The organism is Congregibacter litoralis KT71 (assembly GCF_000153125.2).
GTDB lineage: Bacteria > Pseudomonadota > Gammaproteobacteria > Pseudomonadales > Halieaceae > Congregibacter > Congregibacter litoralis.
The window spans coordinates 870,341-985,683 of record NZ_CM002299.1 but is presented as its reverse complement, the minus strand read 5'-3'; the positions used below and the strand labels follow the sequence as shown (position 1 = coordinate 985,683).

At 58.2% G+C, this 115,343-nt stretch carries 103 protein-coding genes, 5 tRNA genes and 1 pseudogene (1 of these 109 cut by a window edge); 42 read left to right on the top strand and 67 right to left on the bottom strand.

Features of this window, described 5'->3' with window-relative positions:
- Positions 1-95: 95 nt before the first annotated feature.
- The 3 genes from KT71_RS04525 to KT71_RS04515 all read right to left on the bottom strand — a co-directional run bounded on the left by KT71_RS04525 (position 96) and on the right by KT71_RS04515 (position 634).
- A tRNA-Thr gene (locus tag KT71_RS04525) sits at positions 96-171 on the bottom strand.
- Between the two features lie 171 nt (positions 172-342).
- Positions 343-416: transfer RNA gene (locus tag KT71_RS04520), tRNA-Gly, on the bottom strand.
- Positions 417-550: 134 nt separating this feature from the next.
- Positions 551-634, bottom strand: a tRNA-Tyr gene (locus KT71_RS04515).
- A 345-nt stretch (positions 635-979) separates the two neighbouring features.
- Between KT71_RS04515 and KT71_RS04510 the strand changes: the two genes are divergently transcribed.
- Positions 980-2,155 carry an integrase core domain-containing protein gene (locus KT71_RS04510; protein WP_008292636.1) on the top strand — a complete coding sequence of 392 codons (1,176 nt, stop codon included), beginning with the start codon at positions 980-982 and terminating at the stop codon, positions 2,153-2,155.
- A 63-nt stretch (positions 2,156-2,218) separates the two neighbouring features.
- Here KT71_RS04510 and KT71_RS04505 read toward each other — a convergent pair.
- The 5 genes from KT71_RS04505 to KT71_RS04485 all read right to left on the bottom strand — a co-directional run bounded on the left by KT71_RS04505 (position 2,219) and on the right by KT71_RS04485 (position 8,338).
- Positions 2,219-2,294 (bottom strand) — tRNA-Thr (locus tag KT71_RS04505).
- A gap of 161 nt (positions 2,295-2,455) precedes the next feature.
- Positions 2,456-3,349: a DJ-1/PfpI family protein gene (locus KT71_RS04500; RefSeq protein WP_023659962.1), complete on the bottom strand. Its 894-nt coding sequence runs from the start codon at positions 3,347-3,349 to the stop codon at positions 2,456-2,458.
- 68 nt (positions 3,350-3,417) lie between these two features.
- Positions 3,418-4,572, bottom strand: coding sequence for a pyridoxal phosphate-dependent aminotransferase (locus KT71_RS04495; RefSeq protein WP_008292638.1), 1,155 nt, complete (start codon positions 4,570-4,572; stop codon positions 3,418-3,420).
- Between the two features lie 147 nt (positions 4,573-4,719).
- Positions 4,720-5,523, bottom strand: a complete 804-nt coding sequence (locus KT71_RS04490; protein ID WP_008292639.1) for a sulfite exporter TauE/SafE family protein — start codon at positions 5,521-5,523, stop codon at positions 4,720-4,722.
- Between the two features lie 136 nt (positions 5,524-5,659).
- Positions 5,660-8,338 (bottom strand): TonB-dependent receptor plug domain-containing protein, encoded by a 2,679-nt coding sequence (locus KT71_RS04485; protein ID WP_023659960.1) that lies wholly within the window; start codon positions 8,336-8,338, stop codon positions 5,660-5,662.
- Between the two features lie 693 nt (positions 8,339-9,031).
- Between KT71_RS04485 and KT71_RS04480 the strand changes: the two genes are divergently transcribed.
- Both KT71_RS04480 and KT71_RS04475 read left to right on the top strand, forming a co-directional pair.
- Positions 9,032-10,201, top strand: coding sequence for an FAD-dependent oxidoreductase (locus tag KT71_RS04480; protein WP_023659959.1), 1,170 nt, complete (start codon positions 9,032-9,034; stop codon positions 10,199-10,201).
- 256 nt (positions 10,202-10,457) lie between these two features.
- On the top strand, positions 10,458-11,597 hold the full coding sequence (locus KT71_RS04475; RefSeq protein ID WP_202962392.1) for an aminotransferase class V-fold PLP-dependent enzyme: 1,140 nt from the start codon (positions 10,458-10,460) through the stop codon (positions 11,595-11,597).
- Between the two features lie 243 nt (positions 11,598-11,840).
- Here KT71_RS04475 and KT71_RS04470 read toward each other — a convergent pair whose 3' ends face one another.
- Together KT71_RS04470 and birA are read right to left on the bottom strand one after the other, a co-directional pair.
- Complete coding sequence (locus tag KT71_RS04470) at positions 11,841-12,617, bottom strand: type III pantothenate kinase (RefSeq protein ID WP_008292644.1); 777 nt, start codon at positions 12,615-12,617, stop codon at positions 11,841-11,843.
- Positions 12,614-13,594 (bottom strand): bifunctional biotin--[acetyl-CoA-carboxylase] ligase/biotin operon repressor BirA, encoded by a 981-nt coding sequence (birA, locus tag KT71_RS04465; RefSeq protein ID WP_008292645.1) that lies wholly within the window; start codon positions 13,592-13,594, stop codon positions 12,614-12,616. Before birA ends, KT71_RS04470 begins: the two co-directional genes overlap by 4 nt.
- A 144-nt stretch (positions 13,595-13,738) precedes the next feature.
- Between birA and KT71_RS04460 the strand changes: the two genes are divergently transcribed.
- The 8 genes from KT71_RS04460 to KT71_RS04425 are packed head-to-tail and all read left to right on the top strand — an operon-like array spanning position 13,739 to position 22,744.
- Entirely contained in the window at positions 13,739-14,155 is a 417-nt protein-coding gene (locus KT71_RS04460; protein WP_008292646.1) for a MerR family transcriptional regulator, read from the top strand.
- A gap of 19 nt (positions 14,156-14,174) precedes the next feature.
- Positions 14,175-15,344 (top strand): isovaleryl-CoA dehydrogenase, encoded by a 1,170-nt coding sequence (locus KT71_RS04455; RefSeq protein ID WP_008292647.1) that lies wholly within the window; start codon positions 14,175-14,177, stop codon positions 15,342-15,344.
- 10 nt (positions 15,345-15,354) lie between these two features.
- Positions 15,355-16,962 carry a carboxyl transferase domain-containing protein gene (locus KT71_RS04450; protein ID WP_008292648.1) on the top strand — a complete coding sequence of 536 codons (1,608 nt, stop codon included), beginning with the start codon at positions 15,355-15,357 and terminating at the stop codon, positions 16,960-16,962.
- 7 nt (positions 16,963-16,969) lie between these two features.
- On the top strand, positions 16,970-17,782 hold the full coding sequence (locus KT71_RS04445) for an enoyl-CoA hydratase/isomerase family protein (RefSeq protein ID WP_008292649.1): 813 nt from the start codon (positions 16,970-16,972) through the stop codon (positions 17,780-17,782).
- Positions 17,782-19,779: an acetyl/propionyl/methylcrotonyl-CoA carboxylase subunit alpha gene (locus KT71_RS04440; protein WP_008292650.1), complete on the top strand. Its 1,998-nt coding sequence runs from the start codon at positions 17,782-17,784 to the stop codon at positions 19,777-19,779. Before KT71_RS04445 ends, KT71_RS04440 begins: the two co-directional genes overlap by 1 nt.
- Positions 19,776-20,681: a hydroxymethylglutaryl-CoA lyase gene (locus KT71_RS04435; protein WP_008292651.1), complete on the top strand. Its 906-nt coding sequence runs from the start codon at positions 19,776-19,778 to the stop codon at positions 20,679-20,681. The genes KT71_RS04440 and KT71_RS04435 overlap by 4 nt, the downstream gene beginning before the upstream one ends.
- Before the next feature lie 46 nt (positions 20,682-20,727).
- Positions 20,728-21,150, top strand: coding sequence for a hypothetical protein (locus KT71_RS04430; RefSeq protein ID WP_008292652.1), 423 nt, complete (start codon positions 20,728-20,730; stop codon positions 21,148-21,150).
- Complete coding sequence (locus KT71_RS04425; RefSeq protein ID WP_008292653.1) at positions 21,143-22,744, top strand: cation:proton antiporter family protein; 1,602 nt, start codon at positions 21,143-21,145, stop codon at positions 22,742-22,744. Before KT71_RS04430 ends, KT71_RS04425 begins: the two co-directional genes overlap by 8 nt.
- Here KT71_RS04425 and KT71_RS04420 read toward each other — a convergent pair.
- The 3 genes from KT71_RS04420 to cysQ all read right to left on the bottom strand — a co-directional run bounded on the left by KT71_RS04420 (position 22,741) and on the right by cysQ (position 25,267).
- Positions 22,741-24,066, bottom strand: coding sequence for a sterol desaturase family protein (locus tag KT71_RS04420; RefSeq protein WP_008292654.1), 1,326 nt, complete (start codon positions 24,064-24,066; stop codon positions 22,741-22,743). The two genes, KT71_RS04425 and KT71_RS04420, sit on opposite strands and share 4 nt — an antisense overlap.
- 27 nt (positions 24,067-24,093) lie before the next feature.
- Positions 24,094-24,339, bottom strand: coding sequence for a YdcH family protein (locus tag KT71_RS04415; protein ID WP_008292655.1), 246 nt, complete (start codon positions 24,337-24,339; stop codon positions 24,094-24,096).
- Between the two features lie 97 nt (positions 24,340-24,436).
- Entirely contained in the window at positions 24,437-25,267 is an 831-nt protein-coding gene (gene cysQ, locus KT71_RS04410; protein ID WP_008292656.1) for a 3'(2'),5'-bisphosphate nucleotidase CysQ, read from the bottom strand.
- Between the two features lie 47 nt (positions 25,268-25,314).
- Here cysQ and yrfG point away from each other — a divergent pair, with 47 nt between their 5' ends.
- The 5 genes from yrfG (at position 25,315) to KT71_RS04385 (ending at position 29,443) form a co-directional block, all read left to right on the top strand.
- The gene (yrfG, locus tag KT71_RS04405; protein ID WP_008292657.1) at positions 25,315-25,977 is read left to right on the top strand and encodes a GMP/IMP nucleotidase; all 663 of its coding nucleotides are present in this window, start codon (positions 25,315-25,317) and stop codon (positions 25,975-25,977) included.
- The gene (locus KT71_RS04400) at positions 25,974-26,375 is read left to right on the top strand and encodes an RNA-binding S4 domain-containing protein (RefSeq protein ID WP_008292658.1); all 402 of its coding nucleotides are present in this window, start codon (positions 25,974-25,976) and stop codon (positions 26,373-26,375) included. The genes yrfG and KT71_RS04400 overlap by 4 nt, the downstream gene beginning before the upstream one ends.
- Positions 26,376-26,811: 436 nt before the next feature.
- On the top strand, positions 26,812-27,489 hold the full coding sequence (locus KT71_RS20755; RefSeq protein WP_169729141.1) for a glycosyltransferase: 678 nt from the start codon (positions 26,812-26,814) through the stop codon (positions 27,487-27,489).
- Positions 27,486-28,427 (top strand): NAD-dependent epimerase/dehydratase family protein, encoded by a 942-nt coding sequence (locus tag KT71_RS04390; protein WP_023659955.1) that lies wholly within the window; start codon positions 27,486-27,488, stop codon positions 28,425-28,427. Before KT71_RS20755 ends, KT71_RS04390 begins: the two co-directional genes overlap by 4 nt.
- Positions 28,394-29,443 (top strand): glycosyltransferase family 2 protein, encoded by a 1,050-nt coding sequence (locus KT71_RS04385; RefSeq protein ID WP_023659954.1) that lies wholly within the window; start codon positions 28,394-28,396, stop codon positions 29,441-29,443. Before KT71_RS04390 ends, KT71_RS04385 begins: the two co-directional genes overlap by 34 nt.
- Positions 29,444-29,460: 17 nt before the next feature.
- Here the strand turns inward: KT71_RS04385 and KT71_RS04380 are convergent, their stop codons facing one another.
- On the bottom strand, positions 29,461-30,675 hold the full coding sequence (locus tag KT71_RS04380; RefSeq protein WP_238549455.1) for a GGDEF domain-containing protein: 1,215 nt from the start codon (positions 30,673-30,675) through the stop codon (positions 29,461-29,463).
- A gap of 123 nt (positions 30,676-30,798) precedes the next feature.
- On the opposite strand from KT71_RS04380, the gene KT71_RS04375 reads away from it, so the two are divergent.
- The 4 genes from KT71_RS04375 to KT71_RS04360 all read left to right on the top strand — a co-directional run bounded on the left by KT71_RS04375 (position 30,799) and on the right by KT71_RS04360 (position 34,737).
- Entirely contained in the window at positions 30,799-31,524 is a 726-nt protein-coding gene (locus tag KT71_RS04375; protein ID WP_023659953.1) for an SGNH/GDSL hydrolase family protein, read from the top strand.
- Positions 31,525-31,591: 67 nt separating this feature from the next.
- On the top strand, positions 31,592-33,532 hold the full coding sequence (gene dxs / locus KT71_RS04370; protein ID WP_008292665.1) for a 1-deoxy-D-xylulose-5-phosphate synthase: 1,941 nt from the start codon (positions 31,592-31,594) through the stop codon (positions 33,530-33,532).
- Between the two features lie 115 nt (positions 33,533-33,647).
- Positions 33,648-33,875, top strand: coding sequence for an exodeoxyribonuclease VII small subunit (gene xseB / locus KT71_RS04365; RefSeq protein WP_008292666.1), 228 nt, complete (start codon positions 33,648-33,650; stop codon positions 33,873-33,875).
- A 52-nt stretch (positions 33,876-33,927) separates the two neighbouring features.
- Entirely contained in the window at positions 33,928-34,737 is an 810-nt protein-coding gene (locus tag KT71_RS04360) for a polyprenyl synthetase family protein (protein WP_008292667.1), read from the top strand.
- A 72-nt stretch (positions 34,738-34,809) separates the two neighbouring features.
- On the opposite strand, the gene ribA is transcribed toward KT71_RS04360, so the two are convergent.
- From ribA to glyA, 11 genes are all read right to left on the bottom strand, one after another.
- Complete coding sequence (ribA, locus tag KT71_RS04355) at positions 34,810-35,403, bottom strand: GTP cyclohydrolase II (protein WP_008292668.1); 594 nt, start codon at positions 35,401-35,403, stop codon at positions 34,810-34,812.
- A 97-nt stretch (positions 35,404-35,500) separates the two neighbouring features.
- Positions 35,501-36,139 carry a retropepsin-like aspartic protease family protein gene (locus tag KT71_RS04350; protein WP_202962390.1) on the bottom strand — a complete coding sequence of 213 codons (639 nt, stop codon included), beginning with the start codon at positions 36,137-36,139 and terminating at the stop codon, positions 35,501-35,503.
- 29 nt (positions 36,140-36,168) lie between these two features.
- On the bottom strand, positions 36,169-36,648 hold the full coding sequence (locus KT71_RS04345; RefSeq protein ID WP_008292670.1) for a phosphatidylglycerophosphatase A family protein: 480 nt from the start codon (positions 36,646-36,648) through the stop codon (positions 36,169-36,171).
- Positions 36,649-36,687: 39 nt separating this feature from the next.
- Positions 36,688-37,620 (bottom strand): thiamine-phosphate kinase, encoded by a 933-nt coding sequence (gene thiL, locus KT71_RS04340; protein ID WP_008292671.1) that lies wholly within the window; start codon positions 37,618-37,620, stop codon positions 36,688-36,690.
- Positions 37,607-38,059, bottom strand: coding sequence for a transcription antitermination factor NusB (gene nusB / locus KT71_RS04335; RefSeq protein ID WP_008292672.1), 453 nt, complete (start codon positions 38,057-38,059; stop codon positions 37,607-37,609). The genes thiL and nusB overlap by 14 nt, the downstream gene beginning before the upstream one ends.
- Position 38,060: 1 nt before the next feature.
- On the bottom strand, positions 38,061-38,534 hold the full coding sequence (gene ribH / locus KT71_RS04330) for a 6,7-dimethyl-8-ribityllumazine synthase (RefSeq protein WP_008292673.1): 474 nt from the start codon (positions 38,532-38,534) through the stop codon (positions 38,061-38,063).
- 64 nt (positions 38,535-38,598) lie between these two features.
- Positions 38,599-39,741, bottom strand: a complete 1,143-nt coding sequence (gene ribB / locus KT71_RS04325) for a 3,4-dihydroxy-2-butanone-4-phosphate synthase (protein ID WP_008292674.1) — start codon at positions 39,739-39,741, stop codon at positions 38,599-38,601.
- The gene (locus KT71_RS04320) at positions 39,738-40,403 is read right to left on the bottom strand and encodes a riboflavin synthase (RefSeq protein WP_008292675.1); all 666 of its coding nucleotides are present in this window, start codon (positions 40,401-40,403) and stop codon (positions 39,738-39,740) included. Before KT71_RS04320 ends, ribB begins: the two co-directional genes overlap by 4 nt.
- Positions 40,404-40,502: 99 nt before the next feature.
- Positions 40,503-41,636 (bottom strand): bifunctional diaminohydroxyphosphoribosylaminopyrimidine deaminase/5-amino-6-(5-phosphoribosylamino)uracil reductase RibD, encoded by a 1,134-nt coding sequence (gene ribD, locus KT71_RS04315; protein ID WP_008292676.1) that lies wholly within the window; start codon positions 41,634-41,636, stop codon positions 40,503-40,505.
- Positions 41,637-41,651: 15 nt separating this feature from the next.
- Positions 41,652-42,152 (bottom strand): transcriptional regulator NrdR, encoded by a 501-nt coding sequence (gene nrdR, locus KT71_RS04310; RefSeq protein ID WP_008292677.1) that lies wholly within the window; start codon positions 42,150-42,152, stop codon positions 41,652-41,654.
- A 108-nt stretch (positions 42,153-42,260) separates the two neighbouring features.
- Entirely contained in the window at positions 42,261-43,556 is a 1,296-nt protein-coding gene (gene glyA / locus KT71_RS04305) for a serine hydroxymethyltransferase (protein ID WP_008292678.1), read from the bottom strand.
- Positions 43,557-43,682: 126 nt separating this feature from the next.
- Between glyA and ettA the strand changes: the two genes are divergently transcribed.
- The 3 genes from ettA (at position 43,683) to KT71_RS04290 (ending at position 46,683) form a co-directional block, all read left to right on the top strand.
- Positions 43,683-45,347, top strand: coding sequence for an energy-dependent translational throttle protein EttA (gene ettA / locus KT71_RS04300; RefSeq protein WP_008292679.1), 1,665 nt, complete (start codon positions 43,683-43,685; stop codon positions 45,345-45,347).
- Positions 45,348-45,409: 62 nt separating this feature from the next.
- Positions 45,410-45,778, top strand: coding sequence for a PilZ domain-containing protein (locus KT71_RS04295; protein WP_008292680.1), 369 nt, complete (start codon positions 45,410-45,412; stop codon positions 45,776-45,778).
- A gap of 11 nt (positions 45,779-45,789) precedes the next feature.
- Positions 45,790-46,683 carry a peptidyl-prolyl cis-trans isomerase gene (locus KT71_RS04290; RefSeq protein ID WP_152025168.1) on the top strand — a complete coding sequence of 298 codons (894 nt, stop codon included), beginning with the start codon at positions 45,790-45,792 and terminating at the stop codon, positions 46,681-46,683.
- Between the two features lie 10 nt (positions 46,684-46,693).
- Here the strand turns inward: KT71_RS04290 and radA are convergent, their stop codons facing one another.
- The gene (gene radA / locus KT71_RS04285) at positions 46,694-48,064 is read right to left on the bottom strand and encodes a DNA repair protein RadA (RefSeq protein WP_008292682.1); all 1,371 of its coding nucleotides are present in this window, start codon (positions 48,062-48,064) and stop codon (positions 46,694-46,696) included.
- Between the two features lie 93 nt (positions 48,065-48,157).
- Here radA and KT71_RS04280 point away from each other — a divergent pair, with 93 nt between their 5' ends.
- The 3 genes from KT71_RS04280 to KT71_RS04270 are packed head-to-tail and all read left to right on the top strand — an operon-like array spanning position 48,158 to position 50,545.
- Positions 48,158-48,919: a DnaT-like ssDNA-binding domain-containing protein gene (locus KT71_RS04280; RefSeq protein ID WP_051403793.1), complete on the top strand. Its 762-nt coding sequence runs from the start codon at positions 48,158-48,160 to the stop codon at positions 48,917-48,919.
- Positions 48,831-49,502, top strand: a complete 672-nt coding sequence (locus KT71_RS04275) for a replication protein P (RefSeq protein WP_008292683.1) — start codon at positions 48,831-48,833, stop codon at positions 49,500-49,502. The genes KT71_RS04280 and KT71_RS04275 overlap by 89 nt, the downstream gene beginning before the upstream one ends.
- Positions 49,503-49,510: 8 nt before the next feature.
- On the top strand, positions 49,511-50,545 hold the full coding sequence (locus KT71_RS04270; protein ID WP_023659948.1) for a polysaccharide deacetylase family protein: 1,035 nt from the start codon (positions 49,511-49,513) through the stop codon (positions 50,543-50,545).
- Positions 50,546-50,603: 58 nt separating this feature from the next.
- On the opposite strand, the gene dnaB is transcribed toward KT71_RS04270, so the two are convergent.
- The 7 genes from dnaB to rnr form a co-directional block, all read right to left on the bottom strand.
- Positions 50,604-52,043, bottom strand: a complete 1,440-nt coding sequence (dnaB, locus tag KT71_RS04265; RefSeq protein ID WP_008292685.1) for a replicative DNA helicase — start codon at positions 52,041-52,043, stop codon at positions 50,604-50,606.
- Positions 52,044-52,207: 164 nt separating this feature from the next.
- Entirely contained in the window at positions 52,208-52,657 is a 450-nt protein-coding gene (rplI, locus tag KT71_RS04260) for a 50S ribosomal protein L9 (RefSeq protein ID WP_023659947.1), read from the bottom strand.
- A gap of 53 nt (positions 52,658-52,710) precedes the next feature.
- Positions 52,711-53,739: a membrane protein gene (locus KT71_RS04255; protein ID WP_008292687.1), complete on the bottom strand. Its 1,029-nt coding sequence runs from the start codon at positions 53,737-53,739 to the stop codon at positions 52,711-52,713.
- Positions 53,740-53,800: 61 nt separating this feature from the next.
- Positions 53,801-54,028, bottom strand: a complete 228-nt coding sequence (gene rpsR / locus KT71_RS04250) for a 30S ribosomal protein S18 (RefSeq protein ID WP_008292688.1) — start codon at positions 54,026-54,028, stop codon at positions 53,801-53,803.
- Between the two features lie 40 nt (positions 54,029-54,068).
- Positions 54,069-54,521, bottom strand: a complete 453-nt coding sequence (gene rpsF, locus KT71_RS04245) for a 30S ribosomal protein S6 (RefSeq protein WP_008292689.1) — start codon at positions 54,519-54,521, stop codon at positions 54,069-54,071.
- A 105-nt stretch (positions 54,522-54,626) separates the two neighbouring features.
- Positions 54,627-55,400, bottom strand: coding sequence for a 23S rRNA (guanosine(2251)-2'-O)-methyltransferase RlmB (gene rlmB / locus KT71_RS04240; protein ID WP_008292691.1), 774 nt, complete (start codon positions 55,398-55,400; stop codon positions 54,627-54,629).
- A 2-nt stretch (positions 55,401-55,402) separates the two neighbouring features.
- Positions 55,403-57,943: a ribonuclease R gene (rnr, locus tag KT71_RS04235; RefSeq protein ID WP_023659946.1), complete on the bottom strand. Its 2,541-nt coding sequence runs from the start codon at positions 57,941-57,943 to the stop codon at positions 55,403-55,405.
- Between the two features lie 119 nt (positions 57,944-58,062).
- Here rnr and KT71_RS04230 point away from each other — a divergent pair.
- Positions 58,063-58,149: transfer RNA gene (locus KT71_RS04230), tRNA-Leu, on the top strand.
- A gap of 46 nt (positions 58,150-58,195) precedes the next feature.
- On the opposite strand, the pseudogene KT71_RS04225 reads toward KT71_RS04230, so the two are convergent.
- The 3 genes and pseudogenes from KT71_RS04225 to KT71_RS04215 all read right to left on the bottom strand — a co-directional run.
- Positions 58,196-58,420, bottom strand: a pseudogene (locus KT71_RS04225) (transposase); the annotation flags it as partial.
- A gap of 34 nt (positions 58,421-58,454) precedes the next feature.
- Entirely contained in the window at positions 58,455-59,645 is a 1,191-nt protein-coding gene (locus KT71_RS04220; protein WP_023659513.1) for an ISL3 family transposase, read from the bottom strand.
- Between the two features lie 61 nt (positions 59,646-59,706).
- Entirely contained in the window at positions 59,707-60,699 is a 993-nt protein-coding gene (locus KT71_RS04215; protein WP_023659944.1) for an ISL3 family transposase, read from the bottom strand.
- 258 nt (positions 60,700-60,957) lie between these two features.
- Between KT71_RS04215 and KT71_RS04210 the strand changes: the two genes are divergently transcribed.
- Positions 60,958-61,812 (top strand): glycosyltransferase family 2 protein, encoded by an 855-nt coding sequence (locus tag KT71_RS04210; protein WP_152025167.1) that lies wholly within the window; start codon positions 60,958-60,960, stop codon positions 61,810-61,812.
- On the opposite strand, the gene KT71_RS04205 is transcribed toward KT71_RS04210, so the two are convergent.
- Genes KT71_RS04205 through rfbF form a run of 9 tightly spaced genes read right to left on the bottom strand, consistent with a single transcriptional unit; the run spans position 61,809 to position 71,114 of the window.
- Positions 61,809-63,242 (bottom strand): lipopolysaccharide biosynthesis protein, encoded by a 1,434-nt coding sequence (locus KT71_RS04205; protein WP_169729140.1) that lies wholly within the window; start codon positions 63,240-63,242, stop codon positions 61,809-61,811. The genes KT71_RS04210 and KT71_RS04205 overlap by 4 nt on opposite strands.
- 22 nt (positions 63,243-63,264) lie before the next feature.
- A complete protein-coding gene (locus KT71_RS04200) occupies positions 63,265-64,215 on the bottom strand; it encodes a glycosyltransferase family 2 protein (RefSeq protein ID WP_169729139.1) in 951 nt (316 codons plus the stop codon).
- Between the two features lie 53 nt (positions 64,216-64,268).
- Positions 64,269-65,144 (bottom strand): transketolase family protein, encoded by an 876-nt coding sequence (locus KT71_RS04195; RefSeq protein ID WP_008292700.1) that lies wholly within the window; start codon positions 65,142-65,144, stop codon positions 64,269-64,271.
- On the bottom strand, positions 65,137-65,946 hold the full coding sequence (locus tag KT71_RS04190; protein ID WP_040362145.1) for a transketolase: 810 nt from the start codon (positions 65,944-65,946) through the stop codon (positions 65,137-65,139). Before KT71_RS04190 ends, KT71_RS04195 begins: the two co-directional genes overlap by 8 nt.
- Complete coding sequence (locus tag KT71_RS04185) at positions 65,943-66,878, bottom strand: FkbM family methyltransferase (protein ID WP_023659942.1); 936 nt, start codon at positions 66,876-66,878, stop codon at positions 65,943-65,945. Before KT71_RS04185 ends, KT71_RS04190 begins: the two co-directional genes overlap by 4 nt.
- Entirely contained in the window at positions 66,875-67,930 is a 1,056-nt protein-coding gene (locus KT71_RS04180; protein WP_008292703.1) for an NAD-dependent epimerase/dehydratase family protein, read from the bottom strand. The genes KT71_RS04185 and KT71_RS04180 overlap by 4 nt, the downstream gene beginning before the upstream one ends.
- Before the next feature lie 8 nt (positions 67,931-67,938).
- Positions 67,939-69,252 (bottom strand): lipopolysaccharide biosynthesis protein RfbH, encoded by a 1,314-nt coding sequence (gene rfbH / locus KT71_RS04175; protein WP_008292704.1) that lies wholly within the window; start codon positions 69,250-69,252, stop codon positions 67,939-67,941.
- Positions 69,242-70,345: a CDP-glucose 4,6-dehydratase gene (gene rfbG, locus KT71_RS04170; protein ID WP_040362142.1), complete on the bottom strand. Its 1,104-nt coding sequence runs from the start codon at positions 70,343-70,345 to the stop codon at positions 69,242-69,244. Before rfbG ends, rfbH begins: the two co-directional genes overlap by 11 nt.
- Complete coding sequence (gene rfbF / locus KT71_RS04165) at positions 70,338-71,114, bottom strand: glucose-1-phosphate cytidylyltransferase (protein ID WP_008292706.1); 777 nt, start codon at positions 71,112-71,114, stop codon at positions 70,338-70,340. Before rfbF ends, rfbG begins: the two co-directional genes overlap by 8 nt.
- A gap of 366 nt (positions 71,115-71,480) precedes the next feature.
- Here rfbF and KT71_RS04160 point away from each other — a divergent pair, with 366 nt between their 5' ends.
- A complete protein-coding gene (locus tag KT71_RS04160) occupies positions 71,481-72,041 on the top strand; it encodes a class I SAM-dependent methyltransferase (protein ID WP_008292707.1) in 561 nt (186 codons plus the stop codon).
- A 113-nt stretch (positions 72,042-72,154) separates the two neighbouring features.
- Positions 72,155-73,507 carry an amidohydrolase gene (locus KT71_RS04155; protein ID WP_008292708.1) on the top strand — a complete coding sequence of 451 codons (1,353 nt, stop codon included), beginning with the start codon at positions 72,155-72,157 and terminating at the stop codon, positions 73,505-73,507.
- A 10-nt stretch (positions 73,508-73,517) separates the two neighbouring features.
- Here KT71_RS04155 and KT71_RS04150 read toward each other — a convergent pair whose 3' ends face one another.
- The gene (locus KT71_RS04150; RefSeq protein WP_008292709.1) at positions 73,518-76,679 is read right to left on the bottom strand and encodes an efflux RND transporter permease subunit; all 3,162 of its coding nucleotides are present in this window, start codon (positions 76,677-76,679) and stop codon (positions 73,518-73,520) included.
- Entirely contained in the window at positions 76,672-77,736 is a 1,065-nt protein-coding gene (locus KT71_RS04145; RefSeq protein WP_040362788.1) for an efflux RND transporter periplasmic adaptor subunit, read from the bottom strand. The genes KT71_RS04150 and KT71_RS04145 overlap by 8 nt, the downstream gene beginning before the upstream one ends.
- A gap of 195 nt (positions 77,737-77,931) precedes the next feature.
- On the opposite strand from KT71_RS04145, the gene KT71_RS04140 reads away from it, so the two are divergent.
- Together KT71_RS04140 and KT71_RS04135 are read left to right on the top strand one after the other, a co-directional pair.
- Positions 77,932-79,566 (top strand): flavin monoamine oxidase family protein, encoded by a 1,635-nt coding sequence (locus KT71_RS04140; RefSeq protein ID WP_023659939.1) that lies wholly within the window; start codon positions 77,932-77,934, stop codon positions 79,564-79,566.
- Positions 79,563-80,204: a c-type cytochrome gene (locus KT71_RS04135; protein ID WP_008292712.1), complete on the top strand. Its 642-nt coding sequence runs from the start codon at positions 79,563-79,565 to the stop codon at positions 80,202-80,204. The genes KT71_RS04140 and KT71_RS04135 overlap by 4 nt, the downstream gene beginning before the upstream one ends.
- A gap of 55 nt (positions 80,205-80,259) precedes the next feature.
- On the opposite strand, the gene KT71_RS04130 is transcribed toward KT71_RS04135, so the two are convergent.
- Positions 80,260-80,769, bottom strand: a complete 510-nt coding sequence (locus tag KT71_RS04130) for a RidA family protein (protein ID WP_008292713.1) — start codon at positions 80,767-80,769, stop codon at positions 80,260-80,262.
- A gap of 231 nt (positions 80,770-81,000) precedes the next feature.
- On the opposite strand from KT71_RS04130, the gene KT71_RS04125 reads away from it, so the two are divergent.
- On the top strand, positions 81,001-82,389 hold the full coding sequence (locus KT71_RS04125) for a pyridoxal phosphate-dependent decarboxylase family protein (protein ID WP_008292714.1): 1,389 nt from the start codon (positions 81,001-81,003) through the stop codon (positions 82,387-82,389).
- Here the strand turns inward: KT71_RS04125 and ggt are convergent.
- Both ggt and KT71_RS04115 read right to left on the bottom strand, forming a co-directional pair.
- Positions 82,367-84,079, bottom strand: a complete 1,713-nt coding sequence (ggt, locus tag KT71_RS04120) for a gamma-glutamyltransferase (RefSeq protein ID WP_023659938.1) — start codon at positions 84,077-84,079, stop codon at positions 82,367-82,369. The two genes, KT71_RS04125 and ggt, sit on opposite strands and share 23 nt — an antisense overlap.
- A gap of 10 nt (positions 84,080-84,089) precedes the next feature.
- Positions 84,090-85,481: an MATE family efflux transporter gene (locus KT71_RS04115; protein ID WP_008292716.1), complete on the bottom strand. Its 1,392-nt coding sequence runs from the start codon at positions 85,479-85,481 to the stop codon at positions 84,090-84,092.
- Between the two features lie 92 nt (positions 85,482-85,573).
- Between KT71_RS04115 and KT71_RS04110 the strand changes: the two genes are divergently transcribed.
- The 3 genes from KT71_RS04110 (at position 85,574) to KT71_RS04100 (ending at position 89,959) form a co-directional block, all read left to right on the top strand.
- Positions 85,574-86,977, top strand: a complete 1,404-nt coding sequence (locus KT71_RS04110) for an LssY C-terminal domain-containing protein (protein WP_008292717.1) — start codon at positions 85,574-85,576, stop codon at positions 86,975-86,977.
- 115 nt (positions 86,978-87,092) lie between these two features.
- Complete coding sequence (locus tag KT71_RS04105; protein WP_008292718.1) at positions 87,093-88,802, top strand: DUF885 domain-containing protein; 1,710 nt, start codon at positions 87,093-87,095, stop codon at positions 88,800-88,802.
- A gap of 116 nt (positions 88,803-88,918) precedes the next feature.
- Positions 88,919-89,959, top strand: a complete 1,041-nt coding sequence (locus KT71_RS04100) for a DUF481 domain-containing protein (protein WP_008292719.1) — start codon at positions 88,919-88,921, stop codon at positions 89,957-89,959.
- A gap of 34 nt (positions 89,960-89,993) precedes the next feature.
- On the opposite strand, the gene KT71_RS04095 is transcribed toward KT71_RS04100, so the two are convergent.
- Positions 89,994-90,908 carry a transporter gene (locus KT71_RS04095; protein ID WP_008292720.1) on the bottom strand — a complete coding sequence of 305 codons (915 nt, stop codon included), beginning with the start codon at positions 90,906-90,908 and terminating at the stop codon, positions 89,994-89,996.
- 115 nt (positions 90,909-91,023) lie between these two features.
- On the opposite strand from KT71_RS04095, the gene KT71_RS04090 reads away from it, so the two are divergent.
- A complete protein-coding gene (locus KT71_RS04090; protein ID WP_008292721.1) occupies positions 91,024-91,785 on the top strand; it encodes a proteasome-type protease in 762 nt (253 codons plus the stop codon).
- On the opposite strand, the gene KT71_RS04085 is transcribed toward KT71_RS04090, so the two are convergent.
- Genes KT71_RS04085 through KT71_RS04075 form a run of 3 tightly spaced genes read right to left on the bottom strand, consistent with a single transcriptional unit; the run spans position 91,745 to position 95,150 of the window.
- The gene (locus KT71_RS04085) at positions 91,745-92,770 is read right to left on the bottom strand and encodes a zinc-binding metallopeptidase family protein (protein WP_008292722.1); all 1,026 of its coding nucleotides are present in this window, start codon (positions 92,768-92,770) and stop codon (positions 91,745-91,747) included. The two genes, KT71_RS04090 and KT71_RS04085, sit on opposite strands and share 41 nt — an antisense overlap.
- The gene (locus tag KT71_RS04080; RefSeq protein ID WP_008292723.1) at positions 92,767-93,705 is read right to left on the bottom strand and encodes an alpha-E domain-containing protein; all 939 of its coding nucleotides are present in this window, start codon (positions 93,703-93,705) and stop codon (positions 92,767-92,769) included. The genes KT71_RS04085 and KT71_RS04080 overlap by 4 nt, the downstream gene beginning before the upstream one ends.
- Positions 93,702-95,150 carry a circularly permuted type 2 ATP-grasp protein gene (locus tag KT71_RS04075; protein ID WP_008292724.1) on the bottom strand — a complete coding sequence of 483 codons (1,449 nt, stop codon included), beginning with the start codon at positions 95,148-95,150 and terminating at the stop codon, positions 93,702-93,704. The genes KT71_RS04080 and KT71_RS04075 overlap by 4 nt, the downstream gene beginning before the upstream one ends.
- Positions 95,151-95,347: 197 nt before the next feature.
- On the opposite strand from KT71_RS04075, the gene KT71_RS04070 reads away from it, so the two are divergent.
- The 4 genes from KT71_RS04070 to KT71_RS20855 all read left to right on the top strand — a co-directional run bounded on the left by KT71_RS04070 (position 95,348) and on the right by KT71_RS20855 (position 101,093).
- Entirely contained in the window at positions 95,348-97,465 is a 2,118-nt protein-coding gene (locus KT71_RS04070; RefSeq protein ID WP_008292725.1) for a molybdopterin-dependent oxidoreductase, read from the top strand.
- A 47-nt stretch (positions 97,466-97,512) separates the two neighbouring features.
- Positions 97,513-98,106 carry a LemA family protein gene (locus tag KT71_RS04065; protein ID WP_008292726.1) on the top strand — a complete coding sequence of 198 codons (594 nt, stop codon included), beginning with the start codon at positions 97,513-97,515 and terminating at the stop codon, positions 98,104-98,106.
- A 23-nt stretch (positions 98,107-98,129) separates the two neighbouring features.
- Entirely contained in the window at positions 98,130-100,100 is a 1,971-nt protein-coding gene (locus tag KT71_RS04060; protein WP_008292727.1) for a M48 family metallopeptidase, read from the top strand.
- A 249-nt stretch (positions 100,101-100,349) separates the two neighbouring features.
- The gene (locus KT71_RS20855; RefSeq protein WP_023659937.1) at positions 100,350-101,093 is read left to right on the top strand and encodes a helix-turn-helix domain-containing protein; all 744 of its coding nucleotides are present in this window, start codon (positions 100,350-100,352) and stop codon (positions 101,091-101,093) included.
- Positions 101,094-101,164: 71 nt separating this feature from the next.
- On the opposite strand, the gene KT71_RS04050 is transcribed toward KT71_RS20855, so the two are convergent.
- From KT71_RS04050 to KT71_RS03995, 12 genes are all read right to left on the bottom strand, one after another.
- Positions 101,165-102,457: an adenylosuccinate synthase gene (locus KT71_RS04050; RefSeq protein WP_008292729.1), complete on the bottom strand. Its 1,293-nt coding sequence runs from the start codon at positions 102,455-102,457 to the stop codon at positions 101,165-101,167.
- Positions 102,454-103,665 (bottom strand): ATP phosphoribosyltransferase regulatory subunit, encoded by a 1,212-nt coding sequence (locus tag KT71_RS04045; RefSeq protein WP_008292730.1) that lies wholly within the window; start codon positions 103,663-103,665, stop codon positions 102,454-102,456. The genes KT71_RS04050 and KT71_RS04045 overlap by 4 nt, the downstream gene beginning before the upstream one ends.
- Before the next feature lie 2 nt (positions 103,666-103,667).
- On the bottom strand, positions 103,668-103,862 hold the full coding sequence (locus KT71_RS04040; RefSeq protein ID WP_008292731.1) for a DUF2065 domain-containing protein: 195 nt from the start codon (positions 103,860-103,862) through the stop codon (positions 103,668-103,670).
- 104 nt (positions 103,863-103,966) lie between these two features.
- The gene (hflC, locus tag KT71_RS04035) at positions 103,967-104,842 is read right to left on the bottom strand and encodes a protease modulator HflC (RefSeq protein ID WP_040362769.1); all 876 of its coding nucleotides are present in this window, start codon (positions 104,840-104,842) and stop codon (positions 103,967-103,969) included.
- 1 nt (position 104,843) lies between these two features.
- Entirely contained in the window at positions 104,844-106,001 is a 1,158-nt protein-coding gene (gene hflK / locus KT71_RS04030; protein ID WP_008292733.1) for an FtsH protease activity modulator HflK, read from the bottom strand.
- 85 nt (positions 106,002-106,086) lie between these two features.
- Positions 106,087-107,349, bottom strand: a complete 1,263-nt coding sequence (gene hflX / locus KT71_RS04025) for a ribosome rescue GTPase HflX (RefSeq protein WP_008292734.1) — start codon at positions 107,347-107,349, stop codon at positions 106,087-106,089.
- 122 nt (positions 107,350-107,471) lie between these two features.
- Entirely contained in the window at positions 107,472-107,720 is a 249-nt protein-coding gene (gene hfq, locus KT71_RS04020) for an RNA chaperone Hfq (protein ID WP_008292735.1), read from the bottom strand.
- 144 nt (positions 107,721-107,864) lie between these two features.
- Positions 107,865-108,806 (bottom strand): tRNA (adenosine(37)-N6)-dimethylallyltransferase MiaA, encoded by a 942-nt coding sequence (gene miaA / locus KT71_RS04015; protein ID WP_008292736.1) that lies wholly within the window; start codon positions 108,804-108,806, stop codon positions 107,865-107,867.
- A 25-nt stretch (positions 108,807-108,831) separates the two neighbouring features.
- The gene (gene mutL / locus KT71_RS04010) at positions 108,832-110,721 is read right to left on the bottom strand and encodes a DNA mismatch repair endonuclease MutL (protein WP_008292737.1); all 1,890 of its coding nucleotides are present in this window, start codon (positions 110,719-110,721) and stop codon (positions 108,832-108,834) included.
- A gap of 17 nt (positions 110,722-110,738) precedes the next feature.
- Entirely contained in the window at positions 110,739-112,061 is a 1,323-nt protein-coding gene (locus KT71_RS04005; protein ID WP_008292739.1) for an N-acetylmuramoyl-L-alanine amidase, read from the bottom strand.
- Positions 112,062-112,121: 60 nt separating this feature from the next.
- A complete protein-coding gene (tsaE, locus tag KT71_RS04000; RefSeq protein WP_008292740.1) occupies positions 112,122-112,619 on the bottom strand; it encodes a tRNA (adenosine(37)-N6)-threonylcarbamoyltransferase complex ATPase subunit type 1 TsaE in 498 nt (165 codons plus the stop codon).
- Positions 112,616-114,133, bottom strand: coding sequence for a bifunctional ADP-dependent NAD(P)H-hydrate dehydratase/NAD(P)H-hydrate epimerase (locus KT71_RS03995; protein WP_008292741.1), 1,518 nt, complete (start codon positions 114,131-114,133; stop codon positions 112,616-112,618). Before KT71_RS03995 ends, tsaE begins: the two co-directional genes overlap by 4 nt.
- An 89-nt stretch (positions 114,134-114,222) precedes the next feature.
- Here KT71_RS03995 and queG point away from each other — a divergent pair, with 89 nt between their 5' ends.
- Complete coding sequence (queG, locus tag KT71_RS03990; RefSeq protein ID WP_008292742.1) at positions 114,223-115,299, top strand: tRNA epoxyqueuosine(34) reductase QueG; 1,077 nt, start codon at positions 114,223-114,225, stop codon at positions 115,297-115,299.
- 35 nt (positions 115,300-115,334) lie between these two features.
- On the opposite strand, the gene orn is transcribed toward queG, so the two are convergent.
- Positions 115,335-115,343, bottom strand: partial view of an oligoribonuclease gene (gene orn, locus KT71_RS03985; RefSeq protein WP_023659934.1) — the 3' portion only. The gene runs 546 nt beyond the window's last position; the window shows 9 of its 555 coding nt (coding positions 547-555); its start codon lies off the right edge, out of view; the stop codon is at positions 115,335-115,337.

Sequence of the window (115,343 nt, the reverse complement as noted above, 5' to 3'; positions counted from 1 at the left end):
CTTTTAAAGCGTTACGCGCAAATCGCGTCCACCACACACAACCCTAACTACCAACTGCTACCGCTTACCAACCGCTTTCATAGCAGCCAAAGCAATGGAGCTCATAACCGGACTTGAACCGGTGACCTCTTCCTTACCAAGGAAGTGCTCTACCGACTGAGCTATATGAGCCTGTAGACTGCTTCTTCACTGCGTCGACGCCCAAACTCGAAGCGCCTACCGGCAAATGCCGGAATTACCTACTACTTTTTTACTGCTTCAAACCGACGACCCTATCTCGGCACGCAAGCTGCGTCAGCCACCATCAGGCTCCAGACCCTGACCACAAAATCGAGTCGTTGCTGGAGCGGGTAGCGGGAATCGAACCCGCATCATCAGCTTGGAAGGCTGAGGTTCTACCTTTGAACTATACCCGCGGCACCAACCCTGCCTCATCAGCACAAGCCGCAGAGCGCCTAGCACGGCCACCTATCCTGTGGTCGCGAGACGCTCTGTTACACCGGCCTGACTGCAATACCGACGCTTAATTTACTTTCTTTTCAAAAACTTATGGTGGAGGGAGGTGGATTCGAACCACCGAAGCTCGCGCGTCAGATTTACAGTCTGATCCCTTTGGCCACTCGGGAACCCCTCCGAAAGGCGGCACATTGTCCAGATGAGCCCAGACAATGTCAACAGATTTCTAGGGGTGAAGGCCCGGGCGAGCAGCAAAAGCGCGCAGACTTCACCAGTGGGGTGACTTTCACAAAAGAAAGGGCCGATCCGAAGCTTCTTCAGGAGCGCCAAGACATAGTTTCGCCAAGCGATTTTTGTCGTCAGCCTGCCGTGGTCATACGCAGATAAAGAAACGAGGATTTGCTCAAGCCTGTGGAGATAGGACCGGGACCGGTACGGACCCTGATGAGTATATCGGCACATAGGTTCCACTTTATTCCGGGCACATAGGTTACACATTGAGGCATTTGAGGGAGATCCCCGGATGCCTTGGAAGGAGTGTAACCAAATGGATGAACGTCTCAGATTTGTTGCGCGTAGGCTTGATGGCGAGAAGATGAGCGAGTTGTGTCGTGAATTCGGCATCTCCCGAAAGACCGGCTACAAAATCTTCAATCGCTACAAAGAGTTCGGTATCCGAGGACTCGAAGACCGCGCAAAAAGCCCCTACCGGCACCCCAACAAAACGCCGTTCCAGATCGAGAAGGCCATCTTGGCCATCAAGCGCGAGCACACAACCTGGGGTGCACCTAAAATTCGGGACAAGCTCATCAAGCAAATTCCGATGGTCAAGCCGCCTGCTCCCAGTACCATTCATGCGATTCTGGATCGGCATGGACTGGTCAAGAGACGTAAGCGCCGACGCTACAAAGCAAAGGGGACAGAACTCAGTGAAGCGCTCACGCCAAACGCGCTCTGGTGCGCTGACTACAAAGGCCAATTTTTACTGGGCAACAAAAAATATTGTTACCCGCTGACCATTACCGACCAGCGCTCACGATATTTATTGGCCTGCGAAGGTCTTGAGTCCACTAAAGAGAGGGGTGCATTTCCCGTTTTTGAGCGCACTTTCAAGGAGTTTGGTCTGCCCGCAGCCATGCGTACTGACAATGGCGTCCCCTTCGCCTCAGCCCACGCACTGTTTGGTCTGAGCAAACTCTCGGTATGGTGGCTGCGCTTGGGTATTCGTATCGAGCGGATCAAGCCCGGCAATCCGCAGCAGAATGGCCGCCATGAACGCATGCATCTCACTCTAAAGAAGGAGGCCACCAAACCAGCTTCCTTCAACTTCCTACAGCAGCAGGGTCGTTTTGACGACTTCATCGAGGGTTACAACCAGGACCGCCCGCAGCAGGCACTTAACGGCCTGTATCCCGCCGAGCTGTACACACCCTCACCCCGCGAGTACTTCCATCCAGAGCCACTGGAATACCCGTTCAGTGACCGAACAATACAAGTCACTCAGTGTGGCAGGATCTGCATAGGCCGACGCAAGATTAACTTCAGCACGGTCTTCGCGGGCCAGTATGTAGGGATTAGAGAGATTGCTGACGAAATTTGGCTTGTCAGCTTTATGGACTATGACTTAGGATTTTTTGACCAGACCGAGAATCGCGTGGAGCCTGTGGGCCAAAACCCCTTCGCTCCGCTAACCAGGTGAAAGTGGCACCTATGTCCTCGGAATAAACTGTTACCTATGTGCCAAGCAAGCACCTGATAAATATGGAGCTGGCGAGAGGAATCGAACCCCCGACCGGCTGATTACAAATCAGCTGCTCTACCTACTGAGCTACGCCAGCCAACACGCGAGGTGCGCGAGTGTAATCAAGCAATCGACCGCTTTCAATCACTCACCGCAAAAAAGCGTCACAAAAGTCCTTTTCATAGCCAGCTCTTAACAGGCAACACAACCCCTCGGTATTCAATACGGCGTCTACTCCAAATAGAAAATAGCGAAAAGCTAGACAGCGAGCGCAGCGGCAGCGGCTGCAACTTGCTGACCACGTTGATCCAAAGAACCCCGAGCCGCTTCGCCGTAGCGCTCTACGATGCCCTTTGCGGTATTACCGGGCACACCTCCCGTGAATGGGGGCGCAGGATCGTACTCAAGCGCGAGCATCGTCAAAGCGGCGACATCTCGCCCTAGGACTTCATCCAGCACAGTGAAGGCAAAATCTACCCCGGCGGTTACCCCACCGCCCGTAATCAAGCGCCCATCCACCACCACTCGCTCTTTTACTGGAATGGCGCCGAAACTTTCCAAAAAGTGGTGGGAGGCCCAGTGCGTTGTCGCATGCTTACCCCGGAGCAAGCCCGCTGCACCGAGAATAAGCGACCCCGTACACACTGACGTGACATAGATCGCGCTGGCAGCAGTCTCGCGCACAAAGTTTAAAGTCGCGGTATCCGTCAGCAGCGGGTTCACACCGCCACCGCCCGGCACGCAAAGAATGTCTGCCTGCGGGGCGGATTCATAATCATAATCGGGCATGATTTTCAGACCTGAGCCCGAAGTTACCAGGCGTCGCTCAGGCGCTACGGTAAACACCGTCCAACCCGCCTTGGCGAAAACCTCAATGGGGGCAGTTGCATCAAGCTGCGTTATGCGGTCAAACACCATCACCGCGACCGACATTCCCTTACCCTCACCAGGGTCAACTCTCTGTGGACCCGGCTTGGATGAAGACGCACCGTTAGCTACACCGCCCATTGCCGCGGCAACACCCAGAGCAGCACCAGCGCCCAAAAACATCCGACGCGTAGAAGATGAGGCAGAGGCTAAGCCCGAGCTCCCGTCGCCGCCAGAAATCCCATCGCCCGCACGCAGAGCCTGAGGATTACCATCATCGTGCATATCAGAATCCTTTCAAGACACTATCGTGGTCACCCTCGCTCGGGAGGTCAAGCCCTACCCAGCGGCCCTTAACTTAGCCTCGAGAGCACCTTCGGCAAAGCGTCTACATACATCTGGACATGCTCCAAACGACCCATGCTCACACGCGACCAATTCGTGTAGTCGCGATAGATACCCCGAATAAGCACATTCTCCTTTGCCATCTCCTCGCGGAAGGTCTGAGCGTTGATCGAACCCAGATCCACAAAAATAAAGTTGGTCTGCGAAGGCAGCCCGGACAGGCCATTCTCTTTCAGAGCCGCGTACACCATTTCACGACCCTCTCGGATCTTAGCCCGCGAAGCATCCATAAAGACCTGGTCCTCATAGCTCGCCACCGCAGCAGCCAAGCCTGCCTGATTTAGGCCATACCATCCAATACCATAGCGGCTCATCGCCTCGATCTTTTCCGGTGCTGCGATGATGTAGCCGACGCGCATACCAGCAAGGCCATAGATCTTGGAGAACGTTCTCGCCACGATTACGTCGTAGCCTTCTTTGACAAGAGGAACCATCGTGTTCTCTTGAGGCATATCCGTAAGCTCGTTATAAGCTTCATCAACAAGCACCGTCGCCTTCGCAGACGCTTTTTTACAAAAGGCCCGCAACGCAACGGGGTCCATCAGCAGACCGGTTGGGTTGTTGGGATTAACCACTTGCACCATGGCTATCGAGTCATCGATTGACTCGTACATTGTCTGCAAATCTATCTCAAGCCCCGGCGTTTTGGGTAAGCGCGTAATCTCCGCGATACCCTGCTTCTCCACACTTTTGGATGTTGTGTCCCAGAAAAGGTCCGGCCCCAGGATGTTGCCGCTCTGGCCTGCCGACACCGCGCAGGCCACCAAAGCACCGCTGGAACCCGAGCTAAGTGCAACGTACTCGGGGTCAACACCGTGTCGCTCAGCAATCATGGCTTGCAAGGCTCGAGCTGACTCGTTTACGTAATAAGCGCCGCTAGCACTCGCCTCCTGAATAGCAGCGAGGGCAGCCTCGCTCGGGCCGTAGGGATTCTCATTGGCATTCAATTTAGCAATTCCAGCGGCGGGCCCATATGCCGGTTTGAGCCGCGTGATCTTCGGAGAGCTCTCCGCTATCGCTACACCTTGCTTGCTCGCGGTAACAACGGCTAAGGCGCCTGCTGCACCGAATAGAAATTTTCTGCGATTGAAATCTGCTGTCATTATGATCACCCTTTTGCTGTTAAATACCGCTGCTATTTTTCTCCACAAACATTAGCCGTGGAAATTAAGTCTTCGATCTAAAGAACTGTTAGCCGTCCTGGTGCCCCTGCGAGGTACCTCTTGTAGACTCGTCATTCACCGCCCTGTCTACACCTTAATGAACATAGAGACAGATACCACAACCAAATACACGCCGAAAATACGCTTTAACTGATTAGCATCCAAACTATGGGCCAACTTAGCACCCAGCGGTGCGGTCAACACGGAGAAGAAAGCGATCGCAGCAAGCGCCGGCATATTTACGTAACCTAGGGATCCTATCGGGAGGTTATCTGCGCCCAGACCCATGACCACAAAACCCAACATACCTGGAAGACCAATCAAAAAACCAACACCTGAAGCCGTCGCAACAGCCTGATGTATCGGCCTGTTGCAGATGACCATGGTCAGCACCGTAATTGTGCCACCACCTATACCAAGTAGTGCCGAGAACCCGCCAAGACCACTGGCTAACGCGGCCTTCCCTGCCCCGGTCGGCATTGCCCAGCGCCCCTTGAAACGATCAAACATGGAAGGAAACAAAAAGTAGATTGAGTAGATCAACACACCCACAGCAAACACCATGATGAGTCTTTCACTGTCAGCCATCGACGCAATCCAAAGCCCGGCAAGCACTCCCATCAGCACCCAAACAGCCCAATCTTTGAGAAGTGCAAAGTCAACCGCGTCCCTTTTATTGTGTGCATGTACAGCACGTGCGGACGAAACCACTATCGTTGCCAGCGACGTCCCAACTGCCACCATCATGAGGTTGTCCGTTTGGTCCGTTAAAAATGGGAACACCGCGAGCAACGCCGGGACGACAACAAAGCCACCACCCACGCCAAACAAGCCCGCGGTCAAACCCGCAATCATCCCAGCTCCACTCAAAAGCACGATGAACATCAACATTTCGTGGCCAACCACCCCTGCTCTAACCCCTGTTGTCGCAACATGAGAAAAGTCATGTTTGTCTTCATCATCGTAAGTTTGGAGTGCTTACTCCCTTGGGACGCTCTAAGACGTCATACATAAGCTGGCTTGCTACTCAGAAGTCGACACGGAGTCGTGCGTAGTAGTAGCCGCCTTGCCAATCAGCAACGCTCGTAGACGGATAGAGACGACCGCAACAGTAGTCGTTGTCACTCGCGACCCTATCGACCTGATCCGGGTATTCGTCGAAGATGTTACGACCACCGATGGAAGCCCTCAGATTGGCATTAATCTGCCATGAGCCTTCGAGATCGAAGAAGACAACCGGGTCATAGGTTTGGATCGACAGTGGTGATGTGTTATCGGAATCTTCCCACTCACCAAAGTAGCGCGCGCGCCCCATCAGCGAGAAATCCCCAAAACTGTGAAACGCAGTCGCATTCCATCTAACGTTCGGCAACTGGTTTTCAAGATCGAACTCGCCCTCAGGATTGAGAACGTCAAGAGGATCGTCGGTAATCTCCTGCTCGTTGTAGTTCATAGCCAGGGAAAAGTCCGTCGACTGCCCGTTCGACCAGCTCATCGGGTAGTTGGCGACAATATCGAACCCTCGGGTCTCAGTGTTGATCGCGTTCTGGAAGTAGTTGACGCCACCAATGCTTTCTGCCCCGGCAACACCTGCTGCCTGGAGAGCCAGGAAGCGCTCGTAAGCATCCGGGTCACCATTCGGATCTGAGCTGACATCCAGCGTTGATATCGCGCGGAAGCGATCATCGATGTCGATGCTATAAGCGTCAAAAGTCAGCGACAGGTTCTCTAACTCCAGCGTGAACCCCACGGTAAAACTTGTTGAAGTCTCTGGGGCAAGCTCTTGTGCACCCAAGGCCTGAGCCACGGTTCCGCCTGCAGGAAACAGGCCTGTCGCAACCGGAAAACCATTTGGCAGCCGCGTAGACACGTTTGTTGTTCCCTGTTGACCAGGTGTTGGCGCTCGAAAACCGGTGCCAAAGGAACCACGCAATGCAAAGGCATCATTTATCCGATAACGCGCTGCGACCTTACCCACAACCTCGCTTCCAAAGTCAGAGTAATCCTCATATCGCAATGCACCCTGCAGCAGTAGCTGATCTGTTACGTCAGCTGAAAGGTCACCATAGAAAGCGTAGGAGTCACGAGTGTATTCCTCAGAAAACGCAGGTGAGTAGCCGGGAAACCCGTTAGATCCAACGCCAACGACGGTGAATACCGGGTCATCAGGATCCGCACAGTTCAGCGCCTCGTCGGCGGGAGCATTGGTCGCCGCCAAGCCAGCAGCGGTAGGTGTTCCATCGTCGTTACAAAGGCCATAAGGATCCGCAACCGCATGAGGACCGGCAATGTAAGAAGCCTCGTCACTCGACTCCCCTACGTCGTAGGTTTCATCAAGGTAGCTTGCGCCGTACGCAAATACCAAAGGTGAAGCCAAGCCAACATCAAACTCAGTAGCCAGATCGAGCTGAAGCTGGAACTCTTCGTTCGTCAATGTGCCAGGCCGAAAGTCTGTCGGTGAAGCTGAACCAAGGGACGGGTTAATCGTGTTAAACAATCGGTAGTCAATCTCGTTGGACCCAAATCGCGCGCTAAGGTCAAATGTAGTTGCATCACTCAGGTTACCCCGGAGGCCTCCCGCAAGGGAGACATCCTCGACTTCACCCTCAAATCTCGGCGTAAATCCCCCGGCAAATTTATCCAGCGGGTTGTAAATAGAACCATCTTCTTCACGAAGATCCTCGATTGTGCCGTTGCCCGGATAGCGATAGAAGAAACTTCCGTCGCTTTGAACGGAGCCGTAATTACCAAATGCGTACAACTCCATGCCGTTGTCCAGGTCATAGCCCGCGTTGAAGAAGAACATTTGATGCTCTCTGTTGGGAATACCCCAGGGCATAGCGTTCTCGCCCTCCACGGATGCCGCATCTACACCGCCGGGAAATGCCGATTGCAAAGCTTGAATTCTTGCAGAAGCGCCAGGAGTTGGCGTTCCACTTACAAAGCCCTGTCGAAGCTCACTTTGCTCTGTGAATCGCGGATTACCCTGATCAAGGCAGAACCAACTTTCACAGTATTGCTCTGATCGCTCCGTAAACTCCGAGTCATTTATCTCAGCTGAAATAGAAAGAAAACCCTTATCTCCCAGCGGGAGACCGATGTTTCCCTGCACGGTATAAGCCGCACCATCGCCCTCAAAATATTCCCCGGTGTCGATGGTGAGATCAAAACCCTCACTGTTCTCTTTAAGGTTAAAGTTCATAACGCCTGCGATGGCATCGGATCCATACTGCGAACTGGCACCATCTCGAAGAACCTCAATCGATTGAATCGCAGCGGCTGGAATTGTCGCTACATCCGGACCCTGAGTGCCTGAGCCACCTATCTGCACTAACGAGGCTCGATGACGTCGCTTACCGTTCACAAGAACGAGAGCGTGGTGTGAATCAAGACCCCGGAGCTGCACCGGTCGAATAAAAGACGCTCCATCTGAAATGGGCTGCCGACTCACGTTAAAAGATGGGACCAGTGTTTGAAGAATATCGACCGTATCGGTATGCGAAACCGCTTCGATCTGCTCCAATCCAAAAGTATCAATAGGCACTGCAGAGTCAACGGCCGATCGGGGCTCACCGCGAAGGCCTGTAATTACGACTTCCTCTAAAGCGGTGGGGTCCTGTGCAAGCGCTTCCGGGAGGTATGTCGCGGAAAGGCCCGCGGAAAGGATCGCAAGCGCGTACGGCAATGGCTTCAGTTTGTGTTGCATGGTTTTCTCCTGTGTAGCATTTCTGGCCGATCTAACGCCGGTAACTTGATGTTGGTTCTACCGCTGTTTTCTGGTCACGCGCGCCACCCTGAGCTGCAACACGCACTCGGGCGGCTCAGCTCCAAGACGCAATATTGGATTCGAGATGCAACCTGGCCGAATATTGCAAACGCACTTTTTTCGTGAGTTGTTCTCTAACTCACGACTAGGCGACTGGAATCGAGAACAGCAAAACACGTACCAACTAGAAGTCGGTGAACAGCTTCACATGGAGATTTGCGCCAACGAAGAATGGCGCTGCTTAGAAAGCGTAAAATGACTTTCGCACAGGTTTTCTCGGCTTTTTTTCCAAACTAGAAGAACCAAAGAGGCTCTCAAAATTCCCGGAATTTGACGACATGACTTTCTAAATATGGGCCGCAGAGGAATGGCAGAGGCAACCTCAGCAACAGGATTTTTCAGATTTTTTTCCTGAAAACGCACCGCTCAAGTGCGAGCCCTGCTTCAAGAATGACCGCGTTGCCCCCATGCTCAAATTCGGTGCACGCACCGAATCAGTGCTTCTATGATAGCTCGAAAAGCGTTGTGGCTATTCTTCTAACTTTGAACCAAACTCCTCAATCAGAGTTACTTTTATAAGCATGGACAGCTAATCAAGTCTGATATGTCCCCCGAAAGCAAAGGCCTACGCCAATGAATCGCAGAAAATTTTTAGCCGCAGCCGCGCTCGGCGCGACCTCGCTTGCAGGCTGTGCCGCATCACCAAACTCCTCACTAAGGTCTCGTCAGGCGCTATCAGCGCAGCCTCCGGGTGGGATTGCTGATGCCCTCGTGCAACCGATCAGTGCAGGCATGATGCCCGTGAAGTCCTCCCTGGACCGCGTAACGCGCACCATTGTTGGGCTACGGCCGTTTCGAAAGCCTGGACCCAGACTGCAGGCGGTAAAACTGGGGGCAAAAGATGTTGTACATAACTATGGCCATGGAGGGGGCGGCGTATCTCTGTCATGGGGAGTAGCGGAGCTCGCTGCTGCACTGGTGAAAGATTTCGGGCGCAGAGATGTTGCCGTTCTGGGCTCAGGTGTTATTGGCCTTTCCACCGCTCTTCAACTTCAAAGGGCCGGCGCCGGTGTCACGATCTACGCCAAAGACTTCCCACCGTACACCACATCCAACGTCGCTGGAGCAATGTGGCACCCGGTAACGCTTTTTGAGCGAGAGCAGGTAAGTCACTCCACTCTGCAAATGCTGGATTTGGCATCTCAGATCGCTTTTAGGCGCTTTATTGGCTATGCCAACGACCCTACGTATGGCGTCTACTGGATACGACAGTACTCGCTGAGTGAGGCATCAATGGACACATCGACCCCCTACATCGGTGGAGACAGCCTTTACCCGGGACTGGTACGTAATCAAAAGAACGGCCCCTTCGGCTTTGCTTACCACGACGCTTACTACACGCTCATGATTGACCCAGACATATACCTGCGAGCACTGATGCGTGACTTTACGGGTGCAGGCGGAAAACTCAGAGAAGTCGCTTTTGAAACTGCAGATGATGTCGAAGCCTTGGCCGAGCGCAGCATCGTGAACTGCACCGGGCTTGGTGCGGCCAGATTGTTTGATGACGAAAGCCTGATCCCCGCGCGTGGCCAGCTCAGCTTCCTCCTCCCCCAGAACGATATCGACTACGGCTATGCAGGAGTCGTCAGGGAGCACGGACTTCTCTACACATTCCCGAGAAAGACCGGGATACTCCTCGGCGGGTCCGTAGATAAAAACGACTGGGACCTCAACCCGAGAGAAGACGAAGTACAGCGTATGGTCGAGGGTCACGCAGCGATGGCCGCGCGATTGAGCTAGTACACCCTCCCCGGGGTGAACGCGTGAGATAGCAACACGCGTGAAACGATTGGAACGGGCATGGAGAGCAGCAGTGATTAATACAAACGTAGGCAAGCTGAGCCGTCGCAGGCTTATGGCAGGCATGGGGACTGCCGCCGCGGGCGCCATGCTGTGGGGTCACGGTGCACTCGGAGCAGCATCCGACTCCCTACCCGAGAGTCCTTCAGGGACGTCCGCCGAGGATCTCGCTCGCGACGAATCTTACTGGCAGAGAGTGGCATCGTTTTATGACCGCACGGAAGGCATTGTTAACCTGGAGCACGGCTACTGGGGAAAGATGCCTCGGCCCGTACAATCCTCCTATCTTCAGGCGTTAGAACGCGTAAATACGCAGAATTCCTTCTATGCGCGAAAGGAGTTTTCTTCCGATTACAGGCGCGCCGTGGAACAGGCCGCTGCATTACTCGGAGCGGAGCCTGACGAGATAGTGCTTACGCGAAATGCCACGGAATCGATCCAGAGCCTGATCCTGCAATACGATTCCCTAAAAACAGGAGACTCAGTCCTGCTGGCTGACGTCGACTACCCTAGCTTCAAAACGCTGATGCGCTCTCTTGAGCAGAGTCGGGGTGTCAAAGCAGTGGAACTTGCCCTACCTCGCAGAGCGACGCAAGCTGAACTATTGGCGGCCTACACCGAAGCTTTTGATGCGAACCCTAAACTCAAGCTGATGCTACTCACTCATGTGAGCAATCAGCATGGCTTAGTACTCCCTGTCGCCAAGATCACTGCGGAAGCTCGCCTCCGTGGCATAGATGTGATTTGCGACAATGCACAGTCCTGGGGCTTGCTGGACTATCGCATCACGGATTTGGGAGTGGACTGGGCAGCGTTCAATCTTCACAAATGGATAGGCGCGCCCCTGGGAGTAGGCGCGCTTTATATGCGCCGTGGTACTAGAGAGAAAATCAAGGTGCATCCAGGCGAGAGAGATCTATCGAGCAAGTCCGTCGGCGCGCGAGTTCACCCCGGGACCATCAATTTCGCGGCGATCATCGCCGTGCCTGATGCCCTTGGATTTCACAACGCGGTGGGCGGTGCTAACAAAACGGCGCGCCTTCGTTACCTGAATGAATTGTGGAGAGAAGAGGCTGAAACCTTAAGCCACATCGAGGTACTGGGGGGCGCAGATCCCGAATCTCGCACGGGCATGGGCTCATTTCGATTGCTCGGTAAAAATAGCGACGACGATGCCAAAGCACTACAAAAAACCTTGGAGGCCGATTTCGGGATTTTCTCAGTGGCGCGCTATGGCTTGGCTGACGGCGCCTGCGTTAGGATCACACCCCAGGTTTTTACAACACCCAATGACCTTAGACAATTAGTTTCAGCGCTAAAAAGAATAACAGCTTGAGGAAGCTGAAACCCCGCTTTTTGTTCGACCTTCACAGCGCTAAACCGATGCCACCATCGCACCGCGCAGCGCCGGTGAGCGGATACGGATCTTTCGAAAAACTTCCACGTTTTCTTTGCCTTAGGTGACCTCACGCACGAGGGTCATCGAGGTGTTACGAGCCAGATCCCCAACCTACTGAGCTTCGCTGACAAAGACGCGAGGAGCGTGAAGTTAGTTCAAGATGGCGACGCCCTCAATCAGTCAAAAAAGTAGAGCTGAAGACACTCCATGAAGCGCGAGCATCTCAGCACACTCCACCTCGGCCTGCCGCAGCAGACCTTCAAACACCAGGCGCGGTGCCAGGGTGTACTCGCAACTCAGTGCCTCTGCCAGCTGCTCCGCCCCACCTCCACAGAGAAGTAATCGCGGGGTTTCTCCCCGCTGCGAGGCGCGCTTCAAGGCCAGATCCACGGCACCGGCCTGCGCAAGCAGGAGACCGTGGCTTACTGCCTCTGCGGTAGAACGGCCCGGAAGAAGAGAAACAGCACCGGCAACACGGTCGCGAACCCGTCTGGTGTCTGCAAAAAGTGCCCGCTCCATAAGCGCCGTACCCGGAATGATATAGCCTCCCTCGTGCTCTCCACCGGGGGCCACCAGGTCGATGGTTAGAGCAGAGCCCGCATCAACCACGCATAAGTACCCGCTATGCCGGCGTCGGGCAGCCAGCATCGCCAGCCAACGGTCTACCCCCATACGCTCGGGGTCGGCGTAGGAATTCACCAGCCCGTCCAAGGAGTCTCGGGTTTGAGCGAACCACACAACAGCGCCTTGGGCGCTCAGTTTTTCAGAGAGTTCCTGCTGCAGCTCCGGCGCCGCGACACTGGCAATCAGTACTTTGGCATTTTGGAGGCTAGGTCCCAGCGTTTTCGGGATCTGGGCGGTGTCGAGGCGCCCCGCCCCCGATATCTTTCCCTCGTCTATGCGTAGCCACTTCGCACCACTGTTACCGATGTCCAGAAGGATTAACGCCCCCGTCATTGCGCCGCTTCCTGCAGTCGCAGAGAGACTTCCCCACCGTAGATGCTTTGCACACCCGCACCGGTGCTGAGAAGCAGAGCACCCCGCGCATCAACCCCGGCGGCTGTCCCGGACAGGCGCCGACCATTGTTGTCCACGATAACCGGTCGACCCGCGAAAGCATCCATCGCCAGCCAGCGCTCCCGCCAGGGGGCAAATCCATGCTCCTCGTAGGTGGCGAGGGCAGGGAGCAAATGACTGAGGAGCTTTCCCACGAGGACGCTTCGGGTAAACGCTCCCTGACCGGAGTCCCGAAGGTCCGCCCAGGGCTGCTCGATTCCCTCCGCCGCGCCGTCGGGAAGCTGCACATTGATCCCGATCCCGACAACCACATCACAGGGTCCGGAAAAATCGCCGCTCATCTCCACAAGGATGCCCGCAAGCTTTTTCCCGTCGAGATAGATGTCGTTGGGCCACTTCAACGCAATGCTGTCGACGCCCAACTCCCCGAGGGCTTCACCCACGGCAACGCCGATAGCCAGGGAGAGCCCCTCGAGGACCTCAGCCCCGCCACGGAATTGCCAACCAACGGACAGATAAATGCTGCTGGCAAAGGGACTCACCCAGGAACGACCACGACGGCCGCGACCCGCACTCTGACTCTCCGCAAGGCAGACGGACGCACGTCTGCCAAAGGGTGTTTGTCGCCGGAGCTCCGCGTTCGTGGAGTCTATGCTCTGATGAATCTGTAAATCGTGAAGCCAGGTGGACGCGTCGGTATCTATGGCATCGCGGATACGCTGCTCGTCCAGGAGATCCAGCCCCCCTTCAATCTGATAGCCCTGCCCGCGCACCCGCGTCACCTTGATACCCAGCTTCTCCAGGGTGGCCACCTGCTTCCATATGGCCGTGCGACTCAGACCCTGGTGCCGGGCAAGGTCTGCCCCCGAGTGGACAGCACCATCAGCAAGCGTCGCTAAAACATCTGTGGCGGACATCAGGACAAACCTTTTTCGTGACGGCAGCGGATCATAGCAAAGTCGTTCCCGGCCATCGGCACCCATAGAACCGCCAAACAGTCGAAGCACCCGGGAGCGTTTTTCTATGTTTACGTTAACGTAAACGTAAGCTAGACTGAAGCCATGTCATCGTCTCAAAAACGCTTCACAATTTCTGAGCTGTCGCGGGAGTTTGATATCTCCACGCGCACAATCCGCTTCTATGAAGAGAGAGGCTTTATCAAGCCTCTTCGATCCGGACAAAAACGCATTTACACCCCCGCCGACCGGGCCCGAATCCGACTCATCCTCCGAGGTAAGCGCATTGGTCTCAGCCTCGCCGAGAGCGTCGAAATCATTGATATGTACCACCCCGGCGAAAGCGACTCGGCCCAACTCGACTCCCTGCTATCGCGCATCGGCAAACGCCGGGCGGCGCTGGAACAGCAACGCAAAGATCTTGACGACATGCTAGCCGCCCTGGACGAGGTCGAAGGACTCTGTCGCGAAGCCCGGGAAAAACACCGAGACCAACAGCCTCACAAATCACTTTCTGCTTAACGCGCAAGGAGCACAGCGTATGAACACCGGATACCCCACTCTCAATTTCGGGCTTGGCGAGGACATCGACATGCTTCGGGATGCGGTGCATCAAATGTGCGAGAAAGAGATCAAACCTCGCGCCGCGAAGATCGATCAGGACAATGACTTCCCTGCGGATCTCTGGCCCAAGCTGGGCGCCATGGGCCTCCTGGGCATCACCGTCGACGAGGAGTTCGGGGGTAGCGGTATGGGCTACCTTGCCCACTCCATCGTCATGGAAGAAATCAGCCGCGCCTCGGGCTCCGTGGGCCTGTCCTATGGAGCCATGTCGAACCTCTGCCTGAACCAGATCCAGCGCCATGGTAACGATGCCCAGCGATCCCACTATCTGCCCAAACTCTGCACCGGAGAGCACGTCGGCGCCCTGGCGATGTCTGAAGCCAACGCAGGTTCCGATGTCGTAAGCATGAAGCTCAACGCCCGTCGTGAAGGAGACCATTACGTTCTCAACGGCACAAAAATGTGGATTACCAACGGGCCGGACGCCGACATCTACGTCATCTATGCAAAAACCGATATAGATGCTGGCTCCCGCGGTATCACGGCGTTCATCGTGGAACGTGACTACCCCGGGTTCTCCCGATCGCCGAAGCTGGACAAACTGGGCATGCGGGGATCCAACACCTGCGAGCTGGTGTTCGAAGACTGCATCGTGCCCGCCGAGAATATTCTCCGGGAAGAGGGCAAAGGCGTTGAGATTCTCATGTCGGGCCTGGATTACGAGCGGACGGTCCTATCCGGTGGACCCGTAGGCATCATGCAGGCCTGCATCGACGAGGTACTGCCCTACCTCCACACACGGAATCAGTTTGGCCAGGCCATCGGCGAGTTCCAGCTCATGCAGGGCAAACTTGCCGATATGTATGCCGACCTCAACGCCTGTCGGTCTTATCTGTATATGGTCGCCGCAGCCTGTGATCGCGGGGAAGAAACGCGACAGGACTGCGCGGCGGTGATTCTGTACACAGCAGAAAAAGCGACGCAGCTCGCGCTCCAAACGATTCAGGCCCTGGGGGGTTACGGCTATACCAACGAAGCCAATGCCGGACGCCTGTTGCGCGACGCCAAGCTCTACGAAATTGGTGCGGGCACATCGGAAATTCGGCGTATGCTCATTGGCCGCGAACTTTTCAAAGCCTCGGCCTGAGTATTCTTCTATGACAATTCTTCAGACTCGATACAACGCGAATGACCCCGCGGCCCTGGACAATCAACGGGCCATGCGGCGTCAGGTTAAAAGTCTCCGTGAACTGGTCGCAAAAATCAGCGAAGGCGGTGGTGAAGTCGCTCGGGAACGACATGTTTCCCGAGGAAAACTTTTACCTAGGGAGCGTCTTGATGCGCTCCTGGACCCGGGAACCCCGTTTCTGGAGCTGTCCCAGCTCGCCGCCCATGAGGTCTATGAGGACGAGGTGCCCGGCGCCGGCATCATCACCGGTATCGGTCGTGTCAGCGGACACGAATGTATGGTGTTTATCAACGACGCCACGGTCAAAGGCGGCACTTACTACCCCCTCACAGTCAAAAAACAAGCCCGCGCGCAGACCATCGCTGAACAGAACAACCTCCCCTGCCTTTACCTGGTGGACTCCGGCGGTGCGTTCCTGCCCCTGCAGGATGAGGTGTTTCCCGACCGGGAGCACTTTGGCCGCGCCTTTTACAATCAGGCGCGCATGTCGGCCAAGGGCATTCCGCAACTCGCGGCAGTCCTGGGAAGCTGCACCGCCGGGGGGGCCTACATCCCTTCCATGGCGGATGAGTCGATAATCGTACGTGAACAGGGCACCATTTTTCTGGGTGGACCGCCGCTGGTCAAAGCAGCAACGGGCGAAGTCGTCAGCGCCGAAGAACTCGGTGGAGCCGACGTGCACTGCCGGCAGTCCGGTGTCACCGATCATTACGCAAACGATGATCGCCATGCGATGGCCCTGTTGCGACAATCCGTCGCCAATCTCAATCGCGTCAAGCAGGTCAATATCGAAGTCAAGGCGCCCGTCGAACCCCGCTACCCTGCTGCGGACCTCTACGGCATTGTCCCCGCGGACCGACGCCAGCCCTTTGATGTGCGGGAAGTCATCGCAAGGATTGTCGATGACTCGGCCTTTGACGAGTTCAAAGCACTCTTCGGCGATACCCTGGTGTGCGGATTCTCGCGCCTCCATGGGTATCCCATCGGCATCGTCGCCAATAACGGTATCCTGTTCTCCGAGTCCGCCGTGAAAGGCGCCCACTTTGTCGAGCTTTGCGCACAGCGCAAGATCCCCCTGCTGTTTTTGCAGAACATCAACGGCTTCATGGTGGGTCGCGAATACGAAGCAGAGGGTATTGCCCGCCACGGTGCGAAGATGGTGCACGCCGTGGCCTGCGCCGACGTTCCCAAATTCACCGTGGTTATCGGCGGCTCCTTTGGCGCAGGAAACTACGCGATGTGTGGCCGATCCTACGACCCCCGTTTTATGTTCATGTGGCCCAATGCCCGCATATCCGTAATGGGCGGCGAGCAGGCAGCCAGCGTCTTGGCCACGGTCAAACAGGACCAGCTTGCACGGCGTAATGAGAGCATGAGCGATGAGGAGGAGGCGAGCTTCAAGCAACCTATCCTGGACCGCTACGAAGCCCAGGGGCATCCTTTTTACGCCTCGGCCCGACTCTGGGACGACGGCGTCATTGATCCCATGGACACACGTCAGGTGTTAGCCCTGGCGCTCTCCGCGTCCCTCAATACGCCAGTAACAGAATCACGCTTCGGCGTGTTTCGAATGTAGGTCACCCATGATGAACAGCGGTTCCGAATCCTTAGTCAGTTGCCAGGTAGACGCGCAGGGCATTGCCCGGGTTTGCCTCAACCGTCCCGAAAAACACAATGCCTTCGACGACGGGATGATCGCGCTGATGCAATCGCATTTCTCCCATCTTGCCGAGCGTGACGACGTCCGCGCCGTCATTTTGGAGGCCGAAGGTAAGAGCTTCTCCGCCGGGGCGGATCTTGCCTATATGAAGCGCATGGCGGAGTTTGATTACGGGCACAATCTTGACGATGCCCGCGCTCTGGCGACCATGCTACAAACGCTGAAGACCCTGCCCCAGCCGACCATTGCGAAGGTCCAGGGCAATGCTTTTGGCGGTGCCGTGGGCCTCATCAGCTGTTGCGACATTGCCATCGCCAGCGACAGGGCCCTTTTCGGGCTGACGGAAACGCGTATCGGCCTCATACCTGCGACCATCGGGCCCCACGTCATCGAAGCCATGGGGCCCCGCTGGGCGCGGCGCCTCTTCCTCACCGCAGAGCGATTCGACGCGCACCGTGCCCGGGATATACAGCTCATTCATGAATGCTGCGACGTCGATGAACTCGACAGCACAGTAGACGACATTGTTAAGGCTCTCCTTTCTAACGGCCCTCTGGCGATGGGCGCAGCCAAGGTCCTCGTGCGGGACCTCACGGGCAAAGCCGTCGATGCGCACTTGATTGATGACACCAGCGCGCGAATTGCCCATCTGCGCGTCTCCGAAGAGGGCCAGGAAGGCCTCCAGGCATTTCTCCAGAAGCGTCCGGCGAACTGGACCCCAGGGAGCAAACACTGATGTTTAACCGAATTCTCATAGCGAATCGCGGAGAGATTGCCTGCCGTGTCATCCACACCGCGAAGGCGTTGGGCATCCGCACCGTCGCGGTGTATTCCGATGCCGACCGAAACGCACTCCATGTGCAGCTGGCCGATCAGGCGGTGCATATTGGTGAATCGGCGGCGACGCTCTCCTATCTGGACCAGGACAAAATTCTTCAGGCGGCTTTGGAAACCGCCAGCGAAGCGATACACCCGGGCTACGGCTTCCTGTCTGAAAACGCGAGCTTTGCCCGCGCCTGTGAAGCCGCAGGCATTGTATTTATCGGTCCCGGCGCTTCCGCTATTGACTCCATGGGTTCGAAGTCCCGTGCTAAAAGCATTATGGAGCAAGCGGGCGTGCCCCTGATCCCCGGATATCACGGTGACGATCAGAGCGATGCCGTACTCCGCGAGCACGCAGACGCCATGGGTTATCCGGTGCTCCTCAAGGCCACCGCCGGAGGTGGCGGTAAAGGTATGCGCGCCGTGCATGGCCCCGAGGAGTTCAGCGAAGCCCTGGCGGCTGCGCGGCGGGAATCAAGCGCCAGTTTCGGCGATGACCGCATGCTCATCGAAAAACTCATTCAAAGACCCCGCCACGTGGAAGTTCAGGTCTTTTGTGACGGACACGGTAACGGCGTGTACCTCGCGGAGAGGGATTGCTCTATTCAGCGGCGTCATCAAAAGGTGATCGAAGAGGCACCGGCACCGGGACTTTCCGATGAGCTCCGCCGCGCCATGGGTGAAGCCGCCGTGGATGCCGCCCGCGCCATTGATTATCTCGGTGCGGGCACCGTGGAGTTCCTGCTCGATGCTTCAGAGCAATTCTTCTTTATGGAAATGAACACCCGCCTGCAGGTGGAGCACCCCGTGACAGAAATGATCACGGGCCAGGATCTTGTCGAATGGCAGCTGCGCGTTGCCGCCGGTGAAGCGCTGCCCCTGAGCCAGGGTGAGATCCGCGTAGACGGTCATGCCATGGAAGCGCGCATCTACGCCGAGGATACGGAGCAGGACTTCCTCCCCTCTACCGGCGTCATCAATTATCTGCGCCTGCCGCCCGAAGGCCCCTCCCTGCGCATAGACACCGGGGTCATTGAGGGCAGTGAGATCAGCCCCTATTACGACCCCATGATCGCAAAGCTCATTGTTCATGGGGATACCCGCGAAGAGGCACGTCGACGCCTGACCCGCGCCCTGAGCGCCTTCCGCGTTGCGGGCCCCGCGAGCAACATCGCGTTTCTCTACAACATCGCCGCACTGCCCGCCTTTGCGCATTGCGATCTTGATACGCACTTTATCGAACGTCATCACGAGGATCTTTTCCGCGCCCCTCCCGCGCAGAAAAACCGCGACCTCGCCGCCGCGGCCCTGGCACTGCTGTCCCTTAGGCGACTAGCCAACGAAAGCGCCGGGAATGATCAGTATTCACCCTGGGCTGACAGCCGGGGCTGGCGTATGAACACTCCCCACAGTCAGCGTTTCGACGTGCTCTGTCATGGTGAGGAGTATCTCGTAGAGCTTGTGGACCGCGGCGATCACCTCGAGCTTCTTCTGGACGACGAAACGGCGACAATCCGCGGCGACCTCCGCGATGATGTGTTGATGCTGGAGCTCGATGGGCACCGCTATCGCGGCAGTTTTGCCGAAGAGAATGGCGAATTCACCTTGTTCTGGGACGACGGTGCGTTTCACTTTGCTGAAAAACAACTCACGGTGGCGGACGCCACCGCCGCAGCCGCGGGCGATAGCGATTTCGGAGCTCCCATGCACGGCACCGTCGTTGCGCTTCTCGTGGAGCCGGGTACTGAGGTCAGTGCCGGAGATCCCGTTGTAGTCATCGAGGCCATGAAAATGGAGCAGACCCTGCGGGCGCCCTCCGCGGGCACGGTCAAAGGGTTTCGCTGTAATCCGGGCGATCTGGTCGATCGCGGCGCAAGCCTGGTGGACTTTGAAGGTTCGAGCGATTCATGAGCACATCCTTCAATTACCCGGACGCGGTGTCCATTGTGGAGGTTGGCCCCCGGGATGGCCTACAGAACGAAAGCGCCCCTCTGGCGACCGAAGACAAAGTTGCGCTGGTCGAGGGACTCGTGGCGGCGGGCCTTGGCTACGTGGAAACCGGCAGCTTCGTAAATCCTCGCTGGATTCCCCAGATGGCGGATAGCGGCGATGTGTTTCAGCAGATAAAGCGGGCCCCGGACGTCACCTACGCCGCACTTACCCCCAACCTCAAGGGCTTTGAGCGCGCCATGGAGGCCAACGCCAGCGAGGTCGCAGTATTCGCGGCGGCCTCAGAGTCTTTTTCCCAGCGCAACATCAATTGCTCCATCGAAGAGAGCATCGCGCGATTCCTACCCGTCATGGAAGCCGCGAAAACCGCAGGAGTCAGGGTCCGGGGCTACGTGTCCTGCGTCCTGGGTTGCCCCTACGAGGGCCAGATAGAGCCCCCTGCGGTGCTTGCCGTATCTCAGGCCCTCTTGGACATGGGATGTTATGAGGTCTCCCTGGGAGACACGATCGGCACGGGCACCCCCGGGTCCATGGACAGGCTCCTCGAGACACTGGTGCCGACGCTCTCGGCTCGGCGACTGGCCCTCCACTGTCACAATAGCTATGGCCAGGCCCTGGCGAACATACTGGTGGGTCTGCAGCATGGCATCACTCGCATTGACAGCTCCGTCGCGGGCCTAGGCGGCTGCCCTTACGCAGCCGGCGCCAGTGGCAATGTCGCCACGGAAGACGTGGTCTACATGCTTCAGGGAATGGGCATCGACACCGGCGTCAATCTGGACGCTCTCATTGATGTGGGAAGAAGCTGTTGTAAAAAGCTGGGACGGGAAACCCAGTCTGCCGTAGCCAAAGCACGGAGCTAGTCTCTGCGATACAGTATCGTCACGGCTCTGTGGTAACGTTCTCCACGTGATCAAGCATCCCGACACAGACCCCCTCAAGCTCCGCAATATGGCGGCGATACTGGCGACGATCTCCGGCGCGGGTCAATGCGTCACGCTGTGGCTACTGCCCACCACCCCCGGCCTGCTGCTCATTGCTTTAAGCGGCTCCTTTTATCTGCTTCTGGGCTTGGGGCTCTTTGGCATCTCCCGGTTTTCCCTTTTCCTTGCGATTATCCTGCCCCCCCTGCGCGGGTGGTTCGGGATATACCCCCTGGACATTCCCGCCTGGGAGCTTCTGCGCATCGCGACGGATCTCAGCATAGCCCTCTTGTGCATTCCCCCTTTGTGGGCGTCACTCCACCCCGACCACCAGAAGATTGAACCCGGGCTTCGCGATGCTGCGGCAGTGTCTGAGGACCCCGGGGAACCGGGAGTGAGCAATGCCTGATCCCCTGCTGATTATCGTAGCGCTTGCATGCGGCATGGCGAGCAGGGCTATCGGCATGCCTGCGCTCATCGGCTACCTTGCTGCGGGCTTCGTGCTTCACGAGCTTCATGTCGACGGCGGAGAAATGCTTGCGGTGCTCTCGGAGATGGGAATAACCCTGCTTCTCTTCAGCATCGGTCTGAAACTTCAGATTCGCGATTTGCTGCAACCACGTATCTGGGGCACAACGGTGATACACATGTTGGTGACTCAACTTGTGGTGCTCGCGATCCTGAGCCTCGCCGCGCAGTTTCTACCCCAGCTGGGCCTATCGATGAACGCAAAGCTGGTCATAGCCTTTGCCTTCAGTTTCTCCAGCACGGTTTTTGTCATACAAATCATGCAGGAGCGGGGCGAAATGGCCTCCCGGCACGCCAACCTGGCCGTAGGCGTCCTGATTATTCAGGATTTGGCCGCCGTGCTGTTTCTGGCCGCCTCCACGGGGAAGATGCCGGAGTTATCAGCACTCTGGTTGCTATTGCTGTTCCCTGCCCGGCGACCCATCCTGAGCATGCTGCGTCTTGCCGGCCATGGAGAGTTGTTCACCCTGGCGGGTTTTGCTCTGGCCATTCTCGGCGCACAACTTTTCGATAGCGTGGGCATTAAAGGGGATCTGGGCGCACTCCTCATCGGCGTCCTCCTCGCGGGAGAGCAAAAAGGCAAGGAGCTGGCGCGAAACCTTCTGTATTTCAAGGACCTCTTCCTCGTTGGATTTTTTCTATCCATCGGCCTCAGTGGCTGGCCCTCGCCGAGCCTTATGATTCTGGCCTTGATTCTCGGCAGTCTGGCACTCCTCAAGCCCTTGCTTTACTTCCCGCTGTTCACGCGCTTTCACGTCGCGCCGCGCACCGCACTCCTGGCGTCCAACAGCCTGGCGAACCACAGCGAGTTTGGACTTATTGTCATTGCCGTGGCCGCCAGTCAGGGCTGGATAGGCGGCGAGTGGAGCGGTGCCATGTCTATTGCTATCGCGATGAGTTTTATCGCGGCCTCCCCCCTCAACCGGCTGTCCCACAGCTTGTACCGGCGACACCGGACGCGCCTGCTACGTCATGAATCGCCCCTGGTTCGCGCTTCACAGCCCGACACCCGGGACGTGCGCGTGCTGGTGCTCGGAATGGGCAACATCGGTACGGGAGCTTACGAGGCCATTGCCAGGAGCTATGGTCGGGAAGTGCTGGGCATCGATGATAACGATCGCAAGCTCGCCCAACATATTGCTATGCACCGGCGTGTCGCTGCGGCGGACGCCAGTGATCCGGACTTCTGGCATCGCGTGGATCTCGATGAACTTGAGCTGGTAATGCTCGCCCTCACCAACCATCAGGAAAACCTTCTGGTTGCAGGTATTCTACGAGAGATGGGTTTCACGGGACGTATTGCCGCCGTTGTACGCTTTGACGAAGAAGCCTCAGCCCTGGAGGCAAAGGGCATTTCTGCCTTTAATCTCTATGCCCAGGCCGGGGAGGGCTTTGCGGCCCATGCTGCAAAGGGGCTGCGCGAGCGCAGGCAGGATGAACGGGATGACGATGAGAGCACCCCGTCGACAGCCTAAGTCAGGTTTAGCGGTTTGGAAGGTTCAGCAAGGGACTCCGCACTCTTTCTCACAAGTCCTGCCCCCGAGGCTTCTTCCCTTGGTCCCTCCGCTAACTTCTGCCCATTCTCCTTCCCGTTAACCGTGGCAGCCACCGCAATGAGGATCGCGAGATTGGCCCATAAATAGACGGCTATTGCGAGGTTGAGAGGTTCCGTCGCGGGCATCATTAACAATCCGCAACAAAGACCCAGCAAGCGCAAGCTGTCAAAGACAAACCCTCTTGTCACGGACCGCCCTTCCATCCAGTAAGCCGTGGTAATGGTGGTCCAGAGCATTCCCAGCACCAGCGCGACACCCGTGCCATAGCTCTGAAGGGTCCCCGACTGCAGGTAGGCCAGCAGCGCTACCACCGCTACCAGCTGGAAAAGCGCATAGAGTTTTACCCCGAGACTCATGGGCGGATCGAAGCGCTCAAAGGCCTCGAGGGATGGCTTGTTCAGGGGATATCTCGCCTCCACGTCGGCAGGGCGCCAGCCATTGCGCGCCACCCACACATGTAACTTGTCGCGCCAGCGCGCCGCGCGCCAGGAATCGCGCAGCATATCGCCATAGATATGGGTTAAGGCTCGGAGGGGGTTAAAGCTCTTTAGAGGACCGCGGATCCCATAAATCGGCGGATCAGAATCCAGCTCTTCCTGAAAGGTGCCGAAGAGACGATCCCAGAGAATAAACAAACCTCCGTAGTTGCGATCGAGGTAGCGCTCGTTTTGGGCATGGTGAACGCGATGATTCGACGGCGTAACAAAAATCCACTCGTACCACCCCAGCTTGCCAACATGCTCCGTGTGAACCCAGAACTGGTAGATCAGGTTTATGGAGCCGACAGTGACCACCACGACCGCCGGTATGCCCAGCGCAAACATCGGCAGGTAGAAGATCCAGCCCAAGAGAAAGCCGGTGCTGGTTTGGCGAAGGGCCGTCGAGAGGTTGTAATCTTCACTCTGATGATGGGCTACGTGAGCCGCCCACAATATGGTTCGCTCATGGCCCATGCGGTGAAGCCAGTAGTAGCAGAAGTCATAGAGCACCATGGCCAGCACCCAGGTCCATAAGCTTTCAGCGCTCATGAGGGGCAGGGAAAAGTACTCCGTGGTGAGGTGGTAGATATAGCCCCCCACACCGAGGGTGACAAATTTTCGCGCCTGGCTCAGCGTCCCGAGAAAGAGACTGCTCACCGCATCATTTACCCGATAGGTATTGCGGCCAACACGCAGCCCCCAGAGGAGTTCGAAGACCATGGCCAGAATAAAAAGGGGAACGGCGTATACGACAAGATCCATGGCGTCAGATGCTGTCCAAAGCTCTCTTTAGGCGTCCAAATCCGGAATCATGTCATCCTTCAACAGCGCAATGGTGTCTTTGAGCCGCAATTTCTCTTTCTTGAGGCGTTGCAACAAAATCTGATTCTGATAGGGGTACTGCTGCATTTCGGTGATACGGATATCCAGAGCCCGGTGACGGGACTGTAGCTGTAACAGACGCATGGCAGGCGTCAAAACCTCGTTTGCGGCTTCTGCATCAGCGCCTGGTTCCTTGCCCGGTGGCCAGTTCATATACTGGAGGTCCCGCCTGTCGTCGCTCGGTAAAGAGAAGATGAAAGATAACCGTGCCCCCGCCCGCAGACAAGACCTCTCTTACCCCCCAAACAGCTCACTGAACACTCTCCAGGAGCCCGGCCCACAGGGCAGCGGAGCTATCGCCCACCGCTACAAAGTGTGGGCTTAACAGGGTATCTCGAGCGTTGTACCGAAGGGGCGCGCCATTCAATCCATAAACCGCCCCTCCCGCAGCAGAGACCAGGGCATCCCCGGCGGCGACATCCCACTCGCTGCAGGGGGAAAAACGCGGATAACAATCCCCCTGGCCCGCCGCAAGGTCGCAGAACTTCAGCGCGCTGCCACTGTTTTGCCGCGCGATATCGTGGCTCGACTCAAGATAGGCGATGCAATCATCCAACTGCGGATTGCGGTGCCTTTTACTCGCCAAAAGCACCAACTCTCGGGCAGGAAGCCTGCGGGTTGTGATTGCCGTAGATCGCCAACTGCCCTCTTCCCACCTCAACTCCCAGGCTCCTGCCCCTACGATGCCCAGACTGGCTTTATGCTTAAGAGGTTCGTAGATCAGGCCAACGGTCGGGCGCTGTTCTTCGATCAGGGCAATATTAATCGTGAATTCTCCCGTGCGCTCAAGAAATTCCCGCGTGCCATCGAGGGGATCGACCATCCAGAAACTGTTCCACTGATGTCGCCCGGCTATTTCGCTGCTACTGCACTCCTCGGACAGCAGAGGCAGTTCAGGATTCAACGCGGCCAGGCCGCTGCTCAGTATCTGGTGGGAAGTGAGATCTGCCTGGGTGAGCGGCGTGCGGTCTTCCTTGCTGCTGAAGAGGCTCGCGCTGGCCTCATCGTTGTAGAACTGCACAATGCGCTCCGAGGCCTGATGACAAAGATCCAGAAGCGCCAGGATATCCGTCCGCGTCAAGATTAAGTGCCCAGGGATTTGCATAAGCGCTACTATAGCACCCAGCAATGATTGACTGGCCTAACATTCGCACGGTACTCCTGGACATGGACGGCACCCTGCTGGACCTCCACTACGATAACCATTTCTGGATGGAGTATCTGCCGCGCGCCTACGCTAAAACCCGAGGCATACCGGAAGACGAAGCCATCGCTGAAATTCATGGCGGCTTCGCATCCGTGCGAGGCTCGCTGCCATGGTACTGTCTCGATCATTGGTCCCGGGAACTGGGAATGGACATCCCGACTCTCAAGCGCGAACTCAAGCACATGATTCGTATGCGGCCCTTTTCCCTGGATTTTCTTCGCTGGTTACGAACGCAACCTATGGACGTTTTACTGGTGACCAACGCCCACAGAGAAACCCTGAATATCAAAATGGCCGAGGTGGATATTACACAGTGGTTCGACCGTATCGTGGTCTCCCATGACCTCGACGCCCCAAAGGAGCAGCAGGTTTTTTGGGAGCGCCTTCAGGAACTGCATCCCTTCGATCCTGAGACAACACTGTTCATCGATGACACCGAGTCCGTGCTGGACGCGGCAAAAACCTATGGCATCCGACACCTGTTGACGCTCCTGCAGCCGGACAGTTCCCAACAGAAACGCATGGACACCCGCTTTCCTGGGATTCACCATTTTGACGAGATCATGCCTCAGGCCCGCCCATGAGCACCCTGTCCGCAGAAAAATTGCGCATCGACAAATGGCTGTGGGCGGCGCGCTTTTTCAAAACACGCAGCCTAGCAAAAGCGGCGATTGAAGGCGGCAAGGTACAGCTTGGGGGCCAGCGGGTAAAAGTTTCCCGGGAAATTGTCGTTGGGGACCAGCTTCGCATACGTCAGGGTTGGGATGAACGGGACGTTATAGTCCTTGGCCTCAGCGACCAGCGGCGCGGTGCCCCCGAGGCGCAGGCGCTTTATGAAGAAACCGAGGAAAGCATCGCAAGACGGGAGCAGTCAGCCCAGGCCCGCAAACTTGCCGGCGGCATGATCGACCGGCCACCGGGAAAGCCCGACAAGCGGGCCCGCCGGCAGATTCATCGGTTTCAAAACCTGAACGATGCTTGAGGCACCTGGAAACAAACAAGTCTCTGTTCAAATGATAGCTACGAGCTACCCACGATCAGACATTGATTGGCAGGGCCTTTTTATAAAGTCCATGGTGGACGCAGCGGCAGCCCACCCACAACTGCAGATTCGCCTTTGGTCTCCCAAAGGCCCCCTGCACGAGAGGGCGGAATATACGGCCAGCGAACCTGACGTTAGATTTCTTAGAAAAATGTCGGACAAAGGAGGAGTCGCGCACCTCTTGAGAAACAAGCCAGTGGACGGGGCTCTGACTTCCCTGGAGCTACTCGCTCGCTTACGGCATCAATACCGTCGAAGCAATGCGGACATACTTCACATTAACTGGCTGCAGAACGCGATACCGCTCATTGGAATGAACCGAAAGGCGGTAATCACGGTTCTCGGTACGGATTACCACCTACTCGGTGTTCCCGGCATGAGATTTCTCCTGCGGGCGGCTCTAAAAACCAACCGATGTGTTCTCGCACCCAATGCATCCTGGATGGAACCACGCCTGAAAGATTTTTTTGGGGATGTTGCAGAAATAAGGACGACTAATTTTGGCATTGACGCTAAGTGGTTCGACCTAGGCAATGGACCCGATTCAGACAGAGAGCTATATTTATGCGTTTCCCGAGTGACCAAAAATAAGATGGGGCCGCTTTTTCAATGGAGCAAAGAGCTCTTCTCCAGGAGCAACCCTCTTCACCTTGTGGGACCTAACCAGGAGCAGCTGTCGATTCCCGAGTGGGTGGAACACCATGGGCCGCTTACCGGGGAGGTGCTGGCGGAGTCCTGGTTTCCGAAAACAAAAGCGCTTATCTCTCTCAGCGAACATGCCGAGGGTAGGCCTCAGGTCATGCTAGAGGCTATGGCAGCTGGAATCCCAATTATTGGTTCTTCGCTGCCTGCTCATCGCTGCACGATCGATCATCGTAAAACAGGCTTTCTCGTGGACACAGAAGCTGCATATGTCGAGGCTGTAAAAAACCTCGACAAGGCAAAAATTCGAAAATTCATGTCGAAAAATGCTTCAGCGGTCGCCCGCGATAGCTATGGCTCATGGAATGACTGTGCGGGCCGTTTCCGCGCGATTTACGGGTCCCTCTTGTGAAACGTATTCTGCTTTTGGGCGGCAACGGCTTCCTGGGATCTGCTCTAACTCGATACCTCTCAACCCGAGGCTTCGCTGTAACAAGCCTGTCGAGAAAGATACCGAAAGAGCAGTTGGACGGCGTTCGCTATGTCGGAAGCAATTACGAGAACATCGCCGTACTGTCTGAAGAATTACGTCAGGCAGATACGGTGATACACCTGGCGTGGGACACAACACCGGCAAGCTCCTCATCGCAGCCATCTCTTGAGATTGCAACGAATCTGGCTCCTCTGTCCCGGTTGATTGAAGCAATGCAACGGGACTTTAATGGCTGCTTGTTGTTTGTAAGCTCTGGTGGTGGTGCCGTTTACGGACAGCCCGAGCAATTGCCCCACACGGCAATTTCCGAGAGCCTATTACCAGCCCCCCTTTCCTACTACGGGGCGTCGAAGGTAGCTGCAGAGAGCCTGCTCCATGCTTTTAGCTCAAGAACAGGAACACCAGTTACCGTGCTCAGGCCAAGTAACATCTACGGCCCGGGCCAACTACCGAAAAAAGGCTTTGCGGTTATCCCGACACTGCTAACAACTTTAAGGGAAAATCGAGTGTTTGAAATTGTTGGCAACATGCACAGCAGTCGGGACTATCTGTATGTAGACGATTTTTGTCACCTCCTGAGCATGTGCATACAGAAGTCAGGCACCATGCGAGGCCACGAAACATACAACGTCTGCTCTGGCCACTCAACCACGCTCGCAGAGCTGATAGGACACTCTGAAAAGGTCTCAGGGAACAAGGCAAAGTTACGTCAGATAGATGCCAGAAAAGAGGACCCGAATATCGTCGAACTTTCCGGCGCCAAGGCAGACGATCACTTCAGCTGGTCATCAGAGACCTCGCTTACAGAAGGCCTGGAAAGCACATGGCAATGGATAAACAATCTCAACCTCTCGTAACGGTCTGCGTAGCCAATTTTAACGGGGCCACACTATTGCCTAGTGGCTCGTCATTGATTGAAGAATGCATTGACTCCGTCCTGGGCCAGCAGCTGGATCAGGGGGTTGAGATTTTGGTGTATGACGATGCATCAGAAGACAGATCCAGAGACATTATCAAACAGCGGTACTCTTCCACCGTAACCTTGATAGAAGGCACCCAGAACGTTGGCTATTGCTCGGCAAACAACATCATGGCCTCGCAGGCTTCCGGGAAGTATCTGCTGCTTCTAAACAACGATGCTGCCTTGCGCCCCGGCGCGCTGGAGGCCTTTGCAAAGCAAGCAGCGAAGGATCCTGAAGCGATACTTTCTCTGGAGCAGTATCAATCGTCTACCTTGGAACTCATCGACGCAGGGATGGGATTAGATATTCTCGCAGTTCCCTACCCCCTCAAAGATCACAACCCTGAAAAACTGGTCACTGTAATCGGCGCCTGTCTGTGGGTTGAACAAGCGTATTTCTGCTCGTCGGGCGGCTTTCCTCCGTGGCTGGAATCTATCGGCGAGGACCTGTTTCTATGCCTGTCAGCTCGCTCCGTCGGAAGAAGTGTAAGCATCGCGCAGGGCTCCAGCTACCTCCATCACTCGGGGTTCTCATTTGGTGGAGGCAAAGCGGATCAAACCGGCACAACAAGTTTTCGACGCCGCTTCCTAAGCGAACGGAACAGGCTGAGCATTCTGCTGATCTTTTTTCCGGCAGTATCCATTGCCCCCTTAACGCTCGCTTTCCTTCTTTCCTGGGTTGCAGAGGCGATTCTATTATCGTTAGTGCATCAGTCTTTTAAGCCGGTCACGAAAATTTACTACCCCGCGATGCGTGAGTTAATCAAGCTTGCACCAAAGATCTACAGACAACGACAGTTAAGCCGGGCGGAGAACGTGCAATCCGCTCGGGATTTTTTTGCGAGGCTAACTTTTATGCCAGCAAAGCTTCGCTTCTTGCTGACGCACGGGCTACCGCGTTTAAGCGGGTAATGCACTGCCAGGCCACCTTACACCACGGCGATCTGGTCACGTCCCTCCCGCTTTGCTGTGTACAGCGCGGCGTCAGCGCGGTCCACGAGAACGCCTGGATCCACATCCTCATCGGGCATGATAGAAAGCACGCCCTGGGAAATGCTGATGCGATCCGATACCTCCGATGCGCTGTGGGGAATATTCTCTTCATAAACCAGCCGTTTGAGACGCTCCGCGGTGCGCAGGGCATCCGCTGCCTTCGCCCCGGGTAGCACCAGGATAAACTCCTCGCCGCCGTAGCGCGCCGCCACCTCGCCCGCCCGGGCCGTGGCACGCTGCATAATGTCACCGATCCGGCGAAGTACTTCGTCACCCGCAGGATGTCCATAGGTGTCGTTGTACTTTTTGAAAAAATCCACATCGATTAGCACTACGGACAACCAGCCATGACTCCGTCGCGCACGGTTAACCTCTTCCCTGAGCGTCTGATTAACAAGGCGGCGATTGCCGAGGCCTGTGAGCTCGTCAATGTTGGCAAGATCCGTCAGCTGCCGTCGGGCTTCCTGTAGCTGCAGATTGCGATCACGCAGGGAGTTCGTGATCTGCCCCAGCTCGCGCGCCATGGCCTCCTGTTGCCAGTTAAGGCTCAGCATACGTCTAAAAGTATCGTGAATACCGTTACTCGCTGCCACCAGCAAACCCGTCAGAGCGAGAAGCAGAATACCCAGAAGGAGGTTATGGGGCTGGTCCCAAAAGTGAGCCAGACACCACCAGGCGATGGGCCATAGCGCAGAAAAAACAAAAACCAGAAAGTACTCCCGCACCACGACCATTACCGCGAGGGAGATAGCGGAGATCATCACCACAATGAGGAGTAACAGATACTGGAGCGTGGGAGGCAGGAATTGACCAACGTAGATGTAAGTCCCTGACCACGCCAGCCCCGTCACCGCCGACCCCAGGATAAGCAGCCAGAATACCCGCTTTGGCCGGGACACATAGCGTCGATCGGCAAGGGCACCACTCATATAAAGGGATCGCAGCAACAACAGAATCATCAGACCAAAGCCCCACAACAACAGGCTTTGAGGCTCGAAATAGGGCCACAACAATGCCATTGCCGCTATCGCGCCGATGAGGTTGGCCATCATCGATGCGATGCGCCCATGCTGCATAAGCAGCTCGAGCTGCGCCGAGAAAAGCTCGTCGTCGGGTATGTTGCGCAGGTAAATCATGGCAAAAGTGTACACTCCGCGGCCCCTTCGGGTAAGGACCAACACTGTGGATGAGACATCGATCACAGGGTCTCGATTGGGTCATTGCCCGCCATCCCCTGCTAGGACACACTTACCTGCGAATACGGGGGATACAGTATGTATCAATGGAAATCATTACGAACCCTGGCGGGGCTATTGCTCTGCCTGCCCCTCATTCATTTCACATTTATCCTGGCCTCAGACCTGAACAACTACCTCGATCCGTCCCCGGAAGTCTGGAACGCCGACATTGCTGACCTCGCTGACAGCGATCTGGACAAAAAACTACCCGACAAACCCATCGTGGTGATCGGCGGTCATCGTGTTCGTTTATGGAAGGACTTACCCGCCGGGCTCCTTCCTCACCAAACATTACTCAGACCTCTGGGCGATGCGACTCTGGAGGATCTGTCCTACCACTTTGATCGCCTGGCAGCGTTCTATCGTCCCGACATTCTGGTGATATTTCCGGGTTACGCAGATTTGCACCTCCGTGACGAGAAAACACCGGCAGATTTTCGGGACAGTATGCGAGCACTGTTAAAACTCGATGAGGAGTACGGAGCAAGCAGCTGGCGTTATGTGATTGCGCCGGTGCAAATGCCGCTGCACCCCGATGACGCAGAACGTATCGAGAAGATCGGCGACCTCCTCAAGCTTATGGCTGACGAAGTTCCAGACCTGACTATCATTGACCCCAACCCCATGCTACAGGGAGCGGCAGGCACGCCTAACCCTGAGTATTATCGGGGCGACGGTGTAAACCTCAGCCCAGCGGGTTATGCACGGATAACTCTGCTGCTTGCTACGGAAATCAAAGCGCGCGACGACGCCCCGCGGTAAAAACCCCGCCAATAATTGTCTGTCACAACGACCACCAACAACGCGTATTTTGAGCTACACTTTCGCGATGTTTAATGAACTTCCCACGGCACGCCCCAACACTCCGGTTCTGGACAAAATTGACCAGGGCCTGAATTTGTCCGAACTCCCTGAAGAAGAGCTGGAAGCCCTCCCGGAAGAATTGCGCTCCTATCTGTTATTCAGTGCAGGACAGTCCGGCGGACACTTTGGCGCCGGTCTCGGCGTCGTAGAGCTGACGATTGCACTACACAGAGTGTTTGACACGCCGCGGGACAGGGTGGTGTGGGACGTGGGGCACCAGGCTTACCCCCACAAAATTCTCACGGGTCGCATGCAACGCATGCACACCATACGGCAGGCTGGCGGTCTCGCGGGTTTTCCAAAACGCAGCGAGAGCGACTACGACACTTTTGGCGTCGGGCACTCCTCCACCAGCATTTCCGCCGCCATGGGCATGGCTTTGGCCGCAGCCCGGGAAAAGGACCCCCGTCGTGTTGTGGCGGTCATTGGAGACGGTGCGATTACCGGCGGCATGGCCTTTGAAGCCCTGGCCCATGCTGGCGACGTGCGCCCCAATATGCTGGTGATTCTCAACGACAACCAAATGTCCATTGGCAAAAACACCGGTGGCCTCGCCAAATACTTTGCGAAAATATGGGCAAGCAAAACCTATATCAGCATGCGCGAGGGCGGCAAACGGGCCCTCGCCATGATCAAGCCCGCCTGGGATCTCGCTAAGCGTACCGAAGAGCATATGAAGGGCATGGTGGCGCCCGGCACTTTATTTGAGGAGCTCGGCTGGCATTACATTGGCCCCATTGATGGTCATGATCTACCCCAGCTCGTTCAGACCCTGGAGAACATGCGCGATCTTGAGGGACCCCAATTCCTTCACGTTCTCACCATGAAGGGCAAAGGCTATTCGCCTGCTGAGGCGGATCCCATTGGCTTCCATGCGATTAACAAACTGGAAGTGAAACCGAGTCTCGAGGCAGGCGATGCGCCCCCTGCAGCACCGCCGCCTACTTTGAAGAAAGTGAAGTATCAGGATGTGTTCGGGCAGTGGCTGTGTGATATGGCTGCGACGGACGACAGACTCATGGCGATCACGCCGGCGATGTGCGAAGGCTCGGGGATGGTGCCCTACGCCGCACAATACCCGGATCGTTTTTTTGACGTGGCCATCGCCGAACAGCATGCAGTGACACTGGCTGCCGGTATGGCCTGCGAAGGGGCGAAGCCGGTGGTTGCCATCTACTCCACGTTTCTGCAGCGCGCCTATGACCAACTGGTGCACGACGTTGCCCTGCAAAAGCTCGACGTTACTTTTGCCATTGATCGCGCGGGCCTGGTGGGTCAGGACGGACCCACCCACCACGGCGCCTTTGATATTAGTTATCTACGCTGTATTCCGAACATGGTCATCGGTGCGCCCTCGGACGAAAACGAGTGCCGCCAGATGCTATATACGGCCTATCGCCACCCTGGCCCGGCGGCTATCCGTTACCCGCGGGGCACCGGTCCCGGCGCACTCATCGAAGAAACCATGGCTGAACTGCCAATTGGAAAAGCAGTACTCGTGAGACCGGGTCAAGAGATCGCAATCCTGAATTTTGGCGCGCTATTCTCCGAGGCCATGAAAGCCGGCGAAGAGTTAGATGCAACGGTAGTCGATATGCGCTGGGTGAAGCCCCTGGACGAAGAAATGATCCTGGAGCTTGCCGCCAGCCATAGTCTGATTATCACTTTGGAAGAAAACGCTATCGCGGGAGGAGCGGGGTCGGCGGTCGCGGAGTATCTGTCTCAGAACAATGTCCGCTGCCCGGTTAAGCACTTCGGCATACCCGATGAATTTATTGACCATGGCGATCAGGCAATGCTTCGACAGCTTGCAGGCGCTTATGCGGATCCAATTATTGATGCAGGGAAATCGGCCACGACACGCTCTGCTGATCCGAGTCCGCTGGCGCAAGTGAGTAGAAGCTAGCGATGTGCTAGGCCCTCAGATTCTCCAGTAAAACCTGGTGCCTGCTGCAGCCTTATTCCGCCACCTAGCGGAGCTTTAACCATTAGTTTCCAGATTAGCCACTTAGCGAGAGAACGTGACGAAGAAAAAACCGAACTTTGAATCCACGGTAAAAGAAGTTGACGAGCTGGTGCAGCGCCTTGAAAGCGGCGATGCAGGACTGGAGGATTCCTTAGAGACTTACGAAAAAGGCATCGCGGCTATCAAAGCTGCTCAGCAACAACTCGTTGAAGCCGAGCAACGAGTTCAGCTTCTCATTGACAAAGCGTCGACTGAAGAGTCGTCTGAAGACGACGCTGTATAGTGTCAACGGCTCCAACGCTTAGATCGCAATGCCTCCACCCGGGAAATACGAGATGAACCCGACGCGCCTGAACGACGCGAGGAGTTACTCCCTGAACATTCCCGGCAAACGCCTCCGCCCCCAACTCCTTGAGGCCTCTGCCCGCGCCACGGGTAACGACAGGGCAGAAGCCCTCGCAGGCCCCTCGGCGGAGGCCATCGAACTGATCCACACCTACTCGCTGATCCACGACGATCTTCCAGCCATGGATGACGATGACCTTCGGCGGGGCCGTCCTACGCTGCATGTTGCCTTTGATGAGGCAACGGCGATTCTCGTAGGGGACGGGTTGCAGGCGAAAGCCTTTGAACTCATTGCCAATGATGATGAACTGAGCACCGAACAGCGCGTCAGACTGATTGCACGACTCGCGAAAGCCGCAGGCTTTGATGGCATGGTGGGTGGGCAGGGCCTGGATATTGAGGCAACAAACAAAGACCTCAGCCTCGACGATTTGAAAAACATCCACGCTCTCAAAACCGGCGCGCTTATTACCGCCGCGCTTGTTATGGGCGGCATCGTGGGAAACGCCACGGACGCTCAGCTAGCCACACTGGAAACCGTAGGAGAAAAAATCGGGCTGGCGTTTCAAATCATTGATGACGTTATCGACGTGCGCAGTGACAGCAGCACCTTAGGCAAGACTGCAGGCAAAGATGCAGCAGCTGGCAAAACAACCTACGTTGCGCTCATGGGAGTCGAGACTGCTCAGACCCTGGCAATGGAACTTTATGATGAAGCTCTGGCTTTGATAGCCGACTGGGATAGCAGCGCCGACAGCCTGCGAGCATTGCTTGGAAAAATGGTGAAACGCGACCGTTAAAACCGCCCCCGCAACGCATCCCTCATGGAGAGCTGCGCGATGGTGAGCTGCGCGGGCTCAGGCCGTCGGACTCTAACGCGCCTCAAACATATGGCCCAGCTTGGCCCCTTTCGTCTGGAGATACTTCTCGTTATGGGGATTGCTGTCGCACTGCAGCGCAACACGCTCCGTCACTTCAATTCCCAGATCTGTCAGGGCAGAGACTTTTCGGGGATTATTAGTCATTAGCCGCACCTTGCTCATCTGTAGATGAGCAAACATAGGCTGCACAATTGAGTAGTCGCGCATATCCGCGCCAAACCCCAGCTGCTCATTGGCCTCTACGGTATCGGCACCCTCGTCCTGCAGCTTGTACGCCCTAATTTTGTTAAGGAGTCCAATGCCCCGCCCCTCCTGCCGCAGATAGAGCAACGCCCCCCGCCCCTCGTGGGCAATGGCGCGGAGCGCCGCCTGAAGCTGATTACCGCAGTCGCAGCGGAGACTGAAAAGCGTGTCGCCGGTCAGGCACTCGGAATGCACCCGCGTGAGCACAGGTTCGTCAGTCGACACATCACCCAGGGTAAGCACCAGGTGCTCCTTATTTGCGGTCACGTCCTCGAAACCGTGCATGGTGAACACGGCCCAGTCGGTGGGCAGGCGGGAAGCCTCTACAAATCTTACGGACACAGATTCATCCAGTCATGATGAGGGCGCGCTAGTCTACCAGAGCTCAGAGGGCTCACGAACCGTAAAATCGGCCATCGCGAAGTGCTCAACACCGGGCTTACCACAGCGCTTTCAGCGTCAGGATGCCGCCCTGCTCCTGTATATCGACATGTTGCAGGAAACTCATTCCCAACAGCGCAACAGAGGGCTGATCGCCATCGATAACCGTTGCCGCGACGCCCTCAACGCGGATGCCGCCCACGGTAACCGCATCCAACACAACCCGCCGCGCTGGCACGATGGATCCCGCCGTCTGCACTCGCGCGGCCGCGCCTTCGTCATCAGCGATACCAACGGCGCGGGCGTCGCGGCTGTTCAAGGCAATAATGTTTGCGCCCGTATCTACAATCACGGAGAGGCGAACGTTGTTGATCTCTGCAGTAGTGACATATTGCATCTGATCGTTTCGGGGAATCGTGATGCTGCGCTCGGCCGGGGCAGCAAACTGACCGCTGATACGCTGGGAGACGCGCAAACGCTGCTGCCGCCCCCCAACTTCCACCAAAGCCGATTGGGCATCCGCTGCGAGAAGCTTCACACCGCTCTCGCTCTGACCTTCACGGAGAGTCACCCGGCGACCATCAATCTGCATGACGGCCAGGCCGGGAAGCAGGGCCTCCACCTGTATCTCCGTCGCCGTCACCCACGAGCAAACGAGAAACAACAGCAGCGGTAGTGCTCCCTTTCTCCCTCGCACTCGCATTCCCCCTGGCAATCTCGCGCTCACTATCCAGCTCCGAAGCGCAGCGCGAGATGCAGCACACCGCAGGCCAGCAGGCCGGCTACAACGTCATCAATCATGATGCCAAAGCCACCACGGGCATGGCGATCCAGCCACCCGATGGGCCAGGGCTTTGCAATATCAAAAAGGCGGAAAACCAGAAAACCCGCAAGCACCCATAGAGGCTCTGCAGGCATGGCCCAGAGTGCTATCCAAAGCCCCACAAACTCGTCCCAGACGATGCCCGGGTGATCATGGACGTTCAGCGCCTTGCTGGCGCGGTCGCAAATCCACACGCCGACGATGGCTGCCAGCACCACAATGCCGCTATAAACCCACAAGGACTGGCTTGCCATAAGCATGTAAAAAGGTAGCGCAGCCACGGTACCGACGGTGCCCGGCGCTTTTGGCGCAAGCCCCGAGCCAAGGCCGAAAGCGAGGAGCTGCACGGGATCCGCGAGATTCGGACGGGGCAGCGCGCTCACAGGGACACAGCGCTCAAAAGATTCACAGGAACATCCTCCTTAAAAATGACGATATCCATCCACGGCGTCGGCGGCATCACAGCGTACACCGGCGCCCTCCTCAACGCGTCCTATTACACAGGACCCCGGTGGGAGCTCATGGGACTCTGGTAGGGTAAAGCCGAGGCAATAGTCTTCACCGCCACCCAGGGCCCAGGCGAGGGCCTGCTCCCCTGACGCTATAGAATTCACTGCCTCGGAGATCGGCAACTGCGACGAATCGACGATCACGCAAACCTTACTCGCCTCGGCGATGTGCCCCAGATCAGCGAGAAGTCCATCAGACACATCCACGGCAGCAGTCGCCTTTCCCCGCAGACTTATGCCCAGATCGAGAGCGGGCATGGGTCTCCAAAAATGCTCTCGCAATGCAGTATTGGCCGGCCCGTCTCCGGCAACGCGGCCTTCAATAAGCGCAAGGCCCGCCGCCGCATCACCCAGGGGGCCACTGACACAAACCCTGTCCCCGGGCCTGGCACCGTCGCGGCGGATAGCCCCACCTGCGGGGACCGCACCCATCACCTGCACGCTCAGCGTCAAACTACCTCGCGTTAAATCGCCACCGACCAGGGGCAGGGAAAAATCCCCTACGGCATCACTTAATCCCAAGCGCAGCTCGCGTAACCAGGCGTCGTCGGCCTCGGGGATCGTAAGGGCCAGAGTCATGCCCAGAGGTCTGGCACCCATCGCCGCCAGATCGCTGGTGGCAGCGGCCACGGCCCGGTAGGCAAGTTCCGAGGGCGGGGAATCAAAGGGAAAATGCACGCCTTCGAGCATGCTATCGACAGATACCACCAGTTCCTCGTGAGCATCCAGGCGCAGAACCGCGCCGTCATCGCCGTTTCCCACAACGACAGCCGGCCCCCTGTCCAGCTCTTTGAGGTAGCGCGCGATGAGGCTGAACTCGTCGCGCGGCTGCTTACCGCCCGGCACTGACCTCGGGACCGCGCAGCTGTCGTGCCAACTTGTCGAGCACGCCATTGATGTACTTGTAGCTCTCCGCGGCACCAAATTTTTTGGCCAGCGCCACGGACTCGTTAATCACCACCCGGTAAGGCACGTCGATGCGATCGCGAAGCTCAAAGCCACCCATGCGAAGCAGGGAGCGCTCAATGGGATCGAGCTCGCGGATTTCCCGGTCCAGGAGGGGCTCGAGCAAACTATCAAGCTCCTCCACCAAAGGTGGAACGCCGTGAATCAGGGCCTGGAAATACTCCAGATCCACGACGGAAAAGTCATAATCCGTGCGGAATTCCGCCTCAATATCCGTAGCAGTGGCACCCGCCATGTGCCACTGATACAGGGCCTGGAGGGCGTAATGGCGTGCCTTCCTTCGCCGGGCAACCAGTTCCTGTTGAGCCTGTTTCGACACCTCAGTCGAACTGGCTCAGGAGGCTGACCATTTCCAGCGCCGACAGTGCGGCTTCCACACCCTTGTTTCCTGCCTTGGTGCCCGAACGTTCAATAGCCTGCTCGATACTGTCTACCGTCAGTACACCAAAGGCGATGGGAATATCGTGGTTGAGGCTGACCTGGGCAATGCCCTTGGTGCACTCTCCGGCCACGTGTTCGAAGTGGGGAGTACCGCCACGAATCACGGCGCCCAGGGCCACAATGGCATCGTAGCTCCCGGTTTTGGCCAGGCGCTGACAGGCCAGGGGAATCTCAAACGCTCCGGGTACACGGATGACGGTGATTTGCTCGGAAGCAACGCCATGCCGCTTTAGCGTATCCACGGCGCCCTCGAGCAAATGCTCTACTACAAAACTGTTCCAGCGACCCACCAGGAGCGCGTAACGCCCGCTTGTGTGCGTCATTGTCCCTTCGATGGTTTTCAGGCTACTCATGATCTACTCGTCTCACTCTTTTTGGCCGTCACCTTTTCCAATGACAGCGCTCTCGTTCTCGCGTTTAAATAATTTCTTCTGACACCACAGGCTCGAGATAATCAATGACCTCAAGACCAAATCCGGAGATGGCATTGTACTTGATCGGCGCACCCATAAGGCGAATCTTACCCACCCCCAATTCGCGCAGGATCTGGGATCCCACACCCACGGTGTTGTAGCTATCGCTCGCCTTGGGGTCCCGGGGTTCGATTTCGCCCAGGGCCAGATCCACACTGTGGAGTAGCTGCTCGTCCGTTTCGCTACGGCCCAGCAAGACCAAAACCCCTGACCCGCTCTTGGCGATGGCAGCGAGGCTTCGCTGAACGCTCCAGCCCACTTGCCCCTGAACATCGCTGCCCAGGAGATCCCGCAGAGTAGATGTCGCATGCACCCGCACCAGGGTAGGCTCCGTGGCGCTGATTTCTCCGAGACTCAGGGCAATATGCAGGCCGCCATGGGTGCGGTCACGGTAGGTGGCCAGCTGAAAGTTGCCATAGCGGGTGGAGATAACGCCCTCACGCACCCGTTCAATCGTTTGCTCGTTAGCAATGCGGTAGTGAATGAGATCCGCCACGGTTCCGACCTTAAGACCATGCTCTTCGGCAAAGGCCGTCAATGCCGGTCCGTCGGCGAGTTCTCCCTGATCATCCAGCACGTCAGCAATCACTGCCGCGGGCGTAAGGCCGGCTATGCGCGTGTAATCCACAGCGGTCTCCGTATGCCCCGCGCGGGTGAGCACGCCTCCCGCCTGGGCCGCCAAAGGAAAGATATGGCCCGGTTGCACAATATCGGCCGGCTCAGCCTGCGCCGCCACGGCCACCTGCACCGTATGTGCCCTGTCGGCTGCAGAAATCCCCGTATCGATACCCTTCGCGGCCTCAATAGACAGGGTGAAGTGCGAGTTATCGCTCGCAGCACCGGCGACCATGGGCGGCAGATCCAACTGCTCGCAGCGCTCCTGGGTGAGCGCCAGGCATACGAGTCCCCGCGCCTTGCGGGCCATAAACGTCACGTGCTCTGCGGAGCAATGTTCCGCCGCCACCATGACGACGCCCTCGTTATTACGCGCGTCCTTTTCATTTCTCTCGTCGAGAATGACCACCATGCGGCCCTGACGGAGATCGTCGAGTAACTCCCCAACACTGCTAATGCTCAACTTGCTCATGCGCCTTTATCCAGATATCCGTTGTCCGCCAGGGTCTGATAGTCGATGCCCCCACCGGGACTCGCCGCCGCCGTGCCCTGGAGCAGGCGCTCGAGGTAGCGGGCAATCACATCCACTTCGAGGTTCACGGGACTGCCGGGGCTGTAATGCTCAAATACGGTTTCAGTCATTGTCTGGGGGATGATGTTGAGATCGAAACAGGCGCCATCAACCGCGTTTACCGTCAGGCTCGTGCCGTCGATGCAAATGCTCCCCTTGTGAGCAATGTATTTTGCGAGGGCGTCGGGAGCGCGGACCACAACACGCCAGGACCTCGCATCCTCGACCATGCTGACAATTTCTCCAAGCCCATCCACATGGCCGCTCACAATGTGACCACCCAGGCGGCTCTGGGGTGTCAGGGATTTCTCAAGATTGACGGGGGAACCCTGGGAGAGATTACCCAGGGTCGTGAGGTTCAGAGTTTCGCGGGATACATCCGCCCAGAATCCATCGCCGGGCAGCTCCGTCACCGTCAGGCAGACACCATTGGTAGCAATACTGTCACCGATACCTACATCGTCAAGGGACAGCTTCCCCGTATGAATCCGCAAACGCAGATCACCGCCGCTGGGCTGCTGTGCCGCGACCGTACCCACTGCCTGAATAATACCCGTGAACATACGATTACCTTAATCTGCTGCTACTTGCTGTGCTGGTTGTTGGTGCTGTTGTAAAGAATCTTGTAACGATTGGCGTCAATAATGCTTAGAGGACAGCTGCTACGCGACACTCTGCGGCACAAAAACGAATCGATGGTCGTCGCCTATCTGCCGGCGATCGACCAACTGCAATCTGAGCGCCTCCGCCATCTCATCGAGGGGCAACTCCAGCAAGGGCCGAGCGCGGCTACCCAACAGGACCGGCGCGATATACACAATCAGCGCATCCGCCATACCGCTTCGCAGCATGGCACCCGCCAAAGTGGGCCCGGATTCTAGCAGAATCTCGTTGCACTCCCTCGCGGCGAGGGCAGCCATGATTTCTGCCGGTGCAACACCACCCGCCTCACCGGGCAGCGCCAGGTGCTCCAGGGTTTCCGGAAGATGCGAGGCATCGGCGCCACTTCCATGAAGAATCAGACTGGGCTGCTCGCCCTGCAGGACCGCGGCGTGCGCCGGCGTACGCAGGTGCCTGTCCGCAACGACCCTGAGGGCACGACGTTGCGGAGCGGGCAATAGCTCATCGTCAAAGGCGCTGTCCCGCACGGTCAATGCGCAATCATCCTCCAGCACGGTCCCTACGCCCGTGAGAATGGCGCAGCTCTCCGCGCGGAGTTTTTGCACATCCAAACGCGCCTGAGGCCCCGTGATCCACTGACTTTCTCCCGACGCCATAGCCGTCCGCCCATCAAGAGACATCGCCAGCTTGATGCGCAATCGAGGCCTGCCGAGACGCTGGCGCTGCAGAAATCCTGCCAGCTGCGCCTCCACCTGGTCGGCCATCAGGCCCTGGTGAACGGCCAGGCCCTCAGCCTGAAGGCGATGAATGCCTCCGCCATCCACTTTGGGATTGGGATCCCGCAAACCCACGAAGACCCTTGCAACACCGGCGGCTATCAAGGCATTGCAGCAGGGAGGCGTACGTCCCGTATGTGCACAGGGCTCCAGCGTGACGTAAGCGGTGCTGCCGCGGGCGGCATCACCGGCGGCCTTGAGCGCCATTATCTCGGCATGATCGCCCCCGGCGGGCTGGGTAAAACCCTCACCCACCACCGTAGAGTCTCGAACCAGTACGCAGCCCACATGGGGATTGGGCCGGGCCCAGTATTTACCTCGCTCCGCAAGACGCAGAGCACGGGCCATGAACTGGCGATCGCCAGCGTCGGGAGTATCACTTGGCATTGCAACGGCCATGGGACAAAAGACTCCTCAGGCGTCGCTGTCAGCAGAGGAAGAATCCGTGGCGAGTTTTCGTTCCGGTTCGGCCTGCAGTCGCTCGATAGCGGCCTGAAACTCAGCGATATCCTCAAAACTCCGATACACCGACGCGAAGCGCACGTAGGCGACCTTGTCCAGCTCTTTGAGACTGTCCATCACCAGCTCCCCGAGCACCCGGGAGTTCACCTCCCGTTCACCGGTGGCGCGGAGTTTCTGTTTGATATGGCTTATTTCCGCCTCAATCAGCTCCACGGACACGGGACGCTTTTCCAATGCGCGGAGAAACCCGGCGCGCAGCTTGTCCTCGTTGAAGGGTTCGCGACTACCGTTTTGCTTGATGACCCGGGGCATGACCAGCTCGGCCTGCTCGTAGGTCGTAAAGCGTTCCTTGCAGGACAGGCATTCACGACGGCGACGCACCTGGGCCCCGTCGGTCACCAGACGGGAATCGATCACCTTGGTGTCGTCATCCGAGCAAAACGGACAGTGCATGGACGGAGGCCTTTGTTGCTGTGAAAGTTGCTGAGAAAGTTGCTGCGAAGGTGCTGCGAAGCTTACGGCACGAGCGGCTGCGTCTTTGGCGTTCGCTCGCGCCCGGGCTCAGGCGGCGACCGCCGCCCCGGCCGCGGGACGTTCCCCGTAAACGGGAAAACGTGCGCAGATAGCGAGGACCTGGGTTTTCACTTTGGCGATCGTTGCCTCGGCATCGCCCGTTTCCAGCGCTTCCAGGACATCACACATCCAGTTCGTGAGCTCCCGGGTTTCCTTTTCGCCAAAACCGCGTGTGGTAATCGCCGGCGTGCCCACGCGCAACCCCGAGGTGATAAACGGTGAGCGGGGGTCGTTGGGCACCGCGTTTTTGTTCACGGTAATGTTTGCCGCCTCGAGAGCGGCATCGGCATCTTTACCGGTATAAGACTTACCGATGAGATCGACCAGCATCAGGTGATTGTCTGTACCACCGGATACGATGTTGATACCGCGCTCCATAAAGGTCGCTGCCATAGTCCGGGCGTTCGCCACCACCTGCTTCTGATAGACAACGAAGTCGGGCTGCTGAGCCTCGAGAAAACTCACGGCTTTTGCCGCGATGGCATGCATGAGGGGACCACCCTGGCCACCGGGGAACACCGCAGACTGGAATTTCTTTTCCAGCGCTTCATTGGCTTTAGCCAGAATAATGCCGCCCCGGGGACCGCGAAGGGTTTTGTGCGTAGTCGATGTGACCACATCGGCATAGGGAACAGGGTTGGGATAAACCCCCGCCGCCACTAGTCCGGCAACGTGCGCCATATCCACCAGCAGATAGGCACCCACCTCGTCGGCGATGGCGCGATAACGGGCCCAGTCCACCACGCGACTATAAGCCGAGAAACCACCGATAATCATGGCGGGTTTATGTTCCCGGGCAAGGGCGTCAATCTGGTCGTAATCGATTTCTCCCGTGGCGTTGTCCAGCCCGTACTGCACCGCGTTGTAGTGCTTACCGGAGAAATTGGGCTTGGCACCGTGGGTAAGATGGCCTCCGTCCGCCAAACTCATACCCAGAATCGTATCCCCGGGTGTTACCAATGCCTGAAACACCGCCGAGTTTGCCTGGGAGCCCGAATGGGGCTGCACGTTTGCGTAGTCGGCGCCAAACAGCGCCTTGGCGCGCTCGATTGCCAGCTCCTCAGCCTTATCTACGAATTCACAACCGCCGTAGTAACGCTTGCCGGCGTAGCCCTCGGCATACTTGTTCGTTAGCACAGAACCCTGCGCCTGAAGCACCCGTGGGCTGGCGTAGTTCTCCGAGGCAATGAGTTCAATATGCTCTTCCTGACGACGCTCCTCGTCACAGATGGCAGAAAACAGGGCATCGTCGAAGCCCTCAATGGACATGGCATCGTCAAACATGGCGATCTCTCCTGATGCGCTTAAAGGTGGGAAAGGCGGGATTTTAACCGAAAGCCGGCATCTGGCCTATCTCGTCGGCGCTTTTGTTAGAATCCGCGCGTTCAAACAGAGGAAATACACACCGCTATGGCACAGTACGTCTACAGCATGAACCGTGTGGGCAAGGTCGTCCCACCGAAGAAGACCATCCTTGAAAACATCTCCCTGTCGTTCTTTCCCGGCGCCAAGATTGGTGTTTTGGGTCTTAATGGCTCCGGCAAGTCGACACTCCTGAAGATCATGGCGGGTTTGGACACGGACATTCTGGGGGAGGCCCGCCCCCAGCCCGATCTCAAAATCGGCTATCTGCCCCAGGAGCCACAGCTGGATCCCGCCAAAGATGTCCGCGGCAACGTCGAGGAGGGCCTGAGCGACGCCCTGGATGCCCTCGCAGGCCTGGAAAAGGTTTATGCCGACTATGCTGAGCCCGACGCGGATTTTGATGCCCTTGCAAAGGAACAGGCGCGCCTTGAAGATATTATTCAGGCTACGGACGCCCACAATATCGATCACCGTCTGGAAGTTGCCGCCGACGCCTTGCGTCTACCTCCATGGGACGCCGACGTCAGCACGCTCTCCGGTGGTGAACGTCGTCGGGTGGCGCTGTGCCGGCTACTGCTCTCCGGACCGGACATGCTGCTCCTGGATGAGCCTACCAACCATCTCGATGCAGAGAGCGTCGCCTGGCTTGAGCGCTTTTTAGAGGATTTTCCCGGTACCGTCGTCGCTATCACCCACGACCGCTATTTTCTGGACAACGCCGCGGGCTGGATCCTCGAGCTGGATCGCGGCCGCGGCATTCCCTACGAAGGAAACTACTCCGACTGGCTCAATGCCAAGGAGCAGCGACTGGAGTCGGAACAGCGGCAGGAAGCCTCGCACCAGAAAGCCATCAAGGCCGAGCTAGAGTGGGTGCGCAGCAACCCCAAAGGCCGCCAGGCCAAGAGCAAGGCACGCCTGGCCCGCTTTGAAGAGCTCCAGTCCCAGGAATTTCAGAGCCGCAACGAGACCAATGAGATCTACATTCCCCCGGGCCCCCGCCTGGGGGACAAGGTCATCGAGATACAGAATCTTCGCAAAACCTACGACGATCGTCTTCTCTTTGAAGATCTGACGCTTTCCGTACCCAAGGGCAGCATCGTCGGGATCATCGGTGCCAATGGCATGGGTAAATCCACCCTGTTCCGACTGATCAACGGCGAAGAGCAGCCCGACGCGGGGACCATCGAACTCGGTGAAACGGTCAAACTCGCCTACGTGGACCAGTCCCGGGAAGATCTCGCGGGCGAGAAAACCGTCTGGGAGGAGATTTCTGAAGGCCACGACATCATGAACATCGGCGGCTATGAGGTGAATTCCCGCTCCTACGTGGGTCGCTTTAACTTCAAGGGTGCCGACCAGCAAAAATATGTAAAGGACCTCTCCGGTGGTGAGCGCAATCGCCTGCACCTCGCCAAGCTGTTGAAGCAGGGGGCAAACGTGCTTCTTCTTGACGAGCCCACAAATGACCTCGATGTGGAGACCCTTCGCGCCCTCGAAGAGGCCATTCTGGCGTTTCCCGGATCGGCCATGATCATTTCTCACGATCGCTGGTTCCTGGACCGGGTCGCCACCCACATTCTTGCCTATGAAGATGATGGTGGTGTGGTGTTTCACGAGGGGAATTACAGCGATTACGAGGAAGACCGACGCCAGCGTATGGGTGCCGCAGCGGACCAGCCCCAGCGCCTTCGCTACCGCAAGCTAAAATAGCGTTTCCAGCGGCCCCGGGCTGTGATTCAATGCGGCGTAGCTTGTGTATCAGAGGTTAAAGAATGAGTGATTTCCCCGGGGAGCGCCGCGCGTTTTCCCGCGCAAAAATCGACCTCCCGGTGGAGATTCACCAGGGTGGCAGCGTCTGGAAGCAACGACTGATCGATATTTCTGTGGCGGGGGTATCCACGGATCAGCCGGATGTCTGGGACGCACAGTACAACGAGCCCTTCACCCTGGTGATCGACGCGGGCCGCTACGGCATTCTGGAACTGCATGCCTACCTGCAACACGTCGAAGCCGGGAGACTGGGTTTTGCGGTGCAGCACGGCGACGGTAACAATGTCGAGCCCCTGCGCTCTCTGCTCTCCGAGCATATCCCGGACCCCCTCGCCCTCGAAGCCGACATCGAAAAACTGAACAAGCAGTAGCGGCGAGGGTGTTGAAAAAAGCAAGAGTGGCGAGCGCTGACACCTTGACGGAAAGGTCTGCCGGAAGGGGGCTCTTCCGGGACCCTCTCCTGCATTTTGTCCTGCTGGGTCTCTTGCTGTTCTTCGCTTACCTGTCCCTCAATGATCAAGACAGCAGCAACGAGGACATCGTCGTCAGCGTTGCCCAGCAGGAACAGTTGATTGCCGCCTATACCCGCGTCTGGCGACGTCCTCCTAAGGCCCTTGAACTCAAGGGTTTGCTGGACGATTACATCCGCGAGGAGATCGCCAACCGGGAGGCCCTTGCCCTGGGCTTTGCGGCCAACGACCCTGTCGTGCGCCGTCGTCTCCGTCAGAAGTATGAATCCTTTATGGACCAGTTTGCCGCCTCGGTGGAACCATCAGAGGACGAGCTGCAGCAATGGTATGAGACCCGTATGACGGACTACAGCGAAGACGCCCGCTATAGCCTTCGCCATCGATTTTTCAGCAGTGACCGCCGGGAAGACGCCAGAGGCGATGCAGCCTCGGCCCTCGCCGGCCTCGCGCCTGCCGATCCAGAGGCGGACCCTGCCCTCGGTGATGCTCTGGCCATGCCCCAACGCTATGAGGACACGCGGGAAACAGAACTTGCCAGTCGCTTTGGTCAGGGCTTTACCGATAGCCTGAGCGCCCTCCCCGAGGGCCGCTGGTCCGGTCCGGTGCCCTCAGCCTATGGCTACCACCTGGTCTTTATCGAAAGTGTACGCGCCCGGGCGCAACCACCCCTCGGTGCTGTGCGCGCCGCCGTGCTGCGCGACTGGCGCGCGGAACACGTGGAGAAAGCCCGGGAGGAGCTCTACGCGAGCCTCCTTGACCGCTACACCGTGAAAATTCAAACACCTGCGGAAACATCCGACAGCTGATGCGAACGGACTAGAAATCCAGCGCCAACGCCTCTCCCAGGGTAGCCACGGCGTGTACCTCCATGCCCCTGGGTGCCGTCTTGGGGGCGTTGCCCCGGGGCACTATCGCTCTGGCGAAACCATGTTTCGCCGCCTCGGACAGACGCTCCTGCCCCGAGGGCACAGGGCGAATCTCACCAGCGAGTCCCACCTCGCCGAAGACCACGAGATCGCGGGGTAATGGACGGTCCCGGAAGCTCGAAACGATAGCCAGGAGCAACGCGAGGTCAACGCTGGTCTCCAGGACTCGGACACCACCGACCACATTGGCAAAAACATCCTGATCCCCTACCTGCAAGCCACCGTGGCGATGGAGGATGGCCAGGAGCATCGCCAGGCGATTCTGTTCCAGACCCACCGCCAGGCGGCGGGGATTTCCCAGAGGACTGTCATCGACAAGGGCCTGTATTTCCACCAGCAGGGGGCGCGTGCCCTCCCAGACCACCATCACAACGCTGCCTGAGGACTGCTTTTCGCCCCGCTCCAGAAAAATTGCCGAGGGGTTTCGCACCTCCCGGAGACCCTGCTCCGTCATGGCAAAAATACCCAGCTCGTTCACCGCCCCAAAGCGGTTTTTCTGTCCCCGCAGGGTGCGAAAACGTTGGTCGTCGGAGCTCTCAAGCAATACGGAACAGTCGATCATGTGTTCCAGCACTTTAGGGCCGGCGAGACTGCCATCCTTGGTGACGTGACCCACCAGCAGCAACACGATGCCCCGCTGCTTCGCTGCCCGGGTGAGGGTTGCCGCGCACTCCCGCACCTGGGACACGCTCCCGGGGGCCGAACTCAGCTCTTCGCTGTAGACCACCTGGATGGAATCGACCACCAGGAGCCGGGGCTGGTGCTTATCCAGCGCCGCCAGGATGGCTTCCACATTGGTCTCCGCCATGAGCTTCAATTCATCCAGGGGCAGCGACAGACGCTGAGCGCGCATGGCGATCTGCTGGGGGCTTTCCTCGCCGGTGACATAGAGTGCCGGCATGCGACTTGCGAGCCCGCAGCAGGCCTGGAGAAGCAGTGTGCTTTTTCCGGCCCCCGGGTTTCCGCCGAGAAGAATGGCCGACCCCGGGACCAGCCCTCCTCCCAGCACACGATCAAATTCGGCCATACCCGTGGGAATGCGCCTGACCTCGGAGACATCGATCTCGCTCAGCACCCGCGCCGGCGCGAGCTCTCCCGCAAAACCGCTGCGTCCCGCGGGGGCACGGCTGGTGCTCTTAGCGCTGCCCAGACGAATTTCACTGAGCGTGTTCCAGGCACCGCAGTCACTGCACTGTCCCTGCCACTTGTGATAGTCCGAACCGCAATCACTGCAAACGAAGGCTGTTTTTGCCTTGGCCATCAACATTTCCCTGTGAAAACTCAGGCGCGATGCTACAACTAATGACGCAAGCTGGGTATGCTGTGCGGCCGCTATCTTTAAGCAGAAGTGTGCATGGCTCCTCGCCCCCTCATTCCCGACTCGCAACTGGTTTTTTCCGCTGAGCTGGCGGCGGCTGTGGGCCTGGCCGAGGCGGTATTGCTGCAGCAAATCAAGGGCTTGTATCTCCACCAGCCGGCGACCCGTCGCGATGGCCTGGCCTGGCTCCACGTCAGCCGGGCCTACCTGCTTCAGCTGCTACCCTTCTGGAATCCGCGGGAACTTGAGAGCGTGTGCGAGTCCCTGGAGTCCCTGGGTCTGTTGTGCATCGATCGACAGACAGCGGCTCAGGACTGTCTGCTGCTGGCGATCAACGAATCTCCCGCCAGCACTGCGGCATCGACAAGCCAGGCTTCCCATGCCTCAGCATCGACCACCCCTGCAAAAGCAGCCGCGCCCACCATGGCAACGCCAGCCACCGAAAGAAAAGCACCCGCGGCGGCGATGCCCAGACCCGCCAAACGCACGGGAGAACCCCTGCCACCGGACTTTCAACCCAGCGAGGACATGCTCGAACTCCTTGAGCGTTTTCATGGCGTGCCCCGAGGATTTGCCCTGCAGCAGATAGAGGATTTCACGCTGTATTGGCGGGAAAGAGGGAGCGCCGGGCACGCCTGGCAAAATCGATTCAAACAGCATGTACAATTCCAATGGGCGCGACAGCAACAGGAAACGACAGGAGTTGATCATGGAGGACAGCGGGGAACTGGCGCAGCGCGTCGAACGCGAGATAGCAGCCTCGAAAGCGACCTCACCGATACCTCCTGGGCAGAGTGACTCGCGCCTCAAGCCGGAGCCCGCACTGGTCGAGGCCATCAACCAGGTCTTTGCGCTTTTCCGACTGAATTACCACAACCAGTACTACGCGGCGTTTAGCGAGGCCGAGCAGCTGAGACAGATCAAAAAGCTGTGGCTGGACTCCCTGAAAGATATCCCTCCTGTCCAGATCCTCCAGGGTGCCAAGCTCGCCATTGAAAACAGCGAGTATCTGCCGACGCTGAATCGTATGCACAAGTGTTGCGAAGAGAGTCTGCCGGCCCTGGGGCTCCCGGCGGCCAGAACGGCCTACCTGGAGGCCTGCAACGCCGGCTCACCGCCAGAACATAAGCGCTGGTCCCATCCGGCGGTTTACTGGGCCGGTCGGGACAGCGGCTGGCAACAGCTGGCCACCAGCGCCGAAGCCCAAAGCTGGCCGCTGTTTAAGAGCCACTATCAGTCTCGCTGCGCAGCGGTGCTCGCGGGTGAGGAAACACCCCCGGTGCCGGCGCCGGCAAAAAACCGCTTAAGCTCAACGGCTCTGGAGGGAGAAGCAGCCCTCGCACAGTTGCAACGCCTGAAAAACGACAACGATCTCACCTAGGAAGCCTCATGCTGTCACCTCACAATTTTGCCCTGCCATCTGACCGACAAGCTGCTCTGCGACCTCCCCGTCGGACCATGAAGCGCCTGTGTCTCGGCGCCCTGGCGGGTCTCGCCGGGGCTTTGCTGTCCGGCGCATCCCTCGCGCAGAGCGAGGATCCCGCAACCCCCTGGAACTGGTCTGACGACACGGTCTTTAATGCGGTTAATCAGGTGCGGGCAGGAAAGGATCTCACACCAGAGCAATGGCCCGGTGGCGCCCGGGTGGCGGTGCTATTGTCCTTTGACGTGGATAACGAAACGGTCATGGGCCTGCGCACCGGCGAAGTGAGCATCGGCCCCCTCTCTCAGGGGCAGTACGGGCACCGCGTGGCCCTGCCCCGCATCGTCAAGCTTGTGGATGACGAGGCCATCCCCTCGACGTTTTTCTTTCCTGCCTGGAGCCTGAAAATCGCGCCGGAGCAGGCCGCGCTGATCAATGCATCGGGGGATCATGAGATTGCTGTCCATGGCTGGATACATGAACGCAATACCAGCCTCGATGCCGACACGGAAGCGCGGCTTCTAGCGCAGGCGATGGATACCATTGAGGAGATCAGTGGCAGACGCCCCGTGGGCTATCGCGCACCGTCCTGGAACCACAGTCCCGCCACGCTCTCCATCGTCCGCGAGATGGGTTTCCTCTACGAGAGCTCACTTATGCACGACGATCGACCTTACGAGCTGGTGCAGAATGGGGAGCCTACGGATCTTGTGGAGCTGCCCGTAGACTGGATTCTGGACGATGCACCCCTCATGAACCCCCTGGGCAACCGCTACATGAACCCCCGGGACATCATGCAGGTGTGGATCGATGAATTTGATAAAGCCTGGGAAGAAGGCACGCTGTTCCTCCTCACCCTGCACCCCCATGTGAGTGGCCACCGCTCACGCATTGTCGCCCTCGAGGGCCTCATCGAGCACATAAAGAGCAAGGGTGATGTCTGGTTCGCTACCCATGAAGACGCTGCACGCTATGTGCGCGCTCAGGCTGGTATGGATTGATGAGCTTTAGGGCCCGGTGCTCTGCGCCGAGCTAGCTGCCGGGCACGCATGCGTCCAATCAGAACCCTTCGGAATATCCGCCCGAGGCGCCCCGGGCAAGATTTTCAAAGCGGGTGTATTCCCCAAAGAACGCCAGACGGCAGGTACCGATGGGACCGTTTCGCTGTTTGCCGATAATGATTTCTGCGATGCCTTTATCCGCGGAGTCGGGGTTATACACCTCATCACGATAGATAAACATAATCACATCTGCGTCCTGCTCGATGGCGCCGGACTCCCGCAGATCTGAATTCACCGGCCGCTTGTTCGGGCGCTGCTCCAGAGAACGGTTGAGCTGGGACAAGGCCACTACAGGGCATCGGAACTCTTTCGCGATGGCCTTGAGGCTACGCGAAATCTCCGAGATCTCCGCCGTGCGGCCCTCGGACGCTCCCGCAACCTGCATCAGCTGCATGTAGTCAATCATGATCATGGCGATGTTGCCGTGTTCGCGCTTGACCCGTCGGGCGCGGCTGCGAACCTCCGTGGGCGTCAAAGCGGGTGTGTCGTCAATGAGCAGACCCGTATTTTTCAGCTTTCCGACCGCGTTGGAGAGGCTCTCCCAGCCGGCCTGATCAAGGCGCCCCGTGCGCACCAGGGTCTGATCAATGCGACCAATCGACGACAACAAACGCATCATCAGCGCCTCGGCGGGCATTTCCATGGAGAACACGAGTACCGGATCCGATTGGGCAAGGATGGCGTTCTCCACCAGGTTCATGGCGAAGGCGGTCTTACCCATGGAGGGTCGCCCGGCCACAATCACCAGATCAGACTTTTGAAGACCCGAGGTAAACTTGTCGAGGTCGATGTATCCCGTGGTTAAACCCGTAATCTCGCCGCCGCTGTTACAGAGTTCCTCGATGCGTTGCACCGTTTCTGTGAGCAGCGTGCCCACATCCTGGGGCCCGCCGGCTTTGGGACCCTGCTCACCGATCTGCATGATCAGGCGCTCCGCCTCGTCGATGAGCTCCGCGGACGTGCGACCCTCGGGCGTGAATCCGCTATCGGCGATTTCCTGCGCCGCCTCAATGAGGCTCCGGAGCGCCGAACGCTCACGCACCACCTGAGCATAGGCACGAATATTCGAGGCACTGGGCGTGTTTTCGGCAAGCTCCGAGAGGTAAGCATGCCCCCCGGCGGCATCCAGTTCACCACTGAGCTGCAGCTGGTCGGCAAGGGTCACCACATCAACGGGCTGGGCGGCTTCGGCGAGGTGGCGTATCTGCCTGAAGATCAAACGGTGATCGGGACGATAAAAGTCCTCCGGACTCACCATCTCCGCCACGCTGTCCCAGGCATCCTGGGAGATCATAAGGCCACCGATAACGGACTGTTCGGCTTCAATGGATTGCGGCTGGAGCTTTATGCGGGCCACATCCCCGTCATAGGGACGGTTGGACTGAGACTGTTGTGAGCCCCGGGGATAGGAGGATTGTTGTGGGCTAGTGTCTGCCATCAGCGGGCCTTGGCGGCACAGGGCTGTCCAGAGTAGCCCAAATTAAGATAGGTAAAAAGCAAACGCGGCCCGAAAGCCGCGTTTTATTCAAGAAGTTCCCTGAGGAAAAGATCGAAGCCGGAAGTTGCCGCTTCGAGACCCCTTACTCAGGTACTACGCAGGTACTACTCTGGTACTACGGCCAGGGTAACGTCGGTCATGACGTCGGGGTGAACCTGAATTGCAATGCTGTATTCACCCGTTTCCCGAAGCGCACCCTCGGGCAGTCGGACTTCAGACTTGTCAATCTCACAGCCCGCCGCGGTGACGACATCGGCGATGTCGCGGGTACCGATGGAGCCGAACAGCTTGCCCTCTTCACCGGCATTGGCTTCGATGGTGATCACGTCGAGGGCCGCCAACGCTTCCGCGCGCTTCTCCGCCGCTGTCAGTGCTTCCGCCGCGGCACGCTCAAGTTCTGCACGCCGTGCTTCAAACTCTTTGACGTTTGCTTCTGTCGCGGGCACCGCTTTGCCCTGAGGGATCAGAAAGTTACGGCCATAGCCAGCCTTGACGGTAACCTTGTCACCCAGGCCGCCGAGGTTGCCGATGTTTTCCAGCAGAATAATTTCCATGGTTTGGTCCTCTGTATCAGTGCTCAGGAGCACTGCTATCTCACTAGTGCGAATTAATCTTTTTTGTTGTCCGGATCATCGTCATCCGGCACATCCTGTTCTTCTGGCCGATGCTCATCGTGCTCGTTCCCTGCATCGCTATCCCGGGGCGGCTCTGCCTCTCTCGACCCGCGGTCTCTCGACTCATCATCTCTCGACCCGTCGTGCGGCTCCAGGCCCGTTGACGCCTTGAGTTGCCAGCGATGGCGAAAATCCAGCAGCGTGTCCGCAAGCACGAGTCCTACAAGCCCTAATTTGGCGGCATCAAACACGAGCCATGCGGCATAAATGCCACCCATCCAAAAGCTGCTCTGGCCCTTGTAACGCGCCCTGGCGTGCAAGAGCGCAAATCCCGCAATGGTGAGAGGCAAGAGCAGTGCCGCTCCCCAGCTCCGGTAAGCCAGCCCTGCGGCCGCCAAACTGGTGGCTGCCACCGCCAGGGCCCACACCAGGGTCTTTGGCAGCTGCAGTTCTCTGAACTCCTCGCCAAAACCTCCCGGGTTGTACAACGCTGCCTGCCAGTAGCGCGCCAGTGACAGGCACAAAAAACTCAAAGCCCCGTTTGCCGTGCCCATCATGCCGGCCAACTGGGCCAGCGTGGGGGGCTGAAGTCCCAGGGACTCACCCCCGGCTTCCAGGGTCTGCTTCTCCAGGGCCGTAAAAAACTGCGCAAACAGCGCCGCTAGCTCCGAGAGCATGGACTGACCAAAAGCCAGCAACCCCGCACCGGTGACCAGTGCAACCCCGGCACTGACAACGGCGGTCAATGCCAGGTTCACGGATGTGCGCAACACCCAGGCCAACACCGCTGTGCCAAGGAGCATCACCAGGGCGCTGCTATCGCCGGACACCCGGGTCACCAGGAGCGCCGGCAAGGACGCCCAAAGCACGATCCAAAACCCTTCCTGAGCGCCTTTTCGCAGGGTCACCAAAGCGACCACCGCCGCGCCAATCCAGGCAAACAGAAGACTTCCGGAACTTGCGATAGCAAGGAGCAGTGCGCGATAGCGCCCACTCATTGCAAACCTGGCAAGACCCTGCATGCCGTTTACCTACTTACCGAAACAGATGACGCCGGGATCAACATCCGCGACGCCCCCGAAATCAGCGGTGGCCGTCTGTATAGGGCAACAGAGCGAGAAACCGTGCGCGCTTAACCGCGGTGGAAAGCTGACGCTGATACTTCGCTTTTGTGCCGGTGATACGGCTGGGAACAATCTTGCCGGTTTCAGAAATATAGGCTTTCAGGGTATCGAGATCCTTGTAATCGATCTCTTTAACGCCTTCAGCGGTAAAACGACAAAACTTACGACGACGGAAAAAACGTGCCATCTGAAATTACTCCTTATAGGTCCGCTTATGGGGCCGCGACTTAAGCTTCTGCTTCTGCAGTAGCTGGTTCGTTGCTGTCGTCAGAGGTCTTGCTGTCCCCACCTTCGCTATCGCGACGGGGCTTCTCGCTACCTTGACGGTCCTCATAACGGGACTTGCGCTCGCGGCTCTCTTTCTCGGCCTTCATGATGGGCGACTCTTCCAGTACCGGCTCGTCGCGACGGATCACGAGGTTACGGATAACGGCATCGTTATAGCGGAAAGTCGTTGTGAGCTCATCCATGGCTTCGTTGGAAGCCTCGACATTCATCAGGATGTAGTGAGCCTTGTGAACCTTGGCGATGGGGAAAGCCAGCTGTCGGCGACCCCAGTCTTCCAGTCGGTGTACGGATCCACCGTCTTTAGTGATGGTGTTGGTGTAGCGTTCAATCATGCCGGGGACCTGTTCAGACTGGTCCGGATGCACCATGAACACGATTTCGTAGTGTCGCATCAACGAGCTCCTTACGGGTTTTAGTCATCCGCTTTGCCTCTTTGCAAAGCCGTATGACAAGGAGAAACGGCCAAGAGCGACCGCCCAAATTTTGAGGCGCGGAGTCTACAGGCCCCCAGCGTCCTCTGCAAGCAGTCTTTGACGGCGGATTTCAAAGAGACAGACACCGGTTGCGACGGAGACGTTGAGGCTGCTCACGGCACCGGCCATGGGGAGGTTGACGAGGAAGTCGCAGCGCTCCCGGGTGAGGCGTCGCATACCGGCGCCTTCGGCGCCCATCACCAATGCCAGGGGGCCTGCGAGGTCTGAGCTGTAGAGGCTTTCACTGGCTTCGCCGGCAGTGCCATAAATCCAGACACCGGCGGCCTTTAACATGTCGAGACTTCGCGCCAGATTGGTCACTCGCACCAGAGGCACGGTTTCGGTGGCTCCGCAGGCAACTTTTCGCACCACGGCGGTAATGTCCGCGGCGTTGTCCTTGGGCACCACCACTGCGGTAACACCCGCCGCATCCGCACTGCGCAGGCAGGCACCCAGGTTGTGAGGATCCGTAACACCGTCCAGCACGAGCACGAGGGCCCGCGGATTTCCCGACACGGCCTGCTCCAGCTGAGCCTCGCTCCAGCGAAGATCGCTTTGGCCCGCCGTGTTATCACCCAGCTCCGCGACCACGCCCTGGTGACGCCCGGGCACGAGTTCGTCAAGCTTACCCCGCGGCAGGCGGCTGACGGGAGTATCAGCAGCGGTCGCCAGGGCCAACAGGGCCTGCACACGACCATCATCCCGACCTTTCTGCACCCACAGACGGCGCACGGTTTTGGGCTGCCTGCGCAGGAGCTCCTCCACGGCATGAAGTCCAAAGGCGTAATCAAGCGCCACGGCTAGCTACTCTTTGGCTTCCGTTTTGAGCCACCTTTGGCCCGGGCCTTGGGTGCGGCGCTGCCTGCAGTAGCGGATTTATGGGCCGTGCCCTGCTTGGCACCACCACCGCCCCGCCTGCTTCGACCACCGGACTTCGCCTTGGTCTTGGCGGCGGGCTTTGAGCCATCCCTTCCGCCGCCTTTTGCACCGCCTTTTGTGCCGCCTTTTGCGCCCGCTCCCCGACCGGATTTCGCCGGCGCCTTTGCGTTTCTGTTACCGGGTGCATTGCCACTGCCGGCGCCCTTGCGCTTGCGCGACTCGGGGAGCTCAACAGGCTCCAGGTCAATCTTTCGCTCATCGAGATTCACCGCGGCGACCAGCACTTTGATCGGGGCACCCAACTGGAAACTTCGTCCTGTGCGCTCACCTACCAGGCGCTGCTGCGCCTGATCGAATCGGTAGTAGTCGCCTGGCAAGGACGTAACGTGCACCAGCCCTTCGATGTAAAGATCGTTCAGCTCAACAAAAAGGCCGAAGTTCGTTACCGCGCTCACCACTCCTTCGAATTCTGTGCCCACGTGCTCCCGCAGATACTCACACTTAAGCCAGGAATTTACCTCCCGGGTTGCCTCGTCTGCGCGACGTTCGGTCAGGGAGCAACGCGTACCGAAGGCCGCCATGGCGGCGTCATCGTAGGGGTAGATCTGCGTCTTTTTGAGCTCCTTGGCGCCCCTCACCCGCTGCACAAGTTTGCTCCGCTCCTTGGACCGGATGACGCTGCGAATAGCCCGGTGCACCAACAAATCGGGGTAACGACGGATGGGTGAGGTGAAGTGCGCGTAGCCGGGATAATTGAGTCCGAAGTGCCCCAGATTTTCCGCCTGGTACACCGCCTGGGTGAGAGAACGGAGCAGCATCATCTGGACAATATGCGCATCGTCCCGCGTACTGATCTGCTCGATCAGCAGCTGATAGTCCTCAGGCGTGGGCTTGAGACCGCCGCGTAAACCCAGACCGAGCTCACCCAGGAAGGCGCGGAGGTTCTCGAGCTTCTGTTCTCCCGGACCCTCGTGCACGCGATACAGCACCGGCAGCTCATGCCGCTCAAAAAACCGGGCTGCGGCAACGTTTGCACAGAGCATGCATTCTTCGATGAGCTTGTGGGCATCATTGCGCTGCACGGGCACGATAGCGTCTATCTTGCGCTCTTCGTTGAAGATGATACGGGTCTCAACGGTTTCAAAATCGATGGCACCACGCTCCTCTCTTGCCTGCCTCAGCACCTTATAAAGGGCATGCAGTTGCTCGAGATGAGGCACGAGCTTGCGGTCGATCGCCTCGCTGGCGCCGGTCTCCAGGACCTCAGCTACCTGGGTGTAGGTCAAGCGGGCGTGGGAGTGGATAATCGCTTCGCAAAAACGGAACTGCTTGAGCTCCCCGTTGTTCCCGATTTCCATCTCTACCGCCAGGGCCAGACGATCAACCCGGGGTTTCAGGGAACACAAGCCGTTAGACAGAACCTCCGGCAGCATGGGCACGACGCGCTCGGGGAAGTACACGGAGTTACCCCGTTCGATGGCTTCCTTGTCCAGCGCGCTGCCTACACCCACGTAATGGGACACATCTGCGATGGCCACCCATAACCGCCACCCGCCAATGCGGCGCTTCTCGCAATACACCGCATCATCGAAATCTCTGGCATCCTCACCATCAATGGTGACGAAAGGTTTTTTGCGCAGATCCACCCTGTAGCGTTTATCGCCCTCGGCGGGTTCTTCGCTCAAGGCCCCCGCTTCGTCCAGAACAGCGTCCGGCCACTCATAGGGAATGCCGTGGGAGCGGATAGAGATATCAATCTCCAGCCCCGGGTCCAGATGCTCACCCAGGACCTCGATGATCTGACCCTTGGCGCCCAGGCGGTTTTCGGGGTAGTGCGTAATTTCCGCAGTGACGATCTGGCCATGCTTGGCATCGCCTTTGAACTTTGGTGGTATCAAGACCTCTTGGTTAATACGCGCGTTGTCGGGCAGCACTACGCCGATACCGCTTTCTTCCTGATATCGCCCGACCACTTTTGTGACCCCGCGTTCAAGGACCTCTACCACCTTGCCCTCGGACCTTCCGCGACCATCAACACCCGTCACAGCAACAAGCACCGTGTCACCGTCAAACAGGCGACGCATCTCCCTGGCGCTCAGATACAGGTCGTCTTCGCCCGTCTCCGGCTGAGCAAAACCATAGCCGTCACGATGCCCCTGTACGCGGCAGCGCAGTAGGTTAAGCGCTTCGACCAAGCCATAGGCCCCTCGGCGATCGACGTGCAGCTGGCCGTCGCGCTGCATGGCACGCAAGCGCCGGCGCAGGGCTTCGAGGTCACGATCATCTGACAGCGACAGGGCCGTGGCGATACGTTCGTTGTTTAAGGGCCCCTCGGCGTCACGGAGAAGGTCCATGATGGCCTCGCGGGAAGCGATGGGGTGATCGTATTTCTCGGCCTCACGACGTGCATGAGGGTCCGAAGGCTTGTTGCGTTTGCTTTGCGGCTTGCGCTGCTTTGACATATATTTTCCGATGAGAGTGCGGCCTGAAAAGGGCGCAAAGCGCGCAGTATACGGGATCATTGACAAAACCGGGGCCGAACCGTAATCTGCGCGCCCTCAATGAGCGCTGTCTCATTGATGCCCAGGTGGTGAAATTGGTAGACACGCTAGCTTCAGGTGCTAGTGCTCGCAAGGGCGTGGAGGTTCAAGTCCTCTCCTGGGCACCATGTTTTAACGGCTCTCCCCAATTAACGGGGGATGGACCGTTTCTCACTAAACACGATTGATGATGCCATCCCACCCGCAGTGGGTTAAGACCCTCAATCGATAGTTTTCAAAATTTCTAAATCCGTACGCTCTTCGCGTCATCATCTCCATCTTCGTGTGGAAGCCCTCCGTGGGCCCGTTGCTCTTACTGAATCGCCACATCATGACGATGGGCTCAAGCCAAGACTTCAGGGTTTTCGCCAGCCGTCTCAGCGGACTGTGGCGCAGGGCTCTACCCAGTTAACGGGGGATACACCGGTTTTCATTAAACTCGGTTGATAATGCCATCCCATCCACAGTGGGTTAAGACCCGCAGTCGATAGTTTTCAAAGTTTCTAAATCCATAGGCTCGCCGACTCATCATTTCCATCTTGTTATGGAAGCCCTCGGTGATGCCGTTCGTCTTGGTAAACCGCCACATGCCAACGATGGGTTCCAGCCAAGACTTCAGTGTTCTGGCCAACCGATGAAGCGGGCTAGCCGCCAAGTCCTCGATTAATGAAAGCAGCCGCGGCAGCAGCTGCTTGGCTTTTTTACGATTCAAGGATTTGAGTAGCAGCAGACGATTGAGCTGCTGCTTAGCCGCATACAGCGCCTTGAGCACGGGATAGTCATCCAGATATCGGCCAAGGTTCTCTCTTTGCTCATCCGTAAGACGCCATTGGTGGCGTCGCATCAGGCTGACCAGCCCGCGATGCTTGCGCCCCTCGGGATCGTAGCCCTGCCAGGCTTTGAGCAGATGCTGATTAACCAGTCGAATGACGTGGAATCGATCGGCAACAATCGTGGCGTTAGGAAAGTACCGGCGCACAATGCTGCGGTAGGTTTCCGACAAGTCCATGACGACAACCTGGACGTTCTCTTTACCCGGTAATGCCCTTAAATAACGTCTCAAACTCAGTTCTGAGCGTCCCAGCACCACATCGAAGACCTTGTGGTTCTTCAGATCCACCATCGTGGTGGCGTAGCCGCGCTTGCGGCTAAAGAAGTGCTCGTCGATACCCAGCACACGGGGGCAGGGCCGATTAGACATCTCCGATAGTCGCAGTCGGCACTGACCTTGATACCAGCGCTCGACGGTTGCTGGGCTCATGTCGTGTGTTCTCGCGAGCTTACGCTGCGTCACGCCGCCGTCATGGGCCTCGAATACTTCAAGACGGAAGGCGTCCGACGATCGATAGCGGGGCCTGACGCCCTGAAACCGGTGACGAAAGTAGCGACCACATTGTGGGCAGTGATACTTGGGCGTCTTCAGGTGCAGCGTCATCACCTGGTTGCCCTGGCGTGTGTGTTTTAACGTGCGCTCGTGGGTCGCTTTAATCCTGACTTTGGGATGCTGGCAGTGGATGCACGATGGGCGGCGCTTTGGCCTGGCATAGACCTCGATCGAATCATTGCGATCAACACGTTCGACCTCCAGCTCGGGAAGGCCTAATATATTTCCTGCGTGGGACATCGGGGGTTTCCTCATTAAACGGACTTCGCAAATTCAGTTTAATGATCCCCGGTGTCCCCCGTTAATGATGAAGAGCCTGGCGCAGCTGCTCGATCAACGCCAGCAGTTCAGGTAGCTTCTTTTGGGCCGTTTTCTTCCTCAGATTCTTGAGTAGCATCAGCTCGTTGAGGTGTTGCTTGGCGTCATAGAGTGCGGCGAGGCCGGGGTAGTCGCTCAGGTAGCGCCGCAGATTCTCTCGCTGCTCCGGCTTCAAGCGCCAGGCATGGCGCCGCATGAGACTTAGCAGGCCGCGGTTTCTGCGACCCTCGGGGTGCACGTCTTTCCAGGCGTTGAGGAAGTGCTGATTGACCAGGCGAATGACGTGGAATCGATCAGCGACGATCGTGGCGCCGGGAAAGTACTGGCGGGCGATGCTGCGATAGGTCTCGGACAGATCCATCACCACGAGCTTGACGTTGTCTTTGCCCGGCAAACGCCGCAGATAGCTGTCCAGGCTGGCCTGGGAGCGTCCCAGGCGCACATCGAAGACTTTGTGGCGCCGCAGGTCGACCAATGTGGTCGCGAAGCCGCGCTTGCGGGTGAAGAAGTGCTCATCAATCCCGAGGACCTTGGGGCAGGGGCGGTTCGACATCTCCGAGACGCGTCGCTCACAGTGGCCGTGGTACCAGCGTTCAGTAGTGGCTGCGCTGATGCCATGGGTGCGTGTGAGCTTGGCCTGGGTGACCCCGCCATCGTGGGTCTCGAAGACCTCGTGGCGAAACGCCTCGGAGGCTCGATAGCGCGGCCGTACGCCTTTGAATCGATGGCGGAAATAGCGACCGCAGCGCGGGCAGTGATACTTCGGTGCTCTGAGATGCAGAGTGATGAGCTGGTTGCCTTGGCGTGTATGCTTTAGGGTCCGCTGGTAGGTGGCTTTGATCCGCACTCTCGGGTGCTGGCAGTGAAGGCAGCAGGGCCGCTTCTTGGGTTTGGCGTAGACCGAGATCGCATCATTGCGATCGACGTGTTCGACCTCCAGCTCTGGAAGCCCTAGTATTAATCCTGCGTGGGACATCGGGTGTTCTCCATTAAACCGTTTCCGCAAATTCAGTTTAATGAGCCCCGGTGTCCCCCGTTAATGATGAAGAGCCGTTTTAACTCACGAGCTCAAGCTCGATCTAGAATCTAATCAAAGCGGAAGATTTCGCCGCAGGCGGTAGTGCGGGTAAGCTCCAATCGCTTCGGGTTGCTTGCGAACCCTCACTAAAATAGCAAATACTCTGAGTATGCACGAATTATCCACTTCGACGCTGTGACCAGCGCCACGAATCACATGCCGCTAGTCAGCGTCGTGATTCCCTGCTACAACCGTGCCGACCGCATTGCCCAGGCGGTTCACAGTGTTGTCGATCAAGACTACCCCAGCTTCGAAATCATCGTCGTAGACGATGGCTCTACAGACAATACTGAGGCTGTCGTTGCCGCCTTGGAGATTCCGACACTTCGATACCTCAGGCTTCAAGAGAATCGTGGTGCCAATTCAGCGCGGAATGTGGGCATTCGCGAAGCACAGGGTGAATACATCGCCTTCCAGGATAGCGATGACTTATGGTCCGCCAGCAAACTCACTACGCAAATCAAACAAATGCTGACGCACAACGCAAAGGTTTGTTTTTGCGCGTTTAACCGTAATGACAGAGGCGTAAAAACCCGCGTTCCCAAAGCGTCTTACCACGTTCAGCACGGATGTGTAGATCGCCATGCCGAATTACTGCGCGGCAGTTACATCAGTTGCCAAACCCTCATCGCGCGTAAGGAAACACTGCTGAGTGTCGGTCTGTTTGATGAGTCCCTCAAACGCCTGCAAGACTGGGAACTGTGCCTACGACTCGCTCAAGACAACCCCATTTTGTATGTTGAGGAGGTACTTGTTGAGGCAGACATCAGCGACGATAGCGTGTCGCGGCAAGTCGAGCACTACGCAGGGTCAGCCAAAAACATACTGGACAGCCACAGCGCGGCTTTCAATGACAACAGAGAAGCTACCGCCATGCTGTGTATCAACGTCGCAGCTAACGCGCTGCAGCATGGTCATCTGGGCAGCTTTCTCTACTTTGTTACCCGCGCGGTCCGTCAAGGCGGGCCAGCCTTGCCAGGTGCCCTGCGAAAACTTTACTTACGACGCTAGTCCGAGGCACCTACCCCATGGCGAAGCTCAGCCAACAAAGCCACGGAGCTCTCTTTAAAAAATAACCATACAAGCAGAGGGTAGCTGACAGCACCCACGAGGATCTGCAAGGCCAGTCCACCAATTTCATGCAAATCTAGTGCACGGTAGGCTGCCCCCGCACCTATCACCAAGCCACCCATGAGCAACGATCCGATCAGGGCGGGCGAAGTTGCTTTCAGTCCTTCACCCACACTCAGTCCCAGCAGGGGCCAGGCGACACGCGCCTGAATAAAAAACATGACGAGATTTGCCAGCAGATAGGCTGTTGCCATACCGCTGACCCCATAGGGAACTGCTAGCGCAAAAGCCAACACAATTACCAGCGTGTTGACTGCCCCAATGTTCAGCATAAGACGCGTTTTTTCCATTGCAGGAAGAATAGTGCCAACCGTCGCGGTAACGACTTGCAGCAGGCCCACCCAGACAAGAATCTGAACCACCACAACCATGTCAATCCACTGCGAACCCAGCACCATCGGCACTATGAGCTCTGCAATACACGCCATACCAACGAGCGCAGGAAAAACCAGGAGCGTGATTCCCTGAAGCGATCGAAGGTAGAAAGCTCTCGCGGAGGCAGGATCATCTCTCAGGCTAGACAGTGTGGGATAGGCGACGCGGTGCACAATCTGAGAAAACGCCTGAACAGGGTAGATCGTGAGTCGGTAGGCCATGGAGTAAAGGCCCAAAGCGCTACTACTCATCAGTTTACCAATGAGGAACACATCGCAGTGGCGCGTCAAAAAGTTCAATAGCGTAAAACCTGTGAAGTGCAGAACTAACCCCATCGTTTCGCGAAGTACCGGCAGGCTGGCCATGCCCACTGGACGCCAGTCGCAGATCAACCAAATTGCCGCCGTGAGCAGGCCGATAGCCGACAGATTGAACACCAGCAGGCTATACACACCGAAGCCCATGAAGGCGCAGCCAATACCCAGGCAGGTCGCGATTAGGATGGTCACTGTTTCTGCTTTAACCAGCGCTTCAAACTTGAGGTCACGCTCCATGATTGACCGCTGTACAAGAAGCGGGGCCTGTACCAGAAATACGAGGCCCGCTATGTTCAGGAGCGGAACCAACTCGGCATTGTCAAACAGTTCCGCAATGAGCGGAGATATCAGTAACAGCAGTAGATAAGCCAGAGCGCCAAACACGAGATTCAGGTAGAAAAGACTCGTTGCCAGCTGGGCGCTATCGTCCCGCTTCATGATCAGTATCTGAGACACACCGGCGGAGCCGAAGATCAGTGCGAAATTGATAAACATCATCACAATGGCGTAGGCGCCGAAGTCAGCCGGACTCAGAAACCGGGCCATGACGATCATGCACAGCAACTGCATACTTTCGCGGAACCCTCGTCCCGCAGCGCTCCACGAAAGTCCAGACACTACTCGTCTGTGCAACTCCACCTCAGCGCAACCAACCTATGCGGCGTAGTAGAAACCGGAAGATACGGCGGACGTAGAGAACAGGAAACAAAACAGGAAGCACAAGGCGTACAAGTGGGTCTACGCCGGGCGCGAACAATAAATGAAAGAACGCAGGGACCGCATACAGAGGGCTCATCCGAAAACTCAGCCGTGTGGGCTGCTTAATCATCACGCTAAGACACATAGAAAGTCTCAAGAAAGGCCGCCGCGGATACAGGAGCTGGTAATTCCTGAAGATCTCGGACAAGAGCCCCGATGCATCATAGTTCCAGTACTTTTGGTTGTCCTGGCTGATAAGGACCTTCAATTTTGGAAGATACACAACCTGACCGTTCTCACAGCTGTAACCCAGAAAAAACACCGTGGGATATAGGTTTCTGAGCGACGGCTCGGTCAGATAGGCGTCCAGCATTCCCTGGCGCATAAACACAATACCGCTTATCTGATGTCCTAAATAGGAGATCGCCCTCACACTTGAGTGTCCCGCCGGATACAGCCTGCTATCAAAACGCTCATTGCGCTCGGGCACCACGTTTCCGTCACAATACAACGACGCTATCCCCGGGATGATGGCCCGCAGCTCGGGACTGCGCTCCAGAAGCCTTATCACTTCACGCAAATAACCCCGGGGCAGAAAATCGTCGTCTCCCACGATCATTACCCGCTCGGCCGTAGCCTGATGGAGCAGGAAGATCACGTTCCCCTCGCCACCCAGGTTCTCTGTCTGGTTGAACACAATGAGTTCGGTTTGTACCTCACTCTGCAGCAATTCCAGAGTGCTGGCGGTGTCGTCCTCTGAGCAGTTGTTGGAGACGAGGATTCGGCAACTTAAACCGCTCCCCTCCTCCTCAATCAGCGTGTTCAACAAGCGCACGTTTTTGGCAAGGTCAGAGCATCGATTGAACGTCGGGATGAGAATATCGAGTGTCATGCGCGTAAAGCCGTCGCGCGCATCTGGGCCAGGGGCCACGACGCTACCCATGGCTAAAGTCCACCAAGGGCGTTCAGCGTGCTCTGCGCGCCGACCTTCCCAAAGACCTCTGCGCTCAGGGCCCGCGACGACACCTCACAGCTGGATCGGCCATCGTGAAGGGCCTCGCGAAACCAACTACCAAAACCTGCATCGGCAATATGATCCTCAGCAGTCACCACACGCTGAAATTGCTCTACCTGTGCGGCCTGGTACTGTTTTTGACGCATGCCCCACAAGGGCAGTGAATAGAGATTGTGCTCAGGGTATTCACCGCGCGCCAGCCAGGCCTGAGCGATAGCAAGCGTCGCTCCAGTCGTCACAATCGCCGACGTCGACTCTGGCTGCCCCTGCACCTTTAGCCATTGCCCCGGGGAAACTTCCGGCACATGGCTGTGCACGGACGCTTCGCCCGACTTACCCAGGCGCAGGTAGGAAGGCCCGGGATTATCGATCAAATAACGCAAGCAAGCGCGGGTCTCCCAGGGATCACCCGGTGCCGCAATCAGCATGTTCGGCAGCACACGCATTAATGCATAGTCCTGCAGGGCATGGTGGGAATAACCCAGGTTTCCGTAAGCAACACCGCCACCCACCGAAACGATGGTCACAGGGAGATTGTGATAGTCCACATCGTTGCGTATCTGTTCCGCGCAGCGAAAAGTTGGAAAGTTGGCGATGGAATAGGCAAATACATGACAGCCTTCGGAAGCGAGCCCGGCGCAAAGGCTCATCATGTTTTGCTCGGCGACCCCTGCGTTAAAAAACCGCTCGGGAAAACGGTCCGCAAATGGCTCTACAACGCCAAAGCCCAGATCTCCCACAACCAGCACAACGTTTGGCTGAACTTCGGCGAGCGCAAGAAGCTCGTTGAGAAATGCATCACGCATCCCTTTGCGACCCGGCAATGTCCTTCAATGCTCTGTCGAGCAGCCCATCATCGGGATTGCGATAGTGCCACAAGACCTCATTCTCCATAAAGCTGACGCCTTTGCCCTTAACGGTATGAGCGATAACTACAAGTGGCAGCCCCGGTGACCCGGAGCCAATCGCGGACTCTAAGGCATCATGGTCATGCCCATCAGCCTCAACAACGCTCCAATTGAAAGCGGCGAGCTTCTCGCGCAAAGGCTCAAGCCCCAGGGTGTTGTCCACTGTATCCAGACTCTGAAGCTTGTTGTAGTCAATAATTGCCGTGAGGTTGTCCAGCCCATGATGCGCCGCAAACATGAGCGCTTCCCAGTTCGATCCTTCGTCCATCTCGCCATCACTCAACAGGACAAAGACCTGCCAAGGCTGTTTTGCGATCTTGCCCGCAAGCGCTTTGCCAGCTGCAAATGGAAGCCCATGTCCCAGCGAGCCGGTAGAAAATTCAACGCCGGGGACGTGGTGACTCACGTGATTCATAAGCCTGGAAAAATCCTGCCCGTACTCGTCAAGCTCCTTCACAGGGAAGCACCCAATTTCCGCAAGCGCCGCATAGAGCGCTACGCAAGCATGCCCCTTGCTCAGCACGAAGCGATCTCGATCGGGGGCAGCGGGTTGCGCCGGATCAAATCTCAACACCCTTGCATAAAGCACCGCCAGAATGTCGGCTATCGATAGTGCGCTGCCGATATGAGAAGCCCTGGCACGATGGACCATACGCAATGACTGCTCACGGACCGATAAGGCTAGCGACTGGGAGTTCAAACCGAAGGTCCAACCATCTGCTCACATAAATCACTGTGTGCCTCTAGATGCAGAAAAACATAGTTGGTCTCAGGAGTAGCCTCGGTAACATCCTGTATCCGATGGGCTCCGTCAGGTCCTATTCCGAAACACTCGTACCCCATCCCAGTGAGTAACTCGATCAGTTCGTTGGGGTGATAATCATAGGCTTTGGACCACTTGCGCAAGATCTCCAGAAACACAACGGGGCGTCGCTCAGCTAATGTTTTTGTCGCCCCCTGCACCACCAGTAACTCGGCGCCTTCAACGTCACACTTGATAAAATCCGGCCACAGGGCGTGCTCTGCGCACCAGTCATCCATTTTCACGACCTCGACCGGCACACTGATGGCACCTGCGGCATCGGCGACATTGCGCATGGATGCATTTGTCCCGTTGCCTTTATCGAGAAAAATATCTACCGAGCCGGCTTCACTTGAAAAACCAATGGAATGGGTGTTGACTTTGTTGTCGAACCCGTTTGCGGTCACGTTCTCGACGAGGAACTTGCTGAAATACGGCAATGGCTCGAAGGCGTGAATGCTTGCGCCGGGAAACCGCCGGGCAAACAGCAGTGTGTACCAGCCAATATTCGCACCCACATCGAAGATGACCTGAGACTCACGCAAAAGCTGCAGCATCAGCTGCGTTTCCTGCGGTTCGTAGCCGCCAAAATTGAGTATCTCTACGGGCGCTACCCGGGACTCGCCGGGCGGATAACGAATCCATAGATCGTCCTCAGCGATATGGAAGGCTACCCCGCTGACATTAATCTTAATCTCATCGACGGCGCTGTTAACCAACACCTCGGGGTAATGACTCAGGACGCTATGAAACTCATTGGCCTCGCGAATAAACGAGGCCTTGTCAATAGACCCTTCGTGAAAAGCCTTTTTCAGTTCCAATAATGTCAAAGGTGAGCCCCTATGGTGCGCCGAAAGCCTTCGCGTGGAGACACTCGCGCACGCCAGCCAAGAGCTTCCAGCTTGGCTGTACTGGGTAGCAGTCTTTGCAGCTTACTTGGCATATAGCCGGGCCGATACCCTTCATCACTCACTGTGACTTTAAGCCCCGGACTGGGAGCCACCTCGACAATTACCTCGGCCAGCTCTCTCACTGAGAGCTCAGCATCGGCGTTAGCCACGTTATAGGCCTGCCCGGGCTGCCCCCAAAACAAAATGGAGAAGAACCCGGCAATGGCATCACTGACGTAGCAAAAAGCCCGTTGAGCAGTACCGTCACCGCGAATATGAATATCCTCTTCCCTGATAGCGTTGTAAGTAAAATCGGCAAAAACTCTACCGTCGTCCTCAGCCAGGCCCGGTCCATAGGTATGAAAAGGCCGCGCAATAAATACGGGCGCACCATACTGCGAATGCCAGGCGACGCACAGTGCCTCACCGGCTCTCTTGCCCTCGCCGTAACAGGAGCGTGGTAAGGCTGAATCCAGTGTGCCGGGACTGGCTTCTGTCAACGGCACCTCACCGCCGGCAGCACCATATATTTCGCTGGAGCTGATAAACAAAAAGCCTTTGTGACGATCTCCGCAAGCCGTTAGCAGGGCAGCCACGCCCACGGTATTCGGAAGCAGGGTTCCCACAGGGTCCGGGCCATAAAATCGGGGACTTGCGTTACTTGCCGCGTGAACCACGTAATCAATGGGTGGCAGATCGGTAATCGCAATTCTGGAGAGATCCAACTCGGCGAATGTGAGCTCCCGGTTACCCTCTAGATCCTTGAGCCGCTCAGGCATGCTCGCCATGCTGCGAACGCCGGCGATCACTCGCACGGGCTCCTCGACCACCCCCCTGGCGTTCAGATGCAGCAGCGTTCGCACGAGATAATTCCCCAGAAAGCCCGCTGCCCCCGTGATGAGCACGGTCTGCCCTGCGAGTTTCCCCCAACCGGCCACATTGCCGACGATGGAATCAAGGTCTTCATTCAAGATGCTGGTTTTTATCGCCACGACGTACGCTACCGTGTCCGCCTAATAAAATCGTCAATGCAATTTGCGATGTATTCGTAGTGTACCTGCGAGAGTTCGGGCCAGGTACCAATCCAAAACGTCTGATTCATAGCGATGTCCGTGTTAACCAGGTCTCCGATGGTTCTGTAGGTCCGGTTCTCGAAGTAGGGCTGTCGCGTCAGGTTGCCGGCAAAGAGCAGCCGCGTGCCGATTTTCTTCTCATCCAAAAAACGCAAAAAATCTACCCGCTTAAAACCGCAGTCCTCACGCAGCGTCAACGGAAACCCGAACCAGGAGGGATCGGAGTTAGGCGTTGCCTCGGGTAGAATGAAGTAGCGCTCAAAGAGTTTGAGCGACTCCATGGCGATGCGGAAGTTGCGTTTTCGTTTATCGACAAAATCATCAATGCGCTGTAGCTGAGCCAGGCCGCAGGCCGCCTGCATATCCGTGATTTTGAGGTTGTAGCCCATATGAGAGTAAATGTATTTGTGATCGTAACCCTGGGGCAGGCCACCTAACTGCCAATCAAAACGGTTCCCACAAGTGTCATCCTCCCCAGGTTCGCAGTAACAATCCCTGCCCCAATCCCGAAAAGACTCCAGCACCTTGCGCAGCCGGGAGGATCTCATCATCACCGCCCCGCCCTCTCCCATGGTGATGTGGTGAGCAGGATAGAAACTCAGCGTAGCGACATCCCCAAACGTGCCGACCATTCGCCCGTCATAAGTAGTTCCCAGAGCGTCGCAGCTGTCTTCGACCAGCCACAGCTTATGCTCGTCTGCAAAAGCCCTCACCGCTGCCAGATTAAACGGGTTGCCCAGGGTATGCGCGATGACGATAGCTCGGGTCTTTTCAGACAGCGCATTCTCCAATTGGCTCACATCGATATTGTAGGTGGGTATATCGATATCTACGAATACCGGCACCAGGCCGTTCTGCAGAATGGGATTCACCGTGGTCGGAAACCCCGCTGCTACGGTAATCACCTCATCACCGGGAGCCAGGGCACGATGTCCAAAACGCGGTGAGGTGAGCGCAGTAACCGCAAGCAGGTTTGCCGCAGACCCCGATACGGTGGTGAGCGTATGCCGCACACCCACGTACTCGGCAAGCTCCTTTTGAAATTGCGCATTGAAGCGCCCGGTCGTGAGCCAGCCATCTAATGATGCATCCACCATATGCACCAGCTCACTGCCGCCCACTACTTTGCCCGAAGGCGGAATTGCGGTCTCTCCGGCTACAAAGAGCTTTTCTGACGCGGTCGAATTTCCGTAAGCTAAAACGGCGTCCAGAATTGCCTGACGAGCTTGATCACGATCCATGAGTTTGCTGCTTTGCCTCTTGGGTATAGTTTGTCACTTCGCTGTCCATAAAAGCCGACATGTCGGCACCGTCTGACTCCCGAGCGTGCCAGGCGGCAACACGATCGAGTGCACTATCCAGACCAAACTGCGGACGCCAGCCAAGCCGGGAATGCACCTTTGAGCAATCCAGGTATAGCCTTGATGTTTCTGCCATGACGGAGTCAGCCACGTAAGTCCAGGTACTCTCGGGGGAGAGCAGCTTTAGAAGCCTTTCGACGACTTCACCGACGGACCTGGCGTCACTGCGATCGGGCCCAAAGTTCCACGGCTCCGAATATCCACTGGGATCAGCAGCGAGACGTTGGGCCAGCGTCAGATACCCGGCCAGAGGATCCAGAACATATTGCCAGGGACGCACGGCAGCAGGATTGCGTATGACCGGCTCATCACCACGCTCCAGGGCTCGCAGAACATCGGGAATCAGCCGATCCTCTGACCAGTCACCGCCGCCTATCACGTTTCCCGCACGGACAGTTGCAAGCCCGGCACTGTGATTGCGGACATTGCCTTCACGCATAAACGATTGATACCAGCTCTTCACCAGCAACTCTACGCAGGCCTTGCTGCTGCTGTAAGGGTCCGAACCGCCAAGACGATCATCTTCGTTATAGCCTCTCTCTAGCTCCTGGTTGAGGTAGCACTTATCAGTAGTAACGACCACGACTGCCTGCAAAGATCGACAATGTTGCAATGCCGCCAGTAGATTCACCGTGCCCATGACGTTAGTTGCGTAGGTTTGCACGGGCTCACGATAGGAAGATCTGACAAGCGGCTGAGCCGCCAGATGAAAGACGATATGAGGGTTGGCTGCGTTCAGGGCATCGCTGACGGATCTCGCATCGTTGATATCCGCAAGTGTCTCGGTAATTCGCGCCGACAGTTCTGCCAGTTCATAGGGACTGCGGTGATACACCGGCGTCAGAGCGTAGCCATGCACCTCAGCTCCCATCGATAACAACCAGCTGGAAAGCCACGCACCCTTGAAACCTGTATGCCCGGTGACGAACACGCGCTTTCCTTCCCAAAAATCGGGACTGACGAAATTAGTCACTCCAGACTTTCCACGGCGCCCGATCGCTTCGCCAGAGGTCATCGAGACGCGTTTTATCTCGAAGGGTATCCATGGGGTACCAAAACCCCTCATGCATGAACGGCATCATCTGCCCCTCGGAGGCCAGCTTTTCCATGGGCCCAGCTTCCCAGACCGTATTGTCATCATCGATGTAATCGAGAATCTCGGGAGAGAGCACAAAAAATCCGCCGTTGATGTGCGCACCATCTCCATGGGGCTTTTCCTCAAAGCCGCGGACAACACCGTCGTGAATATCAAGGGCGCCAAAGCGAGCGGGCGGCAATACGGCACTCACCGTCGCCTTTTTTTTATGACTGAGATGAAACTCGCGACTGGAGGCGATATCAATATCGCTGACTCCGTCGCCATAGGTCAGAAAAAAGCAGTCCTCGTTTTCTACATAGGAGCTAACGCGTTTGATACGTCCACCGGTACTTGAGCTCTCGCCCGTGTCTACCAAGGTGACCGACCAGGGCTCGGCGCGCTGACTATGGACAGACATCCTGTTCTCACGCAAATCAAAGCTGACGTCAGACATGTGCAGGAAGTAGTTAGCGAAGTATTCCTTGATCACGTGACCCATATAGCCACAACAGATAACAAAGTCGTTGACCCCGTGATGCGAATACAGCTTCATAATGTGCCAGAGAATGGGCCTGCCACCGATCTGAATCATTGGCTTGGGACGCAGACTCGTCTCTTCACTAATACGCGTGCCGAGACCTCCGGCCAAAATAACAGCTTTCATCAGTTGAAGTCCTTTGGGTGACGCGCGCGATTTTACCATACAGCCTTATTGCCCAAACCTGTTAAAAAGCGCATAAATAGCAGGCAATATCGAGACGGCGTTTACCGTGCATCACGGGGACTCACGACTAGACTCTGAGGAGACTTACGCTATCCTCGGCGCTGCCACTTCACAACCTGCGTCAGGTACCTAATGCTAGAGAGCCTTCAGACAGTTGCGCGCTGGACTCGTTCTATTCCCTACAGAGGTTCGGGCCGGGTGTGCACTGTCTGCAAGGCAACGGCCGCTGCCTTTCTACCCTTTGGTACGCCACAGAGAGAAGAGGCGCAGTGCTGGCGCTGTCACAGCCTGGAGCGCCACCGGTTTATGTGGCACTACATCGCCAATGAAATGACCTCAAAAGATCGTCTTGGGCAATCATTGCTGCACATAGCCCCGGAAGCCTGCATCTCCGATCGGCTACGCGAAGCCATCGGTGCCGGATATGTCTCCGCAGACCTTTTCGCATCAAACGTAGATGTGCAAATGGACATAACAGACATCCAGCTGCCCGAGAACAGTTTTGACAGCATTCACTGTAGTCACGTGCTGGAGCACGTAGAGGATGACCATAAGGCAATGACTGAGCTATTCCGAGTACTCAAACCAGGCGGCACGGCTCTGCTGGCAGTCCCCATATCCAGACAGGAGACCTACGAGGATTCAACCATAGTGCTGCCCGAGGAGCGTCTCAAGGCCTTTGGTCAACGTGATCACGTGCGCATTTACGGGCTGGATTTTGCAGACAGGGTAGCCGCAGCAGGCTTTAAGGTAACCCGCATCACGCCTGAGACATATCTCACGCCGCTTGATCGAAAAACCTTTGGTATCACCGAGCATGCCGGCGATATATTTCTTGCTGAGAAAAGACAGGAGACGGGCGCATAAAATGCGGCGCCCGACTAGTTACGCCGCGAAAGAGCACGTCTCCTCAAGCTGCGGTGATCCCGAAGACACTATCCCCTATACTCATCGGAACTGAGTATCCAGGAATCAGCCCCATGCCCCTTACAGACAATCTCACCACCCTCACCACTCTTATGTCCAAAGCCCAACGGAAGCTTTTGTCGACAACTTTAGGCGGCATCCTCGTGGGTGCTGCTCTGAGCGCCGGCGCTGCGACGGATAGTCCGGGCGCTCTGGACCCGGCAGTGGCCGCAAAAATCAAGGATGTCACACCCCAGGTTGTTGCCTGGCGGCGCGATATCCACGCCAACCCGGAACTGGGTAATCAGGAGTTTCGCACCTCAGCGCTGGTCGCGGAGCATCTGCGGACGCTGGGCATGGAGGTGCAGACGGGCATCGCAAATACCGGCGTCATCGGCATTCTGCGCGGTGGCGATGGCCCCGTAGTCGCCCTGCGCGCCGATATGGATGGCCTGCCGGTCACGGAGCAGGTGGACATTCCTTTCGCATCCAAGGTCACCACCGAATACAACGGTGAAACCGTGGGCGTCATGCACGCCTGTGGCCACGACAACCACGTAGCGATTCTCATGGGCGTCGCCGAGGTACTGGCTGGTATGGGTGACGATCTGCCGGGCACGGTCATGTTTCTCTTCCAACCCGCCGAAGAAGGTGTGCTCGACGCAGAGGAGTGGGGTGCCAAGCAGATGCTCAGCGAGGGCGCCTTCGATGATCTCAAACCCGACGTAGTTTTTGGTCTCCACGTGTTCCCCTATCCTGTGGGCATGATCGCCACCCGTCCCGAAGGGCTTATGGCAGCAGCTGATCGCTACGAAATCGTGGTCAAGGGTCGTCAGACCCACGGTGCTATGCCCTGGGGCGGGGTTGATCCCATCGTGACCGCCAGCCAAATCGTTCTGGGGTTGCAAACCATTGCCTCCCGGCAGGTTGACGTAACCAACGCGCCGTCGATCATCAGCGTTGGCCGCATCGAAGGCGGGCTGCGCAACAACATCATCCCCGGCGAAGTGGAGCTCGAAGGAACTATCCGAACCTTTGATGAGAACATGCGTGACGACATCCACGAGCGGATTCGCAACACCGCGGAGCATATCGCGGCGAGTGCCGGTGCCACCGCCGAAGTCTCCATCATAAAAGGCTACCCGGTGCTGAAAAACGACACGGCGCTGTACAAGCGGATGAAACCAACGCTCAGCCGCGTCGCCGGCAAGGGCTTTTTAGAGGGGAAACCCGTCACCGGTGCCGAAGATTTCTCTTACTTTGCCAACGAAGTGCCCGGGCTGTTTCTGTTCCTCGGCGTGGGCTCCGATGACCCGAAGCTCGTACACCCCAATCACTCGCCGCTGTTTTATGCAGACGAGCGTGCCCTACCCCTCGGCGTGACGGCTCTGACCGCTCTCACCCTGGACTTCATGCAGGGCAGGTAATCCCACCAAGTCAAGCCTCGGCGGGGAGTGCCTCCTTCCCGCCGAAAGCCCGTCGGATATCCTGACCCACGTAGTACAGCGTGGGTATCAAAAACAGCGTGACAGCGGTGGAGAAAAAGATGCCAAAGGCGACGGAGGTCGCCATGGGCTTTACGAATTGCGCCTGAATAGACGTTTCCAGCTGTATGGGCAGCAGGCCGATGAAGGTCGTCAGGGAGGTCAGGATCACGGCCCTGAAGCGGGTCGGTCCTGCCTCCAGGACGGCAGACTTCCAGTCGTAACCCTCCTCAATATAGTGGTTGATAAAATCCACCATCACCAGGCTGTCGTTCACGACGACGCCGATGAGTCCGATAATCCCGATGGCGGACAAAATACTCACGTCCATACCCAGAATCAGGTGCCCCAGCAAGGCACCCGTGACGCCAAAGGGGATAATGGACATGATGAGCAGGGGTTCAAGATAACTCTTCAGGGGAATGGCCAGGGCCGCGTAGATAAGCAGCATCACCAGAATGCCCCCGTAGAGGAGTCCGTCCGAGGTTTTGCGCTGCTCGTCCACTTCACCGGCAACGGAGTAGCGAACAAGGGGGTGCCGCGCCAGTATCTCGGGGAGCATGCTGCTCTCTGCGAGAGCCATGACATCGCTGGACGATGTTTGCGCCTTATCAACGTCCGCCCGGACGTTAACCACCCGCGATAGATCAATACGGTTGATGACACTCAGACTGGTTTGCTCCCGGACGCGACCGACCACGGAAAATGGCGCCCGGCCGCCGTTGGGCAGACTGATCCAGAGGGACTGGAGGGAATCCAGTTGCGTACGATCGCGCTGGGGCAAGCGCACATACACGCGCACCTCGTCGCGACCGCGCTGTACCCGCTGCACCTCGGCACCAAAAAATGCCTGGCGGATTTGCCGGGCCAGATCCACATCGCCCAGCCCCAGCGCCTCCCCCTCGGGGGTGACACTGATATCCAGCTCCCGCCCGCCGGCGTTAAAACTGTCGCGAATATCACGAACCCCATCTACCCTGGCCAGGCTGAGTTTAAGTTCGCTGGCTGCCTGGCGAAGCTGCTCCAGATCATCACCCTCGAGCTGAATATCGATGGGAGACCCACCGGGGCCCGCCGCGGCGTCAATGCGGAAAGAGCGCACCCCCGGTAAGGGCCCGAGTTCCTCGCGAAGCCATTTCCCCAAGACGACAGAGTCAATGTCCCGCTCCTCACTGACGATAAGATCGACGATGACCCGGGCCTGGGTGTCACTCTCAGAAAGGACCAGAAGTGTGCGGATCACATCGCGCCCCTGGGCGTCCTGCGCCTTGAAACGCTCGTTCATGGCCTGGGCGGCGCTTTCTATACGGCGGGCATATTCGTGAGTTTTTTGCCAGGGCGTGCCCTGGGGCATGTCCAGGGTGACGCCAATATTGTCCGAGGGAACCGAGGGAAAAAAGGTCACACGCAATATCCCCGAGGGCACCAGGGCCAGACACACGATGAGGCCCGCAAAAAATATCGCGAGGGTGGTGTAACGATAGCTCACCGCCAGCCCGAGGGCACGACGATAGGGGCCCCGGGCAAAGTTCATAAGACTCTGGGCTACCCGTTGTTGCACCCCGCGAAAAAAGCCCATCTCATCACCGGGCTGGGGCACGCGGATATGCCGAAGATGTGCCGGCAGCACCAGCTTGGTCTCAATGAGAGAGAAGATCACGCAGAGAATCACAACCCAGCCAATATGCGACATGATCCGGGCGAAGCCCTCGGTGAGAAACAGGCTGGGCCCAAAGGCAACTGCGGTCGTCAGGGCGCCGAATATGGTTGCCGTGGCCACGCGATGGACGCCCCCCACCACGCTCTTCAGTCCCTCACCGTCGCGTTCCAGGCGAGCATAGGCGCTCTCTGCCGTCACGATGGCGTCATCTACAAGAAGACCCAGAACCAGGATAAAACCGAAGACCGACAACACATTAATGGATACGGGCAGACCGAAAATTTCCAGTGCCGCCAGGCAGCCGAGCACGGCAAAGGGCAGGCCCAGCACCACCCAGAACGCCAGAGACAGGTCCAGGAATAGCGCCAGCGCGATCACCACAAGGATGCCCCCCTGGGCGGCGTTACGCAGCATCAGATCGATACGTCCGCTGAGGATCCGGCTGGCATCGCCCCAGGCCTGCAGTCGCACACCCTCGGGCAACTCTGCCTGCTTGCGCTCCACGTAGTCACGGATGGATTCGGTGATCCCCAGCACGTTCTGATCACCGACCCGATCGATGGTAAAGGTCAAGGCGGGCTTTCCATCGACAAGGCTCAACACCGGCTGTTCTGCAAAGCCATCGCGTACCGTTGCCACATCGCCCACGCGGATGCGGGTTCCATCTGCACGACTGATGAGGGAGAGCTCCTCGAAGTCGCGGCCGCGATAGGCCTGGGAACTCGATCGCAGGGTGATCGCCCCGCTGTCGGTGCGCAGGAGCCCGCCCGGAAGATCCTGGGAGCCGGCCTGAACAGCCGCCACGACCATGTCGAAGGTCAGACCATAACGCCGCAACTTTTCGTCCGACAGCTCAATGGAGATTTCGTAATCTCGCTCGCCTTCGATGGTAAGTTCGCTGATACCGCCAAGGTCAAGAATATCTTCGCGGATCTGCTCACTGAGCTCTTTGAATTTGCGCGGCTCAATATCACCAAAGAGACTCAGGCGGATAGCCCGGCTGGAGGATTCAATTTCTTCGACGATAGGCTTTTCCGAGTCACCGGGAAAAGATGCAATGCCATCCACGCGCACTTTCGCGAGCCCCACGGCCTTGGACATATCGCTGCCCGCCTCCATAACCACGGTGACGATACCAACGCCTTCCCGGGCCTCGCTGCGGATTTCCTTGATACCCACGATGTCGCGGATTGCCTCTTCGACCCGCAGCACGATGCCACGCTCAACCTCTTCAGGGGAGCTGCCGGGATAGGGCACGGTGACCGTGAATGTTTCCGTGGGAAATGTGGGAAAGACTTCCTTATCCAGGGTGCTGATGGCAAAGAGCCCTGCAATCACCACGATCACCAGCAGGAGGTTGGCAGCCACGGGGTTCCGCGCCATCCATGCGATGGGACCGGTGAGGGCAGGATCCGGCGCGGAGTAAGCGGTGGTGTCCAAATCGCCGTCAGTCATCGCTTAGCGCCACTGCCATACCTTCAAACATGAGCTCGAGACGCGTCACCACCACCTGCTCGCCCTCGGCGAGCCCCTGGGTCACCAGCGCTTCGCCCTCGTTTACTCTCGCCACGGTGACGCTGCGACGCTTAAGCGCACCGTCGTCATATATAAAGACATCGTTGTCGCCGTGGAGAGCGCCCTGGGGAATTTTCACCGCCGATGGAATAGTGCCACCGGTGACTTCTGCACGCACAAAAAGCCCGAAACGCAAAGGCGCCGGATGAACAGCGGCATTAAGGGGATCATCGACCTCCATCACTACCGGGAACGCCCGGGTCTGAGGATCAATACGCGCCTCTACCCGGGACACGCGCCCCTGCCAACGCGTCAGTTCGCCGGCCGTTTCACTGTGGAGGGTAACCGCTGCGGATTCCGTGCTTTGGATAAAGCGAACATCCTGGGGCGGCACCGGCAGACGAACCTCGGCCTTTTCGGCGCCCAGTACCCGGCCAATGCGCGCACCCACGCTGATGAACTGTCCCAGCTCTACGCTCTGCTCATCGATCACCGCACGATAGGGCGCGAGAATTTCCGTGTTGGCGAGATCACGTCTGGCGCGCTCAATTCTGACCTCCGCCGCGGCGACGGAAGCCTCCGCTTCCTCGACCCGGGCCGCCTGACGCAGAGACTTTGCCTCTGCCAGGGACAGCTTTGCACTGCTCAATGCCTGGCGCGCTTCGGCAAGGGCAAGCTCGTAATCCGTAGGATCGATGCGCAGGAGTGGCTCACCCTCGCCCACCACCACGCCCGGCTCAAAAAGCGGCGATTGCCACAGGACTTTTCCTCCCACCTGGGCGGTGAGCTCCAGCTGGCGCCAGGCCGTTACGTTGCCATAGGCCACAATACTGACATTCTGTGCCGACATCTTCACCGTTTGCACCGCCACGATAGGGGGCGGGATGGTGACGCTTCGCGCCTCCAACTGCGGACGGCTTTTCACCATCAACACAGCGGCCAGGGCAGCCACCGCGAGTATGGCCAGAGGACGGACAAGGGATATCAGTCGGGACATAAAGCAAGATTCTTCGAGAAGATCAGGTATTTTACGCGCATTTGGGGACTCCGTATCAACGTCCGCCACGCACGATTGGTGTGCGCCTTGCATTCGCTCTTCAAATTCATGATATTCAAGATATCGGCGCGTGTTTCAGCCACGGTGGCTACACGGTTGCACACTCATGGTGCGCTACAAAAAATGAGAGCCATAATGAAACATCGTCCTGAAGGAAACGGCTTTTCCCGCCGCCAGCTGTTGTCGCTCATGGGCAAAGCCGGTGGATCCATTGCGGTCTGGCATTCAGCGCAGGCGCTGGGGCTCATGGGCGCTCCCGCAAAACCCACACGGCCTCAGGGGAGAATGCTGACGCCGCTTGTGCCCAAGGGCGGCCCGCGACCAAAGGTCGCCGTCCTCGGGGCGGGTATCGGCGGCTTAAGCGCCGCCTTTGAACTCGAGCAGGCCGGATACGACGTCACGCTTCTCGAAGCCTCCCACCGCATTGGTGGCCGAAACTTTACCGTGAGAGCGGGCACCGTCATCGACGAGCTGGGGAATCGCCAGGTCTGTAACTTTGATGATGACCCGGACCTTTACTTCAATGCCGGCCCCGCGCGACTTCCGGCCATGCATCTGCGCATCATGAATTACTGTCGCGAATTCGCTATCGAGCTCGAACCCTTTATCAACAGCAATTACAACGCCTGGGTTGTCGATGAGGCGATGCACGATGGGCAGCGGATTCGTCAGCGCGATGTGATAGCCGATGCCCGGGGATTCATTGCAGAGCTTGCAGCCAAGGGTGTGAGCAATAGGTCTCTAGATACTCCCGTCAGCGATACGGATCTTGACAAACTCAACGCCTATGTCCGTGGTTTCGGCGACCTCAATGCCGACAGCATGCGCTATGAGGGCTCCGTGCGCGCGGGACTGCTGACGGATGGCATGCTCGACCCCATCAAGGTCAAACCTTTTGGCTCGGTCAAGGAGCTGGTGGAGAGTCAGTTTGTCCAGGGTGGCATGCTCTTCGCTGAGAACGAGTACCAGGCGCCGACCATGATGCAGCCCCGGGGTGGCATGGACCGTATCGTCGATGCCTTCGTTACGCGACTCAGAAAACCACCCGTGACCCGGGCAAGAGTTGTCGAAATCGTCAACGGCGACAATGGTGTCACGGTGCACTACGAGCAGGATGACCGGATAAAAACCCTCCAGACCGACTACTGCCTGAACTCCATCCCGGGACAGCTCATGGCGGGTATCAAGCACAACTTTTCCGGGCACTACCGCCAGCTCCTTGGTGAAATCAAGCGGGGGATGCTGTCCAAAGTGGGCTTCCAGATGTCCCGCAGATTCTGGGAGGAGGAAGGTATCTATGGCGGCATCAGTTGGACGGACCGATCCACCCTACAGGTCTGGTATCCCAGTCACGGTAGTCATCGACCCAAAGGCGTCGTTCTCGGTGCCTACATTTTTTCTCAGGACGATAATGCGGCTTTTGGCAGGCTATCTCACGAGGAGCGTCTGGAATACGCCACGGTGTCAGGGGAAGCACTGCATCCCGGACAGTATCGCGAACACATTGAGTCCGGCGTCTCTGTTGTCTGGCATCGCATGAATCACCTTCTGGGTTGTGGCAGCGGGATCGGCGATATAGAAAACGTGTTTGACCTCGAGGCAGACAAGATACGGGCAGAGCTGCTTGCGGGCGAGGGACGGCACTTTATGCTGGGTGATCAGATGAGCAAACACCCGGGATGGCAGGAGGGAGCACTGGCAGTGACCGAGCGTGTTCTTCAGAACGTGCACCGCCGGGAGTCTGCCCGCCAACTGAGCGCAACATCATGAAAGCCTTGTACCGGCTGAGATTTTTGGGCGTCGTTTTTCTGCTCCTCGCAGCATCGGCGCAGAGCGCAGAACCCCAGGCCCTTTTTGATCCCGCAGACTACGAATATTGTCTGGTGTGCCACGGCGGACTTGGCCAGGGTAATCCGGCTATTCAGGCACCGGTTCTTGCGGGCATGGAAGGCTGGTCCCTGCGCAATCAGCTTCAGGCGTTTCGTGAGGGCTGGCGTGGCAAACACCCCCTCGACCTCGTCGGCATGGAAATGCGACCCGTGGCCCTTGCGTTGGACGAGGAGGAAATTGCCGACGTCACTAGCTACCTTGAGCAGCTCGCACCGCAGGTCGCACCGCAAGCCGCAACGGACAGCAGCACTGGGGATCCCGTCTTGGGGAGAAGCATCTACGTTGCCTGCATTGCCTGCCACGGCGAGGCAGCGGAGGGCAAAGAAGCCTTACAGGCACCGGCCCTGGCCTATCAGGATGAGCGATATCTCGAGCGTCAGCTCCGGCACTTCCGGGACGGAGTCCGCGGCAGCCATCCGGACGATGCGCGGGGCGCCACCATGGCGGCAAGTGCTGCTGGTCTCGACGACGCAGCCATCGCCAACGTCGTGAGCTATATCCGAACTCTTACGCGCTAACAGCGCCCGGACAGGGTCTCGAAGCTGACGGTCTACCTAACTCGGGCAACCAGGCCTAGTCGGGAGACCGGGCCGCCACCACTTCGATCTCGACAAACCATCCCGCCCGCGCGAGACCCGCAATCTGGAAAGCCGACCGTGAGGGAAGATTGGGCTGTGCCTCGGTGCCAAAGAACTGCGTGTAGCCGCGCATGAATCCTGCGAAGTCCATACGGCCATCGGTCTCCGGTGTACCCACGAGATAGGCGCGCATCATCACAACATCACCCATATCGAGACCCAATCGCTGCAAGCGGCTTTGCACTTCTTTGAGCACGCTCACGGTTTGGATTTCCGTATCGCCGTAGGTGGCGGGGTCGTCGGGATCACCACCCTCCACGACAGGCTTGGGCACGGCACCACTGACAAAGATGAGCTCTGAGGCACCGGGTACCTGCACAGACTGGGCAATTGGGAAATCAGAACCGGGCGTTTTGTTCCGGGTGATGTCATCGGCACTGACCGACAGGCTGGCTACGGCCAACACGCCGCCTGCAAGCAGGGATAAAAAGGAAAAACGATTCATGACGCAGCGACTCCTTTGGTTTACTCAACGGCGGCATGGCGGTATTCGCCAGACCGAATTACTAAACCCCACCCCTGGAGCACGGTGAGAATTGTGTTTACCCTAAATCATCGTCGGCGTCGGGTCGATAAGATTTGATGAATTCCGAGGCGACATCGCGGGGGTGATTGGACATGCCCTGGCGCTGCCCTCCCCCCCGGACCCGCCTAGAGAGACAAACAGGAAACTACCATGGCATCTGACGGCGACAAGGCTTATCCCCCCGATACCCTGGGTATGGACAGCGCAGAAATGCGTCGTCTGGGCTATGCCGCCGTCGATGCGGTGATCGAGCACCTACAGAGCAAGCACAACAACCCCGCCATAGCCTCCTGCGACGCCGACACGCTCCTTGCCGCACTGGGTGGCGCGCTGCCGGAGCAACCCCGAGCCATGGATGAAAGTTTTGAGCTCCTCACGCACACCGCCCTGCACCATCAGCAGCATGGCGATCACCCCCGTTACTTTGCCCGGGTGCCGGGTCCCAGTTCCTACGCGGCGATTATCGGAGAGTGGCTGGGTGTGGGGTTCAACAGCATCGCAGCCTCCTGGCCCGGCGGCGCAGGACCCTCCGCCGTGGAGCTGGTTGTCATCAACTGGCTTTGCCAACTCATGGGTCTACCCGAAGACTACGAGGGGGTTCTTGTCAGCGGCGGGTCCCAGGCCAGCCTCACGGCAATAGCGGCGGTGCGGGCCAGCCGAGGCCCCGGATGCGTTTACCTCAGCGATCAAACCCATGCCTCCCTGGGGAGAGCCCTGCGGACCCTCGGCTTCGAAGATCGGCACATTCGCCTCCTCCCCAGCGATCCGCAGCACCGGCTTTCCGTTGAAACCGTAGCCTCGGCCACCGCGAAGGATTCAGATAAAGGCCTCACCCCGCTCATGGTCATTGCCACGGCGGGAAGCACGAATACCGGCGCTGTGGACCTCCTCGATGATCTCGCAGATCTTTGCAAAGCGCAGAGTTTATGGCTGCATATTGATGGCGCATACGGCGCCCCGGCGGCCCTCAGCCCGAGAGCTGCATTGACGCTCCAGGGGCTCCGTCACGCAGATTCTTTGACCCTCGATCCCCACAAGTGGCTCTTTCAACCCTACGATGTGGGTTGCCTTCTCATACGACCCGGTCTCCTCGAGCCCTGCTTTGCCATGAACCCCGAGTACCTCAAGGACGTGCAGGCCAGCGACAATGCCGTGGATTTTCGCAACCGGGGCTTTGAACTGACCCGCCGATCCCGGGCACTCAAACTGTGGTTCAGCTTTCGCAGCTATGGCATCGCACGATTTCGCGAGGCCATCGATTACAGCATTGGCCTCGCGGAGTTTGCCGAGGAATACCTGCGCAATAACCCCCGGCACTGGGAGGTGGTGACACCTGCGCAGCTTGGCATCATCTGTTTTGCCCTGCGGGACGCAGATGCCGAGGAGCATGAGCGGCGCGCCCGGGCGCTGTCAGCATCAGGTTTTGCCTGCGTGAGCACGACCCGGCTCAAGGAGCGCACGGTACTGCGCCTTTGCATCATCAACCCCCTCACTACCGAGGAGGATATCCGGGAGACTATTGATCGCCTGGGAGCGTAATCACTGCGCTTGTTCCGCCAAAGCGGGGATCCGAGACAGCAGTCAGGGGACCGTCCTCGGTACGCCAGATTAGCTGAACATTGCCGAACTCATAAGGGTGAGGCTCCACCCGATAGCCGCGGCGCTCGAGAGCTTGAATAGTAGCGGGTGCCAGAGGGGTTGTGGGGGAGTAGGTAATCAGGTTCTTGGGCAGCAGTTGATGGTGAACCCGCGTCGCCGCCTGCGCCTGGGAGCCTGACATAGCAAATTCAACGATATTGCTGATCAGCTGATAAACGGTGGTGAAAATGGTTGAGCCACCCATGGCACCGAGGGCCATGGCAATCTCATCACCCCGAAGGAGCAGCGTTGGCGACATAGAGGACAGCATGCGCTTGCCCGGGGCAATGGCATTGGCCTCGTCGCCCACCACACCGTAGTAATTAGGCTGGTTAGGCGCCGCAGAAAAGTCGTCCATCTCATTGTTCAGCAAGAATCCGGCGCCGCTTACCACCACCCCCGATCCAAAACTCGTATTGAGGGTGTAGGTGTTGGATACCGCGTTACCGTCGCTATCCAGTATGGAAAAGTGTGTGGTATGGATGGGCTCGCGCACGGCGTTTACAGACTCTGTCGGGGAGATCGCTACCGGGTCGATAGTTGCAGCACGTTGTTTTAAACGGGCCGGATCCAGCAATGCGTCCATGGGCACGTCCACATAATCCGCGTCTCCGAGAAAGCGAGCGCGGTCCGCAAAAATGCGTTTCTCGATTTCCGCCTTCAGGTGTATGTACTGAGGGGAATTATGGGCGAGCCCCGCAAAGTCATCACGACGCCACTCCTTCATGGTGAGGTACTGAAAGATCGCGAGACCACCCGAGCTCGGCAGGGGCGCGGTGACCACCTCGTATCCCCGCCAGGGAAACGTCAGGGGCGAGCGCCAGCGGACCTCATAGGATGCAAGATCCTCCCTGGTGATAAGCCCGCCGCCCCTCTGCATTTCGGCCTCGATCAATTCCGCGGTTTCGCCTTCGTAGAAGCCGCGGGCGCCCCGGGCCGCTATGCGCTGGAGTGTTTCTGCCAATGACCGCTGTACAAGAAGCTGCCCGGCCTCTACCTGGCCGAAGCTATCGATGAAGGCTTTAGCATCGCGCAGGCGCTCCCGCTCGTAGTCGATTTCATCGACGAGAGCCCGGGGCACGACAAAACCCTGTTCGGCCAGAGCGATCGCCGGCTCCACCAGGGATGCCCAGGGCAAGACGCCATAGCGGCGGTGCGCTGCCCAGAGCCCCGCAACGGTGCCGGGGACGCCCACGGCGCGGTGGCCGGTGAGACTCGCATCGGTATTTACCGCGCCCGTCTCATCCAGATACATATCCCTAAAGGCAGCTGCGGGTGCACGCTCCCGGTAGTCGAGAAACTCCGCTTCGCCATCGACGTGCACCATCATAAAACCACCGCCGCCAATGTTGCCGGCATCAGGGAGGGTCACGGCGAGGGCAAAGGCAACGGCGACCGCCGCGTCCACGGCATTACCACCCTTGCGAAGCACTGCCAGTCCAATCTCCGTTGCCTGAGGCTCTGGAGAAGCGATTGCCGCCTCGCCGGCACCCAGAGTCGGACTCGGGCACGCAAAACAAAGAGCGACCCAGGGAGCGAAAATCCAGCGCAGAAGATGCCTGGATCGTGGATTAACCAAAGACGACAACATAATTTTGCCCTTAAAGCTTGGTGTCTGTGTTTGTATCTCTACTGCCCTCCGGGGTGGACTTCAACCGCAGCACCAGAACAATCGCAAGAATAAAGGTGAACAACTCCGCCAGGGGAATTGCGAGGTAGACGCCGGCATCACCCCAGAACCGTGGCAATAGCAACAGGCCGATACACGGCAAAACGAGGCTACGACTCAGGGCAATCACCGCTGAAGGCAGGGGGCGGTGGAGGGCTGTGAAGTAACTCGCCAGAGTGATGTTGGTGCCGTTGAGCAGAAAGGTCGGCCAGAAGTAGCCGATGAACACCAGAGCAATAACCGCTGTGGCCTGCTCCTGTGGCCCGAGGAACAAACTGATCATGGATTCCGGTAACGCCAGCAATAGCACGGACACCAACAAACCCACGGAAAACGCCGCGGCGACCGCGGTTAGCATGAACTGACGAATCCGCCGGGGATTCCCCGCGCCGAGATTACGGCTGATCATGGGCTGCAGAGACTCGGAGATGCCGTAACTCACTTCCAGACCAATCATCATCAGATAAGTGACGATGGTGTAGGCGGCTACACCTTCCACGCCCTGTCGACTGATCATCACCCAGTTGAAAAAGAGCACCACCAGACCCACGGACAGCTCGTTGATGAACTCGGAAAAACCATTCCATACAGCGCTCCAAAGGTCGCCCCATTGACCACGGACCAGGGTCAGCCTGAGAGAGCATCGGGGGTGAAACCAGTGCGACAGGAGAATGAAAAAAAAGGCGAATTCGGCCAGTGCCGAAGCCCAGGCGGCCCCGACAATGCCCCAATCGAGATAAACAATAAACAGGGTATTGAGCGCAATATTAGTCGCCGCAAAGGCCACGAGCCCCGACGCGGCGAGCACCGGGCGCCCATTGACGCGCACAAAGTAATCCATGGTCAGACCCGCGACAAAAACCGGTGCAAAGATGAGCACCACGCGCATATAGGCTGTCACAAGAGGCTGCACTTCCGGGGTTGCGCCCAGCAGACGCACAAGATCCTCCAGAAACAACAGGTCGGCGCCGGCGGTGATGATGCCCGCACCGACCGAGGCGAGAAGAGTGCGGGTAAAAATCGAAGACGCGGCGAGAATGTCTTGCTGGCCGAGGAAACGTCCGCAGATCACAGATCCGCCCACCGCCAGGGTAAAAACAATGGCCGTGAAGGCCGCCCAGGTCGGTTGCGCAAGATTCACCGCCGCCAGGGCTTTTGCGCCCACAAAGTTGCCGATGAAGATGCCGTCAATGATGCCCGCGGAGGTGACCGCAAGCATACCCAGCACCGACGGCACGGCGTAACGGAAGAATGTCGCCACCACGGAACCCGTAACCGGATCATAGCGCGGGTCGATACGGTCTCGGTCATGGGCAGCAGTCATAATTGGATTCTCGCAAATTTCCGGTTGTACCGCTCTTCTTGGCGCTCTCCGCTGGTTGCTATGGAGATGGCTGCGCTACAGTAGAAAGCATCATGATTCATTTTCTCTCTCATGCCACATTTTGGCGCAGTACCCTCCTTGTACTCGTGTCGGCGGTGCTGTGTGCCTGCGCAATCCGGGGCCCCTACCAACCCAGTTCCCTCGCCATCCCCGAGGCACTGGCGAACGTCAAGACCAAGGCGGTCAACGATGTGGAGGTTTCCGTTGCCATCCTCACGGACAAGGAGGCGGAGGAACATTTCGGACTCCCCCTCGGTGATAACGACATTCAGGCGATCTGGATGCGCGTCACCAACGCAACTCCCAGCCACCTCTGGTTCATTCCCAACGTGCTGGATCCCGATATTTATTCGCCGGACGAGGTCACCCTGGTCACCAGTGGCGCGATACGAGAGGAGGACCGGGACCGGGCAAGGCAAGGTATCCGCGATGCGTCCATGCGGCTGTCCCTTGGGTCGGACTCTGTTCACGAAGGCTTTGTTTTCGTGCCCAGGGCCAATGGTGGTCGCTATGTGGATGTTCGCCTCGTACAGGACCTCGCGGAACTGCAGCGACAAAAGACCGCAGCGATTAATGATGACGGCACACCGCCCGTCGCCGATCAGTTCGAGTTCCGCTTTGGCTTTGCGATTCCTCTTCCCGATGGCATCTTTGACTACGAGAAGCTGGACCCTGAAAAAACCTATGTCGGCAAAGCGTTGCCGGATCTCAGTCGTGAAGAACTCCGTGAGCGCATCACCACGCTTCCCTGTTGCGCCAGTAATAAGGAAGGCACCGGCGACGGAGACCCCGTTAACGTGGTGATCATCGCCAAGGCCGGGGACGTGCTGAATTCCCTCTCCCGCGCCGGCTGGTCCTTCACCCATCGCATCACGCTCAAAAGCGTCCTACATCTTGCCGGCGCCACCCTGCAGGGCAACAGCTATCCCGTTGCCCCGGTGAGCGACCTCTTCCTCTTCGGGCGGAAGCAGGATTTCGCCCTCCAACGCGCGCGAAACAACATCGCCCAACGCAACCATATGCGCCTATGGCTGGCACCTTTCACCCATCACAATACGCCGGTATGGGTGGGTCAGATAAGCCGGGATATCGGCATCAAAATTACCAGCGAATCGGCGAGCTTTACCACACACATTATCGACCCCGAGGTAGATCTTGCGCGGGAGTACCTATTGCACAGTCTCCTGGCTGACGGATTGGTTCAGGGCTTTGGATTCGCGGCGGGCTCCCGGGCGGCGAGCAAAGAACAACCCGCCCTTAATCTGGCAAAAGACCCGTATTTCAGCGACGGCCTGCGCCTTGTGCTCATACTGTCTGCGGACCCTGTGCCCTATACCGAGATAGAAAGCCTGCTCTGGGATGAAGTGGTCGCACCCATGGCCGATTGGCAAAGCAAGGCCCCTCTGATGCCGCAGAAAGTGCACTCGGTACAGTAGTGCATTACCATCGCGTATCACCAGCGTGTTTGACTCCTCTGCACCCTGGCGCTTTTCTCAGGGCCAAAATTGCAAGAGCAGCGCACCAGATAATGAATTGATCGGGTAAACCGCTATGCGTACTTCTATTCTCACGAAACAGCCGGCACGGCACACTCCCTGCGCTCGACCGAAGTCCCGGACCTCTGCCTGCATAAACGCATTCAGCGGCATTCTGAGCCTTTGCCTCGCACTGACAAGCTCCATTGCCGCCGCCAGCAGCTATGAAGAGTTGGTGGATCTCTTTGGGGACTGGCGGGCCTTTGAAAAGCCCCCCCTGCTCAACGGGGCGCCGGACTACACCGCCAAACGTTTCGCCAAAGCCCATGCAGAATTGCCGGCGCTGCAGAACCGCCTTAACGACCTGGATACCAGCGACTGGCCCATCGAGCAGCAAGTAGATTGGCATGTGCTTCGCGCAGAGATGAACGGCTTTGACTTCAATCACCGGGTACTGAAGCCCTGGGTTCGGGATCCGGCTTTTTACCAGACGATATGGGCCTACCGCAGCGATGTACCGGCCCACGAGGGCCCTACCCATCACGCGATTCTCGAATTGTGGACCTATGAGTTCCCCCTGAGCGGGAAAGAAGAAGACCGCATGATCCGTGAGTTAAAGGTCATACCGCCCCTCATGAAGCAAGCCCGGGGCAATCTCACGGGCAACGCCCGGGATCTGTGGGTGGCCGGCATTCGTAACATTGAAGATCAGGGCAAGATGATCAATGACATCCGGACAAAGGTCGGCGAGGACATCAGCCAGGATCTTGATGCAGCGCTGACTGAAGCCAGCGCCGCCACCAGCGAACTGCTTACCTGGCTTGAGGCACAGGCCCCCGGTAAAACCGGCCCCTCGGGCATCGGCAGGGAGGAATACAGCTGGTATCAGTCGCAGGTGCATTACCTGCCCATCGACTTCAAGGAAGAAACGATGCTCCTGGAGCGCGAGCTCGACCGCGCGTGGTCCTCGCTGAAGCTCGAAGAGCACCGTAACCGCCATTTGCCTCCGCAGGAAGCCGTCGACAGCCCCGAGGCCTACGACGCACTGGTAAAGCGCACCTCAGAGCAGATGCTCCGCTGGTTTGCCGAAGAAGAAGTACTTCCCATGCGTGACTACATGGCCGAGGAACTCGTTGCTCACCTCGGGGACTACGAGCCGGAGGATGTACGCAACTTTTTTACCATCGACACCCATTACGACCCGCGCCCCCTCCTCTCGCATTTTTACCACTGGTTTGATCTGGCGGAGATTCAGGAGTACCCGCATCCCAGCCCCATCCGCCGTGGACCGGTGCTCTACAACATCTTTGACAGCCGCAACGAAGGCACGGCCACCGGGGTTGAAGAAATGTTTATGCATGCGGGACTTTACGAGGACAGTCCCCGTTCCCGGGAACTTGTGTGGATCATGCTCGCCCAGCGTGCTGCACGGGGCCTGGGCTCTCTGAAGGCCCATGCTAACGAAATGACCATGGCGGAAGCCGGCACGGTGCACGTGGAGTGGACGCCCCGGAGATGGATGAGCAATGAACCGGAGCTCCTCAAGTTCGAGCAGCATCTCTATTTGCGCCAACCGGGCTACGGCACGAGTTATGTCACCGGCAAGTATCTGCTGGAGCGGCTTCTCGCAAAACGCACGCAGCAGATGGAGGCCGCAGGCAAAGAGTATCCCTTGTCCGTGTTTTTTGAAGAACTTCGAGATGCGGGCAGCGTGCCGATTTCTCTGGTTCACTGGCAGCTCACGGGCGATGACAGCGATATCCGCAAAATCATGAGCCGCCAGTAGCGACTGCAGGCTACGTCATACCGTGGTTTAAACGGTAGAAGCCTCTGGCCTGGGAACGGATGAGACCCTAAAATTCGCGCTTTCACGCTGAATCAGGGTCTCGTCCTCACATCGCCATGCTTCCACTCATCGGTTCTATCCGGCGCAGCGCCCGCTGCGCAATTTTCATTCTTCTTTTTCTATCCAGCGGCCTTGCCCAGGCGAACGTTGACCGCATCGAGCTGGTTAACGGATCGGTCATTATCGGCAGCTTCCACGATGCGGACAACGGCAAGGTGATGATCGACACCGATTTTGCCGGGATGTTAACCATCGAAAAGAGCAACATCGTTGCCATGGATGTGGTCTCTAATGTCACCCTGCAAATGAAAGATGGGGCTGTGCTCGCCACGGACAACCTGGTGGTGGACAACAGAACCTTGAGTCTCACCACCCAGGGCAAAACAAGCTATGCCCTGGATGAGCTTCTGCGCATCAATCCGGAACCCTGGGAACTGGGGAGAGGTTATCGTCATACGGGGCTGGCGAGCTCGGCCTTTTCACTCCAGCGGGGCAACACCATTCTTGATGAACTGGATTACCGCGTGGATACCCGATGGAGTGGACTCAAGGATCGCTACACCCTGAAGCTGGAGGGCGAGGTTCGCGAGGCCAACAAAGAGCGCAATGCGGAGAACTGGATGGTGACGGGGAAATACGACCGCTTTCAAACGGGCGATTATTATTGGGGGATCTCGGCCTCCGCAGAGGAAGACCGCTTTGCAGATCTCGATCTGCGCACGGCTTTCGGGCCCTATCTCGGACGAAGCCTGTTGGTGGGCACACCGTTTGTACTGGAGCTGGAAACCGGTCTTTCCCAGGTTAACGAAGACTTCGGCGCCGCCGCCGATCGCAGTTACGTGGGTCTGACCTGGAGCGTGCGCTCCGAAAGCCAGTATTTTGGAGAGGCCTCGCGCTTGTATGTAGACCACAAAGGCGTCAAAAATCTCGCCGACAGAAACAATCTGATTCTCAACACCACCGTGGGGCTTGCCTTTCCTCTCCTCGGGCAAATTCAGGGCGCCACGGAAGTCGTATTGGATTACAACAGCGGCGCTGTTGAGGGCACGGAAGAGCTAGACCAGACCTATCGTTTCCGACTTGGCTATACCTGGTAAACCTTAAGCCCCTGGAGATAGAGTTTAAAACGCCCTAGAAAGCGTGAATCCAGGATAGAGAAAACAAGTCGTAGTCACCGCCGGTTTCCGTGACGGTGCCCGTGGAGGCGCCGAACCGCAGTGCATTACCCGGCGCCAGGGGATAGACGAAGGTCGCCCCGAAACGGGAGTTTCGCTGCAGATCCTGATTCTTCGAACCTCCCACACGGGTACGGCCGCCCACATAATAATTGGCATCCAATGCCACCCAGAAGCCTCGTGAAAAGCGTTTGATGAGGTGGAACTGGGCGTTGGCTACGGGTTCCTGCTCCCGGATTTCGCCCACAAAATTATCGTTATCCTCAAAAAATGCTACGGACAACTCGCCCTCGAGAAGCCAGGAGGGCGTCAGGGGATAGATAACGCCCACGCCCGGCTTTACGGACCAGCGGTTAGCACCAATGTTGATAATGCGGTCGCTGTCATAGACACCCGTGGGAGCTGTCACGCTGAGACTCGCACCCACGATAGGCTTGGGATCCACCCGAAGGGCCGCAAAACCCTCTCGATCCATGGCGGGTGCACCCAGAAGATTAATTGCCAGCCTTACGGTGGTGTCGCCGATCCCGACGGTGCGTCGCGTAACAGGCTCGTCCTCGACCGTCGCCGAGGTGTTACCGTCGGAGGCGAACTGGATCAGAGAAAAATTCGCCGTTCGTCCGACAATGTCGAGGGTCCGCTGGTAGCTCAACTGGAAGTAGTCAATGCTTGAATCGACGCCCGTGACGGGCAGGGATTGATCAACGATGATATCGCCGCGGCTGTGCTGGTAACTCAAGGACAGGACATTTGTGCCCACAGGGCTCGGCCAAAACGCCCGGGGGACCAACTCCTGCGTCCCGGCGGTGATCGGCGCAAGAGTCAACAGAGCGCCCAGGCACAGCGCAGGCGGCTGCAGGGTTGTCGCCATTTTTCCTCCCCGGAAGAATCCGAGCAGAGCTTAACGCATTTCGTCAAGGGTGCCAGCCGCGCAATATTTGTTATATTCCCTCGCTCAGTCAGCAGGATTCCATAGACCTAACTACATGACCTATTGCCTCGCCATCACGCTGGAGGAAGGACTGGTGTTTTGCTCCGATTCACGGACCAACGCCGGCCCGGATCGCGTCAGCAAGTACAGCAAAATGCACCGTTTCTCCGTGCCCTACGAGCGCTCCATGGTGATCCTTACGGCGGGCAATCTGGCCACGAGTCAGGCCGTCATCGCGCAGATTCAGCGTGATCTTGAAGAAGACACGGAGCTCAATATATTCAATGCCCGCTATGTGAGCGATGTCGCGGACTACATCGGTGAAATCAGCCTTAAGGAACAGCAGAAGTACGCCAAGAAAGGCGGACCTAACGCCGGATTCAATGCCAGCGCCACATTTATTCTGGGCGGGCAGATCAAGGGGCATGCGCCGGAGCTGTATATGATTTACCCCGAGGGAAATCACATCACGGCATCAGACCTTTACCCCTATCTTCAGATTGGTGAGACCAAGTACGGCAAGCCCATTCTGGACAGGATCATTCGCAGTGATACGCCGGTGGAAACAGCGATGCGCTGTGCGCTGGTGTCCGTGGACTCCACCATGCGCTCCAACGCAACGGTCGGGCCACCCCTGGAGTGCCTGTTTTACCGCAAGGACAGTCTTCAGCCCCATGATGAATACTGCATTCTGGAAGAAGGTCATCCCTACCTGTCAGACCTTCGCCAGAGCTGGGACGACAATATCCGCCTCGCCTTCGACAACCTCCCGTCTCTCAGCGCAGTGTTCGAAGCCGATCCATCGCCAGATCAATAAGCTCCAGCTTCTCAGCTACCATCTCGTTGATTACGAAGGGATAGGCATCCCCGCGTCCGACACTGCGGTTGAGCTCGTTAAGCATGAGGCTGACCTTTGACCAGGCGCGCAGGCGCTCCGACATGGACATAAACCCCGGCTGACGGGCCAGGAGCTGGTGCGCCCAGGCGGTGTCCAGGGCATCGTAGATATGCAGATAGTGTCCCCAACACTCTGCCCAGTCTTCACTGGGATGAGCACTGGCATAGGAACTGATAAACCGCTCCCGCCAGCCGGGGGGCGGGCCGTTCTTATAGTGGGAATCGAGAGCAGCCTGATAGCTCAGGCGCTCATCGCCAAATACCTGACGAAACTCCGCAAGAAGCCGGCCCTCCGGATTCAGGAGCGACCAATAGTAGTGGCCGGATTCATGGCGCAGGTGCCCCAGCACCGTACGGTAGCTCTCACCCAGCTCATCCTGCACGGTGACCCGGGCTACGTCGTCAGCCTCGAGGGCGTTAATAGTGATGACGCCGCCGAGATAACCTGTGGACACAAAAGTCTCGGGATACTTGTCCGAGGTCCGCCCATCCTCGATAAAGTCCAGTAACAACCCGCGCTGGGGATCTGCCCAACCGTTGAGCATGGGCAGCTTCAACTGCGCCAGGGTGTAAAAAAGGCGCTTTTTACCCCGCTCTAGGACCAGCCAGCGCTCCTGGTTTTCCGGTCGGGATTGATCGGGCACCGTGCGATTGAACTGGCAGGCCGTACAAAACTGACTGGGGGAATCTGCCGGTCGCAACCAGTTGCAGACCCCGAACAACTCCCCATTGGAGCAATAGCGGAAAGCGTTGCCCAGAAAGTCACGGAAAATACCCTCGCCCCAATCGGCGAGGGTGATCAGGTCAGCGCGGCTGGGATCGTAACCCAGGGCCGATTGGCAATTGATACAGAAGTCGTTTTCAAAGTAGACGGGGCTACCGCAGTCACAGGCAAAACGTCTCATCCTTCTCCACTGTGAAACCAGCTCTCATAAACCGCCTGATGAAGATCGCCGATAATGAGCTGCAGCTCATCGATGTAAGCGTGGAGGGCGCTCTGATCCATGCTTGTGGACTCAAAACCACGCAGCTTGCGCCGCATTCGCTCTACTACGCGAAGGCTTGCTTTGTTGTTGCTCAGGGGTGTTAGCTCATCCTGAATGCCTCGCACGCAGAAGCGCACTGAGCGAGGAAAAGTCTCCTCCATAAAGACAAAGTCCACGGCGGCGTTCTTCTCCACCTGGGGACCGATCATGCGGCGGTAGGCGCCCAGGGCCGACATGGACTTCAGCAGGGTACCCCAGAGCAGGTGTTCAATACCCTGTGTGGCACCCTCCCGCTCAAGAAAGTCCGAGGCGCCCACGTCGATGATGCGCGTCGTCATGTCCGCGCGCTCCAGAAGCTGGCCAAGCATGATAAAGCGGTAGCTGTGATCGCGGCAGAGGGTGCTGCGCAGCACACCATTGATGACCTGGCAGCGCTGAATCACCTGCTCAAGGTACTGCTGACGATTTCTTCGCCCCACGGAATGTTCTGCGGCGTCGGCGGTGTAGAGATACAGCTCATTAACCAGCTCCCACACCTCGTCGGGAATCACATCCCGGGTCGTACGCACGTTTTCACGGGCCGCGTGCACCGCATAGGGAATGCTGCAGGTAGCGTCGGCTTCTCCAATAAGCAGACGCAGGACGTTCTGCTCGTTGCGTACGTTGAACCACTCATCGAATACAGGATCAGCATCCAGGATGCGCACAAGAATCTCCCAGCCCGGCTGAGAACCCTTGGGAATATCCATCACGAGGTGGTTGTAGGCCGCAACAAGGCGTGCCGTGTCTTCGGCGCGTTCGATGTAGCGCGCCATCCAGTAGACCCGCTCCGCAACTCTCGACAGCATAATCATAGCCGACCCTCCACGATCCAGGTGTCTTTGCTGCCGCCTCCCTGGGAGGAGTTCACCACCAGGGAACCCTCGACCATAGCGACACGGGTGAGTCCGCCGGAAGTCACCCAGGTATCCCTGCTCTGCAAAATAAACGGCCGCAAGTCCAGGTGCCGGGGTTTGATCTCGTCACCGATGTAGGTGGGCGCCGTGGACAGGGACAGGGTGGGCTGTGCGATGTAATTTCGGGGATTCTTTTCAATGAGTTTGGCAAACTTGCGATGCGTCGCCTTATCCGCGTGGGGCCCGACCATAATCCCATAGCCCCCGGACTCGTTCGCTGGCTTCACCACCAGCTTCTCAAGGTTATTGAGGACGTACTCCCGGTCCTTCTCGCGCATGCAGAGGTAGGTGGGCACGCTGCGAATCAGGGGTTTTTCCTTCAGGTAATAGCGAATCATGTCCGGCACAAAGGCATACACCACCTTGTCATCGGCGACGCCCGAACCCGGGGCGTTTGCGATGCCGACTTTGCCGTTCAGCCAGGAGCGCATAAGCCCCGGCACACCCAGGGCCGAGTCCTCCCGAAAGGCTTCGGGGTCCATAAAATCCTCGTCAATACGTCGGTAGATAACATCCACCTGCACGGGGCCATCAACGGTCCGCATATAGACGCAGTCATCGTCTCCCACAAACAGATCAGCGCCCTCGACCAACTCTGCGCCCATGCCCTGCGCCAAAAACGCGTGTTCGAAGTACGCGGAGTTGTAGATACCCGGGGTGAGCACGACGATCACCGGCCGTTTGCGATCCCGCGGCGACAGTGCAGCCAGCATGCGGTAGAGCTGAGAGGGATAATCATCAACGGGACGGATACTGTAGTTTTCAAAAATTTCCGGCAGCACCCGCTTGGTGATCTCGCGGTTCTCCACCATGTAGGAGACGCCGGAGGGCACACGCAAATTGTCCTCGAGCACGTAGAAATGCCCGTCGCTGTCACGCACCAGATCTGAACCGCAGATATTGGCCCACACCCCAAAGCGCGGCGAGGCGCCCAGGCACTGTTCCTTGAAGTTGGTGGATTCCAGGACCGTCTCCGGTGGCACGATGCCATCGGCAAAGATCTTCTGTTTGTTATACACATCATGGATAAACATATTGAGGGCGCGGCTGCGCTGCTCCAGCCCCCGGCGCACCTTATCCCACTCCCGGGCGGTGATAACCCGCGGAATAAGGTCAAAGGGCCAGGCGCGGTCGATGTTTCCCGCCTCGCTGTAAACCGTGAAGGAAACACCCATTTCACGGATCGCCACCTCAGCAGCGGTGCGCCGCGCCGCCAGATCGTCCGTGGGCAGTTCTTTCAACAGCTTCACCGCCGGCCGGGCCACCTGTCGGGGGGTGCCCTTGGGGGTGATCAGCTCGTCGTAATACTCCGTCGCGCTGTAGCGGTTCCAGTTCTTGTCCATGACATCTCCATGAGTCGCTTGTGGGGAAGATCCCCGGGGGAATCTCCTCATCGGCAGTGCTGCAGTGTAGCAAGCTGAGCGCTGGGGCGAGCGTCGCTGATTTTCCCGAACTGTCCCCGGGGTAGACGCACAGGTCGTTCTCCTTAAGAATTGCCTATCGCAAAGCACCATCACCAACCCACTATCGGACACCGCCCATGACCCAAACCCACTATCGTGCCTGCCATCTCTGCGAAGCCATCTGCGGCCTCAAGATCGAAACCCGCGGTGAGGAGATACTCTCGATCAAGGGTGACCCCGACGACCCCCTGAGTCGGGGACATATCTGCCCGAAAGCCGTGGCGTTGAAAGACATTCACGAGGACCCCGATCGACTGCGCTACCCCGTGCGACGGATAAACAACGACGATGGCTCCCACAGCTGGCAGGAGATCAGCTGGGAGGAAGCACTGGATGCCACGGCAGAGGCCCTGGTGAAGAGCTATAAAGAACACGGCGTTGATTCCATCGGTGTGTACCTGGGCAACCCCTCGGTACACAACTACGGCATGCTGACCCATCAGAACTATCTCTTTCGATGGCTGCGATCCAGAAACCGCTTTTCCGCCACCTCGGTAGATCAACTGCCTCACCACCTCACATCCCTGTGGTTATTCGGACACAAATCCCTGTTCCCTATCCCCGATATCGATCGCAGCGATTTTTTCCTGATGCTCGGCGCGAACCCCCTGGCGAGCAACGGCAGCATCTGGACCGTGCCCGACGTCAAGCAGCGCATCAAGGATCTCAAGGCCCGGGGTGGCAAACTCCTGGTGGTGGATCCCCGGCGCACGGAAACCGCAGAGCTGGCCAGTGAACACTTTTCCATTGTCCCGGGTAGTGATGCGCTGTTTTTAGCGGCCTTACTCAACACCCTGTTTGAAGAGGGACTCACAAACCCCGGCAGGCTCAAAGAATTCACCACGGGTTTGGATGAAGTCGCCAGCGCCGTGGCGCCCTTCACGCCCGAGCATGCGGCAGAGCACTGCGGCATCGATGCGCCGACTATTCGCCGCATCGCAAGGGAGTTTGCCGCGGCTGATGCGGCAATCTGCTACGGACGCATGGGCGTCTCCACACAGATTTTCGGTGGCCTTTGCCAATGGCTCATACAGATCATCAATATCGCTACGGGAAATCTCGATAGACCCGGGGGCAGCATGTTCACCCTTCCGGCGGTGGATCAGGTACCCCGCACGGGCCCCGGTGGCTTTGACCGGCACCGCAGTCGGGTACGCGATCTCCCGGAGTTCGACCGGGAGCTGCCTGCCGCTGCCATGGCGGAAGAAATCACCACCCCCGGCGAGGGCCAGATCCGCGTCATGTTCACCGGAGCAGGAAACCCCGTGCTATCCACCCCAAACGGCCGGGCTCTGGATGACGCTCTGGAACAGCTTGAATTCATGGTCTCACTGGATCCCTACATCAACGAGACCACCCGACACGCCGATATCATTCTGCCGCCCACCTCGCCCCTGGAGCACGACCACTACGATATTGCTTTTCATATCAACGCCATGCGCAACACCACGCGCTATAACCCGCCGGTGTTTGAGCCTGCGGAAGACAAGCTTCACGACTGGGAAATTTTCACGGCCCTGGGCGAGCGCGTGGCAAGAGCCCTGGGCGAGGAGCCCAAGGAGCGGGTAGCGCCCCACGATATGATCGACGTGGGCCTGCAGTTTGGCCCCTACGGCAAAGACAGCGCCTTTGATCTGAGTCTGGACAAGCTCAAGGCCAACCCCTCGGGCATCGATCTCGGGGAACTGCAGTCTATGCTGCCCGAGCGCCTCATGACCGCCGACCGCCAGATTCACTGTGCAACGCCCGAGGCCCTGGCGGATATCCAGCGTCTCGCGGACAATTTTGGGGAGCAGCGTGCCGAGGGCCTGCTACTCATCGGACGCAGGCACGTGCGCTCCAACAACTCCTGGATGCACAACTATCATCGTCTGGTGAAAGGCAAGCCCCGAGATCAACTCATGGTCCACCCGGAGGACCTCAGTGCCCATGACCTCAGGGATGGTGACCAGGCCCTCCTGCAATCCCGCAGCGGCGAAGTCACGGTGACCCTCCTCGCCTCCGACGAGGTGATGCCCGGCGTCGTCAGCCTGCCCCATGGATTTGGCCACAACCGCAAGGGTATCCGTATGACCACCGCCAGTAGTCACGCAGGGGTGTCCTGCAACGATGTGACCGATGCGGCCTATCTGGATGAACTGTCGGGCAATGCAGCGATCAACGGGGTTCCCGTCACACTTAGGGCCATCGCATAGGGTAAGCTTTCACCGCAGGGGTATGCCTTCGGCAAAGGAGTAGGTTCATGGAAATCTCAACAATCGTGTTCTGGCTGGTGCTACTGGGTCTGGTGATTTATGTCATCAACATTTACAACACCCTGGTCAGTCTCAAAAATCGCCATGAAAACGCGTTTGCGCAGATCGAGGTGCAGCTCAAACGACGCTATGACCTGATACCCAACCTGGTGGAAACCGCCCGCGCCTACATGGCCCACGAGCGGGAGACTCTCGACGCGGTGGTCAGTGCCCGCAACGAAGCCGCCGCCGTCCTCAAGGCCCTGGGAGACGGGAATAGCGGCGCCTCCATGGCGAGCCTTGCGGGGGCAGAGAACAATCTTCAGGGAGCTCTGGGAAAACTGAACATCACCATGGAGGCCTACCCGGACCTCAAAGCCAGTGAGAACATGCAGCAGCTGTCGGAAGAGCTCACGAGCACGGAGAACCGGGTGGCCTTTGCCCGCCAGGGTTTCAATGACGCCATCATGGCATTCAATACCTACCGCCAGAGTTTTCCGCCGGTGCTCCTGGCGGCGACCTTCGGTCATCCCTCCGATGCAGAGCTTCTGGAGTTTGACGATTCGGTACAGATTCAGGCGGCGCCCAAAGTCAGCTTCTGATGCAGGGCTCCTAAGGCCCCATCGTGGACTTTTTTACGCAGCAGGATCGCGCCCGGCGTAACACACGTTATCTCGTAGTCCTCTTTGGCCTGGCATTGGCGCTGATCGTCATCCTCGTTAATGCCCTGGTCACGGCTTTTCTCTGGGTGGGTCGCGACTACAACATCTACGCCGGTGGCAGCGGCTGGGAGGGCTATCTCGCCCTCTTCTCCTGGGAGCGCTTCGGCGTCATCGGCCTTGCCGTTCTGTCTACCGTGGGTTTTGTGTCCCTCGTGCGCTGGCTTCAGCTCGCGTCAGGAGGCAAGGCAGTAGCCGAGAGCCTGGGCGGACGCAGAGTGCTTCGCCAAAGTGCCGACCCCTACGAAAAACGCTGCCTGAACATCGTTGAGGAGCTCTCCCTCGCGGCCAATATGCCCGTGCCCGCCCTCTACGTGCTCCCGGACGAACGGGGTATCAACGCCTTCGCCGCTGGCGTTAACCCGGCAGATGCCGTGGTCGCCGTCACGCGGGGCGCCGCACTGCAGTTAAACCGTAATGAGCTCCAGGGCGTTGTGGCCCACGAATTCAGCCACATCCTGAATGGCGATATGCGTCTGGGCATCCGCCTCGCCTCCCTTCTTAAAGGAATTACCTTTATTGGCGACGTGGGGCATTTTTTGCTGCGCATGGGGGCCTACGGCGTGGGCCGCAGCAACCGCCGGAGTGAGAGCAGTGCGGCGCTGCCCATAGTAGGCCTGGGCCTGATGGTCATCGGCTGGCTGGGCTCCCTCGCCGCGGGGTTTATCAAAGCGGCCATCAGTCGCCAGAAGGAATACCTTGCCGATGCCAGCGCCGTGCAGTTCACCCGCGATAACAGCGGCATTGCCGATGCCCTGAAGGTAATCGGTGGCTTTGTTCCCGGCTCCCTGGTCCACAGCGCACGTGCGCCGGAAATGTCACATATCTTTTTTGGTGAAGTGCGTCATCGCCTCTGGGAGGGCTTCGCGACCCACCCGCCTCTGGAGCAGCGCATCCGTCGCCTGGACAAGGACTGGGACGGTCAATATCTCCAGCGCGCAGAAGTTCGCTACGGCACGGAGCCCTTGTCCGAGAATGATGTGCAGACGGGGGTCGGTAGAGCGGCGCTCGTGGCAGCGGCAATGGCGAGCGCAGGTCTTGCGGACAGCGAAGGAACCAGGGATCAGGCATCAAGCGATGCTACCTTTAGCACGGACGAGGATGTCGCCGATTCGAGGATCAGGGATGAGAGCGATGCCGATGCCTTGCCCCAGACGCTTCACGACAGCGTTCTGGAGCCCCTGGGCGCTACCGCCATGGCCCTGACCCTGGTCACGGCACAGCGGGAGTCGCAGCCCCTGGAAGCGGCACTGGCGGTGTTGCGCAGCAAAGGGGCGCGGGGACAGCTGGAACTGGTCACGGATCTCCTGCCCCAGGTTCGTGGCCTGCACCCGGGACAGCGTTTCCCTCTGATGGCCACCGCCATGCCGGCACTCAAAAGCCTGTCAACGCCCCAGTACCGCGAGTTTAAAACCACGCTGCTCTCCGTGATCCAGAGTGATGGCCGCATTGATCTCTTTGAGTGGTGCCTTTTTCAGCTTCTCAGGCACTATCTCGACCCGGAGTTTCTTCGGGTCGAAAACAGCCGTCCGCGCTACCGGCACATCGCCAAAGTCCGGGCACCCCTGCGCCAGGTTCTGTCCGTGCTTGCTCATCAAGGCGAGGGGGATAGCGCCCGGGCCTTTGCCCTTGCCTGTGAAGAACTGGGGCTTTCGGGTCTCACCCTGGCACCCCTGGAAGAGTGCAGCGTGGCGGAGTTCAGCCGCGGTGTGCACACCCTGGCCGATTGCTATCCCCTCCTGAAGCCACGCATCCTCAAGGCTATGGCCCTCGCAGCGGCGGACGACGGCGAAGTCTGTCCCGTGGAGCGCGAACTCGTGATCGCTGTTGCAGCCGTTATGGATTGCCCGCTGCCTCCGGAGTTTGCCCTGGGATAGGGGTTTGCGCAGAAGTCTTCACGGAGGCGCAGTCGATCAAATCTGACCAACCCCCGGAAAATCCGCTTTTCATCTGGCGATGCTCTGCTAAGCTTTTAACGTGCAAGGCACAGCTCGAGGTCAAGGACGACATCGAGTCCCCGTCGCCCATCGCCGTCACTGGCTGGACCTCGCGGCAATTGCTGCAATTGCTGGATTCGCCAGTTTCAGGGCACAGGGGAAACCAACCAATCGAGCAAGGAGGCATCGATGATCCCGTTTTCTTCATTTTCAGACCATACCCGGCTATCCGTTAAAACCCGGGGCACTCTCTCCACCACTACCCCCGTTGCACGGGCTGCTGACAACCCGGTTTCACCATCAGTAAGCACCTTCGCGGCGGAGACCTTTCCCGGCGTGTCCCGAGCTATTCCCCGGAGCGCTCCCCCCACGCGCCAGCGCCCGGAAATAGTCGAGGGGCAATGGCCCGGGAGCCACGAGCCGCCGGGGGAATGGGAGCGCTTTGCCCGCTACGAGGCAACGCCAGCCGCTACGAAGCCGTCATTGGCTGCAGAGGGGTACTCCCCGGGAGAGGCCCGGGAAGCTTACGGTGATCGCCCGTCATTGCACGCCCGGCGGGAAGCTGGTAACCCCCACTTAAGAGACGACACCGAAAAGAAAAGTCGCTATCTACCGCTCTCGCGGACGACGGATAAAGTGCTGCGGATTTTGCTGGACGGAGACTTATCCCGAGTACGGGCCGAGAGCGTGGCCGAGACCCTGGGTATCAGCTGCACCACCCTGCGGCGACGATTGCGCAACGACCACACCAGTTATCAGTTTCTCCTTGACCGGGCTCGCCAGTACCGCTGCGAAGCCCGCTTGAGAGAGCGATGGCTCCCCGGCAAATGCCTCGCGGACGAACTGGGTTATCTCGAGGTGAACAGCTTTTATCGCGCCTTCCGGCGCTGGACGGGACTAAGCTACAGTGACTATCGGCAGCGATACCACTGAGCGCCTGAGGCACGACCGATGCCCGACTGATGCCCGACTGATGGCAAAGGGATGCCCGGCTTTTGGGAACGCTAGCTGAAAGGGTCGTGAAGGATGATGGTCTCAACGCGGTCAGGACCCGTGGAGATAATATCGATGGGCGCACCGACCACGGTCTCGATGGTGGAGATGTAATCGCGTGCCGCCTTCGGCAATTCGTCAAGAGATTTGGCGCCCACGGTGGACTCACTCCAGCCGGGCACGGTTTCATACACGGGAATCAGTCCCTCATAGTCTTCCGAGTCCATGGGATTGAGTACCGCGTCCCCTGCTTCGTTGGTGTAGCCAATGCAAATCTGAATGGACTCGAGACCGTCGAGAACATCCAGTTTTGTCAGGCAGAGTCCGCTGACGGAGTTGATGTTGACGGCGTTGCGCAGGGCAACCGCATCAAACCATCCGCAGCGACGGGCGCGCCCCGTGGTCGCTCCGAACTCGTGGCCTCGGGTAGCCAGGTGCTCACCGGTGGCGTCAAACAATTCCGTGGGAAACGGGCCTGAACCCACGCGCGTGGTGTAAGCCTTGGTGATGCCCAGCACGTAATCCAGATATAGAGGACCAAAACCCGATCCCGTGGCTGTGCCACCGGCGGTGGTGTTGGAGCTGGTGACGAAGGGATAGGTGCCGTGATCAATGTCCAGCAGGGAACCCTGAGCGCCCTCGAAGAGAATACTCCGCGACTCGGCGCGGAACTGATGCAGCATCGCGGTCACGTCGCTCATCATGGGGAGCAGCTGCTCTCCCATGCTGAGGCTGGACTGGAGAACTTCTTCCACATCCACGGGATCTACTTTGTAGTAATTCACCAGCTGGAAGTTGTGATATTCCATGACATCCCGCAGCTTGCGCTCGAAACGCACCGGATCCGCAAGATCGCCCAGACGCAGGCCCCGTCGCGCAGCTTTGTCCTCGTAGGCAGGACCAATACCCCGCCCCGTGGTGCCAATCTTGTCCGCCCCGCGGCGTATCTCCCGGGCCTTATCCAGGGCCACGTGATACGGCAAAATCAGCGGACATGCGGGAGAAAGTCTCAGGCGCTCGCGCACGGGCACCTGTCGCTCCTCAAGCTCAATGATTTCCTTGAGTAAGGCATCGGGGGCGAGGACCACGCCGTTTCCGATACAGCAAATCACGCTGTCCCGGAGAATGCCCGAGGGAATCAAATGGAGCACGGTTTTCTCGCCATCACAAACCAGGGTGTGACCGGCGTTGTGTCCACCCTGAAAGCGAACGACGGCATCCGCCCGGTCGGTGAGCAGGTCAACTATCTTGCCCTTGCCCTCATCGCCCCACTGAGTGCCCAGCACTACCACATTACGGCTCATTTACCCTCTCCAACGAGTGACACCTGCCGCGTTGTGGCCTGCCACTGTCCATCAATGTTGATTAACTCCCGCGAGCAGCGGGTATCTGTTTCACCGTCAAACACGACGATGACTGTTTCTCCCTGACTGCGGAGTTTCTTTACAGCCTCCTGCAGCGCCGGGTCTTCCTTATCCGGCGCAGCAATCGCATCCTGGGGCGTATTCTCCTGCTGTAACTGCGCTGCGAGCAACTTTAAATCTGTTGCAAAGCCCGTGGCGGGACGGGATCGACCATAGACCTCGCCCACATTGTCATAGCGTCCCCCACGAGCGAGAGCCTCCCCGAGACCCTGCGTGTAGGCGGCAAACACCACACCCGTGTGGTAGCGATAGCCACGCAGTTCGGCAAGGTCGATGTACAGCGACACGTCGGGGTAACGGGCCTGCAGCGCCGACGAGAGCTCGCGGAGTTCCCTTAGGGAGTCGCGAATCTCGGGCACCGCGCTGCCAAGCTCCGCCTCGGCACGATCCAGCACCGTCAGGTCTCCGTGCATATCCATGAGGGAGAGCAGGCCGGCTCTCGATGCTTCTGGCAACGGCGCCAGCAGGCGCTCCAGATCCGGACGGGACTTGCGTTGCAGCGCATCAAACACTTCCGACTCAATACCCGCTTCCACGGCGCCGCTGGCGGCGAGCACGTGCTTGAAAATATCGCCATGCCCCAGATCCAGGGTCAGGGTCTGACTGATTTTCACGCCCGCAACATCGAGCATACTCAACATCAGGGCAACAACCTCTATATCCGCCGATAGCCCCCGGGCGCCGTAAAGCTCCGCGCCAAGCTGCAGGGGTGAGCGGGATGCCGCCAGGGATTCGGAGCGCGTATGCAGGGTAGACCCGGCATAGCACAGGCGATTCACCTGATCACCGTGGAGGCTGTGAGCATCCATACGCGCCACCTGGGGCGTCATGTCCGCACGAAAGCCCAGCATCCGGCCCGTCACCTGATCGGGCACCTTGAAGGTAAGAAGATCGAGATCCTCACCCACGCCCACCAAGAGCGAATCCGTGAATTCCACCATGGGCGGAGTGACCAGGCGGTAACCCCAGCGTGAGGCACAGTCCAGAAGCGTTCTGCGGAGGGCCTCGACCTGCGCCGCCGCCTCGGGCAGAAGCTCGTCGATGCCATCCGGCAGTTGCCATGCCCGAATGGGGCTTTGCTTTTCCACGATTAATGCACCAGATACAACATCACGACGCCAAAGAGCATGCTACCCAATCCAAAGCGCCTGATCGCACCATCATCCAATTGGGCCACGGTGGCGATCATGGAACGCCAGCGTTCCGGACTGATAAAGGGCAGCAGCCCCTCCATCACGAAGACGAGCGCCACAGCAACGGGAAAGACCTGCCAAAATTCCTGCAAAACACTCCCCCAAGAAAAAACCGTGGATTGGTACACGCTGTCTTAGCGCATCATCCTCCACGGTTTACGGATTTTAGCACAGGGCTGCGGTTGCAGCCGATGCTTTAATTGCCTCCGCTGGAGTCCTTCAGGTAGCGGAAAAACTCACTGTCAGGCTGCACCAGCATGATATCGCCACTGCTCTGAAAAGAATCCTGGTAGGCCCGCAGGCTTCGCGTAAAGGAGTAGAACTCCGGATCCTCACCAAACGCATTCGCATAGATAGCCGTGGCCTCGGCATCGCCTCGACCCCGAATCTGCTGGGCTTCCCGATAAGCGTTTGCACTGATCACCGTCACCTCGCGATCCGCCGCCGCACGGATTCCCTCGGCAAGCTCCTGACCCTGAGACCGACGCTCCCGTGCCTCTTTCTCCCGCTCGGCGTTCATGCGTCGATAGACCGACTCGGACACCTCGGGCGGCAGATCAATCTGCTTCACACGGACATCAACGATTTCCAGACCCAGCTCTTCGCGAGCCACGATATCCAGCTCCCGGGTAATCGTCTCCATGAGCTGATCACGCTCACCGGAAACCACTTCCTGGATCGTTCGAATCGCCACCTGGTTACGCAGGCGGTTATTGATCCGCTGGGCAAGGAGACCCGACGCACGGGACTCTTCGCCGTTCGTGGCTTTATAGAACGTCGACGTGTCCGCGATGCGGTACTTGGCATAGGAGTCGATGATCAGTGCCTTTTGCTCCTGGGTGAAGAATCGCTCGGGCTGAGAGTCCAGCGTGAGAATTCGACCGTCAAATTTGCGAACATTATTCACAAAGGGCACTTTTACATGAAGACCCGGCTCGAGGTTCGGACTTACCACCTCACCAAACTTCAGAAGGACGCCCCGCTCGGTTTCCTTGATCACGTAGAGCGAATTGCTCGCTACGAACAAGAGCAGCGTGGCGACGACTAACAGTGTTAATGAACGTCCCGTCATATCAACGTCCTCCCCGTCGAGATTGCTGGGCAGCGGCATCACGGCGCAACTGCTCCGTTACCGCATCGGTCAGCTCACGAATATTGCTTGAGTTGATGTCCATGGGCGCACTTCGTCGCGTGACGTTCGATCCCGCGTTGAGCTTGTCCAGAGGCAGGTACATCACGTTGTTCCCCCCCTCGACGTCGACCATGATCTTGCTGGTGTTGCTGAGCACGTTCTGCACCGCATCGAGATACAGGCGCTCCCGGGTCACTTCCGGTGCCTTGCGATACTCCGCCAGGAGGTTGCTGAAGCGATCGGCTTCACCTTCCGCATTGGCAATCACCTGCTCGCGATAAGCGCTCGCCTCTTCGATCTGGCGCTGCGCCTGGCCGCGGGCTTCAGGCACGATACCGTTTGCGTAGGACTGGGCTTCGTTCTTCACGCGCTCCTCGTCCTCGCGCGCCTTGATCACGTCATCAAAAGCCGCCTGCACCTGTGAGGGTGGTTTCGAGTCATCGACGTTAACCGCCGACAGACGAATACCCGTGGTGTAGTTGTTCAGATAATTCTGCAGCCGCTCATCGACTTCCGTGGCGATGCGCGTTCTTCCCTCGGTGAGCACCAGGTCCATGGTCATACCACCGACCACGTGGCGAAGGGCACTTTTGGCAGCCTGCTGGAGAGCATTCTCCGGCTGACGCACCTGCAGTACAAAGTCTTGGACGTTATCGATGATGTATTGCACCGACATACGCACCTCAACGATGTTCTCGTCCTGGGTGAGCATGATTTCCCGGAAGCTCGCCGCGCGAACCTTGGTGGTATTGACCCGAATGACTTCGTCGATACCCGGGGGATTCCAGTGGAGACCCGGACGGACCGTGGAATGGTATTTACCAAAACGCAGGACGACGGCGCGCTCCTGCTCGTCTATCTGATACAGACCCATGAGGGCCCAGACCAGAGCGGCACCACAGAGCAGGACAATAAACAGTGAGGCTGAGGCCCCCCCGCCACCGCTTCCACCGGCGCCACCGCCTTTGCCACCACCAAAGAGGCCGCCAAAGCGTTGCTGCAGTTTTTTGAGCGCTTCATCAAGGTCCGGCGGACCCTGATTGCCACCGCCCCAAGGGTCGCGTGAGTTGTTACCGCCACCCGGTTCATTCCAGGCCATGCTCTTTCTCCTTAAAATAGGAAGCGCGGCATTCTAGCAAAATCTCGCTCCAACTATAGGTTGACTCCGAAATCCGCTGCCGCGATTAAGCGCCTTCCCGGGATATCAATCGTTCCCAGTCCGAGCGCGGCAGGCGCACCTGAAGGTGAGCACTGCCATCGTCGCCAAATTCTTCGTTCTCTACGGCGCCCAGGGCATAGAGCGCTGCGCGCAGCTTTGCCTGATCCGGCCGAAGCTCAACGTCCTGGGCCATTACATCGGCACCGAGACGCTCCGCCAGGGCCTGCATGACCAGATCCAGTCCCAGTTTTTTTTCCGCACTGATCCATACGCGATAGGGTCGCCCCTCGTCATCACGGTCGATGCGTGGCTGCATTTCCAGCAAATCGATCTTGTTGTAGATCTCCAGCACCGGCCGCTCCTCGGCGCCGATCTCCTCGAGCACTGCCTGCACTTCGTGGCGATTGTCATCACGATCTTCGCTGGCCGCATCCACAACGTGGAGCAGAAGGTCCGCCTCGCGGGTCTCCTCCAAGGTGGCCTTGAAGGCCTCCACCAGACCGTGGGGCAGGCGTGCGATAAATCCAACGGTATCCGCTATCACCAGGGGACCGAGGTTATCGACCTCCAAACGCCGGAGCGTGGGATCCAGCGTCGCAAACAACTGATCTGCCGCATACACTTTTGCGTCCGTCAGAGTGTTAAACAAGGTCGACTTACCCGCATTGGTATAGCCCACCAGCGCTACGGTCGCCAACTCCGCGCGTTGACGCGCCCTGCGCCCCTGGCCCCGTTGACGTCGCACACGGTCCAGGCGGGCACTGATGGACTTGATGCGCGCCCGCAGGAGCCTTCGGTCCGTCTCCAGCTGGGTTTCCCCGGGACCGCGCATGCCGATACCGCCCTTCTGGCGCTCAAGGTGCGTCCATCCGCGAACAAGACGGGTACTCATGTGCCGCAACTGAGCGAGCTCCACCTGCAGCTTGCCCTCGTGGGTACGCGCCCGCTGGGCAAAGATGTCCAGAATAAGTCCCGTGCGATCCAGCACCCGGGCTTTCAGACTCGCCTCAAGATTGCGCTCCTGACTGGGACTCAGACTGTGATTAAAGATAACCAGGGAAGCGTCTTCGGCGCGAAGAATCTCCTCGATCTCCTCAAGCTTCCCACTGCCCACGAAGCTGCGCGCCTTCGGCGTGCTGCGATGACCCGTGACCAAGGCGATGGGATCGCCCCCCGCAGAAATCACCAGGGCCTCGAACTCCCGGGGATCGATGCCGCCACCGTCATTGTCCAGACTGATATTGACGAGTACGGCCCGTTCGCCGCTATCCGGCCGGTCAAAAAACAAGGCGGTTCCAATATGTTTTCGTTATCCCGTCGCCCGTAGCGCCAGGACTCCTGGCAAGGTCTTCGCCTAGAGTCTTCTTAACAACGGAACGTCGAAATGGAGTGTTGCGGTGTAGCGAGGGTTTAACTCTCACCGTCATCCTCGGGTGGGTTTTGCATAGGCATGCGAACCACGCGCCCGGGTACCACCGTTGAAATCGCATGCTTGTACACCATCTGACTGACGGTGTTTTTGAGCAATACAACAAACTGATCAAAAGACTCTATCTGACCTTGCAACTTGATACCGTTGACCAGGTAGATGGATACGGGAACCCGCTCTTTACGTAAAAGATTCAGGTAAGGGTCTTGTAGGGTATGCCCTTTGGACATAATGCTTTTCTCCTTCCGCCACGAGGGTCCTGAGAAGACTCGCTGTGGGGCGTTAAGTGGGGCTCAAATCGAGCCAAAAAAAACCAAATGCACTGCTCGCGCTCAGAAAACAACCGGCACCGGGGCAGTTGCCCGTACAGTTTACTACATGGGGTTGTACGTTAGGTAGTTCAAGAGCAGATTTAAGGGATCGGTGATTTTCACAAGATCCGGGTCATTTAAGGCCAAATCGCTATCCACAACAGCACCCGCATCGTCCGTATGGATCCATTGAAGATCAGGCCATTTGCGCAACCAGGTGAACTGTCGCTTTGCCAGCTGGCGCGTGGCTACCACTCCAAGCTCCTGAGCCTCTTCCACGGAGCATTCCCCCTCGAGATGCGCCCAGAGTTGCCGATACCCCACAGCGCGGATCGCCGGCAGGTCCCGATGCAGGTCTCCACGCTCCCGGAGTCCGCGCACCTCCTCAAGAAAGCCCGCCGCCATCATCTGCGCGAAACGCGTGGCTATGCGCTCATGCAGTACCCGTCGCTCTGCCGGCGCAATCGCCACCGCCAGCACCTGCTCAGAAGATGAATCCCGTGTCTGACGGTGAAGCTCCGTCATGGTTTTTCCGCTGAGACGATACACCTCCAGAGCGCGGGACAGGCGCTGAGAGTGATTCGGGTGAATCCGCGCCGCGGCCTCGGCATCCACCCGCGCCAGTTCCCGGTGCACCGCCGGCCAACCCTCCTTTGCTGCCGTCGCCGCGATTTCAGCGCGGACATCAGGATCCGCCGGGGGCATCGCGGCGAAGCCCTGCAGCAGGGCGCTGTAGTACAGCATGGTGCCGCCCACGAGGATGGGGCGACGACCCCGGCTTCTGATCTCTTCAATAGCCCCTCGGGCATCCTCGGCAAAGCGTGCTGCGGAATAGGCGTCCCGGGCATCACAAATATCGATGAGATGGTGAGGATAACGGGGCTTGGCGCTGCCAATATCGAGGCCGCGATACACCAGGGCGGAATCCACGCTGATCAACTCACCCTGAAGCGCCTCCGCAAGACCGATGGCGAGGTCGGTTTTTCCTGAGGCCGTAGGCCCCATGATGCACAGGAGCGGAGTGCTCACCCTAGCGCCCGCGCAGAAACAGACGATCCAGGTCCTGAACACTGAGCGCCGTCCAGGTCGGACGGCCATGATTACACTGCCCCGAGCGCTCGGTAACTTCCATGTCACGAAGCAGGGCATTCATCTCAGGCACCGTGAGGCGACGATTTGCACGTACGGAGCCGTGGCAGGCCATGGTGGATAGGAGCTCGTCCTCGTGGCGGGCAATACGCTCGGAGCTGCCGTACTCGAGGAGATCGGCAAGCACATCACGCAGCAGCTGCTCCACATCCGCGCCCTGGAGAGACACGGGGATTTCACGAATCAAGAGGCTTTCTTCGCCGGCTACATCTACCCTCAATCCCAGACTTTCAAACAGCGCGGCGTGTTCCTCCACAAGAATGGCCTCGCGACTGCTGACGGACACACTCTGGGGGACAAGCAGGGGCTGACTGCGTATTCCCTGCTCATCCCTGGCCTGTTTCAGGCGCTCATAGGTAATACGCTCGTGGGCCGCATGGGTGTCCACCAGCACCATGCCTTCGCGATTCTGGGCCAGGATGTAGATGCCGTGAAGCTGGGCGAGGGCGTATCCCAGGGGCGGAATATCGGCGCCATCGCCCTCTTCCACAGAGCCCGGCTTGTCCGGCGAAGCGTAGAGCTGACGATAGCTCGCCGCCGTTGCATCATCGAAGCCCGCCGGTGCTCCACGCCCCCCCTGAAAATCGCCGCGGTCTCCACGATCGGCAAAGACCCCGGGGTTCGCAGCGGTCAGCCTCCCGGCTCCCTGCTCCCGGAGGCCCATTTCCTGCTGCCGCACCAACTCGCCCGTCAGCAGATCGAGGCGGCCCGTGGAGGCGGAAACGGGGGACATGCTTGCCTGCGTGGGAACAGCGCTGTCGCTGGGGCGAATGTCCGCCAGGGCTTTGTGCAGGGTGCTGTAGATAAAACTGTGAACGCTGCGCCCATCCCTGAAACGCACCTCATGCTTAGTGGGATGAACGTTAACGTCAACCTCCGCGGGATCCAGCTCAAGGTACAGGACGAACGCGGGATGCCGTCCCTGATAGAGCACGTCACTGAACGCCTGGCGCACCGCGTGAACCACGAGCTTGTCGCGAATATAGCGACCGTTCACGTAAAAATGCTGAAGGTCCGCCTGGCTGCGGGAGAAGCTCGGCTGCGCCACCCAACCGTGGAGGCGCAAATCCCCCGCATTGCGATCGATGGCCACGGCATTCTCCACGAAGGCCGGTCCACAAAGGCTCGCTACCCGACGCAGCTGGTCCGCCTCGTTGTCGCAGCGGCGAAGATCCCGCAGCTGACGACCGTTGTGACGCAGGGCAAAGCTCACATCAAAGCGCGACAGCGCGATGCGCTTCACCACATCATCGAGATGATTGAACTCCGTGCGCTCCGTGCGAAGAAACTTCCGCCGCGCGGGCGTATTGAAAAACAGATCCCGCACCTCTACCGTCGTGCCCCGGGGGTGCGCCGCCGGTTTCAGCGTGACCTCCATGTCCCTGCCTGAACAGCTGGCGGCCTGTCCGTCACTTCCCGCCTCCGCGGTGTTACTGGTCACCACCAGATGAGACACGGAACCGATACTCGCCAGGGCCTCGCCCCGGAATCCGAAACTCCCCACCTGCTCGAGGTCGTCCAGGGACTCGATTTTACTCGTGGCATGGCGATCCAGAGCCAGGGGCAGATCATCGGACGCGATGCCCGAGCCGTCATCCCGAATGCGAATCAGCTTGGTGCCCGCGGCCTCGATGTCCAGATCAACGCGCCGCGCGCCGGCATCGAGACTGTTTTCCAGGAGCTCCTTGACCACGGACGCAGGACGTTCGACCACCTCACCGGCTGCGATCTGGTTGGCAAGGCGCGGCGGTAGGCGCTTAATCAGTGGCATGGGCGGTATCCAATGGTTTAACTGGCGGGGATACGCAGGGTTTGACCCACGAGAATCTTGCTGTTGCGCAAATTGTTGTACTGGCTCAGCAGGTTGACGTTGACGTTGAAGCGCTGCGCGATGCCCGACAGCGTATCACCACCCACGATAACGTATTCGCGCTCCCCGGCCTCTCTCAGGGTTGCCAGGAGCGACCCCGGCGGCGGATGCGCACGGAACCACTGCACGATGCCGCGATGAATGGCTTTGGCCATGCGCTTGCGATAACTCGGAGAGGCAAGTTTTTTTGCCTCTTCAGGGTTCGAGATAAAACCTGTCTCCACCAGAATAGACGGCACATCCGGCGATTTGAGCACGACAAACCCGGCCTGTTCGACCTGTTTTTTGTGCAGCCTTGCGAACCGACCCATCTCGCCCAGTACGCTGGCGCCGACATTCAAACTGCTGTCCAGAGTTGCGGTCATGGAGAGATCCGCCAGGGTCATCGCCAGGGCGTCTTCCTTATCGCCCAGGCTCACACCCCCCAGGAGATCCGCGGCGTTTTCCCGCTGAGCCAGATAACTGGCGGTGGTGCTGGTGGCGCCCCTCGTGGAGAGCGCGTAAACCGATGCTCCCCGGGCACGTTTATCCCTGAACGCATCGGCATGCACGGATACAAACATATCGGCCTGACGCTTGCGGGCCAGATCCCGGCGGCCTTGAAGACTCACGTAGTAATCGCCGCTGCGTATGAGCGTCGGTGCAAATCCCTGATCTGCTTTAAACAGCTCGTGAAGCTCCTTCGCGATCTCCAGCACCACCTGCTTCTCCCGCAGGCGACCAGGTCCCGAGGCGCCGGGGTCCTCGCCGCCATGCCCCGCATCAATGGCAATCACAATGTCGCGACGACCGCTGCTATGGGCACTCTTTTTTACCGCCGGGGCAGCAAGCTCCGTATCCAGGTCGTAGAGATCAATCACCAGACGATCATCGGCGCGCTCCGAGGCCTTGAGTGCAAAACTTCGCGGTCGCACCGCTTCCGACAGGTCCAGCACCAGGCGCAGGTCATCACCCTCGCGCACGCCACTGCGGATCTTGGAAATGGGGGTGTTATCAAGCTTGAGGGCGCCGATCCTGGCGAGGAGCTTTGCATCGCTCACATCCACGACCAGGCGTCTGGGGTTTTGCAGTTCCAGAAGCCGATGCTCCGCAGGCCCCGACAGATCCAGCACCAGGCGTGTATGGTCCGGCGCCCGCCACAAACGCAGATCCTTCACCTCGACGTTTTTCGCGTGAAGAAGCGACGGGATCAGGCACAGCAACACCGCAGCGATACGCAGCGCCTGCCGGCAGAACCTCACTGTCCCCTGTCCATCGATCGCGACTCTCTCCCTGTTGCCTTCAAACCTCGGGTGTCACGTCTACGTTGCACCCTCGCGGAGTACAGCGCGCAGTCCTGCGAGGCATGCCTCGCCCGTGTCGCTGTGCGCCACCAGCTGCAAGTCACGCCCGGCCCCGTCGACCATCAGTCTAATCTCCATGTCGGGCTGCGGCAAAAATTCACCGCCACGCTCGGGCCACTCGACGACCACCACCGCCCCGCCGTCGAAATAGTCTCGAATACCCAGATACTCCAGCTCCTCGGGATCTCCCAGGCGATACAGGTCAAAGTGATAAAGGGGCGTCGGCAAATCAAGATAGGGCTCCACGAGGGTATAGGTGGGGCTTTTCACCGCCCCACGATGGCCCAGACCCCGGGCAATCCCCCGGGTCAGGGTTGTCTTGCCGGCGCCCAATTCTCCGTGGAGGTAGAGCGTGGTACCCGGCGACATCACCCGCGCCAGATCCGCGCCAAAAGCCACGACCGCCTCTTCGGTGCTCAAGGCGACCCGCAGCTCTCCGTGGCCGTCAGCGCTCACGGAAGCAGTGTTCCAAGCAGCGGCATAAGATCCCGGGCGAGGAGCGAGCGCGGCGAAGCCTCTTTGACCGCTGCATCGCCAGCCCGGGCATGGAGCACCACCCCCAGCGCCGCGGCCTGCGACCCAGGCAGTCCCTGAGCCAGGAATGCGCCAACGATACCGCTCAAGACATCACCCATACCCCCGGACGCCATACCCGGATTGCCATCCAGACACAGCCCCCTGAGCCCGGTCCCGAGCACCAGACTGCCATTACCCTTGAGCACCACCGTAGCACCCCACAATTCCAGCAGCTGCGAGGCGGCAGCAAAGCGATCATGTTGCACGGCAGATGTATCTACAGTCCCCCGGGACGCCAGCAGTCTTGCGGCTTCTCCCGGATGCGGCGTAATCACCGATCCGGGAGGAAGACTGCGCGGGCCCTGTTTGCCCAGGAGATTGAGCGCATCGGCATCAAGGAGCAGCGGTTTATTGCAGCCCAGGGCCGCGTGGAGCATCTGCTCGCCCCAGACCTCCTGGCCAAGCCCGGGACCGATGACCACAGCATCGGCCCATTCCAACAGGGGGATCAAAGCATTTCTATGATCCACCGCGGTCACCATAGTCTCCGGTCGTCCCGCCAGCAGCCCGGCAATATGCGCCTCCCGGGTCGCCACCCGAACAAGCCCGGCACCGCTACGCAGCGCCGCCTCGGCCGCGAGAATAATGGCGCCGCCCATCCCGTGATCACCGCCGATGATCAGACAGCGCCCGAAATGGCCTTTGTGCGCTGTGGTTCTCAGGGGTGGAAGGTTTTGCCGTTCCTGTTCCAGATTCAGCGCTTCAAAAGCCGGGCCCGCTACCTCATAGGCTGCTTCGGGCACCTCCAGGTCATCACAGACACAATCCCCCGCGTGTGCTGCACCGGCCCCGGTATGGAGCCCTCGCTTCGGCGTGATAAAACTCATCGTCCAGGTGGCGTTCACGGCTGCGCCACAAACCGCGCCGGTATCGCTGTCGATCCCCGAAGGGACATCCAGGGCCAGCACCGGCAGGGATGCCGAGTTAATCTCGTCAATGGCTGCGCGATAGGGAGGACGCAGCTCACCACTGATTCCTGTCCCCAGCATGGCATCGACGATCACCCCGCCATCGCCCAAGGTAGCGCCTAAGCGGCCCGGCACGTAATCAGCTATAGGAACACCCGCTGACGCCGCGCGTGCCGCAGCCGCCGCTGCATCAGCGCTTCGAGGTTTTCCGTCAATGAGGAGCACCTGTGTAGGGATTCCCCTGGCCGTGGCAAGCATTGCCAGCAACAGCCCGTCTCCGCCGTTATTTCCGGGGCCACAAAGTATCTGAAAGGGCTGCGGGGCTGCCGCAATGTCAGGCCGACGGGCAAGAAGAAAGTCGAAGGCCGCGCGAGCAGCCCTGGCCATGAGCAGGGGCCCGGGGAGGCCGTGGACCTCGATGGCCTCGCGATCGACGGCACGACTCTGCGCCGCCGTGTAGAGCAAGCGCGGCACTTTCATACTCATGAAGACCGGGCCTCTGGCACAATCATCCCTATGACATCTTTACGCATAAAACGATTATACGGCGGGCTTGGGAAAAGGGCTGCACACTCATGACGGAAAATGTCCTGGCCAGCGATGGCGGTGCCCTGGTGGAGGAGATCCGCGCCTGGGCCAGGGACTTAGGTTTCGCACAGCTCGGGATCAGTGATATTGATCTTGGGGAGCACGAGGCCTACCTCCAGCGCTGGCTTGCCGCCGGGTATCAGGGCGAGATGCAGTGGATGGGTGACCACGGCACCAAGCGCTCCCGTCCCGAGGAACTGGTGCCCGGCACCTGTCGGGTGCTCACTCTGCGCATGAACTATCTGGGCGACGGCGCGGACCCCATGACGGTTCTGGAGAATCCCCATAAAGCTTACATTGCGCGCTACACCCTTGGCCGTGACTATCACAAACTGGTGCGCAAACGCCTGGCGCAGCTCGCTAAACGCATTGAACAACGCCTGGGCCAAGGTCACTACCGCGCTTTTGTGGACAGCGCTCCCGTGCTGGAACGCGCCCTGGCGGAGCGAGCAGGCCTCGGGTGGATTGCCAAAAACACCATGCTCATCAATCAGGACGCGGGATCCTGGTTCTTTCTGGGCGAGATTTACACGGATCTGCCTCTGCCCGTCGACCCGCCTCAGGAAAGCAAGCACTGTGGGAGCTGTCAGGCCTGCCTGGACATCTGCCCCACTAAGGCGTTCGCAGGCCCCTTCGAGCTGGATGCGCGCCGCTGTATTTCCTATCTCACCATCGAACACAAAGGCAGCATTGACCCGGAGCTTCGCCCCCTCATGGGCAATCGGATTTTCGGTTGCGACGACTGCCAGCTCGTCTGTCCCTGGAACAAGTTTGCCCGGTCCAGTCAGGAGAAAGATTTCCAGCCGCGCCATGGACTGGACGACAGTGAGCTAATGACGCTGTTTAGTTGGGACGAGGATACCTGGGCGGCGCGCACCGAGGGCTCGGCGCTGCGCCGCATTGGCTATGAACGCTGGCTGCGCAATCTCGCCATTGCCCTGGGAAATGCGCCGGGCAGCCCGGCCCTTGTGGAAGCGCTGCAACGCCGGGCATCGCACCCCTCAGAACTGGTGCGGGAGCATGTGCACTGGGCGCTGTCGCGCCACGGGGCTTTGCCCTCCTAAGCGGCTTTTCTAACCGGCCTTCCTAACCGGCCTTCCTAACCGTT

What these genes read in the sequence shown, in the direction of transcription:
- KT71_RS04510 (WP_008292636.1), top strand. Translation starts at nt 980, where the DNA reads ATGCCTTGGAAGGAGTGTAACCAAATGGATGAACGTCTCAGATTTGTT.
- KT71_RS04500 (WP_023659962.1), bottom strand. Translation starts at nt 3,349, where the DNA reads ATGCACGATGATGGTAATCCTCAGGCTCTGCGTGCGGGCGATGGGATT.
- KT71_RS04495 (WP_008292638.1), bottom strand. Translation starts at nt 4,572, where the DNA reads ATGACAGCAGATTTCAATCGCAGAAAATTTCTATTCGGTGCAGCAGGC.
- KT71_RS04490 (WP_008292639.1), bottom strand. Translation starts at nt 5,523, where the DNA reads ATGTTGATGTTCATCGTGCTTTTGAGTGGAGCTGGGATGATTGCGGGT.
- KT71_RS04485 (WP_023659960.1), bottom strand. Translation starts at nt 8,338, where the DNA reads ATGCAACACAAACTGAAGCCATTGCCGTACGCGCTTGCGATCCTTTCC.
- KT71_RS04480 (WP_023659959.1), top strand. Translation starts at nt 9,032, where the DNA reads ATGAATCGCAGAAAATTTTTAGCCGCAGCCGCGCTCGGCGCGACCTCG.
- KT71_RS04470 (WP_008292644.1), bottom strand. Translation starts at nt 12,617, where the DNA reads ATGACGGGGGCGTTAATCCTTCTGGACATCGGTAACAGTGGTGCGAAG.
- birA (WP_008292645.1), bottom strand. Translation starts at nt 13,594, where the DNA reads ATGTCCGCCACAGATGTTTTAGCGACGCTTGCTGATGGTGCTGTCCAC.
- KT71_RS04460 (WP_008292646.1), top strand. Translation starts at nt 13,739, where the DNA reads ATGTCATCGTCTCAAAAACGCTTCACAATTTCTGAGCTGTCGCGGGAG.
- KT71_RS04455 (WP_008292647.1), top strand. Translation starts at nt 14,175, where the DNA reads ATGAACACCGGATACCCCACTCTCAATTTCGGGCTTGGCGAGGACATC.
- KT71_RS04450 (WP_008292648.1), top strand. Translation starts at nt 15,355, where the DNA reads ATGACAATTCTTCAGACTCGATACAACGCGAATGACCCCGCGGCCCTG.
- KT71_RS04445 (WP_008292649.1), top strand. Translation starts at nt 16,970, where the DNA reads ATGATGAACAGCGGTTCCGAATCCTTAGTCAGTTGCCAGGTAGACGCG.
- KT71_RS04440 (WP_008292650.1), top strand. Translation starts at nt 17,782, where the DNA reads ATGTTTAACCGAATTCTCATAGCGAATCGCGGAGAGATTGCCTGCCGT.
- KT71_RS04435 (WP_008292651.1), top strand. Translation starts at nt 19,776, where the DNA reads ATGAGCACATCCTTCAATTACCCGGACGCGGTGTCCATTGTGGAGGTT.
- KT71_RS04425 (WP_008292653.1), top strand. Translation starts at nt 21,143, where the DNA reads ATGCCTGATCCCCTGCTGATTATCGTAGCGCTTGCATGCGGCATGGCG.
- KT71_RS04420 (WP_008292654.1), bottom strand. Translation starts at nt 24,066, where the DNA reads ATGGATCTTGTCGTATACGCCGTTCCCCTTTTTATTCTGGCCATGGTC.
- KT71_RS04415 (WP_008292655.1), bottom strand. Translation starts at nt 24,339, where the DNA reads ATGAACTGGCCACCGGGCAAGGAACCAGGCGCTGATGCAGAAGCCGCA.
- yrfG (WP_008292657.1), top strand. Translation starts at nt 25,315, where the DNA reads ATGATTGACTGGCCTAACATTCGCACGGTACTCCTGGACATGGACGGC.
- KT71_RS04400 (WP_008292658.1), top strand. Translation starts at nt 25,974, where the DNA reads ATGAGCACCCTGTCCGCAGAAAAATTGCGCATCGACAAATGGCTGTGG.
- KT71_RS20755 (WP_169729141.1), top strand. Translation starts at nt 26,812, where the DNA reads ATGAGATTTCTCCTGCGGGCGGCTCTAAAAACCAACCGATGTGTTCTC.
- KT71_RS04385 (WP_023659954.1), top strand. Translation starts at nt 28,394, where the DNA reads ATGGCAATGGATAAACAATCTCAACCTCTCGTAACGGTCTGCGTAGCC.
- KT71_RS04375 (WP_023659953.1), top strand. Translation starts at nt 30,799, where the DNA reads ATGTATCAATGGAAATCATTACGAACCCTGGCGGGGCTATTGCTCTGC.
- dxs (WP_008292665.1), top strand. Translation starts at nt 31,592, where the DNA reads ATGTTTAATGAACTTCCCACGGCACGCCCCAACACTCCGGTTCTGGAC.
- KT71_RS04360 (WP_008292667.1), top strand. Translation starts at nt 33,928, where the DNA reads ATGAACCCGACGCGCCTGAACGACGCGAGGAGTTACTCCCTGAACATT.
- ribH (WP_008292673.1), bottom strand. Translation starts at nt 38,534, where the DNA reads ATGAGTAGCCTGAAAACCATCGAAGGGACAATGACGCACACAAGCGGG.
- ribB (WP_008292674.1), bottom strand. Translation starts at nt 39,741, where the DNA reads ATGAGCAAGTTGAGCATTAGCAGTGTTGGGGAGTTACTCGACGATCTC.
- KT71_RS04320 (WP_008292675.1), bottom strand. Translation starts at nt 40,403, where the DNA reads ATGTTCACGGGTATTATTCAGGCAGTGGGTACGGTCGCGGCACAGCAG.
- ribD (WP_008292676.1), bottom strand. Translation starts at nt 41,636, where the DNA reads ATGGCCGTTGCAATGCCAAGTGATACTCCCGACGCTGGCGATCGCCAG.
- nrdR (WP_008292677.1), bottom strand. Translation starts at nt 42,152, where the DNA reads ATGCACTGTCCGTTTTGCTCGGATGACGACACCAAGGTGATCGATTCC.
- glyA (WP_008292678.1), bottom strand. Translation starts at nt 43,556, where the DNA reads ATGTTTGACGATGCCATGTCCATTGAGGGCTTCGACGATGCCCTGTTT.
- ettA (WP_008292679.1), top strand. Translation starts at nt 43,683, where the DNA reads ATGGCACAGTACGTCTACAGCATGAACCGTGTGGGCAAGGTCGTCCCA.
- KT71_RS04295 (WP_008292680.1), top strand. Translation starts at nt 45,410, where the DNA reads ATGAGTGATTTCCCCGGGGAGCGCCGCGCGTTTTCCCGCGCAAAAATC.
- radA (WP_008292682.1), bottom strand. Translation starts at nt 48,064, where the DNA reads ATGGCCAAGGCAAAAACAGCCTTCGTTTGCAGTGATTGCGGTTCGGAC.
- KT71_RS04280 (WP_051403793.1), top strand. Translation starts at nt 48,158, where the DNA reads ATGGCTCCTCGCCCCCTCATTCCCGACTCGCAACTGGTTTTTTCCGCT.
- KT71_RS04275 (WP_008292683.1), top strand. Translation starts at nt 48,831, where the DNA reads ATGGAGGACAGCGGGGAACTGGCGCAGCGCGTCGAACGCGAGATAGCA.
- KT71_RS04270 (WP_023659948.1), top strand. Translation starts at nt 49,511, where the DNA reads ATGCTGTCACCTCACAATTTTGCCCTGCCATCTGACCGACAAGCTGCT.
- dnaB (WP_008292685.1), bottom strand. Translation starts at nt 52,043, where the DNA reads ATGGCAGACACTAGCCCACAACAATCCTCCTATCCCCGGGGCTCACAA.
- rplI (WP_023659947.1), bottom strand. Translation starts at nt 52,657, where the DNA reads ATGGAAATTATTCTGCTGGAAAACATCGGCAACCTCGGCGGCCTGGGT.
- KT71_RS04255 (WP_008292687.1), bottom strand. Translation starts at nt 53,739, where the DNA reads ATGCAGGGTCTTGCCAGGTTTGCAATGAGTGGGCGCTATCGCGCACTG.
- rpsR (WP_008292688.1), bottom strand. Translation starts at nt 54,028, where the DNA reads ATGGCACGTTTTTTCCGTCGTCGTAAGTTTTGTCGTTTTACCGCTGAA.
- rpsF (WP_008292689.1), bottom strand. Translation starts at nt 54,521, where the DNA reads ATGCGACACTACGAAATCGTGTTCATGGTGCATCCGGACCAGTCTGAA.
- rnr (WP_023659946.1), bottom strand. Translation starts at nt 57,943, where the DNA reads ATGTCAAAGCAGCGCAAGCCGCAAAGCAAACGCAACAAGCCTTCGGAC.
- KT71_RS04220 (WP_023659513.1), bottom strand. Translation starts at nt 59,645, where the DNA reads ATGTCCCACGCAGGAAATATATTAGGCCTTCCCGAGCTGGAGGTCGAA.
- KT71_RS04215 (WP_023659944.1), bottom strand. Translation starts at nt 60,699, where the DNA reads ATGTCCCACGCAGGATTAATACTAGGGCTTCCAGAGCTGGAGGTCGAA.
- KT71_RS04210 (WP_152025167.1), top strand. Translation starts at nt 60,958, where the DNA reads ATGCCGCTAGTCAGCGTCGTGATTCCCTGCTACAACCGTGCCGACCGC.
- KT71_RS04200 (WP_169729139.1), bottom strand. Translation starts at nt 64,215, where the DNA reads ATGACACTCGATATTCTCATCCCGACGTTCAATCGATGCTCTGACCTT.
- KT71_RS04195 (WP_008292700.1), bottom strand. Translation starts at nt 65,144, where the DNA reads ATGCGTGATGCATTTCTCAACGAGCTTCTTGCGCTCGCCGAAGTTCAG.
- rfbH (WP_008292704.1), bottom strand. Translation starts at nt 69,252, where the DNA reads ATGGATCGTGATCAAGCTCGTCAGGCAATTCTGGACGCCGTTTTAGCT.
- rfbF (WP_008292706.1), bottom strand. Translation starts at nt 71,114, where the DNA reads ATGAAAGCTGTTATTTTGGCCGGAGGTCTCGGCACGCGTATTAGTGAA.
- KT71_RS04160 (WP_008292707.1), top strand. Translation starts at nt 71,481, where the DNA reads ATGTGGCACTACATCGCCAATGAAATGACCTCAAAAGATCGTCTTGGG.
- KT71_RS04155 (WP_008292708.1), top strand. Translation starts at nt 72,155, where the DNA reads ATGCCCCTTACAGACAATCTCACCACCCTCACCACTCTTATGTCCAAA.
- KT71_RS04150 (WP_008292709.1), bottom strand. Translation starts at nt 76,679, where the DNA reads ATGACTGACGGCGATTTGGACACCACCGCTTACTCCGCGCCGGATCCT.
- KT71_RS04145 (WP_040362788.1), bottom strand. Translation starts at nt 77,736, where the DNA reads ATGTCCCGACTGATATCCCTTGTCCGTCCTCTGGCCATACTCGCGGTG.
- KT71_RS04140 (WP_023659939.1), top strand. Translation starts at nt 77,932, where the DNA reads ATGAAACATCGTCCTGAAGGAAACGGCTTTTCCCGCCGCCAGCTGTTG.
- KT71_RS04135 (WP_008292712.1), top strand. Translation starts at nt 79,563, where the DNA reads ATGAAAGCCTTGTACCGGCTGAGATTTTTGGGCGTCGTTTTTCTGCTC.
- KT71_RS04130 (WP_008292713.1), bottom strand. Translation starts at nt 80,769, where the DNA reads ATGAATCGTTTTTCCTTTTTATCCCTGCTTGCAGGCGGCGTGTTGGCC.
- KT71_RS04125 (WP_008292714.1), top strand. Translation starts at nt 81,001, where the DNA reads ATGGCATCTGACGGCGACAAGGCTTATCCCCCCGATACCCTGGGTATG.
- ggt (WP_023659938.1), bottom strand. Translation starts at nt 84,079, where the DNA reads ATGTTGTCGTCTTTGGTTAATCCACGATCCAGGCATCTTCTGCGCTGG.
- KT71_RS04115 (WP_008292716.1), bottom strand. Translation starts at nt 85,481, where the DNA reads ATGACTGCTGCCCATGACCGAGACCGTATCGACCCGCGCTATGATCCG.
- KT71_RS04110 (WP_008292717.1), top strand. Translation starts at nt 85,574, where the DNA reads ATGATTCATTTTCTCTCTCATGCCACATTTTGGCGCAGTACCCTCCTT.
- KT71_RS04105 (WP_008292718.1), top strand. Translation starts at nt 87,093, where the DNA reads ATGCGTACTTCTATTCTCACGAAACAGCCGGCACGGCACACTCCCTGC.
- KT71_RS04100 (WP_008292719.1), top strand. Translation starts at nt 88,919, where the DNA reads ATGCTTCCACTCATCGGTTCTATCCGGCGCAGCGCCCGCTGCGCAATT.
- KT71_RS04095 (WP_008292720.1), bottom strand. Translation starts at nt 90,908, where the DNA reads ATGGCGACAACCCTGCAGCCGCCTGCGCTGTGCCTGGGCGCTCTGTTG.
- KT71_RS04090 (WP_008292721.1), top strand. Translation starts at nt 91,024, where the DNA reads ATGACCTATTGCCTCGCCATCACGCTGGAGGAAGGACTGGTGTTTTGC.
- KT71_RS04085 (WP_008292722.1), bottom strand. Translation starts at nt 92,770, where the DNA reads ATGAGACGTTTTGCCTGTGACTGCGGTAGCCCCGTCTACTTTGAAAAC.
- KT71_RS04080 (WP_008292723.1), bottom strand. Translation starts at nt 93,705, where the DNA reads ATGATTATGCTGTCGAGAGTTGCGGAGCGGGTCTACTGGATGGCGCGC.
- KT71_RS04075 (WP_008292724.1), bottom strand. Translation starts at nt 95,150, where the DNA reads ATGGACAAGAACTGGAACCGCTACAGCGCGACGGAGTATTACGACGAG.
- KT71_RS04070 (WP_008292725.1), top strand. Translation starts at nt 95,348, where the DNA reads ATGACCCAAACCCACTATCGTGCCTGCCATCTCTGCGAAGCCATCTGC.
- KT71_RS04065 (WP_008292726.1), top strand. Translation starts at nt 97,513, where the DNA reads ATGGAAATCTCAACAATCGTGTTCTGGCTGGTGCTACTGGGTCTGGTG.
- KT71_RS20855 (WP_023659937.1), top strand. Translation starts at nt 100,350, where the DNA reads ATGATCCCGTTTTCTTCATTTTCAGACCATACCCGGCTATCCGTTAAA.
- KT71_RS04050 (WP_008292729.1), bottom strand. Translation starts at nt 102,457, where the DNA reads ATGAGCCGTAATGTGGTAGTGCTGGGCACTCAGTGGGGCGATGAGGGC.
- hflC (WP_040362769.1), bottom strand. Translation starts at nt 104,842, where the DNA reads ATGACGGGACGTTCATTAACACTGTTAGTCGTCGCCACGCTGCTCTTG.
- hflK (WP_008292733.1), bottom strand. Translation starts at nt 106,001, where the DNA reads ATGGCCTGGAATGAACCGGGTGGCGGTAACAACTCACGCGACCCTTGG.
- hfq (WP_008292735.1), bottom strand. Translation starts at nt 107,720, where the DNA reads ATGTCCAAAGGGCATACCCTACAAGACCCTTACCTGAATCTTTTACGT.
- miaA (WP_008292736.1), bottom strand. Translation starts at nt 108,806, where the DNA reads ATGGGGCCTACGGCCTCAGGAAAAACCGACCTCGCCATCGGTCTTGCG.
- mutL (WP_008292737.1), bottom strand. Translation starts at nt 110,721, where the DNA reads ATGCCACTGATTAAGCGCCTACCGCCGCGCCTTGCCAACCAGATCGCA.
- KT71_RS03995 (WP_008292741.1), bottom strand. Translation starts at nt 114,133, where the DNA reads ATGAGTATGAAAGTGCCGCGCTTGCTCTACACGGCGGCGCAGAGTCGT.
- queG (WP_008292742.1), top strand. Translation starts at nt 114,223, where the DNA reads ATGACGGAAAATGTCCTGGCCAGCGATGGCGGTGCCCTGGTGGAGGAG.